This window comes from Enterobacter cloacae complex sp. FDA-CDC-AR_0164 (genome assembly GCF_003071645.1).
Lineage (GTDB): Bacteria > Pseudomonadota > Gammaproteobacteria > Enterobacterales > Enterobacteriaceae > Enterobacter > Enterobacter ludwigii.
This window is the reverse complement of the sequence record NZ_CP028950.1, coordinates 345,101-459,836: the sequence shown is the minus strand read 5'-3', so window position 1 is coordinate 459,836 and position 114,736 is coordinate 345,101. Positions and strand designations below refer to the sequence as shown.

Here is a 114,736-nt window from a genome sequence, read left to right as displayed (position 1 = left end):
AACATGGAAAAAGAAACTGGTTGTATCACAACTTGCATTAGCCTGCACCCTGGCTATCGCTTCTCAGGCCAATGCGAAGGATATTTCTGGTACGACATATAATACCTTCGGATATGATAACACGGCAGCTGCACCCTGGTATTATGGTTACGCTGACTGGGATTACTCTGATGCGACGCACGATGGTGATATTTATCCGGTGATTAATAAATCCACCGTGAATGGTGTTATATCAACCTATTATTTGGATGATGGTATCAATGGTCGGGCGAATGCGCTGAGCATTTCCAACAGCACCATTAATGGCATGATCACCTCAGAATGCATGACCGCGTCATGTGCTGATGGCGTGGATACGGACGGCACAACCCATTCTCAATACGACCGTTTTAGCCTGACCGTCGATAACTCCACGATCAATGATACTTACGAGCATTATGCGTATGACGTTGTGAACGGGGAAAATACGGAAACGCACTATCTGGACACCTATGCGCTGGGTAATGCAATTACCCTGGATGTGGAATCGGATATTGTTATTCAGAATAACTCTCACATCGCCGGCATTACCCTGACTCAGGGGTATCAGGAACGGGATAATACCCCGTATGACGGGGTGGAAGGTGTGGCGAACAGCAGCAATGTCTTTACCGACACGCTGCTGGTGAAAGACTCGGTGCTGACCTCTGGCGCATACAGTGACCTGGGCACCAGTGGGTTCTATGGTCAAACCGCGAAGCCGAGTGATTACGGTGAAACCAATGCCACTGCGGCTGACGACGCGGCGCTGATTGTTGCTGCCAGTGCGTCTGACAACGCGATGCAGACCACCGCCACGTTCGATCACTCCACGATCACCGGCGATATCCTGTTCTCCAGTACCTTCGATAACAACTTCTACCCGAACGGCGATCCGGCAACCGATACGACGGCTGACGGTATATACAACCCAACCACCAACGGCTGGGATGACACCGATAAGCTGGACGTCACGCTGACCAATGGCAGCAAATGGGTCGGCGCAGCGCAGTCCAGCGTTGAGGCCATCGGCACCGCGCAGATGTATGGCCTGGGCTACAGTGACGTTGACTGGCGCACCCTCTCTCCAGATAGCATCTGGCCGGATTCCACGTTCGACAATAATGGACATGTCGCGGGTGAAGCGGTCTATCAGAGCGGTCTGTTCAACGTCACGCTGGATAACGGCTCTGAGTGGGATACCCGTAAGCTCTCTAACATCGACACGCTGACGGTGAATAATCATTCGCAGGTCAATGTTGAAAACTCGGGCCTGCTGGCTGATTCCATCACCCTGTCCAATGCTTCATCTCTGAACATCGGTGACAAGGGTGCCGTGGCAACCGACAGCCTCTATCTGGACAGCGACAGCCGTGCGGCCCTGACAGAGGAAACCGCGGAGCTGTATGCCAATACTATTACCGTGGACAACGGTGCGGAGCTGTCTCTCGGCCTCGGCCAGGTGGATACGCACAATATGGTGTTAACGGATGGCGGCGTGCTGAACGTGGCCAGCCGTGATTACGTGTTGAACAGCGATCTGAACAACGCCCGCTATATCACCAATGATATGAGCAAAGCCGATTACGACTACGGCGTTGTGGCACTTAACGCTGACGGCCATCTGGCCGTGAATGGTGACGTGGCAGGGAATTACGCCGTGCGTATCGACAACGCCACCGGCGCCGGCGCTGTTGCTGACTATAAAGGCCAGGAGATTATCCGTGTTTATGACAACAACACGGAGACCCGCGCCAGCTTCACTGCGGCAAATAAAGCCGATTTAGGGGCATATACTTATCAGGCGCAGCAGAAAGGCGACACTGTTGTTCTGCAACAGCAAGCGCTGACCGATTATGCCAACATGGCGCTGAGCATCCCGTCTGCCAACACCAACATCTGGAATCTGCAGCAGGATGCAGTTAGTGCGCGTCTGACCAACAGCCGTCACGGCCTGGCGGATAACGGCGGGGCATGGGTAAGCTACGTTGGCGGCAACTTCGACGGCGATAACGGCGTTATCAGCTACGATCAGGACGTGAGCGGTATCATGGTTGGTCTGGATACCCTGATTGACGGTAATAATGCGAAGTGGATCGTCGGTGGTGCGGCAGGTTTCGCCAAAGGCGATATCAGCGATCGCACCGGTCAGGTGGATCAGGACAGCCAGACGGCAATGATGTACGCGTCCGCGAAGTTTGCGAACGATCTGTTCATCGACAGTTCCCTGAGCTACACCCGATTCAACAACGATCTCTCCGCGACCATGAGCAATGGTCAGTATGTTGACGGTAACACCACCACCGACGCCGTTGGTTTTGGCTTGAAACTGGGCTATGACTGGAAACCAAACCTCTCTGGTTATGTGACGCCATACGCGGCCGTGTCGGGTCTGTTCCAGTCCGGTGATGACTATCGCCTCAGCAACGACATGCGCATGGATAGTCAATCCTATGACAGCCTGCGTTACGAAGCGGGTGTGGATGCCGGTTACACCTTTAACTACGGCGGTGACCAGGCGCTTACGCCTTACTTCAAACTCGCTTATGTCTATGACGACGCTGGTAACGATGCCGATGTTAACGGTGACAGCATTGATAATGGCGTGAAAGGCTCCGCAGTGCGGGTTGGTCTGGGTACCCAGTTTAGCTTTACGAAGAACTTCAGTGCTTACACTGATGCCACTTATCTGGGCGGCGGTGACGTTGACCAGAACTGGGGCGCAAATCTGGGTGTGAAATATACCTGGTAATAAATAAAAGCGGGGGATAAGCCCCCGCTTTTTTATAGATGACAATAAAAAATAATAGTGAACCGACAAATACGGATGTCTTGAGGTCTGCATGAACGTTAATGCGAAACCACTTTCTGAATTAAGCCGGCTCGAAGCATGTTTGATAGCAGCCAGTACCCCGTTTAAATCTGCTCCACAGCAATTAATTACCTCGGGCAAGGGGAGTGAGCCTTGTACCTACGTATTCCAGACCGGCGTTATTGAAGTTTATCGTCATTCAGACGATCTGCTGGTTGGCATTGCGTCAGCCCCTTTTATTTTTGGCCTGTCTGCCGTAGTGATCAATCACAGTCAGGAATACAGAGTCACTGCCAAAACGGCCTGTACCGGTTTTTATTTGCCCGCGGCGACCACCCGTCAACTCATTCAACAGCATTCGCTCTGGAAAGACGCGTTTTGCTGGTTATCCTGGATAAATTACATTCTGGGCAAACGCGACAGGCAGCTGGTGGGAAATAACTCCTATCACCAGATCCGCGCAATGCTGCTGAATATGGCCGAGTGGGATGAAACGCTGCGTTCAAAAATTGGTGTGATGAATCATATACAACAAAGCACGCGTATTTCACGCTCTGTCGTTGCCGAAGTGCTCGCCGCTTTGCGACAAGGCAACTACATCAATATGAGCCGGGGCAAACTGGTCAGCATCAACCGTTTGCCCACGGAATATTAAGGCTGGATGGAGGCGGTGAGCACCTGGGCTTTATTGGCGCTCAGCTCAGCCACCAGGTTATTGATGCCATCGCTCATATTGACGAAACGCGTATTTGGAGAGCGGGTGACGACCACAAACGCGCCCACGTTGGACTGCGGGATCATCGCCATATAGGTGATGAATCCACCGCCGCCACCGGTTTTCTGAATAATGCCCGGTCGGCCATTTTTGGGTGCCATATAGACCCAGCCCATGCCCAGCGCGTCGGCTTTACCCGGTACGTCCATGCCGATCACGCGGTGCAACTGGCTACGCTGGTAAATCAGGGTCTGCATGCGATCGGCCTGGTGACTGCGCGCATAGAAATCTGATGAGAGGAACTGCTGCATCCAGCGCATCATGTCGCCTGGCGTTGAATAGACCCCGCCACTGCCGATGGCTGCCAGGGTGTTATTACACGGACTAGCGCCTTTCTCTGCCACCATCAGGCGTCGGCACTGATCCGGAGAAGGGGTAAAGGTGGTGTCCTTCATGCCGAGCGGGCGCGTTATCTGCTCTTCAAAGAGCTGCGGGTAAGGTTTGCCTGCGGCCGTCGAGAGCGCATCTGCCAGCAGGTCAAACGCCAGGTTTGAGTAAGATGCCTGTGAACCCGGGGCCGATTTCAGCGTGGCGGTGCTCAGGTAGTTCCAGCGCTGTTCGCGCGTTGGCCAGACAAAAACGTCACGGTGCGCCGCGCCGCCGGGTTGTTCGCGAGGCAGCGCGCTGGTATGGGTGGCAAGGTTTACCAGCGTGATGGGCGTGCCCTGATAGGTTGGAACGCGTGCGCCTGGCGGCGCATATTTGCTGAGCGGATCGTCGAGCTTGACCACACCCTGATCGAGTAATTTCACCAGCATTTCGCTGGTCATCAGCTTGGTTAAGGACGCAATGCGGATCACGGAATCCAGCTGCGGGTGAACGTTATTTCCCGGTCGCGTTTCGCCAAAGCTGCGAAATACGCGCTGGTTGCCGTCGATGACCACCATCGCCATCCCGGTCGCGCCACTGCCGTAATAGATAAGGTTCGCGTAGCGATCGGCAATATCTGAAGCCAAAACGGGAGCCGTCAGCGGCTGAGCTGCCTGGGCGGTGGAGAAGCTCACCGCACACAGCGCGGCAAAAGAGAGCAGACAACGTTTCAACGAAAAGCATCCATGAATTGAATGAGAAAAGTAATGGGTATTTATACTACTAAACCGCACGGTGCAATGCCCCGAATTGCATAACGATAGCGAGAAAAACGTAACCATGGGTAAATAAGCATAATTTCCTGGCGACCAGTCTCCCATTTTGTGACATCGGCCGTATGATAGAGGCCAGTGTCACTCAATCTTGCGGAGAACGATATGTCAGTGAAGCGTGTGGTTATGGTTGTCGATATGCAGCAAGGGGTGTTTGCAACGCCGCGTTACCAGCGCGAAAAATGTGTTTCGCTTATCAATCAGCTCACGCAGGCCGCCGAACGGGTGATTTTTATTCAGCATACCGGTGAAGGCGGTCTGGAAGAGGGGAGCGAAGGGTTTGCGCTGCTGCCTGAACTCCATCAGCCCGCTGACGCGCTTTACGTCACCAAGACTGCCTGCGATGCATTTTATAACACCGCACTTGAAGCGGTGTTGCGCGAGCAAGGTATTCGCGAGTTTGTCATCTGCGGCTGTGCCACCGATTACTGTGTCGATGCGACCATCAAGAACGGGGTCAGCCGTGGCTATCACATTACCGTGGCGGAAGATGCCCATACCACGGCTAATCGTCCGGCAGCCGACGCGCCCATTCTGATTAACCATTACAACGACGTCTGGCGTGACTTTATTGCGCCGGCCAATCCTCTCGCGGTGAAACGCACCGAAACAATTCTCGAAAACTGGAAAGCGAACTAATAATTAACCCTCGGGTCTGACCTTTTTGCCTGCGCCGTCTGGCTCAGGCGAGATTTTCGTGTGGTGATGTGTTGAGCACAGCAACAGCCATAACAACAAGAAGGATGCATTATGTTTAAGTCTTTTTTCCCAAAGCCGGGGCCTTTTTTCCTGTCGGCATTTATTTGGGCACTGATCGCTGTCATTTTCTGGCAGGCTGGCGGCGGGGCGTGGCTGGCCCGCATTACGGGTGCAACGGGTGAAGTCCCGATCAGCGCCGCCCGCTTCTGGTCGCTTAGCTATTTGCTGTTTTACGCCTACTACATGGTATGCGTTGGCCTGTTCGCCCTGTTCTGGTTTGTCTATGCGCCGCACCGCTGGCAATACTGGTCGATTCTGGGAACCTCGCTGATTATCTTTGTGACCTGGTTCCTGGTGGAAGTGGGGGTGGCAGTAAACGCCTGGTATGCCCCGTTCTACGACCTTATCCAGACTGCGCTGAGTTCGCCGCATAAGGTAACCATTAACCAGTTTTACCATGAGGTGGGCATTTTCCTCGGTATCGCGTTGATTGCGGTGGTGATCGGGGTGATGAACAACTTCTTCGTCAGCCACTACGTTTTCCGCTGGCGTACCGCGATGAACGAACACTATATGGCGCACTGGCAACACCTGCGTCATATCGAAGGTGCAGCACAGCGTGTGCAGGAAGACACCATGCGTTTTGCCTCCACCCTTGAAGACATGGGCGTCAGCTTTATCAACGCCATCATGACGCTGATTGCCTTCCTGCCGGTGCTGGTGACGCTCTCGGCTCACGTGCCGGATCTGCCTCTTGTCGGTCATCTGCCGTATGGGCTGGTGATTGCGGCGATTGTCTGGTCTCTGATGGGGACGGGGCTGCTGGCGGTGGTCGGGATTAAGCTGCCGGGGCTGGAGTTTAAAAATCAACGCGTGGAAGCGGCTTATCGTAAAGAGCTGGTCTACGGTGAAGATGATGCTAACCGCGCCTCGCCACCAACCGTACGTGAGCTGTTTGGTGCCGTGCGTCGCAACTACTTCCGTCTCTACTTCCACTATATGTATTTCAATATTGCGCGCATTTTGTATCTGCAGGTCGATAACGTTTTCGGTTTGTTCCTGCTGTTCCCGTCCATCGTTGCGGGTACGATTACGCTCGGTCTGATGACCCAGATAACTAACGTTTTTGGTCAGGTGCGTGGCTCATTCCAGTATCTGATCAGCTCCTGGACTACGCTGGTGGAACTGATGTCCATCTATAAACGTTTACGCAGCTTTGAGCGTGAGCTGGACGGCCAGGAACTGCAGGAAGTCACTAATACATTTAGCTAATACAGGGAGTTGCTATGACCTTTGCCGTACCGCGTGCGTTACCGTTGTCCTTACTGGCCGCTCTGGTGCTGGTAGGGTGTGCCGAAAAAGGGGCCGCTCCGCTTAAAGAAGGGGAGAAGCCTGTTGATGTGGCAAGCGTTGTGCGGCAAAAAATGCCCGCCAGCGTAAAAGATCGCAATGCATGGGCGGATGCGCTGGCAAAAACCTTTGAAAGCCAGAAGATTGCCCCTACCGAGGAGAATATCTGCTCGGTACTGGCGGTGGCGCAGCAGGAATCAATGTACCAGTCAGACCCGGTCGTGCCGGGTCTGAACAAAATAGCCTGGAAAGAGATCGACCGCCGTGCGGAATCGATGCATATCCCGGTATTTCTCGTGCATACCGCGTTTAAAATCACCTCGCCAAATGGAAAAAGCTACAGCGAACGGCTGGACACGGTAAAAACCGAGAAACAGCTCAGCGCCATCTTTGATGATTTCATCAGCATGGTGCCGATGGGGCAGACACTGTTTGGCTCACTTAACCCGGTACACACCGGCGGGCCGATGCAGGTCAGCATTGCCTTTGCGGAAAAGCATACCGACGGCTACCCGTGGAAAATCGACGGTACGGTGCGTCAGGAGGTCTTCTCCCTGCGTGGCGGCCTGTGGTTCGGCACTTATCATCTGCTGAACTATCCGGCGAATTACAGTGAGCCGCTGTACCGCTTTGCGGACTTTAACGCGGGCTGGTATGCCAGTCGTAACGCGGCATTTCAGAATGCGGTCAGCCGCGCGAGCGGCGTGAAGCTGGCACTGGATGGCGATCTTATTGCCTATGGCAGCAGCGAGGCTGGCACCACGGAGCGGGCGGTGCGGAAATTATCGAACAGGCTTGGCATGAGTGACAGCGACATTCGCCATCAGCTTGAGAAAGGCGATAGTCTGGCGTTTGAGAAAACCGATCTGTACAAGAAAGTCTTTACGCTTGCAGAACAGAAAAATGGGAAAACGTTACCGAGGGCAATCCTGCCGGGTATTCAGCTGGAAAGCCCGAAGATCACGCGTAACCTGACAACCGCCTGGTTCGCAAAACGCGTGGATGACCGCCGCGCTCGCTGTATGGGGCTTTAAAAGCGACGGCGAAAACGCAGTACTAATGCCACAACGCCTAAAATCATACACCCTGCGAGGAAAGGAATCAGGCCAAACAGGGTGCTTACGCCAAAGCCAATTTCCACTCGCGGGCGTCCGTTATCCTGCACCTGCATCAGGTGTTCATAGACTCCTGGTGCATGAACCAGCATATTGAGTAGCTGCGAACCCGCCCAGAAACAGAACAAGACAAACAGGGCATAAGCGATATTACCCGCCGTGGAGGTTTTTGGTTGTTTACCGCCAAAAATCGGTTTCGACAATGTAAAGTCAGCCATCACGACCTCCCGATAAATCACTCTGTTTTATATGCGTCTTACAAGGTGAGTTTGACAGGTCATAGCATTTGTCAATATCAGAATCGTGTTAATTTACCCTAAGGAATTCTCCTGGATTGTCGAATTCTGCAGCGCATCACAATTTCTTAACTTAATTGAAACAACAGCATGTTTTAGAATTTCCGCATCAGCCACAGACCTCGTCATAAATCTGTGAGAGGATATCTTTTTTTCCTGCCGGAGTTTGTCATGAAGCTCACTTCCAAACTACGCCGTGACTGGCATTACTACGCCTTTGCTATCGGGCTGATCTTTATTCTTAACGGTGTCGTGGGGCTGTTGGGATTTGAAGCAAAAGGGTGGCAAACGTATGCCGTGGGTCTGGTGACCTGGGTTATCAGCTTCTGGCTGGCGGGGATGATTATCCGCCGTCGTCCTGAAGAGACGACAGCGGATGAGACGGAAACGGCGAAAACTCCCGATTAACCGTTTACGGAGCTTTTCAGGGCGCTGTCCGCAGCATGACGCTCCAGCGCCAGTTCAATCAGGCGGGTGATGAGTGCTGAGTAGCTAAGCCCGCTGGCCTGCCACAGCTTGGGATACATGCTGATGTTGGTGAAGCCCGGCAGAGTGTTGATTTCATTAATCACCACCTCGTTTTCAGGCGTCAGGAACACATCCACGCGCGCCATGCCGCTGCAGCCGAGCGTCTGATAAGCGTTAATCGCGATCGCGCGGATCTTATCGTTGATTGCCGGATCGATATTCGCAGGCACAACAACCTGGGCGCCTTTATCATCAATGTATTTGGTGTCGTAAGAGTAGAAATCACTGTTTAACACCACTTCACCGCAGGTGCTTGCCTGTGGGAAATCGTTGCCCAGCACGGCGCACTCAATTTCGCGGCCTTTGATGCCCTGCTCAACCACCACTTTATGGTCAAACTCAAACGCCAGGCTGACCGCTTGCGTGAACTGCGCTTCGCTTGTCACCTTGCTGACCCCGACGGAAGAACCCTGGTTTGCGGGTTTCACAAACAGCGGCAGGCCCAGTTGACCGGAAATCTGAGCGAAGCTGTGTTGGTCACGGTTGGCGCGGGTGAGGGTGACAAACGGCGCAATATTCAGCCCCGCATCACGCAGCAGGCGCTTGGTGACGTCTTTATCCATGCAGGCAGCGGAACCCAGCACATCAGAACCGACAAACGGCAGGTTGGCCATGCGCAGCATCCCCTGCAGCGAACCATCTTCGCCAAGGGTGCCATGAACGATAGGGAAGACCACGTCAATCTGGGCAAGAGACTGCGCATTACCGGCGTCGATGAGTTGCCCTTGCACCACGCCGGGTACGGTCGCGACGCTGATTGCAGAAGGATTGAGGGCGATATGCGCCGGATCGTCAGCATTTAACAGATACTGGCTGGCATCGTTGACATGCCACTGCCCCTGTTTATCTATGCCCAGCAGCACCACGTCGAAACGGCTTTTATCGATTGCATCGACGATATTTTTGGCCGATTGCAATGAAACCTCGTGCTCCGCTGATTTTCCCCCAAAGACAATACCTACGCGCTGCTTTGCCATCTCACTCTCTTCCAGTCTGACGAAAAACCAATAACATACCACGATGCCCAGCGGGTTTCGCGGCCTTCTGCCATAATGTTTTGGGGAATGTTAAGGGGGGAGCGTGAAAGGAAAAACTCTGCTGACCGTTTTCATTATTGCGGCTGTCGCAACGGTGGGGTATCGCTGGTTGCCGTCTTACTACAACCCTTTCACGCCGCTACATCTCGACGACCCGCCAGGCCGCATTACCCAGTATAAGCTTCGGAACTTAACGCCCCAGGCGTGCACGAGCCTGTTATCACAGGCCAATCAACGCGCGCTTATCCGCACACAACCGGTCGCAGACAGCGGTGGGGAGTGTCCACTCCGTAACATCGTCCGGGTACGTAACTTCGGTCCGGTCAGCCTGAACAGCAGTTTCCTTGCGAGCTGTCCGCTGGCGCTCAGTTCTGCCTTGTTTATCAGCCAGCAAGCCCGGCCACTCACCAGACGCTATACGGGAAGTGAGCTGACGCGTATTGAGCATCTCGGCAGCTTTGCCTGCCGCAACATTTACCATCGCCCCGACGCGCGACGCAGTGAACATGCTACGGCAGAGGCGCTGGATATCACGGCGTTTGGGCTGGCAAACGGTGAGAGGGTCACGGTGCAAAACGGCTGGAAGGCGACAAAAACGCAGCCATGGCTGAAAGGCATGCTGGCGGCGAGCTGCAGCTATTACGGTAACAGCCTGGGGCCAGAGTATAACGCTGCCCATGCCAGCCACTTTCACCTGGGGATGCGCGGTTTCGGTCTCTGCCGCTGAAGCATAATATTCCGTCATAAAATGGATGATTTGTGACTTATTTCACAAATATGATGACTGGGAAGATAAAACACCAAAGTCGGCAAGGGCGCATCTCTGGTGCGACGTCATAACGCGTAACTTGCTAATCTGTAGGCGAATTCGCCTAAAAATGAAGACTATTTCTTTTATGGAATCCTGGAAAGTAAATCTCATCTCGGTCTGGTTCGGGTGCTTCTTTACCGGGCTGGCCATCAGCCAGATATTGCCCTTCCTGCCACTGTACGTGTCGCAGCTGGGCGTTACCTCCCATGAAGCGCTCTCCATGTGGTCAGGTCTGACGTTCAGCGTCACGTTTCTGGTCTCTGCCATCGTCTCGCCGATGTGGGGGAGTCTGGCCGACCGCAAAGGGCGCAAGCTGATGCTGCTGCGCGCATCGCTGGGGATGGCGATAGCCATTCTGCTGCAAGCCTTTGCCACTAACGTATGGCAGCTCTTTTTCCTGCGAGCGGTGATGGGGCTGACGTCCGGGTATATTCCGAATGCCATGGCGCTGGTGGCCTCGCAGGTGCCCCGTGAACGCAGCGGCTGGGCGCTGAGTACGCTCTCTACTGCTCAGATAAGCGGGGTCATTGGCGGCCCGCTGCTAGGGGGCTTCCTCGCCGATCATGTGGGGTTGCGCGCGGTGTTTATCATTACGGCCATCCTGCTGGTGGTCAGTTTTCTGGTCACGCTCTTCCTCATTAAAGAGGGAGGACGCCCCGTCATCAGCAAAGCTGAACGCCTGAGCGGCAAGGCCGTTTTCGCCTCGCTGCCCTATCCGGGCCTGATGATCAGCCTGTTTGTGACCACCATGGTGATCCAGCTTTGCAACGGTTCGGTCGGCCCGATTCTGGCGCTGTTTATTAAGTCGATGGAGCCAGACAGCAATAATATTGCTTTCCTCAGCGGGATGATTGCCGCCGTCCCGGGCGTATCAGCCCTCATTTCGGCGCCACGCCTTGGAAAACTGGGCGACAGGATCGGCACGGCGCGTATCCTGATGGCCACGCTGATTTTTGCGGTGGTGCTCTTTTTCGCAATGTCGTTTGTCACTTCTCCGTTTCAGCTTGGCGTGCTGCGGTTTCTGCTGGGCTTTGCCGATGGTGCGATGTTACCCGCGGTGCAAACATTGCTGGTGAAATATTCCAGTGACCAGGTAACGGGCCGTATTTTTGGCTATAACCAGTCGTTTATGTATTTAGGTAACGTTGCCGGTCCGCTTATGGGAGCCGCTGTTTCGGCAATGGCCGGTTTCCGTTGGGTATTTGCTGCTACCGCCATTGTGGTGCTGATAAATATTATTCAACTGGCTATTGCACTGCGTCGCCGCAGACAAATGGCGGAGGCGAAGTCGGCGCGATAGCTGTTTCGTGGATGTATTATATATTCTTATGGTCGCCGCATTTTTATATAACTAAATGCGGCTTTTTTTATAGAAAAACGTTTCGCTGTAAGCCGCGAGGAATCTATTTTTCCTGCCGCATCACTTTTGCATAACATAATAAATTTCTTCTCTTTGCATAATGGATTCAGAATGCTAAGTTCAGACAAAACGGATAAGGAAATAGCACCATGAAAAATCTCATTGCTGAGTTGTTGGTCAAGCTTGCACAAAAGGAAGAAGAGTCAAAAGAGTTGGTCGCCCAGGTTGAAGCGCTGGAAATTGTGGTCACCGCGCTGCTGCGACAAATGGCGAAAAATGAACAACAGACGTTGATTGAGAACGTTGAAGGCGCGCTGGAAAGCGTCAGACCCGATTCCCAGGTGCCGGTTGAGGATGCTGAAATGCTCCGCCAGTACGTAAAAAAGCTGTTAAGGCATCCTCGCAACTAAACCATCACGGAACCTGACGGCGTGTCATAGAATTGTCATGCAGGATGCCTATAGTCGCTCTGTTTTATTTTTTATGTATTTGTACATGGAGAAAATAAATTGAAACAGAGCGCACTTTTCATCGCATTACTTCCCCTGTTAATGTCACCCGCTATTTATGCCGACACTCACAATACCAGCGTGCTGGATAATCGTGCGGCCAAAGGGGATATCACCCAGCCAGGCGGCGCGCGTCGGTTGACTGAAGATCAAACCGCCGCCATTCGCGCTTCGCTGAATGAGAAACCCGCTAAAAACATTATTCTGCTGATTGGCGACGGGATGGGCGATTCCGAAATAACGGCAGCACGAAATTATGCCGAAGGCGCGGGCGGCTTTTTTAAAGGTATCGACGCACTGCCTCTCACCGGACAATATACCCATTACGCGCTGGATAAAAAAACCGGTAAACCCGATTACGTGACGGATTCTGCTGCCTCTGCCACGGCGTGGTCCACCGGTGTGAAAACCTATAATGGTGCGCTGGGTGTAGATATTCACGAAAAAGATCACCAGACCATTCTGGAGATGGCTAAAGCGGCGGGACTGGCTACCGGCAACGTCTCTACGGCTGAACTTCAGGATGCAACGCCAGCGGCGCTGGTGGCGCATGTCACCTCACGTAAATGCTACGGCCCGTCGGTGACCAGCGAAAAATGCCCGACTAACGCGCTGGAAAAGGGCGGCAAAGGCTCGATTACGGAACAACTGTTGAACGCACGTCCTGACGTGACGCTGGGCGGCGGGGCGAAAACCTTCGCGGAAACCGCCACGGCGGGCGAATGGCAGGGCAAAACGCTGCGTGAGCAGGCGCAGGCTCGCGGCTATCAGCTGGTGAGCGATGCATCTTCTCTGGCGGCGATTACCGAAGCAAGCCAGGATAAACCGCTGCTGGGTCTTTTCTCCGATGGCAATATGCCGGTGCGCTGGGAAGGGCCAAAAGCGTCCTACCACGGCAACATTGATAAGCCTGCCGTAACCTGTACGCCAAACCCAAAACGTACCGACAGCATCCCGACGCTGGCGGCGATGACCGATAAAGCGATCTCACTGCTGAGCAAGAGTGAAAAGGGCTTCTTCCTGCAGGTGGAAGGCGCGTCGATCGATAAACAGGATCATGCGGCTAACCCGTGCGGTCAGATTGGCGAGACGGTCGATCTGGACGAAGCAGTGCAGAAGGCACTTGAGTTTGCGAAGAAAGACGGCAACACCCTGGTGGTCGTTACCGCAGACCATGCGCACGCCAGCCAGATCATCCCTGCGGATACCAAAGCACCGGGCCTGACGCAGGCGCTGAACACCAAAGATGGCGCGGTGATGGTGTTGAGCTATGGCAACTCTGAAGAAGAGTCCATGGAGCATACCGGAACCCAGCTGCGCATCGCAGCATACGGTCCGCATGCGGCAAACGTGGTAGGGCTGACCGATCAAACGGATCTGTTCTACACCATGAAAGCGGCTTTAGGGCTGAAATAATAAAAGCCCGGCGGAAATCACATCTGCCGGGTGGTTTTTTTCCTGTCACGAACCAGACTTACAGTGAATGTTCACAAAAGGATGGTGCAATGAAAACAACATTACTGGTTACTCTGCTCTCGGGTCTGTTCCTGATCTCATCGGCGAACGCGGAAGAGAAAACATTAACGCCGCAGCAGCAACGCATGACCACCTGTAATCAACAGGCGACCGCACAGAGCCTGAAGGGCGATGCCCGTAAGACCTACATGAGCGGTTGCCTCAAAAACGGTGCCGCGAAACCGGGTGAGAAAAGCCTGACGCCGCAGCAGCAAAAAATGCGCGAGTGTAATGCGAAAGCGACCGAACAGTCCCTGAAAGGCGACGATCGCAGCAAGTTCATGAGTGCCTGTCTGAAGAAAAACGTGTAGTCCTATCGGGTGAGTGGCCCCGGCGGCTCACCCGAAATTTCATACTTTCCCCGTAAGCCCCCTCTCTATAATTTGGGAAATATTTCAGAATATTCCCAAAAATGATGAATGATGAATCTTATTACAATATAAAGCGCATTCGGGAAGAGTGGAATATGACCCTTTCTCAGGATGACCCCCACCGTACCGGGATCCCGTTTGCCCGGCGAGCCCGGCTGGCGCGTGTTGTCGGACTGGCAGCGATGTTCTTCCCCCTCTCTGGCGTGCTGGTCACCTTTTCTGTATCCGGCGTCTGGTGGTTGTTCCTGGTGGGGTGGGCATTTGTCTGGCCCCATTTCGCCTGGCAGTGGTCCTGCCGTGCTGCTTCTCCTCATCAGCAGGAACGCTTTAATCTGAAGATTGATGCCATTATTGCCGGGCTTTGGATCGGCATGATGGGGATCAATGCGCTACCTACGGCAGCGCTGCTGATGATGGTGGGAATGAACATGATGGGGGCCGGCGGCTGTCGGCTGTTTTTTACCGGCATCATGTTAACCCTTCTGTCTTCCCTGGTGACGCTCCCCGTCGTGGGCCGGGTGGCTGTCTTTAACCCGGAGCCTCTGGCATGGGGCTTAACGCTTCCCGTGCTGGTGTTATATCCGATGCTTTTTGCCTGGCTCAGCCATCGTACTGCCATCAGGCTTGCAGAGCATAAACGGCGGCTGGAGCTGATGAGTACTCGCGACGGCATGACCGGCGTCTTTAATCGCCGGCACTGGGAAGTGCTGCTGAGAAATGAATTTGAACACTGTCGCCGCAACCACTGCACCGCCACGATTTTGCTTATCGATATCGATCATTTTAAGAATATCAATGACACCTGGGGCCACGATGTGGGTGATGAAGCGATCATTGCCCTGACGCGGCAACTGCAGCTAACGGTGCGTTCCGGGGATGCGATAGGCCGTTTTGGCGGGGATGAGTTTGCGGTGATCATGTCCCGGACGGCGGCTGACAGTGCCATCGCCGTGATGTCACGCGTACATGAGAGGCTGGAAACGCTGTCGTTACCGTGTGCGCCCAAGGAATCTCTGCGTATTAGCGTCGGTGTCGCGCCCTGGGGACCGCAGTTCGGGCACTATCGGGAGTGGTTAAAAGCGGCCGATGTGGCGCTGTATAAGGCCAAAAATGCCGGACGCGGCCGCACCGAGGTGGCCGCCTGACGTCCGGAGCAGATAATCAGGATTTACTCAGTTTCTCTGATTTTTCCATGCATTTTGTCATCGCTTCAATAACGGCCGAACGGAAGCCGCGTTCTTCCAGCACCCGCACCGCCTCGATAGTGGTTCCGCCAGGCGAGCAGACCATATCTTTCAGTTCACCCGGATGCTTACCGGTCTCCAGCACCATTTTGGCAGAGCCCATCACGGCCTGTGCAGCGAATTTATACGCCTGCGCTCGTGGCATACCGCCAAGCACCGCGGCGTCGGCCATCGCTTCTAAAAACATAAAGACATACGCAGGCGCTGAACCGCTCACTCCCACTACCGGATGGATCATGGATTCGGCAATGACTTCCGCTTCACCGAAGCAGCGGAAGATGTTCAGGACATCCGCCACGTCTTCCGACGTCACCAGCGCGTTAGGCGTGACGGAGGTCATGCCGGCGTTGACCAGTGACGGGGTATTCGGCATAGCGCGTACGATTTTACGGTCATGACCCAGCGCGCGCGCCAGCTGATCGAGCGTGACGCCCGCGGCAATCGATACGACCAGTGTCTCTTTGTTCAGGCTGGTGGTGATGTCGCTCAGCACTTTGATCATGATGTTCGGCTTGACGGCGCCAAAGACAATATCGGCTACCTGAGCCACTTCCTGGGCGCTTTCGGCTGCGTTGATCCCGTACCGATCGCGTAACGCGGCGACGTTGTCCGGTGATGGGGTGTAGACCCAAATCTGACCCGGCAGCACCTGTCCGCTGGCGATCAGGCCACCCAGGATGGCTTTGCCCATGTTACCGCAGCCGATAAACCCGATTTTCTTATCCATCACGATTCTCCGTCATTATGCGTTGTTTTCTCTGATTGATAGCTTAACAACGAAATGCAGGCGACAATAGTCGGCAGAATCATTATGGGGAGACAATATGGCGATTTGGGTTGATGCGGACGCGTGTCCGAATGTGATTAAAGAGATTTTATTCCGCGCGGCCGAGCGCGTGCAGATGCCGCTTACGCTGGTGGCGAACCAGAATATTCGCGTACCGCCTTCCCGATTTATTCGCGCGTTGCAGGTTCCGGCTGGCTTTGACGTGGCGGATAACGAGATTGTGCGTCTGTGTAGCCCCGAGGATCTGGTGATCACGGCGGATATCCCGCTGGCCGCGGAAGTAATTGAAAAGGGAGCGGCGGCGCTGAACCCGAGAGGGGAGCGTTATTCGCCGGCGACCATTCGTGAAAGACTCACCATGCGTGATTTTATGGATACGCTTCGCGCCAGCGGCGTGCAAACCGGCGGGCCAGACAGCCTGTCCCAGCGCGATCGCCAGCAGTTCGCCGCAGAGCTTGATAAGTGGCTGCTCGAAGTCAAGCGTCGCACTGCGTAATGATAACCATTGTCACTTTGTGGTACAGTATGGCCTCCGCAGGGTTGTCATCCCGTACCGCTTTGCAGTAAAGTAAACGCAACATCTTCTGCAATTATTTCTTTACGCTCTTCGGCCATCCGGCATCAAGGGGAACACCTGGTTATGACCCAACCCATCTTTTTAGTTGGCCCCCGCGGCTGTGGGAAAACCACCGTTGGCCTGGAACTGGCACGCGTGTGCGATCGTCAGTTTGTTGATACCGACCACTGGCTGCAAACCGAAGCCGGGAAAAGCATCGCGGAAATCGTTGAGCAAGAGGGGTGGGAGAGCTTTCGCGCCCGTGAAACGGCCGCGCTGAAGGCGGTCACCACGCCGTCTGCTGTTATCGCAACCGGTGGCGGCATTGTTCTCGCCGAGTGTAACCGTCGCTTTATGCGCGAAAAAGGGATTGTCATCTACCTCAGCGCACCCGTTTCGGCCCTGGTAGGGCGGCTGGAAGCATTTCCGGAAGAGGGACAACGTCCTGCGCTGACCTCCCGGCCGCTCAGCGAAGAGGTGAGCGAAGTGCTGGCCGAACGCGATGCGTTATACCGCGAAGCGGCACACCACGTTGTGGATGCTTCCGCTTCACCCGAGGACGTGGTAATTCAGATTATTACCGCCCTGCGTTTGGCTTGCGCCAGCTAAGCGGCGTCTATACTTATAGCTCAGACATAAAAAAAGGATGAGCTATGCCAACCAGACCTCCCTATCCACGTGAAGCACGCATCGTTACCGTTGAAAAAGGCAATGGCGATCAAACCGTCACCTGGTATCAGCTGCGTGCCGATCACCCCAAACCAGACTCTCTGATCAGTGAACATGAAACTGAACAGGAAGCGCTGGATGCCAAACGGCGCTACGAAGATCCTGATAAGTCGTGAATGAATTCCTAAAGGGCTAAATACCGTGCCTGAATCACACTTTTTACTCATCGCAAATGTTAAGCAGGGGTTAATATTTAGTTATTACAGGTAACTCCGTAACGGGCAGGCGATCTTTACATTTCGCGATGGGGATCACCTGCTACGCTTGGTGCTGTTTTGTTGAAAAAACGAACTGTGCAGCGTAGTGAGCCTGTACCTGTGTGAAAGATTTAGCGGTAATGGAAGGCGATGAAGATGAAGGCGACGTTGGCGATCCTCACTATTGGTGTGGTCCCTGTAAGCGAAGTGTTACCGCTCTTAACCGAGCATGTATCTGAACAACAGATAACGCATCTAAGCCTGCTGGGGAAGATGAGTCGGGAAGAGGTCATGGAAGACTACGCTGTAGAGGCGGGGGAGGATCCCCTGGCGACGTTATTAAGTGACGGTAAACTGGCGCATGTTTCGCGTCAGAAAATCGAGCGCTCGCTGCAGAGCGTAATAGAAGTGCTCGACAATCAAGGCTATGACGTTATTTTACTGATGAGTACTGCACCTGTTAAGGGACTCATCGCGCGTAATGCGATTTTGCTGGAGCCGATGCGGATCATTCCGCCGCTGGTGGCCTCCATTGTTGACGGGCATCAGGTGGGGGTCATTGTTCCCATTGAAGAGCTCATGGACAACCAGACGGCAAAATGGCACGTACTCGAAAAAATGCCTTTGTATGCGCTGGCCAATCCCTTCTGGGATAGCGAGGCTGCGCTGATTGAGGCAGGACGGGAACTGCTGGAGAGAGGGGCCGATGTGTTGATTCTGGACTGCCTTGGATTCCACCAGCACCACCGTGATTTACTGCAAAAGGCGCTGGATGTCCCGGTGCTGTTGTCTAATGTTCTGATGGCCCGGCTGGCCGCAGAGCTGTTGATCTAATGATTTTGCGTGACAGGTGATGATCATGGCCCCTATAGTGAATTTTTATCTAAAAATATAAGGGCCAGTTCATGCTTCAAAGTAACGAATACTTTTCCGGTAAAGTGAAATCCATTGGTTTTACCAGCAGCAGCACTGGCCGCGCCAGTGTCGGCGTTATGGCTGAAGGGGAATACACCTTTGGTACAGCCGAAGCTGAAGAGATGACGGTGATCAGCGGTGCGCTCAACGTCTTACTGCCGGGGGAAACAGAATGGAAAGTTTACTCTGCCGGACAAGCGTTCAACGTCCCTGGCCACAGCGAATTCCATCTGCAGGTTGCTGAACCGACCTCTTATCTGTGCCGCTACCTGAAATAAAACGTTTTATACCCTCTCCCTGTCGGGAGAGGGTCACTGCAGGCATTACCGCTGCGCTTCGCCGCCGAGGCCTTCTACCAGATTCTGAATTAACGCTGCCAGCTCTCCGGTCATCAGGATAAAGTCCGCGTCAAAGCGCTGGGCGTAATCTTCACGATCGATATCTTCGTTCTGATCGCGCAGCTCATCGCAGAATTTCAGACGCTTCACCGAGCCGTCATCGCACATCACAAACTGAATACGCTGCTGCCAGTCGAGTGCCAGTTTGGTCACCACTTTGCCCGCTTCAATATGTACGGCGATCTCGTCGCTCACCAGATCCTGCTTTTTCGCGCGGATCACGCCGCCATCTTCGAGCAGGGCTTTGAGCTCGGCTTCATCAAGGATCTGGAAGCCCTGGGCCGCTGTACCGCTGCGCACCCATTCGGTCAGGGTCAGTTCAATCGGCGTTTCCAGCGCCAGCGGAACGACCGGTAACGAGCCGATGCTTTTGCGCAGCAGGGCCAGCGTATCTTCCGCTTTTTTGGCGCTGGCGCAGTCCACCATGATCAGCCCGTTAACGGTATCGATCCACATCATTGTCTGGCTGAAACGGCTAAAGGCGCGCGGCAGCAGAGAGTGAAGAACTTCGTCTTTCAGCGAATCTTTTTCGGTTTTTTTCAGCTTGCGACCCTGTTCGGCTTCAAGCTTGAAAATTTTCGCTTCGAGCGCCTGCTTGACCACCGGCGTGGGCAGAATTTTTTCTTCTTTGCGGGCGCAGACGATGATTTGACCCGTGCTGCTGGCGTGGGTCAATGCATCGCTTTGTGAACCCATTGGAGGAACCCAACCGGTTTTGGCCATATCCTGGCTACCGCAAGGGGAAAAGCTATAAGCGGCTAACTGTTTTTCCATCTCTTCTGCACGCAGCGAAACGTCGCGGCTGAGACGGTAAACCATCAAATTTTTGAACCACAGCATGATAATTTCCACGGCCTTGTCGTTAAATCAGCGGGCATGATAACGAATTGTCGCATCGCTTGCATTGCTAATCGGGAAGCGGGCTTCTACTCTGTTGATAATCAAAATAATGAGGAGTGTCTTGTGCGTATTGGGATTGATTTGGGCGGCACCAAAACAGAAGTCATCGCACTGAGCGAGCAGGGGGAGCAACTGTTCCGCCACCGTCTGCCTACGCCGCGCGATGATTATCACCAGACTATCGAGACGATTGCCCGGCTGGTCGACATGGCTGAGCAGGCGACAGGGCAGACCGGCACCGTTGGGATGGGGATCCCGGGCTCAATCTCGCCCTATACCGGGGTGGTTAAAAACGCCAACTCCACCTGGCTCAACGGTCAGCCTTTTGATAAAGATTTAAGTCAGCGCCTGAACCGGGAAGTGCGTCTGGCAAATGACGCCAACTGTCTGGCCGTCTCCGAAGCCATTGACGGTGCCGCCGCAGGGGCCCAGACCGTTTTTGCGGTCATTATCGGGACCGGCTGTGGCGCAGGCGTGGCCCTGGGCGGGCGTGCCCATATTGGCGGCAACGGTACGGCGGGCGAGTGGGGACATAATCCCCTGCCGTGGATGGATGACGATGAACTTAAATACCGCGCCGAGGTGCCGTGCTATTGCGGCAAGCAGGGCTGTATTGAGACGTTTATCTCCGGCACCGGTTTTGCCACCGATTACCTCCGCCTGAGTGGCCAGCCACTCAAGGGGAACGAGATTATGCGCCGGGTCGGGGAACACGATCCGGTGGCTGAGCTGGCTCTCAGCCGCTATGAAATGCGGCTGGCGAAATCCCTGGCGCACGTGGTGAATATCCTTGACCCTGACGTGATTGTGCTCGGCGGCGGGATGAGCAACGTCGACCGTTTATATGCCACGGTGCCGAATCTGGTGAAGCAGTGGGTCTTCGGCGGCGAGTGTGAAACCCCGATCCGCAAAGCGGTGCACGGGGACTCCAGCGGCGTGCGCGGCGCCGCGTGGCTCTGGCCGCTATAGCCATTCTCCCTCTCCCTACGTGAGAGGGGCGGGATGAGGGTGCCCTAACGCAGGGCACCCTCACTCCACCGCAAACACCTTATCCAGCTTGCTATACCCCAGCCCGTTAATCTTCTTCACTTTGATCTGCACCGGGATCCGCTCTTTCATCGCCTCGACGTGGCTAATCACGCCAATGGTTTTCCCGGTGGCGTTCAGCGCGTCGAGCGCATCGAGGGCGGTATCCAGCGTTTCGCTGTCGAGCGTGCCGAAGCCTTCATCCAGGAACAGCGAATCGATGCGTGTCTTGTGGCTCACCAGATCGGAAAGCGCCAGCGCCAGTGCCAGGCTAACAAGGAAGCTTTCGCCGCCGGAGAGGGTACGGGTATCGCGCACCGCGTCCGCCTGCCAGGTATCCACCACTTCGAGTTCCAGCGCATCGCTGACCTTGCGCTGCAGTAAATAGCGCCCGTGCAGGCGATTTAGCTGCTGGTTGGCAAGCCAGACCAGATTATCCAGCGTGAGCCCCTGGGCAAACTTACGGAACTTGTCGCCGGTGCTGGAACCTATCAGCGAATTCAGATAGCTCCAGTCATCGGCCAGCCGCGCGGCCTCTTCAATATGCTGCATGAGCGCCAGCTGGTGCTGACGGTTATCGCTGTCCTGTTTAAGCTGCTGGCGGATCTCACCCTGATGAGTGGTGTTCTCCCGAAGCTGTTGCCCGAGTTGCTGTAGCTGCAACTGCAGGGTTGGCGCGTCGAGTTCCAGCCCTTCCGGTCGCTGCGTCTGATGAGCCTGCAGCTGCTGGTTTGCCTGTGCGAACAGCGCGGTTGCCTGCTGAAGCTGGTTTTCCAGGGTCTGCTTACGGTGTTCAAGACGGCGGATAGTCTCTTCATCAAGCAGTGCAGCCAGAAAGGCCTCCCGATCGGCGAAGCAGCTTGCGGTCAGTGCGGCGGTGAAGTGCGTCGTGGCGTGCTGCAGCCGCTCGCTTTCGAGGCTTTCCTGCTGTTGCAATGTGGCAAGCTGGCTCTGAAGAGAAACGCATTCGTCGTGCGTTTCGCGCCAGTTATCAGGAATGGCCGGTTCGGTTTCTGTGTCGTTTGTGGCGGGCAGGGTGTCGAGCAGCGGCATCAGAGCCGTCATGCGCTCCTGCATGACACCATGCTGAGTCTGTTTTTCCTGCCACTGTGCGAACTCGGTTTCTCGTTCGTTCAGCCAGGCAGCCTCTGTGCCTTCTTCCGGGACGTTGAGTGACAGCGTCAGCAGGGTCGTTTCCAGCGCCTGGCGCGTGGCCGTCAGCTGCTGTTGATACTGACGCGCCTGCGCGTCCTGTTCATTCAGCTGTTGCTGGAGCGTCAGACGCTGGCTCAGCTGGTAAAGCTGACGCTCATACTGCTCTTGTTCGTTCATCCACGGGGCAATATCTTCCTGAATATTCAGAGTGATATTCAGGGACGCGCAAACCGATTGCCACTCTTTAGTGAGCGCTTGCTCCTCCTGAGAGAGCGTCTGAGCGTCGTCTGTCTCACGCTGGATCTGCCGGGTCAGGGCATTCACCTGACCGAGAACTAACAATCCTTCCTCTTTAAGCGCAGCGACCTCTTTGGCTAACTGGTCGCGACGCTGCTGGTTGGCACTCAGCTCCAGCGCCTGATAGGCAGTGACCGCCGGGTGCGAGGTTGAGCCGCACAGCGGGCAGGGCTGTCCCGCCTGCAGCTGCGCACGCTCTGCCTCCAGACTTTTAATCTTCTCTTCCTGTCTGCAGAGCGTTTCAAGATCCAGATAGTGCTGGTTTTTCTCTTTGTACTGCTGGCGACGCAGCGTCAGCGTTTCATTGAGTTTTACCTGCTCTGCCTGGGCTTTCTGCAGGCTTTCACCGCTCTGGCGCAGACGCTGTTGCAGCGGCAGATAACGGGCCTGAAGCGACATCAGCCGCTGGCGGAAAGTCCGTGACTGAGCCTGTTGCTCCATCGCCACGCTGACCTCGTCAGCCGTGAGCGTCAGGGCGTTTTCCGGCATCTCTGTCAGCTTCTGGCGTAATTCAGCAATGCGCGTGGAAAGCGTGGCGATCTGATGTTTATCGCGATTCAGCTGTGCAAAATGGGCGCGCCAGCCTGCTATCTCCTGGCCCCACTGACGATACCGCTCGTGCTCTGCCAGCCACTGTGCCAGCGCCGTAAGGTCGGTCTGCAGTTGTGCATGGCTACGCTGGGCCGTATTACGGATACGCGAGCGCAGCGCGGTTTTTGCTTGTAAGCGAGCATTTACTTCAACAATGCGCTGCTTCGTTTGCCCCAGCCGGGTGGTTTGCTCTTGCTGGCTGTCCCACAGTGGACGCAGCTGGGCGGCGGGGTGAGCAAGCTGGAGCGTTGCCAGCTCGGGCGCAGCCTCGGTCAGTGCCTGTTGCGCCTGTTGCTGCAAGGTGGCAACGCGCTGCTGCTCACGTATAAGCTCGTCATTGCGCGTAAGCCACTGAAAATCTTTCTGTTGATTCTGCTGTTGCGCCAGCAGCGTTTTTTCTTCGTCAGTAAGTGCCTGCAAACTTTGCTGTAACTGCTGCTGTTGCTCTTCACTCAACAACACGACGCCTGCAGCCTGTGCTTCATGCACCTCAAGGGCGTTACGTGCGGCTTTGTGTTTCTCAAACACCATGGCGGAAATCTGACCGTAGATCTCGGTTCCGGTCAGTTCTTCCAGCAGTTCGGCGCGGTCGGAAGGTCTGGCATTGAGGAAGGCGGCAAATTGCCCCTGAGAGAGCAGCATTGAGCGGGTAAAACGGCCATAATCCAGCCCGGTGAGGGCGGCCGTTTGTTCCAGTTTATCCGACACTTTGTCGGCCAGAATTTTACCGTCCTCACAGCGTGCCAGCTCGACGCGCGGGGCCTGAAGATTACCGTCGGGCTGATTTCGCGCGCGGTTCTGACTCCAGAAAGCGCGATAGGCAATACCTTTGACTTCAAACTCAACTTCGGCAAGGCATTCGGCCGTGTCGCGCGTCATCAAATCGTTTTGTGCCTGGGAGACTTTCTGCAGGCGCGGCGTTTCGTGATACAGCGCCAGACAAATGGCGTCGAGCAGGGTCGTTTTCCCTGCGCCGGTAGCCCCGGTAATCGCAAACAGTCCGTTGCTGGCAAACGGCTCCGCGGTAAAATCGATTTTCCACTCACCCTTCAGTGAGTTGAGATTTTTCAGACGCAGGCTGAGGATTTTCATGCGTTTTCTTCCTCATCGTTCAGGGCATGCAGGGTGTGCGTAAAAAGCTCGTTCAGCCGTGCGCGTTTCGCGTCGTCAATCTCCTCGTGGGAGAGCCGGCGTTCAAAAACCTCTTCCACCCTGAGCTCGCTGAGCGTTTCGCGCTGAGCGCCGAGCAGAATTTTCTCGCGCTGCTCGCGGCTGCGGCGCACCAGCAGCACCTCTACCGGCAGGTCTTCCGTGAGTACCTGAATTTTACGCTGCACATCATGCAGGTAGTCGCCGCTGGCGATCTCAATATCCAGCCAGACCGGCGGGTTTTGTTCCACGCCGCGCCACTGTTCAAGCTGGGCGGTGATGGCGTCCAGATCGCCTTTCAGCACCGCCAGCGGTTGGGTGACGGGCACTTCCAGCGTGTCGACGGCGCTGAGCTTGCCGTCGCTAAAGCTCACCAGATGGACACTTTTGGCTTTGCCGGTCTCATCAAAACTCAGCGAGATGGGCGAACCGCAGTAGCGAATGTGCTCGCAGCCGCCGATAACCTGCGCCCGGTGGATATGCCCGAGGGCAATATAATCCGCGGGCGGGAAGTTTTGTGCCGGGAAAGCATCCAGCGTGCCAATATAAATGTCACGCACCGCGTCGCTTTTGCTGGCCCCAACGGTGGTGAGGTGCCCGGTGGCAATCACCGGAATCGCCTGGTCGCCGCGAAGGGCACAGGCCTGGGCATGCTGCTGGTGGTAATAGTCGGTGATGGCCTGCAGCAAATGCTGCTGTTTTTCAGCGCCGGAAAGCCCCGCCTGGCTTTGGACAATATCGCGCGGGCGTAAAAATGGGATCGGACACAGTACCGCACCCGGCGTCCCGTCGCGCTTTTTCAGGATCTGCGGCGCATGTCCTGCGCTGGCCACCACGGTAGTATTGAGAAACGCCAGAATATCGCGGGATTCATTTAACGTTGCGACGGAATCATGGTTGCCGGCAACAATCACCAGATGACAGCCCGTTTGCTGCAGATTGACGACAAAACGGTTATATAACTCGCGCGCATAGCTGGGGGGCGAGCCGGTATCGAAGATGTCACCCGCCACAATAATGGCGTCCACCTCATGAGAGCGGGCCGTATCCAGCAGCCAGTTCAGGAACGCTTCGTGTTCAGCCGCCCGGCTTTTGCTGTAAAAATTTTGACCCAGATGCCAGTCAGAGGTGTGTAGTATGCGCATTGCTGATCCGTGGCGAAAAAGAGAAAGCAGGATTATAAACTGTCAGGGAACAGAAAATAACCGCTGTAATAAAACAACAGTTTGCCCTTTACAGTGGTACTGTTTTTCATAAATCTGTCATAAATCTGACGCATAATGACGCCGCATTACAAACTTGTAACTTAAATAAGATAAAACAGGGCAAAGTATGGCGAGACGTATTCTGGTCGTAGAAGATGAAGCTCCGATTCGTGAAATGGTGTGCTTCGTGCTCGAGCAAAATGGCTTCCAGCCGGTTGAGGCGGAAGATTATGACAGCGCGGTGAACCAGCTGAATGAACCCTGGCCCGATCTGATTCTGCTCGACTGGATGTTGCCTGGCGGCTCCGGGCTGCAGTTTATCAAACACCTGAAACGTGAAGCGCTAACCCGCGACATACCGGTTGTGATGCTCACGGCGCGCGGTGAAGAAGAGGATCGCGTACGCGGTCTGGAAACGGGGGCGGACGATTACATTACCAAACCGTTCTCACCGAAAGAGCTGGTTGCCCGCATTAAAGCCGTGATGCGCCGCATTTCACCGATGGCGGTGGAAGAGGTGATTGAGATGCAGGGACTGAGCCTTGACCCTACCTCACACCGCGTCATGACCGGTGAAAATCCCCTCGATATGGGGCCTACCGAATTTAAACTTCTGCATTTCTTTATGACTCACCCGGAGCGCGTATACAGCCGCGAACAGTTGCTGAATAACGTCTGGGGAACTAACGTGTATGTCGAAGACCGGACGGTTGACGTACATATCCGCCGCCTGCGAAAAGCGCTGGAACTGAGCGGCCACGATCGCATGGTGCAGACGGTCCGCGGCACGGGTTATCGTTTTTCAACCCGTTTCTGAACAATGACAGGAGTGTGACGCGTGCTGGAACGTCTGTCATGGAAAAGGCTCGTCTTTGAACTGATCTTATGCTGTATTCCGGCCTTCATTCTGGGGGCCTTTCTTGGATATTTGCCGTGGTTTCTGCTGGCGTCGGTTACCGGGCTTCTGATCTGGCATTTCTGGAACCTGCTGCGCCTCTCGTGGTGGCTGTGGGTTGACCGAAGTATGACGCCTCCGCCGGGAAGCGGAAGCTGGGAGCCGCTGCTGTACGGTCTGCACCAGATGCAGATGCGTAACAAAAAGCGGCGTCGGGAGCTGGGAAGCCTGATCAAACGCTTCCGTAGCGGCGCTGAGTCGCTGCCGGATGCTGTAATACTGACGACCGAAGAAGGGACGATCTTCTGGTGTAACGGCCTCGCGCAACAGCTGCTGGGCCTGCGCTGGCCGGACGATAATGGCCAGAACATCCTCAACCTTCTGCGTTATCCCGAGTTCACGCTGTACCTGAAAAAGCGTGATTTTACCCGCCCCCACAACCTGAAGCTCAATAATGGGCGCCACCTGGAAATTCGTGTGATGCCTTACAGCGATCAGCAGTGGCTGATGGTTGCCCGTGATGTCACCCAGATGCACCAGCTGGAAGGGGCGCGACGCAACTTCTTTGCCAACGTCAGCCACGAATTACGCACTCCGCTGACGGTGCTTCAGGGGTACCTGGAGATGATGCAGGAGCAAACGCTGGAAGGCGCGCCGCGCGAGAAAGCGTTGCATACGATGCGTGAACAAACGCACCGTATGGAAGGGCTGGTGAAACAGCTGCTGACGCTCTCGAAAATTGAGGCCGCCCCCTCGCTGGCGTTGAATGACACCATTGATGTTCCGATGATGCTGCGGGTGGTGGAGCGCGAAGCGCAGACGTTAAGCCATAAAATGCATCAGCTGACCTTCGAGGTCGACAACACGCTCAAGGTGCTTGGCAGCGAAGATGAGCTGCGCAGCGCCATTTCCAATCTGGTGTATAACGCGGTGAATCATACGCCAGCGGGGACGGATATCGTGGTGCGCTGGCAGCACACGCCAACGGGCGCTGAGTTCAGCGTAGAGGATAACGGGCCGGGGATCGCACCTGAACACATCCCGCGTCTGACCGAGCGCTTCTACCGGGTGGATAAAGCGCGCTCACGGCAGACCGGCGGCAGCGGTCTGGGGCTGGCTATTGTGAAACACGCGGTGAATCATCATGAAAGCCGTCTCGATATTCAAAGCACGCTGGGTAAGGGAACCCGCTTCAGTTTCGTTATCCCGGAACGATTAATTGCCAAAAAGATCGCCTGACGACAGGCGTGTCAGTTTACCTTTCCACGGGCCAGCGTTTGCTGGCCCGTTTGCTTTGCAGTCAAGCGAAACGCGGCTGAATATTATACGGCTGGCTGTTTTTTGTTCGCATGATTAGCCATGGGTTTTTCTTATAATTAGCGTATTGTGCTGGTCTGATTTTTGATGCTGGCATATTGTTCTGGTTTCACGATCCCATCTTGCCTTTAAACGTTATAAGCGTTTAAATTGCGCCCCAGATACTGTCATACCGACTGTATTTGCGTGGTAAATCGAAAAACTATTCTTCTCCACGCCAGGACGGGAGCATATCCCGCTGAAATTGAGCAAATTTTCCGCTGTATCGCCCCGTCAGGGATAGCGAAAATCTCAATGTTTTCAACACCACATCCACAGGCAGTAAGGTTTTATGACCCATCACTTAAAATCGCGTGACATCATCGCGCTGGGCTTTATGACATTTGCGCTGTTCGTTGGCGCAGGCAACATCATTTTCCCTCCAATGGTTGGCTTACAGGCGGGTGAACACGTCTGGACCGCTGCGTTTGGTTTCCTGATTACTGCTGTGGGTCTGCCGGTACTGACCGTCGTCGCGCTGGCGAAAGTCGGTGGTGGCGTTGATAGCCTCAGTACCCCGATTGGCAAAGTGGCCGGCATTCTGCTGGCGACCGTCTGCTATCTGGCCGTTGGCCCGCTGTTTGCGACCCCGCGTACCGCGACCGTATCCTTCGAAGTGGGGATTGCCCCGCTCACTGGCGATGGCGCGATGCCGCTGTTTATCTACAGCCTGATCTACTTCGCGATTGTGATTCTGGTTTCCCTCTATCCGGGCAAGCTGCTGGATACCGTGGGTAACTTCCTGGCTCCGCTGAAAATCGTGGCGCTGATTGTGCTGGCGGTTGCGGCCATTGTCTGGCCCGCAGGCCCGATTAGCGATGCGATGGACGCCTATAAAAACGCCGCGTTCTCCAACGGCTTTGTGAACGGCTACCTGACGATGGATACGCTGGGCGCAATGGTGTTTGGTATTGTTATCGTGAATGCCGCACGTTCCCGCGGCGTAACCGAAGCGCGTCTGCTGACTCGCTACACCATCTGGGCTGGCCTGATGGCCGGTGTGGGGCTGACGCTGCTGTACCTGGCGCTGTTCCGCCTGGGCTCAGATAGCGCCATACTGGTCGATCAAAATGCCAACGGCGCGGCGATCCTCCATGCTTACGTACAGCACACCTTTGGTGGTGCGGGTAGCCTGCTGCTGGCGGTACTGATTTTCCTGGCGTGCCTTGTCACCGCCGTGGGGCTGACCTGCGCCTGCGCTGAGTTCTTTGCTCAGTATCTGCCGCTCTCTTACCGCACGCTGGTCTTTATCCTGGGCATCTTCTCCATGGCGGTGTCAAACCTCGGTCTGAGCCACCTGATTCAGGTCTCTATCCCGGTGCTGACGGCCATCTATCCGCCGTGTATCGTGCTGGTGGTGCTGAGCTTCACCCGCCCGTGGTGGAACAACTCGTCGCGAATTATTGCGCCAGCCATGTTTATCAGCCTGATTTTTGGTATCCTTGACGGGATTAAAGCATCCGCCTTTGCGCAAATACTGCCAGCCTGGACACAGCGTCTGCCGCTGTCCGAGCAAGGCCTGGCCTGGTTGATGCCTACCGTTGTTGCACTGGTTCTGGCCATTATCTGGGATCGTGCTGCAGGGCGTCAGGTCGCATCGAACGCCCATTAATCAACGGCAACAAACTGTTTAACCACGGGGCTTAAGGCCCCGTGGTTTTTTGTTTTTTTCGAGTTGAATGGCAAGATTTAAATGGAAAGCACTAACAAACTCAAACGTGGACTCAGCACCCGCCACATTCGCTTTATGGCGCTGGGATCCGCTATCGGTACCGGTCTTTTTTATGGCTCGGCAGATGCCATTAAAATGGCCGGTCCCAGCGTTCTGCTGGCCTACATCATCGGTGGCGTGGCCGCGTATATCATCATGCGCGCCCTCGGGGAGATGTCGGTTCACAATCCGTCTGCCAGTTCGTTCTCGCGCTATGCGCAAGAAAACTTAGGCCCGCTGGCGGGCTTCATCACCGGATGGACCTACTGCTTCGAAATTCTGATTGTGGCTATTGCCGACGTTACCGCCTTTGGCATCTACATGGGCGTCTGGTTCCCCGCGGTTCCGCACTGGATCTGGGTGCTGAGCGTGGTCCTGATCATCTGTGCCGTCAACCTGATGAGCGTGAAGGTGTTTGGTGAACTGGAGTTCTGGTTCTCCTTCTTCAAAGTTGCCACCATTATCATCATGATTATCGCGGGCTTTGGGATCATCATCTGGGGTATCGGCAACGGCGGTCAGCCAACGGGGATCCATAACCTCTGGAGCAACGGCGGCTTCTTCAGCAACGGCTGGCTCGGCATGGTGATGTCGCTGCAGATGGTCATGTTTGCCTACGGCGGGATCGAGATTATCGGCATTACCGCCGGGGAAGCAAAAGACCCGGAGAAATCCATTCCGCGCGCCATCAACTCAGTGCCAATGCGTATTCTGGTGTTCTATGTGGGGACGCTGTTCGTCATTATGTCCATCTACCCGTGGAACCAGGTGGGCACTAACGGCAGCCCGTTTGTGCTGACCTTCCAGCATATGGGCATCGCGTTTGCCGCCAGCATCCTGAACTTTGTGGTGCTGACCGCCTCGCTTTCGGCAATCAACAGTGACGTCTTTGGCGTGGGCCGCATGCTGCACGGAATGGCGGAGCAGGGCAGTGCGCCTAAGGTGTTTGCCAAAACCTCTCGTCGCGGCACGCCGTGGGTGACGGTAATGGTGATGACCGTAGCCCTGCTGCTGTCGGTCTACCTGAACTACATCATGCCGGAGAATGTGTTCCTGGTGATTGCGTCGCTGGCGACCTTCGCGACCGTGTGGGTGTGGATCATGATCCTGTTGTCGCAGATTGCGTTCCGTCGCCGTCTGTCACCGGAAGAGGCGAAAGCGCTGAAGTTCAAAGTGCCGGGTGGGGTGGTGACAACCGCTGTCGGTCTGGTCTTCCTGGTCTTTATCATCGCCCTGATTGGCTATCATCCGGATACCCGTATCTCCCTTTACGTGGGCTGCGCGTGGATCGTCCTGCTGCTGCTGGGCTGGATGTTTAAATGCCGCCGCGACCGTCAGCTGGCGCAGGCACAGTAATCGTCCCTCTCCCCGCAGAGGGACTGGAAGGAGGCATCCGCTCACCCGGATGCCTCCTCCCCCGTCCTCCTCCCTCAATAAACCTCGTCATGATGAGCTAACCTTAACCACCCTGTGGCAAGGTGACGTCAATTTCATCAAAGGGGATTCGTGATGTTAAACGCCTGGCACCTTCCGGTTGCCCCATTTGTTAAGCAAAACAAAGACAACCTTGTGATTACGCTCTGGCTGGCGGGGGAAAATCAGCCTGAACGCGTGACGCTACGCGCCGAAATTGATAACGAAGAGACCGCGCTGAAAATGCATAAGCAGCGCAGCCAGCCGCAGCCCGGGATCACGGCGTGGCGGGCAAACATCGATTTAACCCGTGGACAGCCGCGTCGTCGCTACAGTTTTAAACTGCTGTGGAATAACCGCCAGCTGTGGTTTACCCCGCAGGGGTTTAGCCGTTTTCCGCCGGCCCGGCTGGAGCAATTTGCCGTCGATTACCCGGACAATGGCCCGCAATGGGTTAACGATCAGGTGTTTTACCAGATTTTCCCGGACCGCTTTGCCCGCAGCGAAAAGCGCACTGCAGACCAGGACAAGGTTTATTACCACCACGCAGCAGGTCACGACATTATCCTCAAAGCATGGGATGAACCGCTGACCGCGCAGGCGGGTGGCTCGACGTTTTACGGCGGCGATCTCGACGGGATCAGCGAAAAACTCCCGTACCTGAAAAAACTGGGCGTGACGGCGCTGTACCTTAACCCGGTGTTTAAAGCGCCGAGCGTGCATAAATACGACACCGAAGATTATCGTCATGTTGATGAGCAGTTTGGCGGCGATGCCGCGCTGCTGCGCCTGCGACAGAACACTAAAAACGAAGGGATACGCCTGATTCTGGACGGCGTGTTCAACCACAGCGGGGATTCGCACGCGTGGTTTGACCGTCATAACCAGTCGATGAGCGGGGCATGCCATAACCCGGATTCGCCGCAGCGTGACTGGTACAGCTTTAATGAAGAGGGCTACGCGCTGGACTGGCTGGGCTACCCAAGCCTGCCGAAGCTGGATTTCCAGTCGCCTTCTCTGGTCAACGAAATCTACGGCGGTGAAGACAGCGTTGTCCGCCACTGGCTTAAGGCACCATGGAATATGGACGGCTGGCGTCTTGACGTGGTGCATATGCTGGGTGAAGCGGGCGGAGCGCGGAATAACCTTCAGCACGTTGCAGGTATCACCCGCTCAGCGAAAGCCGCGCAGCCGGAGGCCTTTGTCTTTGGCGAGCATTTTGGCGATGCACGCCAGTGGTTGCAAGCCGATGCAGAAGATTCGGCCATGAACTACCGCGGTTTTACCTTCCCGCTATGGGGATTTCTGGCGAACACCGATATCTCCTACGATCCGCAGCATATCGACGCCGAAACCTGTATGGCATGGATGGATAACTACCGCGCCAGCCTGTCGCATCAGCAGCAGTTGCGGATGTTTAACCAGCTGGACAGCCACGATACCGCACGTTTTAAATCCCTGCTTGGCAAGGATGTGGCGCGCCTGCCGCTGGCCGTTACCTGGCTCTTCACCTGGCCAGGCGTGCCGTGCATTTACTACGGTGATGAGGTGGGGCTGGAGGGGAACAACGATCCCTTCTGCCGCAAAACCTTCCCCTGGGATCCGGCGAAGCAGGACAAGGCGCTGCTCAGCCTGTACCAGCGTCTGGCTAAGCTTCGTAAACAGAACCAGGCGCTGCGTTACGGTGGCTGTCAGGTGGTGTATGCCCACGATAACGTGGTGGTGTTTGCCCGCGTCTACAACCAGCAACGCGTGCTGGTCGCCATCAACCGCGGAGAAGCCTGTGAAGTGGTGCTGGATGACTCTCCGTTGCTGCACGTGAAGGCGTGGCAACGCAAAGAGGGTAAAGGCACGATTCAGGAAGGCATTCTCTCCTTACCGGCCATTTCCGCCTCCGTCTGGTTCGGAAATTAATCGTCATCAGCAACCGGTTTATTTCCCGGTTGCTGAAAATTCCCCTAAGTTGTTCGGTTAATTTCAACAGAGGGGACAAATATCTTTACTATCCGCTCAATCAATTCTCGCTATACTCAAATTGCTTTATCAGTCAGGGCCCTTTCTCATATAGCACACCAAAACGTTGGCTTTTAACACATTGATTAAAAGGTACTTTTATGTCTATTCGTGAACTGATTGACCCGTCCAATTCCGTACTGATTTTTATCGATCACCAACCGCAAATGTCTTTTGGCGTGGCAAATATTGACCGTCAGTTATTAAAGAATAATACGGTGGCTCTGGCAAAAGCAGGCAAAATTTTTGATGTTCCGGTTATCTACACCTCTGTCGAAACAAAAAGCTTTAGCGGATACATCTGGCCAGAACTGCTGGCGGTTCACCCGGCGGTTAAACCGATTGAACGTACCTCTATGAACTCCTGGGAAGACGATGCGTTTGTTGCGGCAGTGAAAGCAACGGGCCGCAAGAAACTTATCATCTCAGCCCTGTGGACCGAAGTTTGCCTGACCTTCCCGGCGCTGATGGCTCTGGATGAAGGGTTTGAAGTTTATGTAGTGACCGATACTTCCGGCGGTACCTCCGTAGATGCCCATGAACGTGCGATTGACCGTATGGTTCAAGCGGGCGCGGTTCCTGTGACCTGGCAGCAGGTGCTGCTTGAGTATCAGCGCGACTGGTCTCGCAAAGGCACTTACGACGCGGTCATGGACCTGGTCCGTGAGCACAGCGGTGCTTATGGCATGGGCGTTGACTATGCCTACACCCTCGTTCACGGTGCGCCAGAACGCAAAGCGTAAACCTTCCAGGGCGGGGTTCTCCCGCCCATTAATGACCAGGAAACTATTATGGCGCACACATCGCATGTCACGCTGGTGATCACCCACACCTTGCTGCCGGGTCAGGCTGAGCGATACGAACAGTGGCTGGGTAAGATCATGCCCATCGCGGCGGAATTTCCGGGGCATCTTGGCGCGAACGTCATCCGCCCGACCGACGGACAACATCTGTGGACGGTGATAATCCGTTTCGACACCCTCGAACACCTCTCTGCATGGACCCAGTCCGATACCCGTAATGCGCTGGTAAAAGAGATTGAACCGCTGCTGGCGGAAGGCGATAAAACCGAAGTGCGTACCGAGGCGGCGTTTTGGTTTACCCCACCGGAGCCTCACGTGCGTAAGCCTAAACAGTGGAAACAGTTTCTCATTACCCTGCTGGTTATCTTCCCCAGTACCAACCTGGTGCCGCTGGTGACCGGTGCGTTGCTTCCTGGCCTGAAAGGTACGTTGTTGCTGCATCTGATTAACGATGCCTGTGTGGTCGCGCTGGTGGTCTGGCTGTGGATGCCCATCGTGACCCGTCTGTTTGCTGGATGGCTCAAAAAAGCCTGATTCGGCTGAAAGGAGTACGTTATGTCTCAAACTGCCACACTGATCTTAACCAAAGGTAAGATCCATACCCTCGATCGCGAAAACCCGCTCACGGAAGCGGTGGCTATTGCTAACGGCAAGATCCTGGCGACGGGTAACCACGATCGCATAATGAGCTATGCGACTCAGGGAACGCAGATTGTCGATCTGAAGGGGAGTACGGTGATCCCCGGGCTTAACGATTCGCACCTGCACCTGATCCGCGGCGGGCTGAACTACAACCTCGAGCTGCGCTGGGAAGGCGTACCGTCGCTGGCGGATGCGCTGAGGATGTTGAAAGATCAGGCCGATCGTACACCTTCACCTCAGTGGGTTCGGGTGGTGGGCGGCTGGAGTGAGTTTCAGTTCGCCGAACGTCGGATGCCGACCATCGAAGAGCTTAACGAGGCGGCACCGGATACGCCGGTGTTTGTCCTGCACCTCTACGATCGCGCCCTGCTTAACCGCGCCGCGTTGAAAGCTGTCGGCTACACCAAAGAGACGCCAAACCCGCCGGGCGGGGAGATTGTGCGTGATAACCACGGCAACCCGACCGGGCTGCTGATCGCTAAACCTAACGCGATGATCCTCTACGCCACGCTGGCAAAAGGACCGAAACTCCCCATTGAGCAGCAGGTTAACTCCACGCGCCAGTTTATGCGTGAGCTTAACCGTCTGGGGCTGACCAGCGCCATTGATGCCGGCGGCGGCTTCCAGAACTACCCGGAAGATTACGAGGTGATTGCCGAACTGCACGCCAAAGAGCAGATGACGGTGCGTATTGCCTACAACCTCTTCACCCAGCGCCCTAAACAGGAGCTGGAGGATTTTGAGCGCTGGACCGATATGCTCAAACCGGGGCAGGGCACAGACTTTTATCGTGCGAACGGGGCAGGAGAGATGCTGGTCTTCTCGGCGGCGGATTTTGAAGATTTCCTCCAGCCGCGCCCGGATCTGCCGCAAGGGATGGAAGACGAGCTGGAACGCGTGGTGCGCCACCTGGTGGAAAACCGCTGGCCGTTCCGGCTGCATGCCACCTATGACGAATCCATCAGCCGGATGCTGGATGTCTTTGAGAAGGTGAACCGTGAGATTCCGTTTAACGGCCTGCACTGGTTCTTTGACCATGCGGAGACCATTACCGAACGTAATATCGAGCGCGTCAAAGCGTTGGGGGGCGGTATTGCGGTGCAGCACCGTATGGCGTTCCAGGGCGAATATTTCGTCGACCGCTACGGCAAAGAGGCGGTAAAACACACGCCGCCGGTGGCGAAAATGCTGGAACTGGACGTGCCGGTTGGGTTAGGAACCGACGCAACCCGTGTGGCGAGCTATAACCCGTGGACGGCGCTCTACTGGCTGGTCTCCGGGCGAACCGTCGGCGGCCTGGCGATGTATGACGACAATAACCGCCTGCCGCGTGAGGTAGCGCTGGAGCTGTGGACCGCAGGCAGCGCGTGGTTTTCCAGCGAGCAGGGTAAAAAAGGCCGTCTGGTTGAAGGGCAGCTTGCGGATCTGGTGGTGCTGTCGAAAGATTACTTCAGCGTGACGGAAGAGGAGATCAAGGGCATTGAATCGGTGCTGACCGTTGTGGATGGCAAGGTCGTGTATGCAGCCGGTCATTTCAGTCCGCTGTCACCGCCGCCGATCCCGGTTGTGCCGTCGTGGTCACCGGTCGTGAAAGTCCCGGGGCATTACCGCTCTGCGCCGCCTGCAGCCAGCAAAGTGGGGGCGGTGGTACAGATGCACCAGTGCATTGGTAGCTGCGGGGTGCATGGCCATGCGCACGGCATTGCGCGGCAATCGGATATCCCGGTATCTGATGACCAGGCATTCTGGGGCGTGCTGGGGTGTTCGTGCTTCGCGTTTTAACGTGTGAAGAGTGAGATCGTACAAAACAAAAAGGCCCGCAGATGCGGGCCTTTTCCGTAAACCGTGCCGATTACAGGCTGGATACGTTCTCAGACAGGTATTTAGCAACGCCGTCCGGAGACGCGTTCATACCTTCTTTACCTTTTTCCCACTGAGCCGGGCACACTTCACCGTGCTCTTCGTGGAACTGCAGCGCGTCAACCATGCGCAGCATTTCGTCGATGTTACGACCCAGTGGCAGATCGTTAACAACCTGGTGACGAACGATGCCGTTTGCGTCGATCAGGAAAGAACCGCGCAGTGCAACGCCAGCGTCCGGATGTTCGATACCGTAAGCCTGCTGGATTTCGCGTTTGATGTCCGCAACCATTGCGTATTTCACCGCACCGATGCCGCCTTTGTCGACAGGGGTGTTACGCCATGCGTTGTGTACAAATTCAGAGTCGAAGGAGACGCCTACAACTTCTACGCCACGCTTCTGGAATTCTTCGTAACGTTTGTCGAATGCGATCAGCTCAGACGGGCAAACGAAAGTGAAGTCCATTGGCCAGAAGAACAGAACGGTCGCTTTACCGTTGGTGTGCTGTTTGAAGTTGAAGTTTTCAACGATTTCACCGTTGCCCAGAACTGCTGCAGCTGTAAAATCCGGAGCCGGACGAGTTACCAGAACCATGTGATTCTCCTGTAGATACTAAGGTTATTTGGAACGCAACGCCGCCCAGTATAGAGAGTGTTCATTGATAAGACAAAGAGGCGCTAACAATCGTTCAGCAAGCTTTCACCTATCAATGGCATTTCTGTTATAGCTGTTTGTTTTTCGCCTGGGTCATCATACGCGGGTAGAACTGCCAGAACCGCGTCTCCAGCGCCTCGTAGTGGGCATCCAGGTCATGCCAGGAGTCGCGTAGCGCGTCGAGTCGCGGTCGGCGACTCGCCATCCCGTTTAACACATTCTGTATAAAGTCCATCTCGCGATAGCGCTCAAGCCAGCGTTCTGACCAGAGATAGTTATTCAGATTCACAAAGCGCGGCGGCGAATCCGGCAAAATAATGGACACCTGCTGGTGGGCATAGCGCACGAACGCGTTTAGGGGCATCTCAGGAGAGAGTGTTTCCCAGTGCCGCGAGAGGAAATGGTCCCACATTACATCGAGCGTGATCGGTGCGACGCGCCGCGTTTCAGGGCGGAACCACGCTTTGGCTTCCTGGACTTCCGGCAGGTTATCGGTCAGTACGTCGATACGGCGATGCATAAAAATCCCGTCGACAACCTCTGCGGAGTACGCGTCGGCGGGATTACCGCGCACGAAATCGGCCAGCAGATTGCCGGAAAGAGAGCTGTCAGCGAGATGAGCAAGATGCAGGTGAGCGAGAAAATTCATGCGTTTTATTTGTCCAGGGGCGGCTAGTTGTTGCAGCAAAAGGGTGTGAGCACTAGACTATGCCGCCTGTTTTTAAGTCACGAGTATACGTCATGCGCGTCGCCGATTTCTCCTTTGAACTACCTGAATCCCAGATTGCTCACTACCCAATGCCTGAGCGCAGTAGCTGTCGTTTGCTGTCACTGGATGGGCCGACGGGCGAGCTGACGCACGGTACTTTCACCGATTTGCTCGACAAGCTCAACCCTGGCGATCTGCTGGTCTTTAACAATACCCGCGTGATCCCGGCGCGTCTGTTTGGCCGTAAAGCCAGCGGCGGCAAGATTGAAGTGCTGGTCGAACGTATGCTTGATGATAAACGTATTCTGGCACATATTCGCGCCTCTAAAGCGCCGAAGCCGGGTGCAGAGCTGCTGCTTGGCGATGATGAGAGCATCCGTGCAACCATGACCGCGCGTCACGATGCGCTGTTTGAGGTGGCGTTCAATGACGAGCGCACGGTGCTCGACATTCTGAATGCGATCGGCCATATGCCGCTGCCCCCTTACATCGAGCGCCCGGACGAAGAGGCTGACCGCGAGCTGTACCAGACCGTCTATAGCCAGAAACCTGGCGCGGTCGCCGCGCCGACGGCGGGTCTGCATTTTGATGAACCGCTGCTGGAAAAATTGCGCGCGAAAGGTATCGAGATGGCCTTCGTGACCCTGCATGTCGGTGCGGGTACGTTCCAGCCGGTGCGCGTGGACAGCATCGAAGACCACATCATGCACTCCGAATATGCCGAAGTGCCGCAAGAGGTGGTAGATGCTGTTCTGGCCGCCAAAGCACGCGGTAACCGCGTTGTGGCAGTGGGCACCACGTCGGTACGCTCCCTTGAGAGCGCCGCGCAGGCCGCCAAAAATGACCTGATTGAGCCTTTCTTTGGCGATACGCAGATCTTTATCTACCCGGGCTATCAGTACAACGTGATTGATGCCCTGGTAACCAACTTCCATCTGCCTGAATCAACGCTGATTATGCTGGTGTCCGCTTTTGCGGGTTATCAGCACACCATGGCGGCGTACAAGTCTGCGGTAGAACAAAAATATCGCTTTTTTAGCTACGGGGACGCGATGTTTATCACGTACAATCCGCAGGCTTTGAATGAGCGTGTCGGGGAATAAGTCCGCGGCACCGTTTTACAACGTTGGACTGTTTTTCTGACGTCGGAGAAAAAATGAAATTTGAACTCGATACCACCGATGGTCGCGCACGTCGCGGCCGCCTGGTGTTTGATCGCGGCGTGGTGGAAACCCCCGCGTTTATGCCTGTGGGCACCTACGGCACCGTAAAAGGGATGACGCCGGAAGAAGTGGAAGCCACTGGCGCACAGATTATCCTCGGCAATACCTTCCACCTGTGGCTGCGTCCTGGTCAGGAGATCATGAAGCTGCACGGCGATTTGCATGACTTCATGCAGTGGAAAGGCCCGATCCTGACCGACTCCGGTGGTTTCCAGGTCTTCAGCCTGGGCGACATCCGTAAGATCACCGAGCAGGGCGTACACTTCCGTAACCCGATCAACGGCGATCCGATTTTCCTCGATCCTGAAAAGTCTATGGAGATTCAGTACGATCTCGGCTCTGATATCGTGATGATTTTCGACGAATGTACGCCATACCCGGCCGACTGGGATTACGCGAAACGCTCCATGGAGATGTCGTTGCGCTGGGCGAAGCGTAGCCGTGACCGCTTTGACTCCCTGCAGAACAAAAATGCGCTGTTCGGTATTATCCAGGGCAGCGTTTACGAAGATTTACGCGATATCTCTGTTAAAGGTCTGGTAGAGATAGGTTTTGATGGCTACGCTGTCGGCGGTTTGGCTGTGGGTGAACCGAAGGAAGACATGCATCGCATTCTGGAACATGTCTGCCCACAAATCCCGGCAGATAAACCCCGTTACCTGATGGGTGTGGGTAAACCTGAGGACCTGGTTGAAGGTGTGCGCCGCGGCATTGATATGTTCGACTGCGTTATGCCAACCCGCAACGCGCGTAACGGTCATCTGTTTGTGACCGATGGCGTGGTGAAAATCCGTAACGCGAAGCATAAGAGTGACACCAGCCCGCTCGATTCCGAGTGCGATTGCTACACCTGTCGCAATTATTCTCGCGCGTACCTGCATCATCTTGATCGTTGCAATGAGATTTTGGGCGCGCGTCTCAATACCATTCATAATCTTCGTTATTATCAGCGCTTAATGGCTGGTTTACGCAAGGCTATTGAAGAGGGTAAATTAGAGAGCTTCGTGACCGATTTTTACCAACGTCAGGGTCGAACCGTTCCACCTTTGAACGTTGATTAATTTTAATAATGAGGGAATTTGAATGAGCTTTTTTATTTCTGATGCGGTAGCGGCAACAGGTGCTCCGGCGCAGGGCAGCCCGATGTCTCTGATTCTGATGCTGGTTGTGTTCGGTCTGATCTTCTACTTCATGATCCTGCGCCCACAGCAGAAGCGTACCAAAGAGCACAAAAAGCTGATGGACTCCATTGCCAAAGGTGATGAAGTGCTGACCAACGGTGGTCTGGTCGGTCGCGTAACCAAAGTGGCTGAAAGTGGCTACATTGCTATTGCCCTGAACGACACCACTGAAGTGGTTATCAAACGTGACTTCGTAGCTGCCGTTCTGCCGAAAGGCACCATGAAGGCGCTGTAATCCCAACTTTTCCCAAAGGGAACTGCCGTGTTAAACCGTTATCCTTTGTGGAAGTACATCATGCTGGTCGCCGTGATTCTCGTCGGCCTGCTGTACGCGCTTCCCAACCTGTATGGTGAGGATCCGGCTGTTCAAATCACTGGCGCGCGCGGTGTCGCCGCCAGTGAGCAAACGCTGATCCAGGTCCAGAAATCGTTACAAGAAGAAAAAATTACCGCTAAGTCTGTGGCTCTGGAAGAGGGCGCAATTCTTGCTCGCTTCGACACCACCGACACGCAGCTCCGCGCTCGCGAAGTGCTGATGGGCGTGCTGGGTGATAAATACGTCGTGGCGCTTAACCTTGCTCCTGCAACCCCGCGTTGGCTGGCTGCGTTGAATGCAGAGCCAATGAAACTCGGTCTTGACCTGCGTGGCGGTGTTCACTTCCTGATGGAAGTGGATATGGATACCGCGCTCGGCAAACTGCAGGAACAAAACATCGACAGCCTGCGCAGCGATCTGCGCGAAAAAGGCATCGCTTACACTACCGTTCGTAAAGAAGATAACTACGGTATGAGCATCACGTTCCGCGACAGCGCGGCGCGCGATCAGGCTGTAGATTACCTGACTCAACGTCACCGTGACCTCGTGATCACCTCTCAGGGCAGCAACCAGCTGCGCGCGGTGATGACCGATGCTCGCCTGAAAGAAGCCCGTGAATACGCCGTTCAGCAGAACATCAATATTCTGCGTAACCGTGTAAACCAGCTGGGTGTTGCTGAGCCACTGGTACAGCGTCAGGGTGCTGACCGTATCGTGGTGGAACTCCCGGGGATTCAGGACACGGCACGTGCGAAAGAGATTCTGGGGGCAACTGCCACGCTGGAATTCCGTCTGGTTAACTCCAACGTCGATCAGTCCGCTGCTGCCGCAGGCCGTATTCCGGGCGATTCGGAAGTGAAACAGACCCGCGAAGGTCAGCCAGTTGTGCTGTACAAACGCGTGATCCTGACCGGTGACCACATCACCGACTCCACATCCAGCCAGGACGAATACAACCAGCCGCAGGTTAACATCTCGCTGGATAGCGCGGGTGGTAACATCATGTCTAACTTCACCAAGGACAACATCGGTAAACCGATGGCGACCCTGTTCGTGGAGTACAAAGACAGCGGTAAGAAAGATGCAAACGGCCGCGCGGTGCTGGTGAAAGAGGAAGAGGTGATTAACATCGCCAACATCCAGTCTCGTCTGGGTAACAGCTTCCGCATTACTGGTATCAACAACCCGAACGAAGCGCGTCAGCTTTCACTGCTGCTGCGTGCCGGTGCGCTGATTGCACCGATTCAGATTGTTGAAGAACGTACCATTGGTCCAACGCTGGGGATGCAAAACATCAAGCAGGGTCTGGAAGCGTGTCTGGCCGGTCTGGTGGTCTCCATCCTCTTCATGATCTTCTTCTATAAGAAGTTTGGTCTGATTGCGACAAGCGCACTGGTTGCGAACCTGGTGCTGATTATCGGCATCATGTCTCTGCTGCCGGGGGCGACGCTGACCATGCCGGGGATTGCCGGTATCGTCTTAACCCTTGCGGTGGCGGTCGACGCCAACGTACTGATAAACGAACGTATCAAAGAAGAGTTAAGCAACGGTCGCTCTGTTCAGCAGGCGATTGACGAAGGCTACAAAGGGGCATTCAGCTCCATCTTCGATGCGAACGTAACAACACTGATTAAGGTTCTTATCCTGTATGCAGTGGGGACTGGCGCTATCAAAGGCTTTGCGATCACCACCGGTATCGGTGTTGCAACGTCAATGTTTACCGCTATTGTCGGCACCCGTGCCATCGTGAACCTGCTGTATGGCGGCAAGCGCGTCAAAAAGCTGTCTATCTGAGGAGTGCGTTGTGGCACAGGAATATACTGTTGAACAATTGAACCACGGCCGTAAAGTCTGGGACTTTATGCGCTGGGACTACTGGGCTTTCGGCATTTCAGGTTTACTGCTGATCCTCTCCCTTATCGTGATGGGCGTGAAAGGCTTTAACTGGGGTCTTGATTTCACCGGTGGTACGGTAATTGAGATCTCCCTGGAAAAACCGGTCGATATGGACCAGATGCGCCAGTCTCTGCAGAAAGCGGGCTTTGAAGAGCCGTTGCTGCAGAACTTCGGCAGCAGCCGTGACATTATGGTACGTATGCCGCCGGTGCACGATGCGAATGGCAGCCAGGAGCTGGGCAGCAAGGTTGTTAACGTGGTTAACGAAACAACCAACCAGCATGCGACGGTTAAGCGTATCGAGTTCGTCGGGCCAAGCGTAGGTGCTGACCTGGCGCAAACCGGTGCGATGGCGCTGCTGGTGGCTCTGATCTCCATTCTGGTGTACGTCGGTTTCCGCTTTGAGTGGCGACTGGCGGCGGGTGTGGTTATCGCCCTGGCGCACGACGTGGTGATCACCATGGGCATACTGTCTCTGTTCCACATTGAGATTGACCTGACAATCGTGGCATCCCTGATGTCCGTTATCGGTTACTCACTGAACGACAGTATCGTGGTATCTGACCGTATTCGTGAAAACTTCCGTAAGATCCGTCGCGGTACGCCGTACGAAATCTTTAACGTGTCGTTGACCCAGACGCTGCACCGTACGTTGATCACATCCGGAACCACCTTGATGGTGATCCTGATGCTGTTCCTCTTCGGTGGCCCGGTACTGGAAGGCTTCTCGCTGACCATGCTGATCGGTGTCTCTATCGGTACGGCTTCGTCTATCTACGTTGCCTCCGCACTGGCACTGAAACTTGGCATGAAGCGCGAGCACCTGCTCCAGCAGAAAGTCGAGAAAGAAGGGGCGGACCAGCCGTCTATTCTGCCGTAAGACGACGTGTCGTTCGTTCCTGAAATCCCGGTCTGTTGACCGGGATTTTTTTTATCTGCTCCTGCCAAACACTCCTGACAGTATGCTGTCAGGAGCCCTGTCGTAGACTCTTTTCGAACCCAAACAACAGGCAGGAGGATGTATGAAAAGTGTGATTAACTGGTTTGAAATTCCGGTCGCCGATATGGATCGCGCTATCAAATTTTATGAGCCCGTGATGCAGGTACAGCTGAGACGAGAGAAAATGGATGTGGCTGAGCTAGCCGTTTTCCCGCATGACGATCCGGCCACCGGCGGCGCGCTGGCAAAATTTGAGGGCATTACACCGTCCGTACAGGGCGCTATTATTTACCTGCATACTGACAACCTGGCGGCAACGCTCGATCGCATCGCGTCTGCGGGTGGCGAGTGCGTGTTTGGCCCGCTGGAATTGCCGCGTGGCATTGGCACCATAGCCTTGTTTACCGACAGCGAAGGTAATCGCGTCGGCCTCCATCAACCTGCCTGAGAGCTGAATACGATATGACCCGACGCGCTGACCGTTTGTTTCAGATTGTGCAGATCCTGAGAGGCAGGCGTCTGACAACGGCAGCGCATCTGGCGGACAGGTTGAGCGTATCGGAACGGACCGTATACCGTGATATCCGCGACCTGTCGCTTTCCGGCGTGCCGGTGGAAGGGGAGGCGGGAAGCGGCTATCGGCTGATGTCGGGTTTTGACTTACCTCCGCTGATGCTGACGAATAAAGAATCTGAAGCGTTGATGGTCGCCATCCGTCTGCTGAAAACCTGGGGCGGCGACTCGCTCTCGCGTGAGCTTGAGTCGGCGCAGGAGAAGGTACTGGCGATCCTGCCCGAGGAGAGCCGACGTAAGGCGGAGCAGACGCGGATATATGCGCCGGATATTGCGCTTCAGCCGCATTCGCGTAGCGACTTTGATGTTATTCATCAGGCTATTTCTGCCCAGTGCGTACTGGCGCTGCATTATCGTGATGAAGCCGGGCATCTGACGTGGCGCGACATTCAGCCGCTGGGGCTGTTCTTTTGGGGAGAACACTGGCTGCTGGCCGCGTGGTGTGAACGGCGTGATGACTACCGTTGCTTCCGGCTCGACAGGTGTCTGAATATTACGCTCACGCAGAGGCGTTTTAGCGAAAGCGCGGAGCGATCGCTGGCGGATTTTCTGCGCAAGGTGAAGCAATAAAAAAGCCAGCATATCAGCTGGCTTTGTCCGTTTTTGCCTTCTTTCACATCAGAAGTTGTAACCGACAACCAGGTAACCACCCCAGCCGGTAGAACGTACGCTGAAGTCGCCATTGCCGAAGTTCAGGCTTGCGTCATCGTTCCACTGACCGCCGTTATGCCAGTAACGCGCAACAACGGAGTAGTGCCAGTGATCGTAGTTCAGCGCCAGGATGTGGCTGGAGGCGATGGAGTCGTTGGTACGCGCTTTCTTACCGTTCAGGTCACGGAAGTCGTTGTCGCCCAGGTCTGAACCCCAGTCAAAGTTGGTGAAACCGATATAGCTCAGGTTACCGCCCCACAGCTGGGTAATTGGCACAAAGTATTTCACTTTGAAGCGGTAGCCATCCCACTCGTTTTCGTTCGCGGCACCGTAGTTCTGCCACTGGTATTTCGCATAGACGTTCAGGGACAGGCTCATTGGCAGACCGGTGTCGATGTCGGTACCCAGACCCATATACCAGGTGCTCTGACGACCGGACGCGTTACGGCCCATGTCGTAGATGTAGTTGTTCGCGAAGTACCACTCTTTGAATGGACCAAACGCCAGGCTGGTGCCCGTCAGCTTATCAATGGAGAAGCGGGGTTCGATCTCCATGAACAGGGGGGAACCGTGGTTCCAGATCCCTTTCGCATCGGTGTTACCGCCGAAGAAGACCGGTGCATCCATATAGCCGTAGAAATCGAACCAGTCTTTCTTGGCGAAGGCTTCGTACTCCAGGTAGGTATCGTTGCGGATCTGTGGTCCGAAACGGGTGTGATAGCTGCCGACCACGTTAACGCTCTGGTGCCACCAGTCGGAGAGGTATTGTGGTTTATCGTTTTCCGCTGCGTTAACAGTGAAAGTGGAGGAGAGTGCCAGCACGGCGCCAGCCGCGAGTAATGTTTTTTTCATAATCATGCCACTGATTGAAATTCCCTTCCGGGAGTGAAAAATGCGCGAATTGCGTTTCTAAATATTTCGTGTTTCTGCGGAGCCTATTATAGGAATCCTTGCTCACAAAAATATGTGTTGTTTCACATATCTCTCACACGCGTAATCGATTGCGTTCACGTTTGCGTACTTTAAACGGCGGGGATTGTAGCGGCAATGATTTCTGTTGCCAATCTTTGCGGATTGTAAATGTTAGCGGAGTGACATTGCACTCCGCTGAAAGGGGATTACTGCGCGGCGGGCTGGATATCGTGAATGCGGATGAAACCTAACTGATCCGGCGTAAGTCCGTTCAGCTGGATCGGAATGTCAACATCGCTCGGGGCCAGCACGCTGGCGGGTGCGGTGAACAGCTGGCTCTTCACGTTCACTTCCTGATAGTTCTCTGTGGTGCCCTGAATCTGCCCCCACTCGACGGTGCCGCTAAAGGCTGGCAGAGGATCGTTGGATTCCCCCTGAATGCGTAATGTTGCGCGAGTACCATCCGCATTGGCCGCCACGTTTACCAGCGACATTTTCAGCGTGCCAATCTGGCTGTTAAGGCGCGCCGGGGTGTTAGACCCGGGCAGTAGATAAACCCCACTGCTGGATTTGGCATTCAGCGCGTTTTGCTGGGTGATCTTCACGGTTTCTTTGTTCAGTTTGTCCATCGTGGTATTGAGCGTATTCACGCTTTGTTTCATTTGACGGACTTCGGTTTGCTGTGCACAGGCGCTAAGGGTAAACAGACTCCCCACCAGCAATATTTTCAGGTAACGTCTTGTCATTGCGTTTATTTCCTTGAAATAACGGATCTCCGTAATGGTAGCCAGCATCGCATCAACAGGCATAGATCCTTTGTCTCAAAAAGCTCTTCCTTTGTTGTCAGGCCAGATCAGGGTAAAATGAAAATCAGTTAACCACATAACAGGGATACCGTATGCATTGCCCATTCTGCTCCGCTGTGGATACCAAAGTTATCGACTCTCGCCTTGTGGGCGAAGGGTCTTCCGTACGCCGCCGCCGGCAATGTCTGGTGTGCAACGAGCGTTTCACGACCTTTGAGGTTGCAGAGCTGGTAATGCCGCGCGTGGTAAAAAGTAACGACGTGCGTGAGCCGTTTAACGAAGAGAAACTGCGCAGCGGGATGCTCAAGGCGCTGGAAAAACGCCCTGTCAGTGCAGATGACGTCGAAATGGCGTTAAACCACATAAAATCTTACCTTCGTGGTTTGGGTGAGCGCGAGGTGCCAAGCAAGATGATTGGCAACCTGGTGATGGAGCAACTGAAAAAGCTCGATAAGGTCGCCTATATCCGCTTCGCCTCTGTGTACCGCAGTTTCGAAGATATCAAAGAGTTTGGCGAAGAGATCGCCCGCTTACAGGATTAAGCTCATGCAGGATGAGATTTACATGGCGCGAGCCATGAAGCTGGCGCAGCGCGGTCGTTTTACCACCCATCCCAACCCTAACGTCGGGTGCGTCATTGTCAACGATGGCGAGATCGTGGGCGAAGGGTTTCACTACCGTGCCGGTGAGCCCCATGCCGAAGTTCATGCCCTGCGTATGGCCGGCGAAAAGGCGCGCGGTGCAACGGCCTACGTGACGCTGGAACCCTGCAGCCACCACGGCCGTACCCCGCCGTGCTGCGAAGCACTGATTGCGGCGGGTGTCGCGCGCGTTGTCGCGGCGATGCAGGATCCCAATCCGCAGGTTGCCGGACGTGGCCTGTATCGACTGCAGCAGGAAGGAGTTGATGTCAGTCACGGTCTGATGATGCAGGATGCAGAAGCGATCAACAAAGGCTTCCTGAAGCGCATGCGCACCGGGTTCCCGTACATTCAGCTTAAGCTTGGGGCCTCACTGGATGGTCGTACGGCGATGGCGAACGGCGAGAGCCAGTGGATCACCTCTGCGCAGGCAAGGCGCGATGTGCAACGTCTGCGCGCGCAAAGCCATGCTATCCTCACCAGCAGTGAAACGGTTCTGGCTGATAATCCTGCCATGACCGTGCGCTGGGATGAACTGAATGCCGATACCCAGGCGTGCTACCCGCAGGAAAACCTGCGTCAGCCGCTGCGTATTGTCATCGATAGCCAGAATCGCATCACGCCTGCGCACCGCATCGTGCAACAGCCGGGCGAAACCTGGATTGCACGCACGCAGGACGATGCGCGTGAATGGCCGCAAGGCGTACGCAGCATCATGGTGCCAGAGCATAACGGGCACCTCGACTTAGTGGTGCTGATGATGCTGCTTGGTAAGCAACAGGTGAACAGTATCTGGGTAGAAGCGGGGCCGACGCTGGCCGGCGCGCTGCTGCAGGCCGGGCTGGTGGATGAGCTGATTGTCTACGTAGCACCTAAACTGTTGGGTAACGATGCGCGTGGTCTGTTTGTGCTGCCGGGTCTTGAAAAACTTGGCGATGCACCACAACTCAAATTTAGCGAGATTCGTCCGGTGGGCCCGGATGTCTGCCTCTATTTAACGCCAGCGTAATTGCTCCTGAAATAGGGAAGCAGTGCGCAAAGTATTATGATAAAATCCGCCCCCCTGCGGGGCCAAATGAACCCGTAAAGGAAGAGTATGAACATTATTGAAGCTGCTGTAGCTACCCCGGACGCTCGCGTCGCCATCACCATTGCGCGTTTCAACAACTTCATCAACGACAGCCTGCTGGAAGGTGCCATTGACGCCCTGAAACGTATCGGCCAGGTTAAAGATGACAACATTACCGTTGTTTGGGTTCCAGGTGCTTATGAACTGCCACTGGCAGCGGGCGCGCTGGCGAAAACCGGTAAATACGACGCGGTGATTGCGCTGGGTACCGTTATTCGTGGCGGCACTGCACACTTCGAATACGTTGCAGGCGGTGCAAGCAATGGTCTGGCACACGTTGCGCAGGATGCAGAAATTCCTGTCGCGTTTGGCGTGCTGACTACCGAAAGTATTGAACAAGCCATTGAGCGCGCTGGTACCAAAGCCGGTAACAAAGGTGCAGAAGCTGCACTGACCGCGCTTGAAATGATCAATGTGTTGAAAGCCATTAAGGCCTGATTTTTTTGTAAGGGGAATTCCGTGAAACCTGCTGCTCGTCGCCGCGCCCGTGAATGTGCCGTCCAGGCACTTTACTCCTGGCAGTTGTCCCAGAACGACATCGCTGATGTTGAATACCAGTTCCTGTCAGAACAGGACGTGAAAGACGTTGACGTTCTGTACTTCCGTGAACTGCTGTCGGGAGTGGCGACTAATAGCGCGTATCTCGATGGTCTGATGAAGCCATACCTGTCCCGTCTGCTCGAAGAGCTGGGTCAGGTTGAGAAAGCAGTGTTGCGTATCGCGCTGTTTGAGTTGTCTAAACGTGATGATGTGCCGTACAAAGTGGCCATCAACGAAGCGATCGAACTGGCGAAAACCTTCGGCGCTGAAGACAGCCATAAATTTGTAAACGGCGTGCTGGATAAAGCCGCACCTGCGATCCGTCCCCACAAAAAGTGATCCGCAAACCGGAGTTTTGCATTGCCTGCCGGGCAGTGCGGCTCCGGTTTTTTTATTTAATTTGCTGAGGCATAACGTATGGCATGCGGCGAATTCTCCCTGATTGCCCGTTATTTCGACCGTGTCAGAACCTCTCGTCTTGATGTTGAAACCGGCATTGGTGATGACTGCGCACTTCTCAATATTCCCGAAAAACAGACGCTGGCAATCAGCACCGACACCTTAGTGTGCGGACGTCATTTTTTACCTGATATCGATCCCGCCGATCTGGCGTATAAAGCGCTGGCGGTCAACGTAAGCGACTTAGCGGCCATGGGCGCCGATCCCGCGTGGCTGACGCTGGCGTTGACGCTGCCCGAGGTGGACGAAGACTGGCTTGAAGCCTTTAGCGATGCGCTGTTTGATCAGCTCAACTACTACGATATGCAGCTGATTGGCGGTGACACCACTGCCGGGCCGCTGTCGATGACGCTTGCGATCCACGGCTATGTCCCGCTGGGCCGGGCGCTGAAACGCTCGGGCGCAAAGCCGGGTGACTGGATCTACGTGACCGGCACGCCGGGCGACAGCGCCGCAGGGCTGGCAATCCTCCAGGATCGCTTACGCGTCAAGGATGCCGACGATGCGGCATATCTGGTGAAACGCCATCTGCGCCCAACGCCGCGTATTTTGCACGGCCAGGCGCTGCGCGAGCGGGCAAGCTCGGCTATCGATCTCTCTGACGGGCTTATCTCCGATCTCGGCCATATTCTGAAGGCCAGCGGTGTGGGCGCGCGCGTAGATCTGGATCTGTTCCCGCTGTCAGAGCCATTGCTTCGCCATGTGGAACCCGAGCAGGCTCTGCGCTGGGCGCTCTCCGGCGGCGAAGATTATGAGCTGTGCTTTACCGTACCGGAGCTGAACCGGGGAACGCTGGACGTGGCGCTAGCTCACCTTGGGGCGAAGTTTACCTGTATCGGACAGATTATGCCGGAAAGTGAAGGGCTGAAATTTGTGCGTGATGGCGCGCCGGTTACGCTTGACTGGAAGGGTTACGACCACTTTGCGTGATTCGTCGGCCGGGTAGCGCTGCGCTTACCCGGCCGAGGGATTTTGTTCCCTCTCCTTTTGGGAGAGGGGCAGGGCGTGGGCTTACTTAAACCCTACCACCGGATGCTGCTGGTACGGCGTTTCCAGCTCGGCGACTTGCTCAGGCGTCAGCGTTAAATCAACGGCACTCAACAACTCATCCAGCTGTTCTTCCCGCGATGTACCGATAATCGGTGCCGCGACTCCGCGTTTGCTCAGCAACCACGCCAGCGCTACCTGCGCACGCGTGGCACCGGTATCATCGGCAATCCCCGCTAAACGTTCGGCGATCAACGCATCGCTGGCTTCCGTACCTTCGTACAAGGTTTTACCGAACGCATCCGACACCGAGCGGGCAGTGGTCTCTCCCCAAGGTCGGGTGAGGCGTCCGCGCGCCAGGGGGCTCCATGGGATCACCGCTACACCTTCCTGATAGCAGAGCGGCAGCATCTCGCGCTCTTCTTCGCGATAGATAAGGTTGTAGTGATCCTGCATGGTGACAAACCGTGCCCAGCCGTGCTGCGCCTGAAGGTCAAGCGCTGAGGCAAACTGCGAAGCGTGCATAGACGATGCGCCGATGTAACGTGCCTTCCCGGCCTTAACCACATCGTTAAGGGCTTCCAGCGTCTCTTCAATCGGCGTGTTGTAATCCCAGCGGTGGATCTGCAGCAGGTCGACATAATCCATATTCAGGCGCCGGAGGCTGTCATCAATGGATCGCAGGATTTGCGCACGGGAAAGGCCTTCAGGCAAATCACCCACCTGGTGATATACCTTGGTGGCGACGACCACATCGTCACGGCGGGCAAAATCGCGCAGGGCGCGGCCGACAATCTCTTCGCTGCTGCCGTCGGAGTAACTGTTGGCAGTATCAAAAAAGTTAATCCCGCCGTCGAGTGCGCGTTTGATGATAAGGCGGCTGCTCTCTTCCGGCAGCGTCCAGGCGTGATTTCCCCGGTCTGGCTCGCCAAAGGTCATGCATCCCAGGCAAAGTCGGGAAACCTGAAGGTCTGTTTTTCCTAATGTCGTGTATTGCATGGTTCCGCTCCTGCTTTTTTAAACAATACGTTTAAGCATAGCAGGAGCGGAAAAGGGGAGGGATCAGGCCAGCCAGGAACGGATTTTCGACTCAATGCCGGCCGCATCCAGGCCAATCGCCGCACGGGCTTCGTCCTGGGTGCCTTGCGGAATGAAATGATCCGGCAGACCAAGGTTCAGTACCGGCACGGCTTTACGGTTAGCCATCAGCACTTCGTTTACGCCGCTGCCCGCGCCACCCATGATGGCGTTTTCTTCCAGCGTGACCAGCACGTCATGAGATTCCGCCATGCTCAGGATCAGGGCCTCGTCGAGCGGCTTCACAAAGCGCATATCCACGAGGGTCGCATTCAGCGTTTCAGCCACTTTCGCGGCCTCCGGCATCAGCGTACCAAAGTTCAGGATCGCCACTTTCTCACCGCGACGCTTCACCAGACCTTTACCTATCGGCAGTTTTTCCAGCGGCTGCAGTTCAACGCCGACGGCATTGCCGCGCGGGTAGCGCACCGCACTAGGGCCATCCTGATAGTGGTAGCCGGTAAACAGCATCTGACGACATTCGTTCTCATCGCTTGGCGTCATGATGACCATATCCGGGACGCAGCGCAGGAACGACAGGTCAAATGCCCCCTGGTGCGTCTGGCCGTCAGCACCCACAATGCCTGCGCGGTCGATAGCAAACAGGACCGGCAGCTTCTGGATGGCAACGTCATGGATCACCTGGTCGTAGGCGCGTTGCAGGAAGGTGGAATAAATGGCGACAACCGGGTTATAACCGCCAATCGCCAGGCCTGCCGCGAAGGTCACCGCGTGCTGCTCGGCAATGGCAACGTCAAAATACTGGTCCGGGTATTTTTTGGAGAACTCCACCATGCCAGAACCTTCACGCATGGCCGGGGTGATCGCCATGAGCTTATTGTCTTTAGCGGCGGTTTCACACAGCCAGTCGCCAAAGATTTTTGAATAGCTCGGCATGCCACCGCTGCTTTTGGGCAGGCAACCGCTGCTCGGGTCGAATTTCGGTACCGCGTGGAAGGTGATGGGATCTTTTTCCGCCGGTTCGTATCCACGGCCTTTTTTGGTCATGATATGCAGGAACTGTGGGCCTTTCAGGTCACGCATGTTTTTCAGCGTGGTGACAAGCCCCAGAACGTCATGCCCGTCCACCGGACCAATATAATTAAAGCCCAGCTCTTCAAACAGCGTACCCGGCACGACCATGCCTTTGATGTGTTCTTCGGTGCGTTTAAGCAGTTCTTTGATTGGCGGTACGCCGGAGAAGACTTTTTTTCCGCCTTCGCGCAGCGAGGAGTAAAGCTTGCCGGAGAGCAACTGCGCCAGATGGTTGTTCAGCGCGCCCACGTTTTCGGAAATCGACATTTCGTTATCATTAAGGATAACCAGCATGTCTGGCTTGATATCGCCCGCGTGGTTCATGGCCTCAAAGGCCATTCCGGCAGTGATCGCCCCGTCGCCAATGACGCAGACGGTACGACGCTGTTTATTCTCTTTTTCGGCTGCCACCGCAATACCGATACCCGCAGAGATTGAGGTGGAGGAGTGCCCAACGCTTAATACGTCGTACTCGCTCTCGCCACGCCATGGGAACGGATGCAGGCCGCCTTTCTGACGAATGGTGCCAATTTTATCGCGACGTCCGGTCAGAATTTTATGCGGATAGGCCTGGTGGCCGACATCCCAGATGAGCTGATCGAACGGCGTGTTATAGACATAATGCAGCGCCACGGTCAGCTCTACCGTGCCAAGCCCGGAGGCGAAATGGCCGCTGGAGCGGCTTACGCTGTCGAGCAGGTAGCGACGCAGCTCATCGCACAGCTTCGGCAGGCTCTCTTTCGGCAACAGGCGTAACTCCTGGGTGGAGTCAACTAACGCCAGTGTCGGGTATTTGGCAATATCAAAACTCATCAAAGGCTCATCGAGATAGTGTGTTTATTTATCACGCTGGATTATATAGTCCGCTAGCGCTTCCAGTGCCGAAGTATCCAGTGATTGCGCGGCCAGTTGATTCAGCGACTGGCGGGCATCCTCTATCAGATCCCGGGCTTTACGTTGGGCTTGCTCAAGACCCAGCAGGGCGGGGTAGGTACTTTTGCCAAGCTGCTGATCCGCACCCTGACGTTTACCCAATGTTGCAGTATCGCCCACCACATCCAGAATGTCATCCTGAACCTGGAATGCCAGACCGATACTTTCTGCGTATCTGTCCAGTATCGGCAGGGCTTTGCGCCCCTGTTCACCCGCGCTCAGGGCGCCCAGACGAACGGCTGCACGAATCAATGCGCCCGTTTTATGGCGATGAATACGCTCCAGCTGTTCCAGATTAACCTGACGTCCTTCCGCTTCCAGATCCAGTGCCTGACCGCCACACATACCGGCGACGCCGCTGGCCATTGCCAGTTCAGAGATCATCGACAGACGGTCACGGTCGGCCACTTCGGCCATCGGCGCATCGCTCAGAATCGAGAACGCCAGGGTTTGCAGGGCATCCCCCGCCAGAATGGCATTCGCTTCGCCAAACTTGATGTGGCAGGTAGGCTGGCCACGACGTAGATCGTCGTCGTCCATGGCCGGCAAATCATCATGGATCAGCGAGTAGGCATGGATGCACTCAACGGCGGCTGCCGGGGCATCCAGCGTGTTAGCGCTGATACCAAACATATTGCCCGTGGCGTAGACCAGAAACGGACGCAGGCGCTTTCCACCCAAGAGTGCGCCATAGTGCATGGCTTCAACCAGTGGAGTGTTCTGAAAAGGCTGTGGCTCAATAAAACGGCGCAGCGCATCGTTGGCACGCGCGACGCATGCCTGAAGCTCGTTGGCGAAATCCATTTACTCGGCGTCCGGTGTGAATGGCGTAGTTTTAGCGTCTTCGCTGTCGGACAGCAGGATCTGCACGCGCTGCTCGGCCTGCTGCAGTTTGACCTGCCCCTGGCGCGCCAGCTGCACGCCGCGCTCGAATTCATTGAGCGCCTCTTCCAGCGGTAAATCGCCGCTCTCAAGGCGGGTGACAATCTGCTCCAGCTCACTCAGCGCAGTTTCAAAACTGGCCGGTGCGTCGTTCTTCTTCGGCATAGTGAATTGACTCTTATATTCTCAGCCCCGACATGGTAACGGACTCGGGGCAATTATCAAATAACGCGCAATGTGCACAGGAGCGGCGTGAAGATGATATACTTGCGCGCCTGGATGCAGCCACGGGTGTGGGCTGCTATACACGTCATCCTTCAGGTTGTCTCTGTTTGGGCTACGTTGCGCCTTTCCGTTACTTACTCGCGTAAGCTTGCGGGGGGCTGTGACTCGCCGCGTTGATGCCACCTGAATGATTTTGTGTATATTTCATTTTCCATTACAAGCCTTAAGCTTGCCTAAGAAACATTGCCGCCATGAAGTTTATCATTAAATTGTTCCCTGAAATCACCATCAAAAGCCAATCTGTGCGTTTGCGCTTTATTAAAATTCTCACCGGGAACATTCGTAACGTATTAAAACACTACGACGAAACGCTCGCCGTGGTGCGTCACTGGGACCACGTTGAGGTTCGCGCGAAAGATGAAAACAAACGTCAGGATATTCGCGACGCGCTGACCCGTATTCCGGGCATTCACCATATTCTGGAAGTGGAAGACGTTCCTTACACCTCCCTGCATGACATTTTTGAAAAAGCGCTGGTGCAGTACCGCGATCAGATTGAAGGCAAAACCTTCTGCGTGCGCGTGAAGCGTCGTGGTAAGCATGAGTTTAGCTCCATTGAAGTGGAGCGCTATGTGGGTGGCGGCCTCAATCAGCACGTTGAGAGCGCCCGCGTGCGCCTGACTAACCCGGACGTGACCGTTAACCTGGAGATCGAAAACGATCGCCTGCTGCTGGTGAAAGGCCGTTATGAAGGTATCGGCGGTTTCCCAATCGGCACGCAGGAAGATGTCCTGTCGCTGATCTCCGGCGGTTTCGACTCCGGTGTTTCCAGCTATATGCTGATGCGCCGCGGCTGCCGCGTACACTACTGCTTCTTTAACCTGGGCGGTGCGGCGCATGAAATCGGCGTACGTCAGGTTGCGCACTATCTGTGGAACCGCTTCGGCAGCTCCCACCGCGTGCGTTTTGTGGCGATCAACTTTGAGCCAGTGGTCGGCGAAATCCTTGAAAAAGTGGACGACGGTCAGATGGGCGTGGTGCTGAAACGCATGATGGTGCGTGCAGCGTCCAAAGTGGCGGAGCGGTACGGCGTGCAGGCGCTGGTCACCGGTGAAGCGCTGGGCCAGGTCTCCAGCCAGACCCTGACCAACCTGCGTCTTATCGACAACGTATCGGATACCCTGATCCTGCGTCCGCTGATCTCCTACGATAAAGAGCACATCATCGATCTGGCGCGCAAAATCGGTACCGAAGATTTTGCCCGCACCATGCCGGAATACTGCGGTGTGATCTCAAAAAGCCCGACCGTCAAAGCGGTGAAGGCGAAAATCGAAGCCGAAGAAGAAAACTTCGATTTCGGCATTCTGGAGAAGGTGGTGGCGGAAGCGACCAACATCGATATCCGCGAGATTGCCCAGCAGACCGAGCAGGAAGTGGTTGAAGTTGAAACCGTCAGCGGTTTCGGTGCCAACGACGCGATTCTGGATATCCGTTCCATTGATGAGCAGGATGACAAACCGCTGCAGGTTGAAGGCGTGGACGTGGTTTCCCTGCCGTTCTACAAGCTGAGCACCAAATTCGGCGATCTCGACCAGAGCAAAACGTATCTGCTGTGGTGCGAGCGCGGGGTGATGAGCCGTCTGCAGGCGCTGTATCTGCGCGAGCAGGGCTTTGCGAATGTGAAGGTCTATCGCCCTTAACCGTTTGCCGGGTGGCGGCTTCGCTTACCCGGCTTTCTTTACACGCTACGCTTCGTAAAAATTATAAATCCCCGCTGCCATTACTAACGACGACGCCACCTCGTAGGCTTTCTCACGCCCGACCAGCAGGTCGATAATCTTCAGTCCAAAATCTATCGCGGTACCCGGCCCCTGGCTGGTGAGCAGATTGACGCGCGGATCCCAGACCACACGTTTATCCACCCATTGCTCTTCAGGAATGGTCTCTTTCAGTCCCGGGAAACCGGTCATATTCCCGATCGGGAAAATGTTATGCGGCACCAGAACCGTGCCGGCTGCGGCACAAATTGCCGCAACGATGCGCCCCGACAGATGGAATTGCCTGACGGTTTCGACCAGGAGCGGGCTGTCGCGAAAATACTCCGCGCCCTTCAGGCCGCCCGGCAGTACGATGATGTCGTAATCCCCGTCGGCCACCTGCACAAGCGGTGCATCGGCGAGGATTTTTACGCCGCGTGAACAGGTGATGGTCAGATTACCGTCGCTGGCGACGCTGGCGGTGGTCACGTTAATGCCGCCGCGCACCATCAAATCAATGGTGGTGACGGCTTCTGTCTCTTCGCTACCAGGGGCGAGGCAGATCAGTGCTGACGCGCTCATATTCACTCTCCTTACGTTTAACCAGGTCATACAGACGGGCATTTTCCGGCACGGCAATGCCGTGGGCGCGGGCGCGTTTAAGCAAATAGCCCGTGATGTAATCAATCTCTGTGTGGCGTAACGCCCGAATGTCCTGCAACATCGAGGAAATGTTTTCTGCAGTACTTTCAATTACCTGCTCAACATAATAGCGCAAATCCTCCGCCGAGGTATGCAGGCCTTCACGTTCGATAACCGAGGCGACCTCCGCGCACAGGGTGGCAATTTCCTGCGGATGATTTTTCAGTTCCCCGTTCGGGCAGTTCCACAGCGCCGTCAGCGGATTGATCACGCAGTTAACCGCCAGCTTGCGCCACAGCTGCGGGCGGATAGTGTCATGCCAGGCCACGTCCGGCAGCACCTTCTGCAGAACATCCGCCAGATAGCTGTAGTCACCATCCTGCGTACGGGCGGGGCCCATGTGCGTTACGCCGTTGGCGACATGCACGATAATGTTGCCATCGCGGCGTGCAGCGTGCGTGGTGGTCGCCATCAACAAGGGATGCGGGATGCTTTTCAGCTCATCAATGGTTCCCATGCCGTTATGCAGCAGCAGAATGGGGGAGTCTGGGGGAAGTTGCGCGGCCAGCGTCTTTACCGCATCTGAAACCTGCCATGCTTTGAGCGTGACCAGCAGCAGATCGCTTTGCGCCAGAAAATCCGGATCGTTCGCGGTGAGTGATTCGTTGAATATACTTCCGTCTTCGTCAATCAGGTTCACACTGCAATAGGGCTGGGGCACGCGCAGCCAGCCCTGTACCTCATGTCCGTGCTTGCAAAGCGCGGTCAGCCATAGCTGTCCAAGGGCTCCGCATCCGAGCACTGTAATTTTCATTGTTCCTCCTCACCTGCAACTGCGCCAGGTGTTACGGCCTAAGTATAGCGCCGTCAGCTAAGCTTCTGTTGAGTAAACCCTGTGACATCTGTGCGGTGTTTCCTCACGTGAGCGGCCAGGGATAGCTGCAACTCGAATTATTTGGGGTATCTGCCTTGTAGCGGGTATTATGCAACGCAACAAAAATGAAGGGAGAAGAAAAGATGCCATCTTTCGATATTGTTTCCGAAGTTGATATCCAGGAAGTCCGCAACGGCGTTGAAAACGCAAGCCGTGAAGTTGAGTCACGTTTCGACTTTCGTGGCGTTGAGGCAACTTTCGAGCTGAACGATGCGAATAAGACCATTAAGGTCCTGAGCGAATCTGATTTCCAGGTTAACCAGCTGCTGGATATTCTGCGCGCCAAGCTGCTTAAACGCGGCATTGAAGGCACCTCACTGGATGTACCAGACGAGTTTGTGCATAGCGGTAAAAACTGGTTTGTCGAAGCCAAACTGAAGCAGGGTATTGAGAGCGCGGTTCAGAAGAAGATCGTTAAGCTCATCAAGGACAGCAAGCTCAAGGTTCAGGCGCAAATCCAGGGTGAAGAAATTCGTGTGACCGGTAAATCCCGCGATGACCTGCAGGCCGTTATGGCGCTGGTACGTGGCGGCGATCTGGGGCAGCCGTTCCAGTTCAAGAACTTCCGCGATTAAGACAAAAATGCCCGGTTTTACCGGGCATTTTTTCAGGCTTTGAGAGCCTGCTCGATTTCGAAGCGGTTAGTCACTTTACTGTCTATTTTGACGTAAGCGCTGCGCTCTTGTGGGGCAATAAGCACTTCACTTACCCCCTCCGTTGCTTCAAGACGCTGTTTTAGCGCGTCGGTAATCTCAACATCCTCAGGAATTTCGACCCGCAGACTGCTGACGTAGCGCGGCTCTTTCATGCTGCTGGCGACCAGCAGCCAGACCATCGCCAGCAGTGCGCCTGCGAGGAACACGGTTTGCGAATCAAACAGGCCGTCCACCCAGCCGCCGAGCGAGCCCCCGATAGCCACGCCGATAAACTGGCTGGTGGAGTAGATCCCCATTGCTGTGCCTTTATAGCCGGCCGGGGACTCCTTGCTAATCAGCGATGGCAGCAGGGCTTCCATCAGGTTAAAGGCCAGGAAGAAGAGCTGCACGCCGGCCACCAGTTCCCAGAAGTGCGGGCCGGATCCCCAGAGCACAATCTCGGCAATCAGCAGCACCGCCACGCAGCCAATGAAGACGCGCTTCATCTTGCGTTTCACTTCGGCGTAGATGATGAACGGCACGACCGAGACGAACGAAATCAGCATGGTCACCAGATAGATTTTCCAGTGCTCCGCGGCAGGGAAGCCCGCGGCGGCAAGCTGACCGGGAAGGGCGACAAAGGTCGACATCAGCAGGATGTGCAGACACATGATGCCGAAGTTAAGTTTAAGCAGGCGCGGTTCCATCAGCACTTTGCTGAAGCAGCCTTTCACCATCCCGGATTCACGGTTAAGGACGTGGTTTTTGCTGTCCGGCACCACCCAAAGGGTCAGCGCAATACCGACGGTCGCCAGCACGGCAATCATCCAGAATAGGGCATGCAGGCCGAGTTTATGGGTGATGATAGGCCCGAGTACCATCGCAATCGCGAAAGTGACGCCAAAGCTCACGCCGATAAACGCCATCGCTTTGGTGCGATTCTGCTCACGGGTTAAGTCTGACAGCAGCGCCATCACGGCGGCGGCAATCGCACCAGAGCCCTGCAGGGCGCGACCAAGAATAATTCCCCAGATGGAGTGGGAGAGGGCGGCTATCACGCTGCCGAGCACAAAAATAAGCAGGCCGCCGACAATCAGCGGCTTGCGGCCAACCCGATCCGAGAGCAGGCCAAACGGGATCTGAAATACCGCCTGAGCCAGACCGTAGATGCCAATCGCCAGGCCAATCAGCGCTTCGCTGGCACCCTGTAGCGCCATGCCGTACGTGGTCAGAACAGGCAGGACCATAAACATGCCAAGCATCCGTAGCGAGAAAACAGTCCCTAAACCCCAGGTCGCGCGCAATTCGCCTGGCGTCATTTTATAATCGTTCATTACCACCTCAATTCAAAAGCAGGCCATAGTGTAGTGCGGGGAAGGGGCGGGGTAAATAAAGGGTTATTTAACAAATATTACATGCGTTATTAATGGATTCGATGAATAAAAAAGGGTGCCGAAGCACCCTTTTATTCACCTGGTGTGACTTACCAGACGTAAGTCAGCAGGTTGTGTGAATCAGGCACCATGAAATCCACGGACATCATCACCGACAGCGAAGTGATAGCGACAATGGAGAACACGAACAGCTTACGTGCCCAGACCTTGTCATCTTCCACTTTGTAGCCGCGCAGGGCCATGCCGAGCCACCAGACGCTCACCGCAGCCGCTACCGCCAGGTATTTGTACCCGGCGTAACCGCCCAGAGAGAGCATCAGCGTTGCCACGGCAAAGGCGATGATGTACAGCGTGATGTGGTTTTTAGCCACGGAAATGCCCTTCACGACCGGCAGAACCGGGATGTTCGCTGCCTGATAATCCTTAAAGCGGAAAATCGCGATGGCATAGGAGTGCGGCATCTGCCACAGGCTAAAGATAGCCAGCAGGATCAGCGCACCGCTGTCGAACTCGTTCGTGACGGCGCAGTAGCCAATCACCGGCGGCGCAGCGCCGGAGAGAGAACCAATCAGCGTTCCGTAGACGGAGTGGCGTTTCATATACAGGCTGTAAACGCCCACATAGACGACGAACCCCATCACCCCCAGCCAACAGGCCAGAGGGTTAGCGCCAAACCACAGCAGCATAAAGCCAGCAATACCCAGCAAGGTGGCGTACACCAGCGAGACGGAAGGGGCGATCAGGCCTTTAACCAGCACCCGATTTTTAGTCCTTTCCATCTTCTTGTCGATATCCATGTCGATGTAGTTGTTAAATACACAACCGGATGCAACAACCAGCGACACACCGACCAGCGTAGCGATAAAGAGGGTGTAATCGATGCTGCCTTTAGAGGCCAGCAGGAACCCCCCAATTACGGAGATCAGGTTGCCAAAGATGATGCCTGGTTTCGTGACTTGCAGGTATTGCTTAAACATACTCGCCGCTCTTAGTGAACCATCATGTTGTAGTTAAGGTTCCACATAATCCAGATGGAACCGACTACCAGGATAGCGATGATAATCACGGTAAAGATGAAAGCCGTCATGTTCCAGCCTTCATCGGACTTGGTGTTCATGTGCAGGAAGCAAACCAGATGCACCAGAATCTGAATCACCGCGGTTACCAGGATTGCACCCAGAATAACCGGCTTAGACGCAGAACCGCTCATCACCATCCAGAACGGGATCACCGTCAGAATGATCGACAGGATGAAACCTGTCATATAGGTTTTTACGCTACCGTGGGAAGCGCCATGATCGTTTGAATGACTCATTACATCGCCCCCATCAGATATACAACAGAGAACACACAGATCCACACAACGTCCAGGAAGTGCCAGAACAGGCTCAGGCACAGGATACGCGTGCGGTTAGTGCTGGTCAGGCCACGACGGGAGATCTGGAACATCAGTACTGCCATCCAGATCAGACCAGACGTTACGTGCAGACCGTGGGTCCCTACCAGTGCGAAGAACGCAGACAGGAAGCCACTACGATCCGGCCCGAAGCCTTCCATAATCAGGTGATGGAATTCATAGATTTCCATCCCGATAAAGCCAGCACCAAACAGCCAGGTCAACGCCAGCCAGGAGACAACCTGGCTCTTGTTGTTTTTGTACATGGCGATAGCCGCCATGCCGTAGGTGATGGAGCTGAACAGCAGCAGCGCGGTTTCTACCAGAACGAACGGCAGTTCAAAGATGTCCTTGCCGGCCGGGCCGCCCGCAGTGCCGTTCACCAGAACGGCATACGTTGCGAACAGACAGCAGAACAGAATGCAGTCGCTCATCAGGTAGATCCAGAAACCGAAGACTTTCGTCGGTCCTGTATCGTGGTGCGCATGTTCATGCGCGTGGGCAGTAGAGTGCGCCAAAGTATCAGTTGCCATTTTTCAGCCCCGCTTTAGAAATCTCATCGAAATGCTGGTTTTCCAGTTTTTCGACTTCACGGACTGGTACGTAGTAGTCTACGTCCTCGTCAAAGCTCTTCACAATCCAGCTGATTACGATGCCGGCGAAGCCAACAATCGCCATCCACCAGATGTGCCAGATCATTGCGAAGCCAAATACCGTTGCGAAGGCGGCAATAACAATGCCCGCACCGCTGTTTTTCGGCATGTGGATCTCTTCGTAATGAGCAGGTTGCTTGTACGCTTCACCTTTTTCTTTCATTTCCCAGAATGCGTCGCGTTCATGGACCTGCGGCACAATAGCGAAGTTATAGAACGGTGGTGGAGAAGAGGTTGCCCACTCCAGCGTACGGCCACCCCATGGGTCACCGGTCAGGTCACGGTTCTGATCGCGGTCGCGAATAGAAACGTAGAACTGAATCAGCTGAGACGCGATACCACAAGCAATCAGCACGGCACCGCCCGCTGCAACCATCAGCATTGGGTGGAACTGTGGATCAATCTGCTGGCTCAGACGACGGGTCATACCCATGAAGCCCAGCACGTACAGCGGCATAAATGCAACGAAGAAGCCGATGATCCAGAACCAGAATGCGCGTTTACCCCATTTTTCGTTCAGGGTGAAACCGAACGCTTTTGGCCACCAGTAGGTTACGCCAGCGAAGCAGCCGAAGACCACACCACCGATGATAACGTTATGGAAGTGCGCAATCAGGAACAGACTGTTGTGCAGAACGAAGTCAGCACCCGGTACCGCCAGCAGTACACCGGTCATCCCACCCACGGAGAAGGTGACGATGAAGCCGATAGTCCACAGCATTGCTGAGTGGAACACGATACGGCCCTGGTACATGGTGAACAGCCAGTTGAAGATCTTAACCCCGGTAGGGATTGCGATAATCATGGTTGTAATACCGAAGAAGGCGTTTACGTTCGCGCCAGCACCCATGGTGAAGAAGTGGTGCAGCCAAACGATGAACGACAGAACGGTAATACACACGGTTGCCCACACCAGAGAGGTGTAACCAAACAGACGTTTACGCGAGAAGGTTGCTGCGATTTCGGAGAACACACCGAAGACCGGCAGAACCAGGATGTACACTTCCGGGTGACCCCAGGCCCAAATCAGGTTGATGTACATCATCATGTTGCCACCCATATCGTTGGTAAAGAAATGGGTGCCCAGGTAGCGGTCCAGGGTCAGCAGCGCGATGGTGACGGTCAGAATTGGGAATGATGCAATAATCAGGATGTTGGCGCACAGAGATGCCCAGGTAAATACCGGCATCTTGAACATGGTCATGCCAGGGGCACGCATCTTGATAATGGTCACGAAGAAGTTGATACCGGTCAGGGTTGTACCGACACCGGAGAGCTGAAGTGCCCAAATCCAGTAATCGACGCCAACGCCCGGACTGTACTCAATTCCCGAAAGCGGCGGGTAAGCCAGCCAGCCGGTCTGCGCAAATTCGCCCACACCCAGTGACAGGTTAACCAGGATAACGCCGACAACCGTGAACCAGAAGCTCAGGTTGTTCAGGAACGGGAACGCTACGTCGCGCGCGCCGATTTGCAGCGGAACGACAACGTTCATCAGACCGATAACCAGCGGCATCGCCACGAAGAAGATCATGATAACGCCGTGGGCGGTAAAGATCTGGTCGTAGTGATGCGGCGGCAGGAAGCCGGCTTCACCCGCAGACGCGAGTGCCTGCTGGCTACGCATCATGATCGCATCCGCAAAGCCACGAATTAACATGACGATACCGACGATGCAGTACATGATACCCAGTTTTTTGTGGTCAACCGAAGTCAGCCACTCGTTCCACAGGTAGCTCCACTTACCGAAGTAAGTGATCAAGGCCAGTAAGGCTGCGCCACCGATGATAATTGCAGCAACCGTAACCACGATAATGGGTTCATGGTAGGGCACTGCATCCAGTGTCAATTTTCCGAACATTTTCTTCCTCGGCCCCTTAGTGAGCGGTTTCCGCGTGGCTCATGTCCATGCCTTCCATACCTTCGTGTGCGCTATGCTCACCTTCAGGCTGGGTCATGTCCATGCTCTTGCCGTGATCCATAAATTTGCCAATAACGTCTTTGAACAAATCTGGTTTCACGTTAGAGAAGTACTCCACCTTGTTATATTCGCTAGGTGCTGCCACTTTTTCGAACGCCGCCATGTCAGACATGGTGTTTGGAGACTGCTTCGCTTTTTCAACCCACTGGTCGAAAGCGGCACGGTCTGGCGTCGCGATAGCTTTGAACTTCATACCTGAGAAGCCCGGGCCGCTATAGCTGGCGGAGATACCATCGTAGGTGCCTGCTTCATTCGCGATCAGGTGCAGGTTAGTCTGCATACCGGCCATCGCGTAAATCTGGCTACCCAGACGTGGGATGAAGAAGGAGTTCATTACGGAGTTGGAGGTCACTTTGAACTGAACCGGAGTGTTCGCCGGGAAGGCGATTTCATTCACGGTGGCAATGCCCTGTTCCGGATAGATGAAGAACCATTTCCAGTCCATGGAGACCACTTCAATGGTAATCGGTTTTTCATCGTGAACCAGCGGCTTGCTTGGCTCAAGTGCGTGAGTGGTTTTCCATGTCAGTACGGCAAGGAACAGGATGATCAGGATAGGTACCGTCCAGACCACAGCTTCCACTTTATTGGAGTGTGACCAGTTAGGGCTATACTTCGCATCTTTATTGCTCGCACGATACTTCCAGGCGAAACCAACAGCCATCAAAATGGCTGGAATAACCACAATCAACATCAGGCCAAAAGCCGTCAATATCAGTGAACGTTGTTCCAGTCCAATCTGTCCTTTGGGGTCAAGTAGTGCAGAATCGCAGCCACTGAGTAATACAGTGCCTGCGAATAATGACAACCATCCCAAACTTTTATTGTATTTCCTGAGTCTCATTTAACGACCTCAATTCCACGGGAGTCTGGTGGCGTTTAAAGTGTGGGGGCATTTTACGGGAAGGTTACATTACTGTAAACATCATTAGACCTGTGTCAGGAAGGTGTTACCGGGTTCTGCCGCACATGTCACAAGTGTTGCAAATTATGTCGCTTTTTAAGACGTAAGCCGCATGGCATGGGCTTTATAACGAAAGGACCCCCAAGCATACCCTAAAAGGGGCAATTGGTATAACCATTGTGAAAAATAAACAAAAAATTAACAATTAATTATCAATAAAAAGACAACTAAAAAACGAAAAATCAAACTCTCTGATGCTGAATCGTTTAATGAAAAATAGCGTTCTGCAATTGACTCCAATAATTTCCGAATCCTATCCCGCACAAAACAACAAATATTTTTTTTAGCGGCTGGCGGCTATTTCACCGTTATAATTTCGGTTCGTGATTACAACGGGAAATAACCTTTCGGATTTTACTTCAGGTTAACTGCGTTTTACGCAGCGCCATGAAATCGAGCAGCCCGCCAGTCAGGATCCCGGCAACTGCCAGCAGCGCGCCGGCATCCAGCAGAAGCGCTTCGAGAGGCAGTACCAGAGAGGTGGTGGCATTAATAATGAGCACCACGAGCCACAGCACCAGGGCAAAGCAACCCGCCATTAACAGTCGTAACGCAAAACGGTAAGCGCGATGATATTCCGTGCGTGGCATAAAGTGTTCTGTTCGCTGGGTATATTCCAGCGTCTGGCGACAGACCAGTAACAATAAGAGTCCAGGCACTGCCGCTACCACGGAGAAGAGATAGAACGTTGGCCAGCCATGGGCTTCAACAAACCAGCCGGCAATCGGCCCGACATACACGCGACCAACGGCGGAAAGCGCCGAGAGCAGAGCGAACTGCGTCGCGGAAAACGATTTGTTGCACAGGGTCATCAGCAGGGCAACAAACGCCGCAGTCCCCATACCGCCGCACAGGTTTTCAAAAAACACCGCGGCGCCCATGCTGATCATATGCTTATCCGTCACCGACAGCAGCCAGTAACCGGCGTTCGATGCCCCCTGCAGGATGCCGAAGATCAGCAGTGCGCGAAAGAGCGTCAGACGCTGCATTAATACGCCGCCGTACAGGGCCCCGACAATAGTCGCAAACAACCCGAGCGTTTTGTTCACCACGCCGACTTCGCCGGCATCAAACCCGACCCCGCGAATTAGGAAGGTGGTGGTCAGGCTCATCGCGAAGGCATCGCCGAGCTTATAAAGGACGATTAACAGCAGGATAAGCCAGGCGTTGTTGCGGCCAAAGAAGTCGCGAAGAGGTTCGGCAACGGCCTGCTCCAGAGAACGTGGAACCGGGATCACATCGCTCGGTTCGGGGGCGAGCAGGGTGGCAATAATACAGGGGATCAACAGGGCGGCCATCAGCCAGTACATGCCCTGCCAACCGAGATAACGGTCGGCCACCCACAGCGCCAGACCACCGGATACCAGCATCCCCAGACGATAGCCCAGCACGCTAATGGCTGCGCCGGCTCCCCGCTCTTCTGCAGGCAACACGTCCGTCTTCCAGGCATCAAAAACGATATCCTGCGAGGCAGAACAGAAGGCGATTACCACCGCAAGGGCGGCCATCCAGCGAAGCTGCGTCGTGGGTTCAAGAAAGCCCATCGCCGCGATTGCGATCAGCAACAGGACCTGGGTCATCACTAACCAGCCGCGACGACGGCCCAGGAACGGCGGGGTATAACGGTCCATCACCGGCGACCACAGGAACTTAAAGACGTAAGCCTGGCCGACGAGGGAGAAGAAACCAATGGTTTTGAGATCGATATTCTCGACGGTCATCCAGGCCTGCAGCGTGCCGGAGGTGAGGGCGAGAGGTAAACCGGAGGCGAAACCAAGGATCAGCAGGATGGCTGATTTGGGTTGCTGGAAAATGCGTAAGTAATGACTCGACATGTTCATATAAAACTGACCCGGTGAAACACCGGGTCAGGAAGCGGGATTAACGCGCGTTTTGCTTGATGAAGTCGTGGATGCTGGTGTCCTGCGCCATATCGGAAATGGTGTCAGTCAGCACGCTGTTAACCGCGTTAGCAATATTTTTGTTGGACGCCTGGAACGCGCCTTCAACAGAGTAGCTCGCACGGTAGTTTTTGGTCATCTTGTTGCCGTTCTTCGCGGTCGCGATGATGGCGATATCCGCTTTGGTGGAGATGTTGTAGCGAACGTTACCCTGGGACACGTCAGCGTACAGGTTGTTCACGATGATCTGCAGATCAACCGCACCGCTTGGGCCAATCATATAGCCGCGGGAAGTCATCTGTTTCTCGAGCACTTCCTGCAGCAGGAAGCGCAGGTCGCGTGAGGCGGTCAACGTCACCTGCTGGTTGTCGCGGGTCACTTTAGCCAGGGCTTGATCCTGACGCTGATCGGCACCGTTAATGCTCACGGTTACGCCCATCAGGCTAGGATCCTGCTGAGGCAGGGTAATCTTAGGGGAGACATCAATGGTTGTAGGCGGGGTAGCGCAGCCTGCCAGCATAAAAAGTGCTACCAACGGAAAGAAGAGTTTTTTTAACATTTTCAGGTTCTCAACGAATCGTAAGCATTACAGAGAAAAATTGCCGCCATCATAACATCGCTAACGGCCAGGGGAAGTGGTCAACGCATGTAAATTCATCGCCTTGTCCGAAAACTGACCAGCCCCGCCTTTTTCTCCACGCGCGAAGGTCAAAAGGTATGAGTCTCACAGTGAACTTCATTCGTCTGAATGAGAAAATAAGACGAAAGCTAAATATTTGTTGTCTTGTTGTAATGGAAACGGTAAAAGCGGCTAATATTTAAAGGGATGGGTGACATCCTGGCGTTGTCGGAGGAGTGATTTCATGATGATACGTGAACAGATAGAAGATAAATTAAGGGCAGCGTTCAACCCTGTGTTCCTCGAAGTCGTCGACGAAAGCTATCGTCATAACGTGCCGGCAGGTTCTGAAAGCCACTTTAAAGTGGTTCTGGTCAGCGATCGCTTCACGGGAGAACGTTTCCTGAACCGACATCGCTTGATCTACAGCACCTTGACGGAAGAACTCTCCACAACCGTACATGCGCTGGCATTGCACACCTATACCATTAAGGAATGGGAAGGCTTGCAGGATACGGTATTTGCATCGCCGCCGTGTCGCGGCGCAGGCACCATCGCCTGATAAATCGGATTTGCAACGGCTGGAGCTTTTCCAGTATGTTGCATACAGATTTCCTCAAAACGGCCTCCGGGCCGTTTTGTTTTGTCTGAGTTTTGAGCGGATGGTGCGTTTTTAAGGCTAAAAATAGCCTTAAAGTGTGAAAAAAGCCGCAGCAACATGCCCCAACCGTTCTCGACTCACCTAAGTGATGCCGCTATAATGCCGCGTCTTAATGAATGTCTTCGGGATGATTCTGGCGACAGGGAATGTGAATCTGCACTAAGAGAGCATCCCGGTATAACAGACAGATTCAGAGTTGACCGAGCACTGTGATTTTTTTGAGGTAACAAGATGCAAGTTTCAGTTGAAACCACTCAAGGCCTTGGCCGCCGTGTAACGATTACTATCGCTGCTGACAGCATCGAAACTGCTGTGAAAAGCGAGCTGGTCAACGTAGCAAAAAAAGTACGTATTGACGGCTTCCGTAAGGGCAAAGTACCGATGAATGTTGTTGCTCAGCGTTATGGCGCTTCCGTGCGTCAGGATGTGCTGGGTGAACTGATGAGCCGCAACTTTATTGATGCGATCATCAAAGAAAAAATTAATCCGGCCGGTGCGCCGAATTACGTTCCAGGCGAATACAAACAGGGCGAAGACTTCACCTACTCCGTAGAGTTCGAAGTGTACCCGGAAGTTGAGCTGAAAGGTCTGGAATCTATCGAAGTTGAAAAACCTGTTGTTTCCGTGACTGACGAAGACGTTGACGGCATGCTGGACACTCTGCGTAAGCAGCAGGCGAACTGGAAAGAGAAAGAAGGTGCTGTTGACGCGGAAGACCGTGTGACCATCGACTTCACCGGTTCTGTAGACGGCGAAGAGTTCGAAGGCGGTAAAGCGTCTGACTTCGTACTGGCAATGGGCCAGGGTCGTATGATCCCAGGCTTCGAAGACGGTATCAAAGGTCACAAAGCGGGCGAAGAGTTCACCATCGACGTGACCTTCCCGGAAGAGTACCACGCTGAAAACCTGAAAGGTAAAGCAGCGAAGTTCGTTATCAACCTGAAGAAAGTTGAAGAGCGCGAACTGCCTGAACTGACTGAAGAATTCATCAAGCGTTTCGGCGTGGAAGATGGTTCTGTAGCCGGTCTGCGTACCGAAGTGCGTAAAAACATGGAACGTGAGCTGAACGGCGCTGTACGTAACCGTGTGAAATCTCAGGCGATTGACGGTCTGGTAAAAGCGAACGAAATCGACGTTCCGGCTGCCCTGATTGACAGCGAAATCGACGTTCTGCGCCGTCAGGCTGCACAGCGTTTCGGTGGCAACCAGCAGCAAGCGATGGAACTGCCACGCGAGCTGTTCGAAGAGCAAGCTAAACGCCGCGTTGTTGTTGGCCTGCTGCTGGGCGAAGTGATTCGTACCCACGAGCTGAAAGCTGACGAAGAGCGTGTGAAAGGCCTGATCGAAGAGATGGCTTCTGCATACGAAGATCCATCAGAAGTGATCGAGTTCTACGGTAAGAACAAAGAGCTGATGGACAACATGCGCAATGTTGCACTGGAAGAGCAGGCTGTTGAAGCGGTACTGGCGAAAGCGAAAGTGACCGAAAAAGCGACCTCTTTCAACGAACTGATGAACCAGCAGGCGTAATTTCGCCCCCAGGGTTTAAAGTTTGAACAAAAAACCCGTTGCCTTCCGGCGACGGGTTTTTTTTATCACGGCTTTACCCCAGGAAGAGTGCTAAAACGCCCTTTCAGTGTTAGCGTAACAACAAAAGGTTGTTATGCTTGAAATAGGGCAGTATGAACCCCATAAGTGTGTAATCACGATGATTGAGACTGGCTGATAATCCGTCCGTAAGGTTACAATCAGTACAGCAGGTGTTTTCAATTTTGATCCAGGAGACGGAAATGTCATACAGTGGCGAACGAGATAACTTTGCACCCCATATGGCTCTGGTGCCAATGGTTATTGAACAGACCTCACGTGGTGAGCGTTCTTTTGATATCTATTCCCGTCTGCTCAAGGAGCGCGTTATCTTTTTGACCGGCCAGGTGGAAGACCACATGGCTAACCTGATCGTGGCGCAGATGCTGTTTCTGGAAGCGGAAAACCCGGAAAAAGACATTTACCTGTACATTAACTCCCCGGGCGGCGTGATCACGGCAGGTATGTCCATTTATGACACCATGCAATTCATCAAGCCAGATGTCAGCACTATCTGTATGGGGCAGGCTGCATCTATGGGTGCGTTCCTGTTAACCGCAGGGGCTAAAGGTAAGCGTTTCTGCCTGCCAAATTCCCGCGTGATGATTCACCAGCCGCTGGGGGGTTATCAGGGGCAGGCGACGGATATTGAAATCCACGCCCGCGAAATTCTGAAAGTAAAAGCGCGCATGAATGAACTTATGGCGCAGCATACGGGTCAATCTCTTGAGCAGATCGAGCGCGATACCGAGCGCGATCGTTTCCTCTCTGCCTCTGAGGCTGTTGAGTACGGCTTAGTCGACTCCGTTTTGACCCATCGTAATTGATGCCCGTGACGCGAGTGTGCCGCTATACTCAGGTAGGGCGGCATGTTGCTAAAAGCAGCTTGCGTCTGAAAATGGCATTTGCGTCGTCATGTGCGGCACAAAGAACTTAAAAAGAGGTTTGGACTCATGACAGATAAACGCAAAGATGGTTCGGGCAAACTGCTGTACTGCTCTTTTTGCGGCAAAAGCCAGCATGAAGTGCGTAAACTGATTGCCGGGCCGTCCGTGTATATCTGCGACGAATGTGTTGACTTATGTAACGACATTATTCGCGAAGAGATTAAAGAAGTAGCACCTCACCGCGAGCGCAGCGCGCTGCCAACGCCGCATGAAATTCGTCATCATCTTGACGACTATGTCATCGGTCAGGAGCAGGCGAAAAAAGTGCTCGCCGTGGCGGTATACAACCACTACAAACGCCTGCGTAACGGTGATACCAGCAATGGCGTAGAACTGGGTAAAAGTAATATTCTGCTGATCGGCCCAACCGGTTCCGGTAAAACGCTGCTGGCTGAAACGCTGGCGCGTCTGCTGGATGTTCCGTTCACAATGGCCGATGCCACCACCCTGACCGAAGCCGGTTATGTGGGTGAGGACGTAGAAAACATCATCCAGAAACTGCTGCAGAAATGCGATTACGATGTACAGAAAGCGCAGCGCGGGATTGTTTACATCGATGAGATCGACAAGATCTCCCGTAAATCTGACAACCCGTCCATCACCCGTGACGTATCGGGTGAGGGCGTGCAGCAGGCGCTGCTGAAGCTGATCGAAGGTACGGTTGCAGCCGTTCCACCGCAGGGTGGCCGTAAACATCCTCAGCAGGAGTTCCTGCAGGTTGATACGTCCAAGATCCTGTTCATCTGTGGTGGTGCGTTTGCCGGTCTGGATAAAGTGATCTCTCACCGTGTTGAAACCGGCTCCGGCATTGGTTTTGGCGCGACGGTGAAAGCCTCGTCCGAAAAGCCGAACGAAGGCGAGTTGCTGTCACAGGTTGAGCCAGAAGACTTGATCAAGTTTGGTCTGATTCCTGAGTTCATTGGCCGTCTGCCTGTTGTGGCAACGCTGAACGAACTGAGTGAAGATGCGCTGATCCAGATCCTGAAAGAGCCGAAAAATGCGCTGACCAAGCAGTATCAGGCGCTGTTCAATCTGGAAGGCGTTGAGCTGGAATTCCGTGACGAAGCGCTGGACGCGATTGCCAAGAAAGCGATGATCCGTAAAACCGGTGCGCGTGGCCTGCGTTCTATCGTGGAAGCGGCGCTGCTTGACACCATGTACGATCTGCCGTCGATGGAAGATGTTGAGAAAGTGGTGATTGATGAGTCGGTCATTAGCGGCCAGACCAAGCCATTGCTGATTTATGGCAAGCCGGAAGCGCAACAGGCATCTGGCGAATAATTCACCAAATCATACAAGCAGTTAATCAAAAAGGGGGGATTTTATCTCCCCTTTTATTTTTCCGTATACGCGGCGTTGAATGTGTGGGAAACATCCCCATATACTGGATACATGTTAATGGTTATGTGAAGCACAGTGACATGACCAGTTTACCTGGCGGACACTAAACTAAGAGAGAGCTCTATGAATCCTGAGCGTTCTGAACGCATTGAAATCCCCGTATTGCCGTTGCGCGATGTGGTGGTTTATCCGCACATGGTCATACCCTTATTTGTAGGGCGGGAAAAATCTATCCGTTGCCTCGAAGCCGCCATGGATCATGATAAAAAAATCATGCTGGTGGCGCAGAAAGAAGCATCAACGGATGAGCCGGGTGTAAACGATCTTTTCACCGTCGGGACCGTGGCCTCTATTTTGCAGATGCTGAAGCTGCCTGACGGCACCGTTAAGGTGCTGGTAGAAGGCTTGCAGCGTGCGCGTATTACCACCCTGTCTGACGATGGCGAGCATTTCTCTGCCAAGGCAGAGTACCTCGAATCACCTCAGCTGGATGAGCGCGAGCAGGAAGTGCTGGTGCGCACCGCGATTAGCCAGTTCGAAGGCTATATCAAGCTGAACAAGAAAATCCCACCAGAAGTGCTGACGTCGCTGAACAGCATCGACGATCCTGCGCGTCTGGCGGACACCATCGCTGCACACATGCCGCTGAAGCTGGCTGACAAACAGTCCGTGCTGGAGATGTCCGACGTTAACGAACGTCTGGAATATCTGATGGCGATGATGGAGTCTGAGATCGATCTGCTGCAGGTTGAGAAGCGTATTCGTAACCGCGTTAAAAAGCAGATGGAGAAATCTCAGCGTGAGTACTATCTGAATGAGCAAATGAAAGCCATTCAGAAAGAGCTCGGCGAGATGGATGACGCGCCGGACGAAAACGAAGCGCTGAAGCGTAAGATCGACGCGGCGAAAATGCCGAAAGAGGCCAAAGAGAAAGCCGAAGCAGAACTGCAGAAGCTGAAAATGATGTCTCCAATGTCGGCTGAAGCGACCGTCGTGCGTGGCTATATCGAATGGATGGTTCAGGTTCCCTGGAATGCCCGCAGCAAGGTCAAAAAAGACCTGCGTCAGGCGCAGGAGATCCTGGATACCGACCACTACGGCCTTGAGCGCGTGAAAGACCGCATTCTTGAGTACCTCGCAGTCCAGAGCCGTGTGAACAAAATCAAAGGCCCGATTCTGTGCCTGGTGGGACCACCGGGGGTAGGGAAAACCTCTCTGGGTCAGTCCATAGCCAAAGCGACCGGCCGTAAGTATATCCGTATGGCGCTGGGTGGCGTACGCGATGAAGCGGAGATCCGCGGTCACCGTCGTACCTACATCGGTTCTATGCCGGGTAAACTGATCCAGAAGATGGCGAAAGTGGGCGTTAAAAACCCGCTGTTCCTGCTCGATGAGATCGACAAAATGTCTTCGGACATGCGTGGCGATCCGGCGTCTGCTTTGCTGGAAGTTCTTGATCCAGAACAGAACGTGGCGTTCAGCGATCACTACCTCGAAGTGGATTACGACCTGAGCGATGTCATGTTTGTCGCGACCTCGAACTCCATGAACATTCCGGCGCCGCTGCTGGACCGTATGGAAGTGATTCGTCTCTCCGGTTATACCGAAGACGAAAAACTGAACATTGCGAAACGGCACCTGCTGCCGAAGCAGATTGAGCGTAACGCGCTGAAAGCCAACGAGCTGACCGTTGAGGACAGCGCGATTATTGGCATCATCCGCTACTACACCCGTGAAGCGGGCGTGCGTAGCCTTGAGCGCGAAATCTCTAAACTGTGCCGTAAGGCGGTTAAACAGCTGCTGCTGGATAAGAGCCTGAAACACATTGTGATCAATGGCGACAACCTGCATGCCTATCTGGGCGTTCAGCGCTTTGACTATGGTCGCGCGGACAATGAAAACCGCGTGGGCCAGGTTACCGGTCTGGCATGGACGGAAGTGGGTGGCGATCTGCTGACCATTGAAACCGCCTGCGTCCCGGGTAAAGGCAAGCTGACCTACACCGGCTCTCTGGGTGAAGTGATGCAGGAGTCGATTCAGGCCGCGCTGACCGTGGTACGCGCGCGTGCAGAGAAATTGGGCATCAACCCTGATTTCTACGAGAAACGCGATATCCACGTGCACGTGCCTGAAGGGGCAACGCCGAAAGATGGCCCAAGCGCAGGTATCGCCATGTGTACCGCACTGGTTTCCTGCCTTACCGGCAACCCGGTGCGTGCCGATGTGGCAATGACCGGTGAGATCACATTGCGTGGCCAGGTGTTGCCAATCGGTGGGTTAAAAGAAAAACTGCTGGCGGCACACCGTGGTGGGATCAAAACCGTATTGATCCCTTACGAAAATAAACGCGATCTGGAAGAGATTCCGGACAACGTGATTGCCGATCTGCAGATTCATCCTGTGAAGCGAATTGAGGAAGTTCTGACTCTCGCCCTGCAGAATGAACCTTCCGGAATGCAGGTTGTAACCGCAAAATAGTGACCTCGCGCAAAGAGCGTCAATAAAAGTAAGGCTGGTAAGTCATTTCGCACTTGCCAGCCTTTTTTTGTATAGCTAATTTAGATTGCTGATTAGGCCAGCCATCAACAACGGGTGTTGTAAGGTCATGGCAGGCCTGATATAACTGCTGCGCGGTCGCGTTGTGAAGGATTCAGGCGCGATATAAATTATAAAGAGAGGAAGAGAACAGTGAATAAATCTCAACTGATTGACAAAATTGCTGCTGGTGCTGATATTTCTAAAGCTGCAGCTGGACGTGCGTTAGATGCATTAATTGCTTCTGTTACTGAATCTCTGCAGGCTGGGGACGACGTTGCACTGGTAGGCTTCGGTACTTTTGCTGTTAAAGAGCGTGCTGCCCGTACTGGCCGCAACCCTCAGACCGGTAAAGAGATCACCATTGCTGCCGCTAAAGTGCCGGGTTTCCGTGCAGGTAAAGCGCTGAAAGACGCAGTAAACTGATTGCTTTCCCATCTCAGGGAAGCCGAATAGTACAAGGGCGCATCATTTGATGTGCCTTTTTTGTTTGTCCAGGCCTGATTTGTGCGAGTTTATGCGAGTTGTGGGCTGACAATCGCACCGTTTTCTTGTCACAATACGCCTTTACGCGCGACGGGCAGGATTTTCCGTTAGCGTCAGGTAACCAGTCACCTACAGCGGAGTGTTGTTACACCATGATGGACAGCTTACGCACGGCTGCTAACAGTCTCGTGCTCAAGATTATTTTCGGTATCATTATCGTGTCGTTCATATTGACCGGCGTGAGCAGTTACCTTATCGGCGGTGGCGCGAACTATGCCGCAAAAGTGAATGGCCAGGAGATCAGCCGCGGTCAGTTCGAGAATGCTTTTGCCGGTGAACGTAACCGTATGCAGCAACAGCTGGGCGACCAATTCTCTGAACTCGCGGCAAACGAAGGGTATATGAAATCCCTGCGCCAACAGACCCTGAACCGTCTGATCGACGAAGCGCTGCTGGATCAATACGCGAAAAAACTGGGGCTGGGCATCAGCGATGAGCAGGTTAAAAAAGCCATCTTATCGACTCAGGCATTCCAGTCTAACGGCAAATTCGACAATGCGCGTTACAACGGCATCATTAATCAGATGGGCATGACTGCCGATCAATACGCTCAGGCTCTGCGTAATCAACTGACAACCCAACAGCTCATCAATGCCGTTGTTGGCACTGATTTCATGCTCAAAGGTGAGACGGAAGAGCTGGCAGCCCTGGTTGCACAGCAGCGCGTGGTACGTGAAGCGACCATCGATGTGAATGCTCTGGCGGCGAAGCAGCAGGTTAGCGACGCGGACATTAACGCCTACTACGAGCAGAACAAGAGTAACTTCGTTGCTCCAGAACAGTTCCGTGTGAGCTACATCAAGCTGGATGCTGCCGCGCTGCAGGAAACAGCCTCTGATGCGGAAATTCAGTCTTATTACGATCAGCATCAGGATCAGTTCACTCAGCCGCAGCGTAACCGCTACAGCGTGATCCAGACCAAAACTGAGGCAGATGCCAAAGCCGTGCTGGATGAGCTGAATAAGGGCGCTGATTTCGCCTCCCTCGCGAAAGCAAAATCCACCGATATTATCTCTGCTAAAAACGGTGGTGATATGGGCTGGCTGGAAGAGAGCACCACGCCTGACGAACTGAAAAATGCCGGTCTGAAAGACAAAGGCCAGCTTTCGGGTGTCATTAAATCTTCCGTTGGTTTCCTGGTGGCGCGTCTGGATGATATCGAGGCCGCGAAAACCAAGCCGCTGGCTGACGTTCGCGATGATATCGCAGCGAAAGTGAAGCAGGAAAAAGCGCTGGATGCATACTACGCGCTGCAACAGAAAGTCAGTGATGCTGCCAGCAACGACAACGAATCTCTGGCGGGTGCTGAGCAGGCTGCAGGGGTGAAAGCGGTTGAGACCGGCTGGTTCGGTCGTAACAACCTGCCGGAAGAGCTGAATTTCAAACCGGTTGCTGATGCCATCTTCAACGGTGGTCTGGTTGGCGAGAACGGCACGCCGGGCAGCAACTCTGACATCATTACCGTCGACGGCGATCGTGCGTTTGTTCTTCGCGTCAGCGAGCACAAACCAGAAGCGATTAAACCGCTGGCAGAAGTGAAAGATCAGGTGGTTGCTCAGGTTAAGCACAACAAAGCGGAACAGCAGGCAAAACTGGATGCTGAGAAGATTCTGGTTGACCTGAAAGCGGGTAAACAGGATGCACTGAAAGCGGCAGGTCTGAGCTTCGGTGAGCCAAAAACGCTGAGCCGTACCGGTCAGGATCCTGTCAGTCAGGCAGCGTTCGGTCTGAGCCTGCCTGCGAAGGACAAACCAAGCTTCGGTACCACTACCGATATGCAGGGTAACGTCGTTCTGCTCGCGCTGGACGATGTGAAAGCAGGCACGATGCCTGAAGAGCAGAAGAAAGCGATGGTGCAGGGTATTACCCAGAACAATGCCCAGATTGCTTTCGAAGCGATGATGAGCAACCTGCGCACAGAAGCCAAAATCAAGCTCGGTGACGTGATGACTCAGCAGCAATAATTACGTATTTGCTCGCATATTTTCGTAACGCTCTGCAATAACTAAAGGCCGCTTTCGCGGCCTTTTCCATTTCTGCAATCTGCCGTTTGTGCCGGGTTATAACGCTGGATATTGTGGCCTGGCTGTCAACAAACAAGGAGATAACAGCATGAAATGTGGAATCAAGGCTCTGTTCATTACTCTGGCGATTGCCACCACCGGGATGAGCGCAGGTGCGCTGGCGACGACACCTGCGGCGAAAACACCGGCGGTGCAAACCAGGCCTGACGCAGCGGCACCCGCAGCTGGCCAGACGAAAGCCACGGATGCCGGAAAAAGCGCGGATGATGACGGTACGCGAGTCAGTATCAATTCGGCATCGGCAGAGGATCTCGCCCGGGTGATGAATGGCGTAGGGCTAAAAAAAGCGCAGGCGATAGTCAGCTATCGCGAAGAGTACGGTCCTTTCAAAACGGTTGACGATCTTAAGCAAGTGCCCGGTATGGGCGGAGCGCTGGTTGAGCGCAACCTCTCACACCTGACGTTGTAATCACATAATTACTTGCACGGCGGCAAAATTTTGCCAGGATAAAGAGGTCATACCAGTCATGACCTCTTATCCTATAACAACAGTAAAGGCTATTGCGCTATGCAGACAAAAATCAAAGTACGCGGGTACCACATCGATGTTTACCAGCACGTCAACAACGCCCGTTATCTTGAGTTTCTTGAAGAAGCGCGCTGGGACGGTCTGGAAAGCAGCGAAAGCTTTCAGTGGATGACCGCGCACAACATCGCGTTCGTGGTCGTCAACATCAATATCAACTACCGTCGCCCGGCCGTGCTGGGAGATGTGCTGACCATCACCAGCCAGCTTCAACAGTTAAACGGCAAGAGCGGCGTGTTAACCCAGGCGGTGACGCTGGATCCTGAAGGCCAGGCCGTTGCCGACGCGCTGATCACCTTTGTCTGTATCGATCTGAAAACCCAGAAAGCGTTGCCGCTGAAAGGGGAGTTGCGGGAAAAACTGCAGTTGATGATCGTCTAAGCGCGTTGTGTTCATGACCCGTGCTGTCGATATTCTGTTCGCCAGCACGGTCAAAGAGGCTTATTTGAGCCCGGTTTTTTTCTTCATCGCCGACATCACGCCCGCTTTATCGGCCAGATAGTGATTCAGTCCGTTTGCGCGCAGATTACAGGCCGCACACTGACCACAACCATCACCTTTAATGCCGTTGTAGCAGGTAAGGGTTTCGCTGCGAACCATGTCCAGTTTGCCCCAGTAGTCTGCCAGTGCCCAGGTTTCCGCTTTATCAAGCCACATCAGTGGCGTTTCAAAGCGCGTCTCTTTTGCCATCCCCAGATTCACGGCGTGGTTGAGAGCCTTCACGAACTCGTCACGGCAGTCAGGGTACCCGGAGAAGTCGGTTTCACACACGCCCGTGATCACCGCTTCGGCTTTCACCTGGTAGGCGTAGATCGCCGTCAGCGTCAGGAAGAGAATGTTGCGGCCTGGCACAAAGGTGTTCGGAATGCCGCTGGCATCAGGTTCATAGTCAGGAACGGGAATACTGTCGCGGGTGAGGCTACTGACGGCCAGTTCATTTAACAGCGTAACGTCCAGCACCTTATGCGCGCGCGCGCCCAGTTTCAGCGCCAGTTCACGGGCGACGTCGATTTCAGCGCGATGTCGCTGACCATAATCGAAAGTGACACAGTGAACTTCATCGTACTGATGAAGCGCCTGAACCAGGCAGGTAGTGGAATCTTGTCCTCCGCTGAACACGACGACGGCACGTTTCATAAATCATCTCGACAGTTACGGTAAAAACATCATGTTACCGTCTGACTACGGCGACGACCAGCTTCTTCACGATTTGGGGGCCGGGAGCCAGGCTTCGGTGAAATCGAACCAGCCGCGGGTATTAAGCCGTATGCCATTGACTCCCGGGGGCGCGCTGATTTGGTACTGATAGTTAAACAACGGCGTCAGCACTGCGCTCTCCATGATTTGGGTGAAAATAGCTTTCAGCCCGCGATGCCGGGCATGCTCGTCAGCCTGAGTCTGAACGGCATCCAGCGTCGCCTGCAGATGGGCATATTGCGGCGCGCTCAGCAGGTGCGGCCATAGCGCATCGCAGCGAAGCCACTGCTCAAGGGTGTATTCCGGTGCTTCGCCAATCAGCCTGTCTCCCATCATGAGGTCCGCGTCGGCAAGATGCTGACATCCGTCCCACGTTTTGGCATCGTGAAAGATGACCGTTAACGCGCAGCCCTGGCGGGAAAGATACGCTTTTAGCTGACTCGCCATGGTATGTAACTCGACGGGCAGATGGTAAATCAGGGTCAGCGTCTCAGGCAAAGGGACATCCGTGAGATCCGGCCACTCAGGAATACGCCAGCCCGGCAGCAACTCCTGCGTTGGGGTGATAAGCCCCTCATCCAGAGGAAGAGTATGCAGAAGCGTTGAGAGGTGAATGATGTTGATAAGGCGTCTTGCCTGCATTTCGCTAAGACGAGGGCTGCGCTTCAGTGTGAGGTAGCAAAACCCCAGGCTGATGCTGTTACTCACCAGCCGCAAACGGGTCAGTTCGTCAGGCTCTCCGATGGCGATTTGTACCGGATGCCGGCAGCTGGTTCCAAGCCCCTGATCAAATAGCTGAGGGGTGATCCAGAACTCGATGGCCTTCAGTAGCGGGTGGCTAAGGTGATACTGCTCATGGCTTTCCAGACGAACCAGGTCCGGCTTATACGCGGTGAGCCTGAAAGGTCCGCTGCCTGTCATCGGTTGTGCCGGGTGCGCCACACGGCTGCAATAGGTTGCCAGTCGATGCGCCAGCCAGTAGTCGGGCTTGTGTAAAATAAACGTCAGACACTGCGGATGGGTAACTTCAATGCGCAGCACGCTCTGAAAAAGCCTGTGCATGGCCGGGAGCGTCAACATCGCATTCAGACTCTCCTGTAACTGGACCGTTTCGACTTTATCACCGTTATGCCAGTGAAGCGTGGAGCGAATATAAAAATGCCAGCGCAGCCCGTCCTCCGACACGTCCCAGTGATGGGCAAGATCGCCCGTCGGTTCGCTGCTGTTACCGTGAAAACGCGTCAGCCCGGAAAAAACCTGTCCTGCCAGATGCTGTTCCGCCCGACCGGGTAAAAAGCCGGGATGCAGTGGATCCAGAGAGCGGTAATAGGGAATGCGCAGCGTCGGCGTATCGTTTTGCCACTGGCCGCCTAAAAACGGATGAAGCAGTGACCGCAGCTCCTCCGGTGCCAGCTGGGCCAGCTCAAGCGCGTTATGCTGCTGCCCACGCTTCAGCGCCTCTTCCATCATCGCATTGCGCAGTGACTCCGGGGTGACGTGGAAAGTCAGCTCCCCACGCTTACCGCGGCCAGACTGCGCTCGCCAGCTAAGCCAGCCCGCCTCCTGCGCCTGACGCAGTAATGTACGGACATGCCGTTCGCTGCAAAAACAGCGGGCGGCCAGCTCGCTGATGGTGGCCTGCTGCGTCGCGCCAGCGGAAGGCTGCCACAAACGGTGGTACTGGTTGAGTCGGTTAAGCTGGCGCATGAGAAACCCTGAACAATAATTATCATCTATTCACTATTACTTCCGTATATCTCACGCAATACTGATGCACAAGTTAACCGCATCACATTTCAGGAGTAATAATGGCTCGTCTCGCTGCGTTTGATATGGACGGTACGTTGTTAATGCCGGATCACCGTCTGGGTGAGAAAACCCTGAGTACCCTGAAGCGCCTGCACGAACGTGATGTCACCCTGACGTTTGCCACCGGCCGTCATGTGCTGGAGATGCGCCATTTAATGGGGGCATTTTCCCTGGATGCTTTTCTTATTACCGGCAACGGGACACGCATTCACTCTGTCGAAGGCGATGTTCTCCACCGTCAGGATCTCAACCCGGAAGTGGCAGATATCGTATTGCACAGCACCTGGGACACCCGGGCCAGCGTTCATGTCTTTAACGATAACGGCTGGTTTACCGGGCATGACATTCCGGCATTGCTGCACGCCCATGTCTACAGTGGTTTCCGCTATCAGCTTATCGATCTGCGCCGTATTCCGGCTCACGCGGTGACGAAGATCTGTTTCTGCGGCGATCATGACGATCTTTGTCGCTTACGCATTCAACTGAATGACGCGTTAGGCGACCGGGCGCACCTGACCTTTTCAGCGGTGGACTGTCTCGAGGTTTTGCCGGTTGGGTGTAATAAAGGATCGGCGCTGGCGGTACTGAGCGATCACTTAGGCTTAACGATGCAGGAATGTATGGCGTTTGGCGACGCCATGAACGACCGCGAAATGCTGGGCAGCGTTGGTCGCGGTCTGATTATGGGAAATGCGATGCCGCAGTTGAAGGCAGAGCTTCCCCATCTACCGGTTATCGGGCACTGCGGTAACGAAGCAGTGTCTCATTTTTTGACGCATTGGCTGGACAACAACAACCTCCCATATTCCCCCGAATAGTGAGACCCTTCCAGCAAGCCAGACCCCGGTCTGGCTTTTTTTTATTTCACCAGCTGCGTAATCTGCGCTTTCCACGGCTCAATATCGCCGATGTTTGCCTGAACCCACTGCGCATTGTAATAGGTCTCAAGATAGCGCTCGCCGCTGTCGCAGAGCAGGGTGACGATAGAGCCGGTGCGCCCCTCTTCACGCATGCGAGCCGCAAGCTGCAGGGCTCCCCACATGTTGGTGCCGGTAGATGCACCGACTTTACGGCCAATCTGTGTCTCCAGCCAGTGCGCGGTTGCCACGCTGGCGGCATCCGGCACGCGGAGCATTTCATCCACCACGTCCGGAATGAATGAAGGCTCCACGCGCGGGCGGCCAATACCTTCAATCTTACTGCCCACCGGGCTGCGCAGATCCGCATTGCGGCTTTGCCAGTAGTCCAGGAACACCGAGTTCTGCGGATCCACCACCATCAGCTGCGTATCATAGCCCTGACAGCGGATGTAACGCCCCAGGGTGGCTGAGGTGCCGCCAGTACCGGCGCTCATCACGATGTACGACGGAACAGGGTGAGGTTCGTGGGTCATCTGGCGGAAAATACTGTCGGCGATGTTGTTATTGCCGCGCCAGTCTGTGGCTCGCTCGGCAAAGGTGAACTGATCCATATAGTGGCCATTCAGCTCACGGGCCAGCATTTCAGACGCGGCGTAAATTTCGCAGGCGCTTTCCACAAAGTGGCAGCGTCCACCGTAAAATTCGATCTGCTCAATTTTTCGTTTCGCGGTGCAGGAGGGCATCACGGCGATAAACGGCAGGCCCAGCAGGCGGGCAAAGTAGGCTTCGGATACGGCGGTTGAACCGGAGGAGGATTCAATAATCGTGGTTCCCTCCTTAATCCAGCCGTTACACAAACCGTATAAAAAGAGCGAACGCGCCAGGCGATGCTTCAGGCTACCGGTGGGATGGGTGCTTTCATCTTTCAGGTACAGCTGGATGCCAGCAAAACCCGGCAGAGCCAGGCGAATGAGATGGGTGTCCGCCGAGCGCTGATAGTCGGCATTGATTTCGCTGATGGCATGTTTAACCCAGGCGCTATTCATCGTATTTATCCGTTTGTCATTTTGTGCCCAGCATAGCGAAAAGCACAGAAAAAATTGTTGCTATATGACCTTTAAAATAGAATGAAGGGAGAAAATTTTTCTCTGTGAGGTGGGTATGCTAGATAAAATAGACCGTAAGCTGCTTTCTTTACTGCAAAGTGACTGTACCCTCTCTTTGCAGGCACTGGCAGATGCCGTTAATCTGACCACCACGCCGTGCTGGAAGCGCCTCAAGAAGCTTGAAGATGACGGCATCCTTCTGGGGCGAGTCGCGCTTTTAGATCCCGAAAAACTGGGGCTTGGGTTGACGGCATTTGTCCTGATAAAAACCCAACATCACAGCAGCGAGTGGTACAGCCGCTTCGTAACACAGGTCTCCGAGATGCCGGAGGTGCTCGGTTTCTGGCGCATGGCGGGAGAGTATGACTATCTGATGCGCGTCCAGGTGGCAGACATGAAGCGTTATGATGATTTTTACAAGCGGCTGGTGAACAGCGTACCGGGCTTGTCGGACGTCACCTCGAGCTTCGCCATGGAACAGATTAAATACACCACAGCACTACCCATTGATTAATTGAATAACTTCCCGGCGTAGCCGGATCCATACCTTCAGGAACAAACCGCGTGCGATTATTTGCCCAATTAAGCTGGTACTTTCGTCGGGAGTGGCAACGCTACCTCGGCGCTGTGGCCCTGCTTATTATCATTGCCATCCTGCAGTTAATTCCGCCGAAAGTGGTGGGATACGTGGTGGATGGCGTTACAGAACAGCATTACACCACCGCACGGGTGTTGATGTGGGTCGGCACGCTGGTGCTGACGGCCATCATTGTCTATCTGCTGCGCTACGTCTGGCGGGTACTGCTGTTTGGCGCGTCCTATCAGCTGGCCGTCGAACTGCGTGAAGATTTTTATCGTCAGCTGAGCCGCCAGCATCCCGAGTTCTACCTGCGTCATCGCACCGGGGATCTTATCGCTCGCGCCACCAATGACGTTGACCGCGTCGTGTTTGCCGCCGGGGAAGGGGTGTTAACGCTGGTGGACTCTCTGGTGATGGGCTGTGCGGTTCTGATTGTGATGTCCACCCAGATAAGCTGGCAGCTCACGCTGCTGGCGTTGCTGCCTATGCCGCTGATGGCGCTGGCGATCAACCGCTATGGCGAACAGCTTCATGAGCGCTTCAAGCTGGCGCAGGCGGCGTTTTCCTCGCTGAATGACCGTACGCAGGAGAGCATGACCAGCATCCGCATGATCAAAGCTTTTGGCCTGGAAGATCGACAATCCGCGCTGTTTGCAGCCGATGCCGCCGACACGGGGGCGAAGAACATGCGCGTTGCGCGTATCGATGCGCGGTTTGACCCGACAATCTATGTCGCGATTGGCATGGCAAACCTGCTGGCCATTGGTGGCGGGAGCTGGATGGTGGTGCAGGGCTCGCTAACCCTCGGGCAATTGACCAGCTTTGCCATGTACCTGGGGCTGATGATATGGCCGATGCTGGCACTGGCCTGGATGTTTAACATCGTAGAGCGCGGCAGCGCCGCCTACAGCCGCATTCGCGCGATGCTTGCCGAAGCGCCAGTGGTGAATGACGGTAGCGAATCGGTACCGGAAGGGCGCGGCGTGATGAATGTCGACGTCCGTAAGTTTGTGTATCCGCAAACGGAACAGACGGTACTGGAGAACGTCAGCTTTACGCTCAAACCGGGTCAGATGCTCGGTATCTGCGGTCCGACAGGCGCCGGGAAAAGTACCGTACTCTCCCTGGTTCAACGTCACTTTGACGTCACGCAGGGCGATATTCGCTTCCATGATATTCCGTTGACGAACCTGCTGCTCGATGACTGGCGCGGTCGTCTGGCGGTGGTCAGCCAGACGCCGTTTCTCTTTTCTGACACCGTGGCGAATAACATTGCCCTCGGACGCCCGGCGGCAACTCAGGAAGAGATTGAGCACGTCGCGCGCCTGGCCAGCGTCCATGACGATATTCTGCGTCTGCCACAGGGCTATGAAACGGAAGTGGGTGAGCGTGGCGTTATGCTTTCCGGCGGGCAAAAACAGCGTCTCTCGATTGCCCGCGCGCTGCTGCTGAATGCCGAAATCCTGATCCTTGATGATGCGCTCTCCGCCGTCGATGGCCGCACCGAGCACCAGATCCTGCATAACCTGCGACAGTGGGGGGATGGAAGGACGGTGATCATCAGTGCACACCGGTTGTCAGCGCTGACGGAAGCCAATGAAATTCTGGTATTACAGCACGGGCACATTGCCCAGCGCGGACAGCATGAACAGCTTGCGGAGCAACCGGGCTGGTATCGCGATATGTATCGTTATCAGCAGCTTGAAGCGGCGCTGGACGACGCCCCGGAACAGGATGAGGAGAACGCTAATGCGTAAGACCGTGACGCAGTGGCCGACGCTAAAACGCCTGCTGGCCTATGGTTCTCCGTGGCGAAAACCGCTTTCGCTTGCCGTACTGTTGCTGTGGATTGCCGCGATTGCAGAAGTGAGCGGTCCGCTGCTCATCAGCTACTTTATCGACAATATGGTGGCGAAAAGCTATTTGCCGCTGGGGCTTGTCGCGGGGTTAGGTGTGGCCTACGTTGGGCTACAGCTGACTGCGGCGTCACTGCATTACGCCCAGTCTCTGCTCTTTAACCGGGCGGCCGTGGGCGTGGTGCAGAAGCTACGTACGGATGTGATGGATGCGGCACTGCGCCAGCCGTTGAGCGAGTTTGATACCCAGCCGGTTGGGCAGGTGATATCCCGGGTGACCAACGATACCGAGGTGATCCGCGATCTGTATGTCACCGTCGTGGCAACCGTGCTGCGCAGCGCGGCGCTGATTGGCGCCATGCTGGTGGCGATGTTCAGCCTCAACTGGCGTATGGCTCTGGTGGCGATCACCATCTTCCCGGCCGTATTGATTGTAATGGTCATCTATCAACGCTACAGCACGCCGATTGTGCGTCGGGTGCGCGCCTATCTGGCCGATATCAACGATGGCTTCAACGAAGTGATCAACGGCATGAGCGTCATTCAGCAGTTCCGCCAGCAGGCTCGCTTTGGTGAACGCATGGGGGAAGCGAGCCGGTCGCACTATATGGCGCGTATGCAGACGCTGCGACTGGACGGTTTCCTGCTACGTCCGCTGCTGAGCCTCTTCTCGGCGCTGGTTCTCTGTGGCCTGCTGATGCTTTTCGGGATGAGCGCGAATGGAACAATTGAAGTTGGGGTTCTGTACGCTTTTATCAGCTATCTGGGACGACTTAATGAACCGTTGATAGAACTCACCACCCAGCAGTCTATGTTGCAACAGGCCGTGGTGGCGGGGGAGCGCGTGTTCGAACTGATGGACCGGCCACGTCAGACCTACGGTGATGATGAGCGTCCTTTGCAAAGCGGAGAGATTACGTTTGATAAGGTCTCGTTTGCTTATCGTGAAGACCGTCTGGTGTTGCAGGACATCTCTCTTGATGTGCCGTCGCGCGGCTTTGTGGCGCTGGTGGGGCATACCGGCAGCGGCAAAAGTACCCTCGCCAGCCTGTTGATGGGCTATTACCCGGTCAGTCAGGGTGAAATCCGTATTGATGGTCGTCCGCTCGCATCACTGAGCCACAATGTGTTGCGCAAAGGCGTTGCAATGGTGCAGCAAGACCCGGTAGTCATGGCCGATACCTTTTACGCCAACGTCACCCTGGGGCGGGATTATACCCAGCAACAGGTGTGGGATGTGCTGGAAACCGTGCAGCTGGCAGAGCTGGCGCGCGGCTTTAGCGATGGGATCAATACCCGGCTTGGTGAGCAGGGGAATAACCTCTCGGTAGGACAAAAGCAGCTTCTGGCCCTGGCGCGGGTGCTGATTGAAACGCCGCAGGTGCTGATACTCGACGAAGCGACCGCCAGCATCGACTCTGGTACTGAGCAGGCTATCCAGCTGGCGCTGGCCGCGGTGCGTGACCACACGACGCTGGTGGTTATCGCACACCGTCTTTCAACGATTGTCGACGCAGACACCATCCTGGTGCTGCATCGCGGTCAGGCCGTCGAACGTGGTACGCACCGGGAGCTGCTCGAAGCAAAAGGGCGCTACTGGCAGATGTATCAGCTGCAGCTGGCCGGTGAAGAGCTGGCCGCCAGCGTGCGTGAGGACGAATCCCTCAGCGCCTGATGCACCAAAACAAGGCAGCGCGCTAACAGTCATTACTGTTGGTGCAAAACTGAAACGCACCGTGCACTGTCATGGTGCGTTTTTTTTCACCGGTTCGTTAAACATGCTCGTGTAATGCTCATTGCAGCGCGTTTCCCTCAGGTTTTCATTTCTGGCACACCCCTTGCAATGTCTTCTGCGTATTAGCGGCGGCCATTACCGAATTCTGACTGGAGGGGATCTATGAAGCTGGTTACGGTTGTAATCAAACCATTCAAACTCGAAGACGTGCGTGAAGCATTGTCTTCCATGGGTATTCAGGGACTGACTGTCACCGAAGTGAAAGGCTTTGGTCGTCAGAAGGGTCATGCCGAGCTTTACCGCGGGGCAGAATACAGCGTTAACTTCCTGCCAAAAGTAAAAATTGATGTCGCGATTGCTGATGACCAGCTTGATGAAGTTATTGATGTCATTAGCAAAGCGGCCTACACCGGCAAAATTGGCGACGGCAAAATTTTCGTTGCCGAATTGCAGCGCGTCATTCGCATCCGTACCGGCGAATCTGACGAAGCGGCACTGTAAGTAACTCCTGGCACACAGTGATAGGGATCGAGAAAATGAAGATAGCAACAATCAAAACGGGTCTGGGTTCGCTGGCACTGCTGCCGGGCCTGGCACTGGCTGCCCCTGCGGTGGCAGACAAAGCCGATAACGCCTTTATGATGATCAGCACCGCGCTGGTGCTGTTCATGTCCATTCCGGGCATTGCGCTGTTCTACGGCGGCCTGATCCGTGGCAAAAACGTTCTCTCCATGCTGACGCAGGTTGCCGTCACGTTCGCGCTGGTTTGCGTGTTGTGGGTGGTCTACGGTTACTCTCTGGCCTTCGGCACGGGCAATGCGTTCTTCGGAAACTTTGACTGGGTCATGCTGAAAAACATCGAACTGACCGCGCTGATGGGCAGTTTCTATCAATATATTCACGTTGCCTTCCAGGGCTCGTTCGCCTGTATCACCGTCGGGCTGATCGTCGGTGCGCTGGCTGAGCGTATTCGCTTCTCCGCCGTACTGATCTTCGTCGTGGTCTGGCTGACGCTCTCCTATGTGCCGATTGCACACATGGTCTGGGGTGGCGGTCTGCTGGCGAGCCATGGCGCGCTGGACTTCGCAGGCGGTACCGTTGTACACATCAACGCCGCGGTGGCGGGCCTGGTAGGGGCATACCTGATTGGCAAACGCGTGGGCTTCGGTAAAGAAGCGTTCAAACCGCACAACCTGCCGATGGTCTTTACCGGTACAGCGATCCTTTACTTTGGCTGGTTCGGCTTCAACGCCGGTTCAGCAAGCGCAGCAAACGAAATCGCCGCGCTGGCCTTCGTGAACACGGTTGTGGCCACGGCGGGTGCGATCCTCTCATGGGTGTTTGGTGAGTGGGCGGTACGCGGTAAGCCTTCACTGCTGGGTGCCTGTTCAGGTGCAATTGCCGGTCTGGTTGGTATCACGCCAGCTTGTGGCTACGTCGGTGTTGGCGGCGCGCTGCTTGTCGGGCTGGTCGCCGGTCTGGCGGGTCTGTGGGGTGTGACGGCGCTGAAACGTGTTCTGCGCGTCGATGACCCGTGCGATGTCTTCGGTGTACACGGCGTCTGCGGCATCGTCGGTTGTATCATGACCGGTATCTTCGCGGCGAAATCGCTGGGTGGCGTGGGTTACGCAGAAGGCGTCACCATGGTTCACCAGGTGCTGGTGCAGCTGGAAAGTATCGCCATCACCGTCGTGTGGTCTGCCGTTGTGGCCTTCATCGGCTATAAGCTGGCGGATATGACTGTCGGTCTGCGTGTTCCGGAAGAGCAGGAACGCGAAGGTCTGGACGTCAACAGCCACGGCGAGAATGCGTACAACGCCTGATAAGCAAAACGGCAACCCAGGGTTGCCGTTTTCGTTTTGTTCCCTCTCCCGTCGGGAGAGGGCCGCAGTACAACATCACCCGCGGTTACGCATTACCCCTTCCTGCACCGTCGACGCGACCAGCACGCCATCCTGAGTGTAAAACTCACCGCGCACAAAGCCGCGCGCGCTTGACGCCGAGGTACTCTCCACGCTGTAGAGCAGCCACTCGTTCATGTCGAACGGACGATGGAACCACATGGAGTGATCGATGGTGGCCACCTGCATCCCTTTTTCAAGGAAGCCCACGCCGTGCGGCTGCAGCGCCACCGGCAGGAAGTTGAAATCTGAAGCATAACCCAGCAGATACTGATGAACGCGGAAATCCGCGGGCACGGTACCGTTAGCGCGGATCCAGACCTGGCGCTTCGGCTCGGCCGTGTGGCCTTTCATCGGGTTATGGAATTCGACAGGGCGGATCTCAAGCGGTTTATCGCAGAGAAACTTCTCCTTTACCTGCGGTGGAAGCAGATGCGCCAGCGCACGGGCGATATCGGTCTCTGATTTGAGATCGTCTGGCGACGGCGCGGGTGGCATCGTTTTTTGATGCTCATAGCCCGGTTCCGGCGCCTGGAACGAGGCGGTCATGTAAAAGATAGGCTTGCCATTCTGAACCGCTGCGACACGACGCGCGCTAAAGCTGTTGCCATCCCGCAATACCTCAACGTCATACACGATGGGTTTCGCGCTATCACCAGGGCGTAAGAAGTAGCTGTGAAATGAGTGCACCAGACGGTCTGCAGGGACGGTCTCCTTTGCTGCGTAGAGCGCTTGTCCTACGACTTGCCCGCCGAAGACCTGGCGTAAGCCGAGATCTTCGCTCTGTCCGCGAAAGAGTCCTTCCTCAATTTTTTCCAGATTCAGTAATGTCAGCAGATTGTTCAGTGCCTGACTCATAGTTGTCCTCAATAAACGCCGTAGCGAAAGATAGGCAGAGTATAACGCAGAAATGAAAGTGGTCCGATGGGTAGAATAATCTGAATATCTGGACGATTTTAGGCATAAATCAGTGATCTGTGCCAAACTTACCTGTGTTATGTGATTGAAACGACATCGGATGGGATCGATCCCGCTGGTGCATTGATGATAAGGAGACTTCAATGAAACTCGTGCCCATGCTAAGTGGTGTAGCAATTGCGGTGGCGTTGTCCGCCTGTGCAGGAAAGAGCGCCCAGGTGCCGGTGCCAGCAGCAGATCCAAACGGGATTAATACACTCTCACAGCAGTCCATTCAGCAGCCTAACGTTTCCGGGACTATCTGGATTAAACAGAAAGTCGCGTTACCGCCAGATGCGGTATTAACGGTAACCCTGTCTGATGCTTCCCTGGCAGACGCGCCGTCTAAAGTATTGGCCCAGCGTGCCGTGCGTACGGAAGGTAAGCAGGCACCGTTTAGCTTCGTGTTGCCGTATAACCCATCAGACGTGCAGCCTAATGCCCGTATCCTCCTGAGTGCAGCAGTAACGATCAACGATAAACTGGTGTTTATCACCGATACGGTGCAGGAAGCGATTAACCACGGCGGGACAAAAGTTGACCTGAACCTGGTTCCGGTACAGCAAACCGAAGTGCCGGTTGCGCCACAGACTAACCAACCGTCTCTGCCAACCCCTCCGACCCAGATGTAACGCTTTAAACCCTCTCCTTCGGGAGAGGGTTTAATACACCCAGCGGTACTTTTGCAAATCAATCTGTCCTGACCCCGACACCTGCACCCCTTCTGACAGTAACGCCTGACGCTGGCGCTGCAGATCCGGCCCGGTCAACGAGATCGCCCCATGACGATTTACCACCCGATGCCAGGGCAGGGTACTTCCTTCCGGCAACCTTTTCAGTACGCCACCGACCTGCCGCGCCGCACGCGGAGAACCGGCCAGACGCGCTACGTCGCCATAGGTGGTGACATAACCTTCCGGCACAGAGGCCACAATTTGCCATACGCGTTGTGGAAAGGAGTCATGTTCGTCCATACGTCAACCTCTGGGGAATGTCTGGACAGTCATGTTAAACGAAGATAAACCCAATTGCTGCGCCAGTTTGCGCAAGAAACCAGCATCCAGTTGCGGGTCGCTTGCAATTGGCGGTAAGCACAGGGATAATGCGCCAGCGCGTTGGTTATCAACGCTCTCAATGGGGGCTCTGTTGGTTCTCCCGCAACGCTACTCTGTTCACCAGGTCAGGTCCGGAAGGAAGCAGCCAGGGCAGACGACGTGTGTGCCGGGATGTAGCTGGCAGGGCCCCCACCCATTTCTGCTCTCATCAACACTCTTCCTGTTTCTCTTCGCTTCGAATAGCCTTTAATCCACAACGTTATTAGGACTTTACTGACTGCATGTAATATATATTTCATTGCATTGAAATATTACTGTCATAAACCTGTAATAATAGACTGTCATTTTAATATCGGATGTCTTTTTTCTGTCATAACTTAAAAATATATATCTGGATAACATTGGTAAGTTCGTGTATTAAATAAAGTACTTATTCCGAAGGGAAGTGACAAACATGGCTACTGCGGTGTTAAACGTTAAGATTGATCAAGCGCTAAAAGAAAGACTTCGCCACTATGCAGAAGTTAATAACGAGAATTTAAGCGTGACGACAGAGAAACTGCTGCTGCTGGCATTCGAAGCGGTAGAAGAGGCGGGAGTATCGGAAGAGGATATTGATAACCAGCATACGGAAGAAGAGAGTGTTTCTCCATTTACTCCTAAAGAAATCAAGGCTCTACGTAAAATTCTTAAGAAGAGAAAATGAAACAACAACTGTCAACTGCCAGTGACTACAACGAGGCCTGCGATCTGTTGCGTTCAGGCTACGTGAAGCATGTACGTCTTGGCTGGAATGTAGGAAGTGATGAGTTCTTTCGTATTGCGTCTGACTGGTGTGATACCGGCGCAAAAATAAAGAAAGACGGTGAAAATTTCGTTATTTCACTGAAAGGTTTTCCTATTCCTCCTCAGCACTAAATCCTGAATGGTGAAAACTGCTGACTGTATCTGTGACAGTCAGCAGTTTTTATTTTATGATCCACTTCAAATTTTTTATATCAAACCAGACTTCTTTTTATTGATGGCACGTTTTTATTCAGGGCGAGCCACAAGGGTTTAATTCTCAGTAATGCCTGTTCAAGCTCAGCCGGATCGAGTGAAAAGGGCATACGTAAATACCGATCAAACGCACCCGATAAACCAAACCGCGTGCCGGTCCCCAGGTTGATTCCCAGTATCTCTGCGCGTGCAGCAAGCTGTGTTGCCAGCATCCCCGGCAGTTCAATCCAGTAGGAAAGCCCGCCTTCCGCTTCATGGAATGTCCATTCAGGGAAGTGCTCGCGCAACAGCGCGCCGCATTGGTCTCGCCGTTCTGCCAGCATCTTCCGGCGAGCAGGCAAAAACGTTTCGCTGTTATTGATAAGCCACAGCGTCGCCAGCTGTTCGAGCATGGGCGATCCTAAATCCAGGGTATCCCGCGTCTGGGCAAGCGTAGCGATGGTGCGCGAGGAGGCACGGATCCAGCCAAGACGAAGGCCGCCCCAGAAACTTTTTCCGGCAGAGCCTAACGTTATCACGGTGGCCTGCGGGTTAAATGACGCCAGCGGCGGCGGCGGGGGCGAGTCAAACCACAGATCCACCATCGTTTCATCTACTACCAGCGTCGTGCGGGTTTGCGCGGCAATCTCGGTGATTGCCTGACGGGTGGGAATATCCATGCATCGCCCGGTCGGGTTATGAAAATCGGGCATCAGGTACGCCAGGCGCGGCGCTGTCTGGGCAAGCGTTGCGGCAAACCCATGGGTATCCCAGCCCGTTTCCGGCAGCGACACACCCACTGGACGGCACTGCGCTCCCTGAATGGCGGCGATCGCCAGCGGGTAAGTGGGATGATCGACCACGACGCGATCCCCCGGGCCGGTCATCATCCGCAGGACCAGCGCAAAACCGCTGACCGCACCATTGACCACCATCACCTCGTCTGTCCGGGTCGGAAGCCCCCGCGCGGTATAGCGTGCGGCGATGGCTTCCCGCAGCGCCGGCAACCCAAGCTGATCGTAACCCGTAAGCGAGAGATGTTGCGTAATGGCCGTGAGCGCATGGGTATAGGCCTGGTGGATCTCAGGCCCGGCATTGAGCGCCGCGGTGGAGAGATCCAGCGCGGCACTGGCTGCTGAAAGGGTTGGCACGGCGCGTGTGTCGGGCAGGATCACGCGTGAACCGCTGCCGTGACGGCTTTCAAGATAACCTTCCTCACGCAGATGGGCGAGTGCGCTGCTGATGGTGGTCCGGCTCACATCCAGCGCAGTGGCCAGCTCCCGCTCGCCGGGTAGACGGGTGTTAAGCGCCAGTCGGCCATCAAGAATTAACAGGCGTAACGCATCCGCCAGCTGACGCCAGAGCGGGGTCCGGGACGAGGTTTGTTGCCAGTGGCCTAACAGGCGTACCAATGACTGGCTTCCGAAGCGGCGAGATGACATGTGCAGTCCACTATTTGAAAACTGGACATTAATCATAATGCCATTTTCGCTCAAGATGAAAGCCTGGTTCACTGGAGAAGATAAAAAATGGTACGTCGTCTGCTACAACTGTATGTCGGTTTAGGGCTGTATGGGCTTTCAACCACGATGTTTATTCGTTCGGATCTGGGGCTCGATCCGTGGGACGTCTTCCACCTGGGCGTGGCGATCCAACTGGGGTTGAGCATTGGGATGGTGATTATTTTAACCGGTGCGGCGGTACTCCTGCTGTGGATCCCGCTGCGTCAGATGCCTGGTCTGGGGACCCTCAGTAACGTAATTATTATTGGCCTGGCGGCAGATGCCTCCATGGCCCTGATCCCCGAGGTGACCTCGCTGCCCCTGCGTATCGCGCTGCTGGTGGCCGGAATTGTCGTGAACGCGATAGCCACCGGTATGTATATCGGTGCCGGTTTCGGGGCGGGCCCGCGCGACGGTCTCATGACCGGGATCCATGCCCGTATGGGATGGTCCATCCGCAGCGTGCGTACCTCGATTGAAGTGTCCGTGCTGCTGATTGGGTGCATGTTGGGCGGAACGTTCGGGATAGGCACCGTCGCGTATGCGCTGACCATTGGCCCGCTTATCCAGATCTGCTTGCCTCTGTTCCGTTATAAGCCACGCGTTGAGAAGACTCCCCAGCCGGAGCGGGTTGTTTAATTCTGCGAAGCGCTCACATGTTTTCATGGCGTCGCTGTGTCAGAATGGTGGCCTTCGAATGACGCGATGCCAGAATGCATGAAAGCAATCACTCTTTATGATGTTGCCCTCCTTGCGGGGGTTTCTTATCAGACCGTTTCCCGTGTGATTAACGACGCGGAGCATGTCTCTGCCCGCACGCGGGAAAAGGTGCAGCAGGCGATGGCGGAACTGCACTACGTCCCCAATCTCAGGGCACAACAGCTGGCGGGTAAACGTACCCGTACGCTTGGCCTTATTACGATCGATCTGGCGCTGCACGCCCCTTCGCAAATTGTTTCGGCGGTAAAATCCCGGGCGGTTGAGCAGGGGGCGAGCGTGCTTATCTCAATGGTGGAACATCCACAGCAGTGCCAGTCTGCCCTTCAGGCGTTGCTGGCGCAGCGTGTGGAAGCTCTGCTGGTGAATGTGCCGCTGGAGGATCCTCATGCTGAAGCGCTAAAAGCCCTCGCATCGCCCATTCCTGTGCTGTTTCTGGATGTCTCGCCCTCGGCTCAGGTAAACAGTCTTGTGTTTAATGCAGAGCAGGGTGCTCGTCTCGGGATTGAGCATCTGCTTTCGCTGGGGCATGAGCGTATAGCGCTGCTGAGCGGACCGGAGAGCTCTGTCTCCGCCCGGGCACGTCTCGCAGGCTGGAACACCACGCTGGCACAGGCCGGGCTTGAGGCTGTCGCGGTGGCGCACGGCGACTGGAGTGCGGCAAGCGGCTATGAGAAAGGACATTTGCTGTTATCTGCCGCGCAACTCCCGGATGCGATAGTGGTCGCGAACGACCAAATGGCGCTGGGGGTGATGCGCGCCTGTGCGGAAAAAGGGACCGCGATCCCGGGCCAGATGTCGGTTGTCGGGTTCGACGATACGGCAGACAGCGCCTGGTTTTCTCCCCCACTGACCACTATTCGCCAGGCTTTTCGCGAGGCCGGTGAGCGAAGCGTGGAGTGGCTGCTGGCGCCAGTTGAGGGTGACGGATGCTGGCAGGTTCAGCTTCCGGTGACGCTGGTGACCCGCCATTCTACCGCTCGCCACGATCCGCAGCAGATCGAACGCGAGGATCTTGCACAGCAGCTCAGGAGCCTGGCGTTAGCGGCTGAGCAACTTGCCCGCCGGTAAGACTTTTGTGATCTGACTCGCTACCCCGCGATCCGATGCTTTACCGCACCCGGTAGCCAGGGCATGTTAGCTAAAATTGTGAGCGCTTCGCAAAGAGGTTAATATGTCCAATACTCCATCGCTGACTCTCAGCGCACTTCTGGCTCGTCGGGACTGGGAAAATCCCGGAGTCACCCAGTGGAATCGCCTGGCAGCACATGCTCCCTTGCACAGCTGGCGTGACGAACACTCCGCCAGAGAAGACGGGGGCACCGTCAGCCGACGCCTCCTTAACGGGGAGTGGCGTTTTAGCTTCTTTCCTGCACCAGAGCAGGTTCCTTCGGTATGGGTCAGTGAAGATTGCGCCGATGCTGTGCTGATGCCCGTGCCCTCTAACTGGCAGATGCAGGGGTTCGACACGCCCATCTACACCAACGTGACCTATCCGATCCCCGTAAACCCACCGTTTGTGCCGCAAGAAAACCCAACCGGTTGTTACTCGCTCACATTTGAGATGGATGATGCCTGGCTGCAGAGCGGCCAAACCCGCATTATCTTCGATGGCGTGAACTCGGCGTTTCATCTGTGGTGTAACGGTCAGTGGATCGGTTATTCACAGGACAGCCGACTGCCCGCCGAATTCGATCTTTCAGCGGTGCTGCGTCCTGGCCAGAACCGCATTGCGGTCATGGTGTTGCGCTGGTGCGACGGGAGCTATCTGGAAGATCAGGACATGTGGCGTATGAGCGGGATTTTCCGCGATGTGTCGCTGCTGCATAAGCCAGAGACGCACATAGCCGATTATCAGGTTGTGACTGACCTGAATGCGGAGCGGGATCGCGCGGTGCTGAAGGTGGATCTCGCGCTCGCAGGCGCACAGTATGTGGAGTGTGAGGTGGCGTTTACCCTGTGGCGCAACGGCGAAAAATGCGCCAGTGCCACCGGGCGGGCGGGTACTGCCGTTGTCGATGAGCGCGGCGGCTGGGCCGAGCGGCTAACGGTGACGCTCCCCGTTGAGGCGCCCGCCTTGTGGAGTGCGGAAACGCCGGAACTTTATCGCCTGACGATGACCCTTCTGAACGCGCAGGGTGAGGTGCTGGAAACGGAGGCCTGCGATGTGGGGTTCCGCCGCATAGAGATCAGCAATGGCCTGCTGAAGCTCAACGGTAAACCCCTGCTTATCCGTGGCGTTAACCGGCATGAGCATCACCCGGAAAACGGCCAGGTGATGGATGAAGCGACGATGCGCCGCGATATCGAACTCATGAAGCAGCATAACTTCAACGCCGTGCGCTGCTCGCACTATCCGAACCATCCGCTGTGGTACACGCTTTGCGACCGCTATGGTTTGTATGTCGTCGACGAAGCCAATATTGAAACCCACGGCATGGTGCCGATGAGTCGCCTTGCTGACGATCCGCGCTGGCTCCCTGCCATGAGCGAACGCGTCACCCGCATGGTGCAGCGCGACCGCAATCATCCTTCGATTATCATCTGGTCGCTGGGGAATGAGTCCGGCCATGGCGCGAACCATGACGCACTGTATCGCTGGCTGAAAACCACCGATCCGACGCGTCCGGTGCAGTACGAAGGCGGTGGGGCGAATACGGCAGCGACTGATATCGTGTGCCCGATGTATGCCCGGGTCGATCAGGATCAGCCCTTCCCGGCGGTACCGAAATGGTCTGTTAAAAAATGGATCGGCATGCCGGATGAAACGCGTCCGCTTATTCTCTGTGAATACGCCCACGCGATGGGGAACAGCTTCGGTGGTTTTGCCAAATACTGGCAGGCGTTTCGCCGCCATCCTCGCCTGCAGGGGGGATTTGTCTGGGACTGGGTTGACCAGGCGCTGACCAGAAAAGACGACAATGGCACACCGTTCTGGGCCTACGGGGGAGATTTTGGCGACACGCCCAATGACCGCCAGTTCTGCCTTAACGGGCTGGTTTTTCCCGATCGCACACCGCATCCGGCGCTGTATGAAGCCCAGCGCGCTCAGCAGTTTTTCACCTTTACGCGGGTAAGTACGTCTCCGCTGGTGCTTGAAGTCCACAGCGATTACCTGTTCCGTCATACCGATAACGAGGTGCTGCGCTGGACCCTTGTCCGTGACGGCAGCGTGCTGGCCAGGGGGGACGTGACGCTCTCCATTGCTCCCCAGGGCACACAGCGTCTGGACATCAACCTGCCAGCGCTGGCGCCTGAAGCGGGTGACGTCTGGCTGAACGTTGAAGTGCACCAGCCGCGGGCGACGCCGTGGTCACCGGCAAACCATCGCTGCGCGTGGGAGCAGTGGCCGGTTCCGACGCCCCTGTATATCGCCCCGCCAGCACCGGAAGGTGTTCCGCCGGTGTTAACGCAAACTGGCGACGTGCTTGAGCTGGTGCATCAGCAGCAACGCTGGCAGTTCAACCGCGCGTCAGGACACCTGACGCAATGGTGGCGCAACGGCGTTGAAACGCTGCTCTCACCGCTGACGGATAACGTTAGCCGCGCACCGCTGGACAATGATATTGGCGTGAGCGAGGCCACGCGAATCGATCCGAATGCGTGGGTTGAGCGCTGGAAAGCGGCAGGCATGTACGAGCTCACCCCGCGATTACTGCACTGTGAAGGAGAGCAGCATGCAGCCGAGGCGGTGGTGAAAACCCTGCATGTCTGGGAGTATCGCGGTAAAGCGCTCTTCCTGAGCCGTAAAGTCTGGCGGGTGGACGATCGGGGCGTTTTGCATGGCGATATTCAGGTCGATATTGCGTCTGATATCCCGGAACCGGCACGCGTAGGCCTGAGTGTTCACCTTGCCGCAACGCCGGAAACGGTTCAGTGGCTGGGGCTTGGGCCACATGAAAACTACCCGGACAGAACGCTGGCGGCTCAGCAGGGGCGCTGGACATTACCGCTGGAAGCCATGCACACGCCTTACATCTTCCCGACAGAAAATGGTCTGCGCTGTGATACCCGTGAACTGCTGCTGGGCGCGCATCGGCTGAATGGCCTGTTCCATTTCTCCGTCAGCCGCTACAGCCAGCAGCAGTTGCACGAGACAACCCACCATCATCTGTTGCGCGAGGAGCCGGGGTGTTGGCTTAACCTGGACGCATTTCATATGGGCGTGGGCGGTGATGACTCGTGGAGCCCCAGCGTCTCGCCGGAATTTATTCTGCAGAAACGCCAGCTTCGCTATACCTTCAGCTGGCAGCAGAACCCTGACTGAGCAAAGAGGCGGCCACAGCAGTGGCCGCCTCGCTTACGCCAGGATACCGCTCAGGCCGTGCAGGCTCATGTAAATCCCGACCACAGTAATCAGGGCGGCGGAGATCCACGGTGCTTTTCGTGAAAACTCGCTGAAACCCGGCCAGCGTTTTGTCGCATGCTTAAGGCTCAGGGCGGCAATTGCACCGGAAGCGACCAGCGTTAACGCCAGGCCAATACTGAAGCTGAATACCAGCGTTGCGCCGAGGGCAAATTGCTTCAGCTGCAGGCAGATGAGCAGGACCGTGATTGAGGCCGGGCAGGGGATAAGCCCTCCGGTCAGGCCAAACAGTGCAATTTGTCCGGTGGTAACGTTCTGGCCGTTGAAGCGGCGGTTAATATCCTGCGCGTGCGCGCGCTGGTGGGCGTCCTGCCACTCTTCTTCAACCAGTGGATGCCCATGGTCGTGATGATCATGATGGTGGTTATGGTCATGGTCATGGTCGTGGTCATGGTCATGGTCGTGATGATCATGATGGTGGTCATGGTCATGGTCATGATGATGGTCATGGTGATCGTGATGATGATGGTGATCGTGTGGCCGACTCTCCTTCCAGGTTCGCCAGGCCATCCACAGGGCGATCAGCACGATCAGTATCCCCGAGACCAGCTGGAACCAGGGCTCAGACGTATGCGCATCCCAGCCCCGGCCAAACCATAATCCTGCCATGGCAATGATCCAGACCACCGCCGTATGGGAAAGCGTTGCCGCCAGACCAAGCAACACCGCCTGTTTCAGCGTACCGCGAATAGCCACAATAAACGCGGCCATCATCGTTTTGGAGTGGCCCGGCTCCAGGCCATGCAGCGCGCCGAGGAGGATAGCGCTGGGTACAAACAGCCAGGCATTGCCCTGCTGCAGGAGTGAAGCAAAATCGTTCATGGAAAATTCCGGAGTGGAAAGCGTGTTCAGATACTACTCCCCCCCAGTAGTCTAATACTACCCCCCAGTAGAAAAATACTCAGGGGGAGTAGAGCATGATATGCTTTAAAAGCCATACGATAAGGGAGACAGAGATGTCACATACGGTTCGCGACAAGAAGATGTTATTGACTCGCCTGAAGAAAATTCAGGGGCAAAGCGCTGCCCTGGAAAAAATGCTCAATAGCGACCACGAATGCGCCGACGTGTTACAACAGCTGGCGGCGATCCGCGGCGCGGTAAACGGCATGATGATGCAGGTGATCGAAGGTCATCTCACCGATCATGTGGTGAAAGAGCCTGAAGAAGCTCAGCGCGAAGCCGATCTTGGCGTCGTGTTACAGGTGATCAAATCCTATCTTAAGTAGGATGTGTTTTGAGGTTATCTTCCGCCCAAAGAATAAAGTCCGCTTTCGGCAACGCCTTGCTGTAGTACCAACCCTGCCCATACTGCACGCCGTGACGACGTAGCCAGGCGAGTTGCCCTTCGGTCTCCACGCCTTCCGCCACCATCGCCAGCTTCAGCGATTTTGCCATTTCAATAATGTGTGGCGTCACGTTTTTATATTCCAGTGCATCCACAAACGCTTTATCAATTTTTAGCGTGTCGACATCCAAATCCTGCAGGTAGCTCAGGCTGGAATAGCCCGTACCGAAATCATCAATATAGACTGCGTGGCCTGAATGACGAAAGGCGGCGATGGCCGGTGCGCTGATTTTAGGATCGGCAAAGCCGCGCTCGGTTAACTCAAGGGCGATCTGTTGCGGATGGACTTTCCACTTATTCATTAAGTGACTCAACAGTGGCGGGAGTTTTCCCGAGGTCAAATCGGCCGGCGCGAGGTTAATGGAAATATGCTGCCCGGCATGAAGGTGCAGCCAGTAGCCCATATCCTCAAACACCTTTTCAATGACCAAATGCGTCAGCTGCGAGATGAGCCCCGTTTGCTCAGCAAGCGGCACAAAAATATCCGGTGAAAGGCTGCTCCCGTCAGGCTGGGGCCAGCGGGTTAGCGCCTCTGCGCCCACAATCTTCCCGCTAGAGAGTTCAATAATGGGCTGGTAATGCACCACAAATTCCCGGTTGTTAATGGCGTCAAGCAGGCGGTTGCGTGGCGACTGGATGCGACGCAGCAATCGTAAAACAAAGAGTGCGGCAAGCAGGCTTATCAGTATGCCGAACGGCAGCCAGATGAGAAGTTGCTGGTGCCAGGTTTCAGCCAGCGGTTTTAACGCCGCCCAGGCGACCACCGTAAACCCCAGTTCAGGAACAGGCTTCATAATGTATATCGAGCCGTTGTACTGAATACGGGTGACGCCCTGATCCTTAACCAGATTGCGGATATGCGGATCGAGCTTGCTGCTGCTGGCAAAAATGAGATGTGATTTGCTGCCCACCAGGGCGGCATCTGTGGCGATCTCACCGAAAGGGATCACATCGACAAGCGAGGCAGGATCCACCAGCACCAGATAGTGGCCCCGACCCAGGACCGCCATGTAGCGGCTAAAACCGAGATCGTTTTGCGTGGTGAGCCATGCGCCATAACCATCTTCCGTGATTCGCATGGGCGGGGGGAAAGGGGCCGACTGACTGGTTTGTTCCAGGGACGAGCAAAGGGGTTCAAGATTGTTGATATAAATAACTTCCTGAACATAACGCCATGAAAAAGCGACCCGCCGCATCTCCCTTAAATGCATAACGCTACAGGGGATCCCTTTAAAGGTCTGCAGGCTATTGAGCGCTTCCTTTGCATCATCCACTACCCTGGCGGTACGTATCAGCACGCGTGAGGCATAGCTATCCAGCGCATCGACAAACTTATCTTCCGCCTGGCGATGTGCCAGCCAGATGCTCAGGCTAATCGGAACCAGCACCGCAATGATAAGTACGCCGGTCACCAGACTGACCAGATGTCGGGTTTTCATGGTGCTGTTTCCTTCCTCTTATGCCCGCTCCTGGGCGCTGAAAAACCTGCCAGAGGAGAAAGATTTTACCGCTAAATGATAAAGTTATAGCACGCGCAGGTCATGATTTACGGCACAACAGAAAATATCGTCGGGGCAGAGGGGTTGTTTTTTCAGCAGGGGTTAGATATTATTTTGTTATGTTATAACAAAACATAAAGAGTTTACGATGAAACCAGATATCCACCCAGCCTATCGCACCGTGGTGTTCCACGACACCAGTGCTAATGAATACTTTAAAGTCGGCTCAACCATTAAGACCGACCGCGAAATTGAACTCGACGGTGAAACGTATCCGTATATCACCATCGAGGTCTCTTCAAAATCGCACCCGTTCTACACCGGCAAGCAGAAAACGTTCTCGACGGATGGCAGTGCGGCGCGCTTCCGTAAGCGTTTCGGCGGCTTTCTTAATGCGAAGCGGGGATAACCATGCAGGTACTTAACTCATTGCGCAGTGCAAAACAGCGTCACCCGGATTGCCAGATAGTCAAACGCAAGGGACGCTTATACGTGATTTGCAAATCCAATCCGCGCTTTAAGGCGGTTCAGGGACGTAAGAAAAGACGCTAGACGCGTGCTTCGCGCCAGCTTTCCAGGGATCTTTTTTGGTTGCCATCGGCAGTAAAATTGCCGGTGGCAAGCCAGCCTTCAAAGGCACTCGCCAGCGCCGGCCACTCTTTGTCGAGAATTGAAAACCAGTCGGTATCCCGGTTATGACCTTTCGTGACCAGCGCCTGACGAAAACGCCCCTCAAACTGAAAGCCAAGACGCAGTGCCGCCTTGCGCGAAGGCGCGTTCAGGCTGTTGCACTTCCACTCGTATCGACGATACCCAAGGGTGTCGAACACGTATCGCATCAGCAGATATTGCGCTTCCGTCGACATCGGCGTGCGGCTGAGCAGCGGGGAGAAATGAACATGTCCCACCTCCACAACGCCGTTGGTTGGATCGATCCGCATCAGAGCCAGCGTGCCGACCGGAGACTGGGTCTGGTTGTCGATAACGCTAAAGTGAATCGGATCGGATAAGTCACGCACGCTCTCTACCCATCCTGCAAACGCCTCTGCGCTGGCATCCGGCTCACGCAACAGCCACGTCCAGCTGCGGGTATCTTCGGCCAGAGAATACGCGCTGAACAACGCCTCAGCGTGCTCCACCCGCAGCGGCTCAAGGCGACAATAGTGGCCCTGAAGCACCACACGTGAAGGGTGCTGGCGGGGTTGCCAGTCGATAAGTGCTTCGCCTACTGGCTGTCCAAACTCATTGAATGTTTTCATTTTACTGTCCGTGACGTTGATAAGAACGCCAGACTAGTGAATTACTGGTTCCTTAAAAAGTGCCACTCAGCTATGTTTTGGTGGTACCACGGGAGGCGAGATGAACATACCGGGCGATGAATTTTATACTTTGCTGAATGCCGCGTTGAAAGCGCAGGGGGAAGAGACGCTACAGCGCGCGCTGTATCATGCATTGCGTGAGGCGATACTGTGCGGCCGGCTACACGCCGGGAGCCGGCTTCCCGGTTCGCGAATGCTGGCTCAGCAGCTCTCGCTTTCACGGAACACCGTCAATGCGGCGCTGGAACAGCTGACGCTCGAAGGGTATCTGCTGCGTAACCGCCAGGGGACGCGGGTGGCGCAGCTGGCGCAGCGTACGCTCGTTCAGGCATTGCCGGACTCTGCCGTCGTGCTCGGCAGCCGGGTCGCCTCGCTGCCTGCGCCGGTGCCGCGTGATACCCCGGTTCCGGCATTTACGCCGGGAACACCGGCCATCAACTACTTTCCCCTGCCGCTGTGGCGGCGCTTGTACGACCGTGTTCTGCGCGAAGAGGGCAGCGCGCTGTTAGGGTATGGCGATCCTGCCGGGGAGCCGTCGCTGCGGGCGGCCATTGCCCGCCACCTTGCCCTTTCGCGCGGCATTGACTGCGATGCCAGTCAGATAGTAATGACCGAAGGCGCGCTTGAAGGGGTAAACCTTTGCACGATGCTGCTGAGCGAACCCGGCAGCGTCGCGTGGGTGGAAGATCCTGGCTATGGCGGGGCTAAAAGCGCCTTTGCCAAAGCGGGCTTAGTCATGACGGGGATGCCGGTTGATGACGAAGGCATGTTCTGGGAAGGGCTGGATACGCCGTCCCCTGCGCTTATTTTCACCTCACCTTCGCACCAGTTTCCGTACGGAAGCGTGCTCAGTGCGCGGCGACGCCTGGCGCTGCTGGATCTGGCCCGGCAGCATAACGCCTGGATTATTGAAGATGATTACGACAGCGAGTTTCGTTATTCCGGTGAGCCCGTGCCCGCAATGCTGGGAATGGTCAACAATGCGCCGGTTGTCTATCTCGGTACCTTCAGCAAAACCCTCTTTCCGTCGCTGAGAATGGGGTTCATGGTGTTACCCCCGGCGCTGGCAAACGCGGCCCGTCCGGCCATTGGCGCGCTGCTGCGTGGCGGGCATCGCGCCGAACAGCGAACCCTGGCGCTGTTTATTGAGGAAGGACATTATGCCCGCCACCTTGCCGCCATGCGCCGGCTCTACCGTAAGCGCTACCGACAGCTGCGTGAGGCGCTGAGTGCTGAGCTTCATACTCCGCATCGCATTCTGGCGGGTGAAGGGGGGATGCATCTGACGCTGGCAATAGACGGCATCGACGACCAAAAAGTGGTCGAGCAGGCGAGGGCGTTTCAGCTGGCACCCGCTGCACTGAGCGGGTATTACCTGGAGCCGAAGCAGGGGCAAACCGGTCTGGTGTTAGGTTACGGCAATACCTCTGCTTCTCAGTTTGTGTCGGGTATCCGACGCATACAGGCTGTAATCACGCAGCAGCAGGACGGGAAAGGGTAAAGACATCATAAAAAGAGAGCTGACCTTTGGTGGATACCATCTTCTGCAGCTTCTCTTTTTGCACCGTTTCAACCGCGGGGGAGTGCATGATGCTTTCGATCAGCTCCGGCGGCACGTAACGCGTGTTATACCATTCACCGTTATAGCAAACCCGGAAATCAAGGACGTCGATATCTTCGTAGCGGTAGCGGGGATTAACGTCAAAAAAGAAAAAGGCGTTAAATACCACAAACAGAATGACAAGCAGCCAGACGGAGTCCACCAGAGTTTCGGACTTCAGCATCACAATCAGTGTCGCCAGCCAGGCGGCATACATTGCGACAAACAGTCCAGGGTGTTTGCGAATAAAGCTGATGCTAAAGCGCGGGCGATTGTCGCGCTTTTCGCGGTGATTAAGATCGTCGATGGTGGCAGTAAGCAGGCGCTGTATCTCGGTCATTTTTTGCCTTTATGAGAATTGACAATACAGGATGTCTGCCAATTTTAGGGGAGCCATTTGGCTGAAAAAAGTAACAGTCAGGCGCTAAAAGACCATAACAGTTGACTCCCCGTCACTTTACAGCCGTTTAATGATTGTTGCCGGATTGCCGCCGACGACGACATTCGCCGGGACGTCTTTCGTTACGATAGCGCCAGAGGCCACCACCACATTATCACCCAACGTAACGCCCGGGTTAATAACCGCACGTCCGCCAATCCAGACGTTGTTGCCGATGGTCACCGGCTTGCCAAACTCCACGCCGCTATTACGCGCGTCGGCGTCCAGCGGATGGGTTGCCGTGTAAATATGCACCCCTGGCGCGAGCATGCAGTTGTCGCCAATATGTATCGGGCAGACATCCAGCATCACGCAATCGAAATTGGCGTAAAATTCTTTGCCCAGATAAATGTTATATCCATAGTCACAGCGGAAGCTCGGCTCAATATAGGCCCCTTCGCTTTGCCCGAGGAGTTCCGCCAGAATGTTCTGGCGTTCGAGTTTCTCATCAGGTGCAGTGTGGTTATAACGGTGAACCAGGTGTCGGGCGCGTAATCGGTCGGCCCGTAATGTTTCATCACCAGGGCGGTAATGTTCACCTGCAATCATCTTCTGCTTTTCTATGCTCACTGGGAACCTCACTGGTCGTCTTTACCGTAGGGTAATCGGAACAGGATGACAGGGGAACGTTCCCGGAAAATCACTGTGACTATAATCACAATAATATTGCGGATGAGCACGTTTTACACGGAGACCTGCACTGGGGCAGGAGGGTATAGCCAGAAAGTTGAATACAGCTGAGAAAGTGGCGTAGAACCTCTACAGACACACTTCAAAGATTAACGGACAAATCTCCACACGGACGTTGGGATTTTGTCATACAGCTTATTCATGGTCAGTTCAGCAAGACGGTGGTCAGCCGCTGAATAAAATACCGCCAGTTCATTATCAGAAAGCTCGTATTTATTCTTTTCAATTACACGTTCAAGCGTGTCTATTGACTGGCAGCGTCGCAAACGCATCAAATAATCGATTTTTGTGAGTGGTTTTTCAGACATAAATTTACCTTACTAATTGTAATAATTTTAACAGGAAAGACTAACGGGGTTAGCTCTGCTCACGTTGATGAAGCAACGAAATAGTCGGTTGCCCGATTTACGCCATTTCTGCAAATCTTGCGCATTAATGCCGTAGCTGCTGAACAACATAAAGGTGTCATCCAGGTATTCATCAATTTGCTCAATCAGCTTATTATCTTCATTGTACTTAATTTTATAATTAAGTGCGAAGGTTGCAATATGCTCGATCAACTCGTTTAACTGTAAATTGATGGCAGACGTTGGGTCGTTTACCCAGCCATGGTTACTTTCATCAAGATTGGCAAGGCAGTCATGGTACAAGGATTCGCAGAGAAATTTCAACTGCGCGATATCATGCCTTTTTGGCGAGTACTCGTCCATAGCGCATCCCCTTCTGAGTGATTTCTTACTCACCGAACATCATGTCGGGATGGATACAACATACTTAGCCGCACGGGTGCTGTGTTCCTGATAACTCTAACTATAATCCACTCTGATCAAGATTTCACCGCGCTATTACGAAAAATTACAAATAAAAGCACTGACTGCGAGCCTTTACGCAAATGTGCCTTCAGCGCTAAACATTTTTATACAGATTAACGCGGAACTTTTTTCGCTCCCTTACGTTTCATTGGCTTAGCGTAAACAATCCTAAGATGTCCAAATCCGGAGTTCTCTTTGCCTGAAGATATGGTTAGGAATATTCCTAATCACTTAAGCAGGGAAATGAAATTAAAAAAATCCTGAATTCAGCGATTACGTTATCACTTAATTATGATATGTCATTGTAGGCGGCAGGAAATAAATAGAAGCACAATAAGCCTATTTTATGATTTTTTTCTGAAAAAGAAAAAGGCCGCTAATGCGGCCTTTTTATCATGTGAAACCGGTATCAGTGCGGTTCTACCGAATGACTGTGCTCAATATCTTCATTCTTGCGGCTAAAGCGGCGGCGAACCACCACGAAGAATACCGGAACGAAGAAGATAGCAAGTACGGTTGCGGTAACCATACCCCCCATAACGCCTGTACCGACGGCGTTCTGTGCACCGGAACCCGCACCGGTACTGATAACCAGCGGCATTACCCCGAGGATAAATGCCAGTGATGTCATCAGGATTGGGCGCAGACGCATACGCACCGCGTCAAGGGTCGCCTCAATCAGGCCTTTACCTTCTTTCTCCATCAGATCTTTGGCGAATTCAACGATAAGTATCGCGTTCTTCGCCGACAAGCCAATGGTTGTCAGCAGGCCCACCTGGAAGTACACGTCGTTGGTTAATCCACGGAATGTTGCCGCAAGCAGCGCACCGATAACCCCCAGTGGCACCACCAGCATAACGGAGAACGGAATCGACCAGCTCTCATACAGTGCCGCCAGACACAGGAAGACCACAATCAGTGAAATGGCGTACAGGGCAGGGGCCTGGTTACCGGACAGACGTTCCTGGTAGGACATACCGGTCCAGTCATAGCCGATACCCGCAGGCAATTTACCTGCCAGCTCTTCCATCAGGTTCATGGCTTCACCGGTGCTTCGGCCTGGTGCGGCCTGACCCAGGATCTCCATGGATGGCAGCCCGTTATAACGTTCCAGACGCGGCGAACCGTATTCCCAATGCGACGTAGAGAAGGATGAGAACGGCACCATCTGGCCGTTGTTGCCGCGAACGTACCAGTTGTTGATATCGTTCGGTAACATACGGTATTGCGCTTCTGACATCACGTACACTTTCTTCACACGACCACGGTCGATGAAGTCGTTGACGTAGCTACCGCCCCAGGCCGCGCCCAGCGTGGTATTGATGTCACTGATGGAAACGCCCAGTGCCTGCGCTTTCTCCTGATCGATGTCGATTTTGTATTGAGGCGTATCTTCCAGACCGTTAGGACGCACGCCGACCAGAAGGTCAGGGTGTTTCGCCACTTCACCGAACAGCTGGTTACGTGCCTGCGTCAGTTTTTCATGACCCAGACCGCCCTGGTCAATCAGCTGGAAGTCGAAACCTGTCGCTGTCCCCAGTTCAACAATCGCTGGCAGGTTAAAGGCGAAGACCATCGCATCTTTAATCTGTGAGAACGTGCCCATTGCACGGCCAGTAATCGCCTCAACTTTGTTCTCTTCGCCCGGACGTTCTGACCAGTCTTTCAGAGAAACGAAGGCAATACCGGTGTTCTGACCACGACCCGCAAAGCCAAAGCCGTTAACCGCAAACACGGATTCAACGTTAGCTTTCTCTTTGGTGAGGTAGTAATCCGTTACTTCATCCAGCACCTTCTGGGTACGTTCTTGCGAGGCACCCGCCGGCAGCTGTGCCATCGTCAGGAACACGCCCTGGTCTTCATCTGGCAGGAACGAGCTTGGCAGACGAACGAACAGATAGGCCATCCCCACCACGATGATGATATAGAGCAGCAGGTAACGACCGGTGCTGCGCAGGATGTTACCCACGCTGTCGGTGTAGTGATGCGTGCTCTTATCAAACATGCGGTTAAACCAGCCGAAGAACCCTTTATGCTCGCCGTGACCGCCTTTCTGAACAGGTTTCAGCATGGTGGCACACAGTGCAGGCGTCAGGATCAATGCAACCAGTACCGACAGCGCCATCGCCGAGACAATGGTGATGGAGAACTGACGATAAATTGCACCGGTAGAGCCGCCAAAGAAGGCCATTGGGATAAATACCGCAGACAGTACCATCGCGATACCGACCAGCGCGCCCTGGATCTGGCCCATGGATTTACGGGTTGCTTCCTTCGGCGGTAGACCTTCTTCCGCCATGACACGCTCGACGTTTTCTACCACCACGATGGCGTCATCCACAAGCAAGCCGATGGCGAGCACCATCCCGAACATTGTCAGGGTGTTTATCGAGTAGCCAAAGATGGCCAGTATGGCGAAGGTCCCGAGCAATACGACCGGTACGGCGATGGTTGGGATCAGCGTCGCGCGGAAGTTTTGCAGGAACAGATACATGACCAGGAATACCAGGATGATCGCTTCTGCCAGGGTTTTAACCACTTCGTGAATCGAGATTTTGACGAACGGCGTGGTGTCATACGGATAAACGATCTTCAGGCCGGACGGGAAGAACGGTTCCATCTTCTTCAGTTCCGCACGGATAGCCGTCGCGGTGTCCAGGGCGTTAGCACCTGTCGCCAGTTTGATCCCGAGACCGGAAGCTGGCTTGCCGTTAAACTTCGCAATGATGTCGTAGTTTTCGCCACCCAGTTCCACTTTCGCCACGTCGCGCAGACGAACCTGCGAACCGTCCTGATTCACCTTCAGCAGAATTTTGCTGAACTCATCGGCGGAGGTCAGACGGGTTTGTGCGATGATCGAGGCGTTAAGCTGCTGGCCTTTCACCGGCGGAGTACCGCCTAACTGACCGGCGGCAACCTGGGCGTTCTGCGCTTTGATGGCGTTGATCACGTCCACCGGCGTCAGCTGGAAGTTGTTCAGTTTGTTCGGATCCATCCAGATACGCATCGCGTACTGAGAACCGAACAGCTGAACGTCACCCACACCAGACGTACGGCTGATGGCGTCCTTCATGTTGGCGCCCACGTAGTCGGAAATATCCTCCTGCGTCATGGTGCCGTTGGTGTTGATAACGCCAACAACCATCAGGAAGCTACTGGACGATTTCTCGACGCTCACACCCTGCTGTTGTACTTCTTGTGGCAGCAACGGCATGGCGAGCTGCAGTTTGTTCTGGACCTGAACCTGCGCGATGTCAGCATCAGTACCTGACTGGAAGGTCAGGGTGATCTGTACCGTACCGGTTGAGTCACTGTTTGAGGACATGTACATCAGGTTATCGATACCGTTCATGTTCTGTTCGATAACCTGTGTCACGGTGTCCTGCACCGTTTTTGCATCAGCCCCGGGGTAGGTTGCGGAAATTGTTACCGCCGGTGGCGCAATCGTTGGATATTGCGCGACAGGCAGCTTCAGGATCGCAAGTCCCCCAGCCAGCATGATGATTATGGCGATCACCCATGCAAATATGGGGCGATCGATAAAGAAATTAGGCATGTCTTAACGGCTCCTGTTTAAGTTAAGACTTGGTTTGTTCTGACTGGCCAGCGGCCGAAGCTTGTTGTTTATCGTCAGATTTCACTTCCTGTGCTTTGACCTGCGCGCCAGGACGAACTTTTTGCAAACCAGTAATAATCACGCGATCGCCATCTTTCAGACCTTCCGTCACCAGCCATTTATCGCCAATCGCCTGAGTGGCAGTGATGTTGCGCGTTTCGACTTTGTCATCAGCCCCGACAACCAGTGCACTCGCGTCGCCACGTGGCGTACGGGTGACACCCTGCTGAGGCACCAGAAGTGCGGTTGGGTTGGTGCCTTCTTCCAGACGCGCGCGAACGAACATACCAGGTAAGAGTGTCTTATCCGGGTTCGGGAAAATCGCACGTAAGGTGATGGAACCGGTAGTTTGGTCGACCGTCACATCGGAGAATTCCAGTGTGCCTGCCTGCGGGAACTTGATACCGTCATTGGTCACGAGCTCCACTTTGGCTTTACCGTTTTCCTGCTTCAGCGTGCCGTTTGCCAGCTCTTGTTTCAGGCGCAGGAAATCGTTGCTGGACTGGGTCACGTCAACGTAAATCGGATCAAGCTGCTGCACGGTAGCCAACGCGTTGGTCTGACCGTTCTGCACCAGCGCCCCTTCCGTGACGGAAGATTTACCAATGCGACCGCTGATTGGGGAGGTCACTTTGGTATAGGCGAGGTTGATACGCGCTGTTTCCACTGCAGCTTTCGCGGCAATCACGGCGGCGTTGGTCTGCTGTGCATCAGACAGGGCAGTGTCATAATCCTGTTGACTGATGTACTTGGTACCGAGCAGTTTTTTGTAACGGTTCAGCGTCAGTTGGGAGATTTTGGCTGCAGCTTCTGCTTTCGCCAGATCGCCTTTCGCGCTCTCATAGGAGGCCTGGTAGGTTGCCGGATCAATCTGATACAGAGACTCGCCAGCTTTCACTTCACCACCCTCGGTGAAGTTACGTTTCAGGATGATACCACTCACCTGAGGACGCACTTCTGCGATGCGGTATGCGCTGGTACGGCCCGGTAATTCTGTCGTTATCTGGAGAGGTTCGGACTTGAGCGTCACCACGCCAACTTCTGGCACCTGCTGAGCTCCTTGTTGAGCCTGTTTGTCGTCACATCCTGTTAGCGCTAAGCTGCCTGAGAGCATCAGAACGACCGCCAGAGGCGTTAACCCTCTGTTTTTGTTCATATGTAAACCTCGAGTGTCCGATTTCAAATTGATCAATGGTCCTGAGTCCAAAAACCCATTGCTGCGTTTATATTATCGTCATGCTATGGTACATACATTCACAAATGTATGTAAATCTGACTCCTGTAAATTCACTAACGTATGGCACGAAAAACCAAACAACAAGCGCTTGAAACCCGACAACACATTCTGGATGTGGCTATGCGTTTGTTTTCTCAGCAGGGTGTTTCGTCAACCTCGCTGGCGCAGATTGCTCAGGCCGCGGGCGTCACGCGGGGAGCGATTTACTGGCATTTTAAAGACAAGACAGATCTGTTCAGTGAAATCTGGCAACTCTCAGAGTCCAGCATTAGCGATCTTGAGACTGAGTATCGGGCAAAATTCCCCGAGGATCCACTCTCAGTATTAAGAGAAATATTAGTATATATCCTTGAAGCAACGGTAGTTGAAGAACGTCGCAGGTTAATGATGGAAATCATCTACCATAAATGCGAGTTGGTCGGAGAGATGGCGGTCGTCCAGCAGGCGCAGCGCAGCCTGTGTCTGGAAAGCTACGATCGCATTGAACAGGTCCTCACCCAGTGTATGCAGGCGAACCAGCTGCCGGCGACGTTAATGACCCGACGGGCGGCAGTCCTGATGCGCAGTTATATTTCCGGCCTGATGGAAAACTGGCTTTTCGCCCCGGACTCCTTTGACCTGAAGAACGAAGCCCGCAGCTATGTCGCTATTTTCCTGGAGATGTGCCAGCTCTCCCCGACGCTGCATGGCAAGTCAGGCTCGCTAACAGCCTGACGCGATTCCAGGATTTCTCTTAGAGGCTCACGTTCGCGCTATTCTGCTTCAGGCGAGCGTGATATCCTGCACGCCGGACTATTTTCGGTCATCTTCTGACATCATTCACAACTATGCTGCACACCAATCGCTCGCAACATCCTGTTCTTGTATTTTTATTGGCGACGCTGTTTTTCTTCGCAACGGCACCGCTTTCCTGGGCCCGCGCCGATAACAACAATGACATCCCTTCACGCAGTGATGTTCAGTCGCAACTCGACACCCTGAATAAACAAAAAGATCTCTCTGCTCTGGATAAGCTCGTTCAGCAGGATCTGACGGAGACGCTGGAAACGCTTGATAAAATTGAGCGTGTTAAAGCGGAAACCACACAGCTTCGGCAGAAAGTGGCGCAGGCGCCTGAAAACATGCGTAAGGCCACGGAATCGCTGAATGCCCTGAGCGATGTGGATAATGACGACGAAACCCGTAAAACGCTCGCGACCCTGTCATTGCGTCAGCTGGAATCGCGCGTCGCACAGCTGCTCGACGATCTGCAAACGGCGCAGTCCGATCTCGGCACGTACAACAGCCAGCTTGTCTCCCTGCAAACCCAGCCCGAGCGCGTACAAAATGCGATGTATGCCGCCTCTCAGCAGCTGCAGCAGATCCGCAACCGTCTGAACGGTACGTCGGTTGGCGAAGGCACCCTGCGCCCAACGCAGCAAACGCTGCTGCTGGTGCAGCAGGCCTTACTGAATGCGCAAATCGAACAGCAGCGTAAAAGCCTGGAAGGGAATACGGTGCTGCAGGATACGCTCCAGAAGCAGCGCGACTACGTAACGGCGAACATTAATCGTCTGGAACATCAGCTTCAGCTGTTGCAGGAGGCGGTTAACAGTAAGCGCCTTACGCTGACGGAGAAAACGGCTCAGGAAGCCGTCTCACCGGACGAAACTGCCCGCATTCAGGCGAACCCGCTGGTGAAACAGGAGCTCGAGGCTAACCATCAGCTGAGCCAGCGCCTGATACTGGCAACAGAAAGCGGTAACTCGCTGGTTCAGCAAAATATCAGAGTGAAAAACTGGCTGGACCGCGCGCTGCAGGCTGAACGCAACATTAAAGAGCAGATTGCGGTTCTGAAAGGTAGCCTGCTGCTGTCCCGTATTCTCTACCAGCAACAGCAGACGCTGCCGTCCGCCGATGAGCTCGAGGACATGACCAACCGCATTGCGGATTTGCGTCTGGAACAATTCGATGTGAACCAGCAGCGCGACGCCCTTTTCCAGAGCGATACGTTTGTCGCCAAATTGGAAGAGGGCCATTCCAGTGAAGTGAACCCGGAAGTTCACGACGCCCTGCTGCAGGTTGTGGATATGCGCCGCGAGCTGCTCGACCAGCTCAACAAACAGCTCGGCAACCAGCTGATGATGGCGATTAACCTGCAGATCAACCAGCAACAGCTGGTGAGCGTGTCGAAAAGTCTGCAGGAGATCCTGACCCAGCAGATTTTCTGGGTTAACAGCAACAAGCCGATGGACTGGGACTGGATTAAATCCTTCCCTGAAACGCTGAAGGCGCAGATTAAGAGCATGAAAATCACCGTAAACTGGGAGAAAGCCTGGCCTGCGGTGATGATTGCCTTCCTGGCGGGGCTCCCGCTGCTGCTGATTGCCGGCCTGATCCGCTGGCGTCTGGGCTGGCTGAAGAAATACCAGGATAAGCTGGCGTCTGAAGTGGGGCAACTGCGTAACGACAGTCAGCTGCACACGCCAAAAGCGATTCTGATCGATCTGATCCGCGCGCTGCCGGTCTGCCTGATTATTCTGGCGGTGGGGCTTATCCTGCTGACGATGCAGCTCAACATCAGCGACCTGCTGTGGGCGTTCAGTAAAAAACTGGCCCTGTTCTGGCTGGTGTTTGGCGTGTGCTGGAAAGTGCTGGAAAAAGACGGCGTTGCGGTGCGTCATTTCAACATGCCTGCGCAACTGACCAGCCACTGGCGTCGTCAGATTGTACGCGTCAGCCTGGCGCTGTTGCCGCTGCACTTCTGGTCCGTTGTCGCTGAGCTGTCTCCGCTGCACCTGATGGACGATGTCATGGGCCAGCTGGTTATTTTGCTGAACCTGCTGCTCATTGCCATCCTGATGTGGCCGATGTGCCGCGACAGCTGGCGGGATAAAGAGTCTCACAACATTCGTCTGGCCACCGTGACGGTACTGGCGATTATTCCGCTGGCACTGATGGTGCTCACGGCGACGGGGTACTTCTATACCACGTTGCGCCTGTCCGGACGCTGGATTGAAACCGTCTATCTGGTGATCGTCTGGAACCTGCTCTATCAGACCGTACTGCGCGGCCTAAGCGTGGCGGCTCGCCGCATCGCTTATCGTCGTGCCATCGCGCGTCGCCAGCATCAGGTAAAAGAGGGGGCCGAAGGCGCTGAGCCACAGGAAGAGCCAACCATCGCGCTGGAGCAGGTTAACCAGCAGACACTGCGTATCACCATGCTGGTAATGATCGCGCTGTTTGCGGTGATGTTCTGGGCGATCTGGTCTGATTTAATCACCGTCTTTGCCTACCTCGACAGTATCACCCTCTGGCAATACAACGGCACCGAAGCGGGCGCCGCGGTAATGAAAAGCGTGACCATGGGCAGCCTGCTCTTTGCCCTGGTGTCGTCAGTGGTGGCCTGGGCGTTGATTCGAAACCTGCCAGGCCTGCTTGAAGTGCTGGTGCTGTCGCGTCTGAACCTGCGTCAGGGGGCGTCGTATGCCATCACCACCATCCTCAACTACGTCATTATTATTGTCGGGGCGATGACGGTCTTTGGCTCGCTTGGCGTCTCGTGGGATAAGCTGCAGTGGCTGGCGGCCGCGCTCTCTGTCGGTCTCGGTTTTGGCTTGCAGGAGATCTTCGGTAACTTTGTTTCCGGCCTGATCATTCTGTTCGAACGTCCGGTACGTATCGGTGATACCGTCACCATCGGCACCTTCTCGGGAACGGTCAGCAAGATCCGTATTCGTGCCACCACCATCACCGACTTCGATCGCAAAGAGGTGATCATCCCTAACAAAGCGTTCGTCACCGAGCGACTGATCAACTGGTCGCTCTCTGACACCACAACGCGCGTCGTCATTCGACTGGGTGTGGCCTACGGCTCCGATCTGGATAAAGTGAAAGAGGTGTTGTTAAAAGCCGCGAAATCGCATCCTAAGGTGATGCACGAGCCCGCCCCAGATGTGTTCTTCACCACCTTCGGGCCGAGCACGCTGGATCACGAGCTGCGGTTATACGTGCGTGAGCTGCGCGATCGCAGCTACACCGTGGATGAGCTGAACCGCACTATCGATCGTCTGTGCCGTGAAAACAACATCAACATCGCCTTCAACCAGCTTGAAGTTCACCTGCGTAACGAGAAAGGTGATGAGCATACGGAAGTGAAGCGCGAGATTCAGGGTGACGATCCTACCCCGGCGTAATTCAGGTTCCCTCTCCCGGTGGGAGAGGGTCAGGGTGAAGGCGACTGGCCTTCACCTTGCCTTCAAAATCCGTCTTCACTATCTCAAGTGCTTTCAGCACCGTCTGGGCAGGGATGTCATGATTCTCCAGCAGCATAATCAAATCGACGGCCAGCTTGACCTCATCGGGTGCATTTTCCAGTGACATTTACGGCTCCTGTTAACGGGTCAGACGTTCAATGACGCGTTCGATTTCATCCAGCGCCTGACGGCAACGAACGATGCGGCCCTCGAGGGCGCTAATCTCTCGCATTAATAACTGCTGCTCTTCCAGCGTCTCGCTTGCGTTC

Annotated in this window: 109 protein-coding genes and 1 other RNA gene (2 of these 110 cut by a window edge); 68 read left to right on the top strand and 42 right to left on the bottom strand. The window is 54.8% G+C overall.

Features of this window, described 5'->3' with window-relative positions; all coding sequences use genetic code 11:
- Positions 1-2,770, top strand: the 3' portion of a protein-coding gene (locus AM410_RS02285) for an autotransporter outer membrane beta-barrel domain-containing protein (protein ID WP_073395595.1). 5 nt of this gene lie to the left of the window's left edge; 2,770 of the gene's 2,775 nt are visible here — the last part of the coding sequence; the start codon falls outside the window, past its left edge; the stop codon is at positions 2,768-2,770.
- A 91-nt stretch (positions 2,771-2,861) separates the two neighbouring features.
- Positions 2,862-3,485, top strand: a complete 624-nt coding sequence (locus tag AM410_RS02280) for a helix-turn-helix domain-containing protein (RefSeq protein ID WP_014168808.1) — start codon at positions 2,862-2,864, stop codon at positions 3,483-3,485.
- On the opposite strand, the gene ampH is transcribed toward AM410_RS02280, so the two are convergent.
- Positions 3,482-4,648 carry a D-alanyl-D-alanine-carboxypeptidase/endopeptidase AmpH gene (gene ampH, locus AM410_RS02275; protein ID WP_020885249.1) on the bottom strand — a complete coding sequence of 389 codons (1,167 nt, stop codon included), beginning with the start codon at positions 4,646-4,648 and terminating at the stop codon, positions 3,482-3,484. The genes AM410_RS02280 and ampH overlap by 4 nt on opposite strands.
- 204 nt (positions 4,649-4,852) lie before the next feature.
- Between ampH and AM410_RS02270 the strand changes: the two genes are divergently transcribed.
- The 3 genes from AM410_RS02270 to AM410_RS02260 all read left to right on the top strand — a co-directional run bounded on the left by AM410_RS02270 (position 4,853) and on the right by AM410_RS02260 (position 7,830).
- Complete coding sequence (locus tag AM410_RS02270; protein WP_025205011.1) at positions 4,853-5,386, top strand: isochorismatase family protein; 534 nt, start codon at positions 4,853-4,855, stop codon at positions 5,384-5,386.
- Positions 5,387-5,497: 111 nt separating this feature from the next.
- Entirely contained in the window at positions 5,498-6,718 is a 1,221-nt protein-coding gene (sbmA, locus tag AM410_RS02265; protein ID WP_044857021.1) for a peptide antibiotic transporter SbmA, read from the top strand.
- Between the two features lie 14 nt (positions 6,719-6,732).
- Complete coding sequence (locus AM410_RS02260) at positions 6,733-7,830, top strand: DUF1615 domain-containing protein (RefSeq protein ID WP_073395596.1); 1,098 nt, start codon at positions 6,733-6,735, stop codon at positions 7,828-7,830.
- Here AM410_RS02260 and AM410_RS02255 read toward each other — a convergent pair.
- Positions 7,827-8,129, bottom strand: a complete 303-nt coding sequence (locus tag AM410_RS02255) for a DUF2755 family protein (protein WP_020885246.1) — start codon at positions 8,127-8,129, stop codon at positions 7,827-7,829. The two genes, AM410_RS02260 and AM410_RS02255, sit on opposite strands and share 4 nt — an antisense overlap.
- A gap of 249 nt (positions 8,130-8,378) precedes the next feature.
- On the opposite strand from AM410_RS02255, the gene AM410_RS02250 reads away from it, so the two are divergent.
- Entirely contained in the window at positions 8,379-8,615 is a 237-nt protein-coding gene (locus tag AM410_RS02250; RefSeq protein ID WP_025205000.1) for a DUF2754 family protein, read from the top strand.
- On the opposite strand, the gene ddlA is transcribed toward AM410_RS02250, so the two are convergent.
- On the bottom strand, positions 8,612-9,712 hold the full coding sequence (ddlA, locus tag AM410_RS02245; protein ID WP_020885244.1) for a D-alanine--D-alanine ligase: 1,101 nt from the start codon (positions 9,710-9,712) through the stop codon (positions 8,612-8,614). The genes AM410_RS02250 and ddlA overlap by 4 nt on opposite strands.
- Positions 9,713-9,815: 103 nt before the next feature.
- Here ddlA and AM410_RS02240 point away from each other — a divergent pair, with 103 nt between their 5' ends.
- The 6 genes from AM410_RS02240 to adrA all read left to right on the top strand — a co-directional run bounded on the left by AM410_RS02240 (position 9,816) and on the right by adrA (position 15,483).
- Positions 9,816-10,499, top strand: a complete 684-nt coding sequence (locus AM410_RS02240) for an extensin-like domain-containing protein (protein ID WP_073395598.1) — start codon at positions 9,816-9,818, stop codon at positions 10,497-10,499.
- A gap of 169 nt (positions 10,500-10,668) precedes the next feature.
- Positions 10,669-11,883 carry a multidrug efflux MFS transporter gene (locus AM410_RS02235; RefSeq protein ID WP_020885242.1) on the top strand — a complete coding sequence of 405 codons (1,215 nt, stop codon included), beginning with the start codon at positions 10,669-10,671 and terminating at the stop codon, positions 11,881-11,883.
- A 209-nt stretch (positions 11,884-12,092) separates the two neighbouring features.
- Complete coding sequence (gene iraP / locus AM410_RS02230; RefSeq protein WP_014168818.1) at positions 12,093-12,353, top strand: anti-adapter protein IraP; 261 nt, start codon at positions 12,093-12,095, stop codon at positions 12,351-12,353.
- Between the two features lie 99 nt (positions 12,354-12,452).
- Positions 12,453-13,868: an alkaline phosphatase gene (gene phoA, locus AM410_RS02225; RefSeq protein WP_025204997.1), complete on the top strand. Its 1,416-nt coding sequence runs from the start codon at positions 12,453-12,455 to the stop codon at positions 13,866-13,868.
- Between the two features lie 89 nt (positions 13,869-13,957).
- Positions 13,958-14,278, top strand: coding sequence for a phosphate starvation-inducible protein PsiF (psiF, locus tag AM410_RS02220; RefSeq protein ID WP_014168820.1), 321 nt, complete (start codon positions 13,958-13,960; stop codon positions 14,276-14,278).
- A 101-nt stretch (positions 14,279-14,379) separates the two neighbouring features.
- The gene (adrA, locus tag AM410_RS02215) at positions 14,380-15,483 is read left to right on the top strand and encodes a diguanylate cyclase AdrA (protein ID WP_063215184.1); all 1,104 of its coding nucleotides are present in this window, start codon (positions 14,380-14,382) and stop codon (positions 15,481-15,483) included.
- Positions 15,484-15,499: 16 nt separating this feature from the next.
- Here adrA and proC read toward each other — a convergent pair whose 3' ends face one another.
- Positions 15,500-16,309, bottom strand: a complete 810-nt coding sequence (proC, locus tag AM410_RS02210) for a pyrroline-5-carboxylate reductase (RefSeq protein WP_020885239.1) — start codon at positions 16,307-16,309, stop codon at positions 15,500-15,502.
- 97 nt (positions 16,310-16,406) lie between these two features.
- Here proC and AM410_RS02205 point away from each other — a divergent pair, with 97 nt between their 5' ends.
- The 5 genes from AM410_RS02205 (at position 16,407) to ppnP (ending at position 19,044) form a co-directional block, all read left to right on the top strand.
- Positions 16,407-16,865: a YaiI/YqxD family protein gene (locus AM410_RS02205; RefSeq protein WP_073395599.1), complete on the top strand. Its 459-nt coding sequence runs from the start codon at positions 16,407-16,409 to the stop codon at positions 16,863-16,865.
- 144 nt (positions 16,866-17,009) lie between these two features.
- Positions 17,010-17,534, top strand: coding sequence for a shikimate kinase AroL (gene aroL, locus AM410_RS02200; protein ID WP_073395601.1), 525 nt, complete (start codon positions 17,010-17,012; stop codon positions 17,532-17,534).
- 44 nt (positions 17,535-17,578) lie between these two features.
- A complete protein-coding gene (gene yaiA, locus AM410_RS02195; protein ID WP_013095817.1) occupies positions 17,579-17,770 on the top strand; it encodes a protein YaiA in 192 nt (63 codons plus the stop codon).
- A gap of 237 nt (positions 17,771-18,007) precedes the next feature.
- Positions 18,008-18,685 carry an AroM family protein gene (locus AM410_RS02190; RefSeq protein ID WP_025204994.1) on the top strand — a complete coding sequence of 226 codons (678 nt, stop codon included), beginning with the start codon at positions 18,008-18,010 and terminating at the stop codon, positions 18,683-18,685.
- Positions 18,686-18,756: 71 nt separating this feature from the next.
- Positions 18,757-19,044 (top strand): pyrimidine/purine nucleoside phosphorylase, encoded by a 288-nt coding sequence (ppnP, locus tag AM410_RS02185; protein WP_014168827.1) that lies wholly within the window; start codon positions 18,757-18,759, stop codon positions 19,042-19,044.
- Between the two features lie 45 nt (positions 19,045-19,089).
- Here ppnP and rdgC read toward each other — a convergent pair whose 3' ends face one another.
- Positions 19,090-20,004 carry a recombination-associated protein RdgC gene (rdgC, locus tag AM410_RS02180; RefSeq protein WP_014882739.1) on the bottom strand — a complete coding sequence of 305 codons (915 nt, stop codon included), beginning with the start codon at positions 20,002-20,004 and terminating at the stop codon, positions 19,090-19,092.
- 123 nt (positions 20,005-20,127) lie between these two features.
- On the opposite strand from rdgC, the gene mak reads away from it, so the two are divergent.
- Positions 20,128-21,033 carry a fructokinase gene (gene mak, locus AM410_RS02175; RefSeq protein ID WP_108647473.1) on the top strand — a complete coding sequence of 302 codons (906 nt, stop codon included), beginning with the start codon at positions 20,128-20,130 and terminating at the stop codon, positions 21,031-21,033.
- A 60-nt stretch (positions 21,034-21,093) separates the two neighbouring features.
- Here mak and sbcC read toward each other — a convergent pair whose 3' ends face one another.
- Both sbcC and sbcD read right to left on the bottom strand, forming a co-directional pair.
- A complete protein-coding gene (gene sbcC, locus AM410_RS02170; protein ID WP_108647471.1) occupies positions 21,094-24,225 on the bottom strand; it encodes an exonuclease subunit SbcC in 3,132 nt (1,043 codons plus the stop codon).
- Positions 24,222-25,427, bottom strand: coding sequence for an exonuclease subunit SbcD (gene sbcD, locus AM410_RS02165; RefSeq protein WP_032681573.1), 1,206 nt, complete (start codon positions 25,425-25,427; stop codon positions 24,222-24,224). The genes sbcC and sbcD overlap by 4 nt, the downstream gene beginning before the upstream one ends.
- A 187-nt stretch (positions 25,428-25,614) precedes the next feature.
- On the opposite strand from sbcD, the gene phoB reads away from it, so the two are divergent.
- From phoB to AM410_RS02125, 8 genes are all read left to right on the top strand, one after another.
- On the top strand, positions 25,615-26,304 hold the full coding sequence (gene phoB, locus AM410_RS02160) for a phosphate response regulator transcription factor PhoB (protein ID WP_008503265.1): 690 nt from the start codon (positions 25,615-25,617) through the stop codon (positions 26,302-26,304).
- A 21-nt stretch (positions 26,305-26,325) separates the two neighbouring features.
- The gene (gene phoR, locus AM410_RS02155; RefSeq protein WP_014168833.1) at positions 26,326-27,621 is read left to right on the top strand and encodes a phosphate regulon sensor histidine kinase PhoR; all 1,296 of its coding nucleotides are present in this window, start codon (positions 26,326-26,328) and stop codon (positions 27,619-27,621) included.
- A gap of 409 nt (positions 27,622-28,030) precedes the next feature.
- The gene (gene brnQ, locus AM410_RS02150) at positions 28,031-29,350 is read left to right on the top strand and encodes a branched-chain amino acid transporter carrier protein BrnQ (protein ID WP_014168834.1); all 1,320 of its coding nucleotides are present in this window, start codon (positions 28,031-28,033) and stop codon (positions 29,348-29,350) included.
- A gap of 81 nt (positions 29,351-29,431) precedes the next feature.
- Positions 29,432-30,805, top strand: a complete 1,374-nt coding sequence (proY, locus tag AM410_RS02145; RefSeq protein ID WP_014168835.1) for a proline-specific permease ProY — start codon at positions 29,432-29,434, stop codon at positions 30,803-30,805.
- A 153-nt stretch (positions 30,806-30,958) separates the two neighbouring features.
- Entirely contained in the window at positions 30,959-32,776 is a 1,818-nt protein-coding gene (gene malZ / locus AM410_RS02140; protein ID WP_073395605.1) for a maltodextrin glucosidase, read from the top strand.
- Positions 32,777-32,976: 200 nt separating this feature from the next.
- Positions 32,977-33,618, top strand: coding sequence for a hydrolase (locus tag AM410_RS02135; RefSeq protein WP_014168837.1), 642 nt, complete (start codon positions 32,977-32,979; stop codon positions 33,616-33,618).
- A gap of 48 nt (positions 33,619-33,666) precedes the next feature.
- Positions 33,667-34,212, top strand: a complete 546-nt coding sequence (locus tag AM410_RS02130; protein WP_014168838.1) for an antibiotic biosynthesis monooxygenase — start codon at positions 33,667-33,669, stop codon at positions 34,210-34,212.
- Between the two features lie 21 nt (positions 34,213-34,233).
- Entirely contained in the window at positions 34,234-36,102 is a 1,869-nt protein-coding gene (locus AM410_RS02125; protein ID WP_014168839.1) for an amidohydrolase, read from the top strand.
- Between the two features lie 70 nt (positions 36,103-36,172).
- Here AM410_RS02125 and AM410_RS02120 read toward each other — a convergent pair whose 3' ends face one another.
- Entirely contained in the window at positions 36,173-36,775 is a 603-nt protein-coding gene (locus tag AM410_RS02120; RefSeq protein ID WP_014168840.1) for a peroxiredoxin, read from the bottom strand.
- Positions 36,776-36,902: 127 nt separating this feature from the next.
- On the bottom strand, positions 36,903-37,484 hold the full coding sequence (acpH, locus tag AM410_RS02115) for an ACP phosphodiesterase (protein WP_025204983.1): 582 nt from the start codon (positions 37,482-37,484) through the stop codon (positions 36,903-36,905).
- Positions 37,485-37,576: 92 nt separating this feature from the next.
- Here acpH and queA point away from each other — a divergent pair, with 92 nt between their 5' ends.
- The 7 genes from queA (at position 37,577) to AM410_RS02080 (ending at position 44,243) form a co-directional block, all read left to right on the top strand.
- Positions 37,577-38,647, top strand: coding sequence for a tRNA preQ1(34) S-adenosylmethionine ribosyltransferase-isomerase QueA (gene queA, locus AM410_RS02110; protein WP_108647469.1), 1,071 nt, complete (start codon positions 37,577-37,579; stop codon positions 38,645-38,647).
- A 53-nt stretch (positions 38,648-38,700) separates the two neighbouring features.
- Positions 38,701-39,828, top strand: a complete 1,128-nt coding sequence (gene tgt / locus AM410_RS02105) for a tRNA guanosine(34) transglycosylase Tgt (RefSeq protein WP_020885227.1) — start codon at positions 38,701-38,703, stop codon at positions 39,826-39,828.
- Positions 39,829-39,850: 22 nt separating this feature from the next.
- Entirely contained in the window at positions 39,851-40,183 is a 333-nt protein-coding gene (gene yajC / locus AM410_RS02100) for a preprotein translocase subunit YajC (RefSeq protein WP_000007630.1), read from the top strand.
- Positions 40,184-40,210: 27 nt separating this feature from the next.
- Positions 40,211-42,058 (top strand): protein translocase subunit SecD, encoded by a 1,848-nt coding sequence (secD, locus tag AM410_RS02095; protein ID WP_014168844.1) that lies wholly within the window; start codon positions 40,211-40,213, stop codon positions 42,056-42,058.
- A gap of 10 nt (positions 42,059-42,068) precedes the next feature.
- Positions 42,069-43,040, top strand: coding sequence for a protein translocase subunit SecF (gene secF / locus AM410_RS02090; RefSeq protein ID WP_020885225.1), 972 nt, complete (start codon positions 42,069-42,071; stop codon positions 43,038-43,040).
- A gap of 142 nt (positions 43,041-43,182) precedes the next feature.
- Positions 43,183-43,548, top strand: coding sequence for a VOC family protein (locus AM410_RS02085; protein ID WP_020885224.1), 366 nt, complete (start codon positions 43,183-43,185; stop codon positions 43,546-43,548).
- 14 nt (positions 43,549-43,562) lie between these two features.
- Positions 43,563-44,243, top strand: a complete 681-nt coding sequence (locus AM410_RS02080; RefSeq protein WP_014168847.1) for a helix-turn-helix transcriptional regulator — start codon at positions 43,563-43,565, stop codon at positions 44,241-44,243.
- 48 nt (positions 44,244-44,291) lie between these two features.
- Here AM410_RS02080 and AM410_RS02075 read toward each other — a convergent pair whose 3' ends face one another.
- On the bottom strand, positions 44,292-45,176 hold the full coding sequence (locus tag AM410_RS02075) for a nucleoside-specific channel-forming protein Tsx (protein WP_025204975.1): 885 nt from the start codon (positions 45,174-45,176) through the stop codon (positions 44,292-44,294).
- Between the two features lie 266 nt (positions 45,177-45,442).
- Positions 45,443-45,982, bottom strand: coding sequence for a DUF3251 domain-containing protein (locus tag AM410_RS02070; RefSeq protein WP_083599649.1), 540 nt, complete (start codon positions 45,980-45,982; stop codon positions 45,443-45,445).
- A 152-nt stretch (positions 45,983-46,134) separates the two neighbouring features.
- Here AM410_RS02070 and nrdR point away from each other — a divergent pair, with 152 nt between their 5' ends.
- The 5 genes from nrdR (at position 46,135) to thiL (ending at position 49,741) form a co-directional block, all read left to right on the top strand.
- Positions 46,135-46,584 (top strand): transcriptional regulator NrdR, encoded by a 450-nt coding sequence (gene nrdR / locus AM410_RS02065; RefSeq protein WP_008503337.1) that lies wholly within the window; start codon positions 46,135-46,137, stop codon positions 46,582-46,584.
- Positions 46,585-46,588: 4 nt separating this feature from the next.
- A complete protein-coding gene (gene ribD, locus AM410_RS02060; protein WP_108647468.1) occupies positions 46,589-47,692 on the top strand; it encodes a bifunctional diaminohydroxyphosphoribosylaminopyrimidine deaminase/5-amino-6-(5-phosphoribosylamino)uracil reductase RibD in 1,104 nt (367 codons plus the stop codon).
- 87 nt (positions 47,693-47,779) lie between these two features.
- On the top strand, positions 47,780-48,250 hold the full coding sequence (gene ribH, locus AM410_RS02055) for a 6,7-dimethyl-8-ribityllumazine synthase (RefSeq protein WP_006176874.1): 471 nt from the start codon (positions 47,780-47,782) through the stop codon (positions 48,248-48,250).
- Between the two features lie 21 nt (positions 48,251-48,271).
- Positions 48,272-48,691 (top strand): transcription antitermination factor NusB, encoded by a 420-nt coding sequence (nusB, locus tag AM410_RS02050; RefSeq protein ID WP_006809908.1) that lies wholly within the window; start codon positions 48,272-48,274, stop codon positions 48,689-48,691.
- A 78-nt stretch (positions 48,692-48,769) separates the two neighbouring features.
- Positions 48,770-49,741, top strand: a complete 972-nt coding sequence (gene thiL / locus AM410_RS02045) for a thiamine-phosphate kinase (RefSeq protein WP_020885221.1) — start codon at positions 48,770-48,772, stop codon at positions 49,739-49,741.
- 81 nt (positions 49,742-49,822) lie between these two features.
- Here the strand turns inward: thiL and AM410_RS02040 are convergent, their stop codons facing one another.
- From AM410_RS02040 to xseB, 4 genes are all read right to left on the bottom strand, one after another.
- The gene (locus AM410_RS02040; protein WP_014168853.1) at positions 49,823-50,797 is read right to left on the bottom strand and encodes an aldo/keto reductase; all 975 of its coding nucleotides are present in this window, start codon (positions 50,795-50,797) and stop codon (positions 49,823-49,825) included.
- Between the two features lie 63 nt (positions 50,798-50,860).
- The gene (gene dxs / locus AM410_RS02035) at positions 50,861-52,723 is read right to left on the bottom strand and encodes a 1-deoxy-D-xylulose-5-phosphate synthase (RefSeq protein WP_020885219.1); all 1,863 of its coding nucleotides are present in this window, start codon (positions 52,721-52,723) and stop codon (positions 50,861-50,863) included.
- A 24-nt stretch (positions 52,724-52,747) separates the two neighbouring features.
- Positions 52,748-53,647 carry a (2E,6E)-farnesyl diphosphate synthase gene (gene ispA, locus AM410_RS02030; RefSeq protein WP_014168855.1) on the bottom strand — a complete coding sequence of 300 codons (900 nt, stop codon included), beginning with the start codon at positions 53,645-53,647 and terminating at the stop codon, positions 52,748-52,750.
- Positions 53,648-53,890, bottom strand: coding sequence for an exodeoxyribonuclease VII small subunit (xseB, locus tag AM410_RS02025; RefSeq protein ID WP_008503331.1), 243 nt, complete (start codon positions 53,888-53,890; stop codon positions 53,648-53,650).
- Between the two features lie 311 nt (positions 53,891-54,201).
- On the opposite strand from xseB, the gene thiI reads away from it, so the two are divergent.
- Positions 54,202-55,650, top strand: coding sequence for a tRNA uracil 4-sulfurtransferase ThiI (gene thiI / locus AM410_RS02020; RefSeq protein ID WP_014168857.1), 1,449 nt, complete (start codon positions 54,202-54,204; stop codon positions 55,648-55,650).
- 45 nt (positions 55,651-55,695) lie between these two features.
- On the opposite strand, the gene yajL is transcribed toward thiI, so the two are convergent.
- Positions 55,696-56,289 (bottom strand): protein deglycase YajL, encoded by a 594-nt coding sequence (yajL, locus tag AM410_RS02015; RefSeq protein WP_020885217.1) that lies wholly within the window; start codon positions 56,287-56,289, stop codon positions 55,696-55,698.
- Positions 56,252-57,163, bottom strand: a complete 912-nt coding sequence (panE, locus tag AM410_RS02010; RefSeq protein WP_073395609.1) for a 2-dehydropantoate 2-reductase — start codon at positions 57,161-57,163, stop codon at positions 56,252-56,254. The genes yajL and panE overlap by 38 nt, the downstream gene beginning before the upstream one ends.
- 203 nt (positions 57,164-57,366) lie before the next feature.
- Here panE and AM410_RS02005 point away from each other — a divergent pair, with 203 nt between their 5' ends.
- On the top strand, positions 57,367-57,858 hold the full coding sequence (locus tag AM410_RS02005) for a YajQ family cyclic di-GMP-binding protein (protein WP_020885215.1): 492 nt from the start codon (positions 57,367-57,369) through the stop codon (positions 57,856-57,858).
- Between the two features lie 32 nt (positions 57,859-57,890).
- On the opposite strand, the gene AM410_RS02000 is transcribed toward AM410_RS02005, so the two are convergent.
- The 8 genes from AM410_RS02000 to AM410_RS01965 form a co-directional block, all read right to left on the bottom strand.
- Positions 57,891-59,252: an MFS transporter gene (locus AM410_RS02000; RefSeq protein WP_020885214.1), complete on the bottom strand. Its 1,362-nt coding sequence runs from the start codon at positions 59,250-59,252 to the stop codon at positions 57,891-57,893.
- A gap of 149 nt (positions 59,253-59,401) precedes the next feature.
- Entirely contained in the window at positions 59,402-60,289 is an 888-nt protein-coding gene (gene cyoE, locus AM410_RS01995) for a heme o synthase (protein WP_014168862.1), read from the bottom strand.
- An 11-nt stretch (positions 60,290-60,300) separates the two neighbouring features.
- Positions 60,301-60,627: a cytochrome o ubiquinol oxidase subunit IV gene (locus tag AM410_RS01990; RefSeq protein WP_006176899.1), complete on the bottom strand. Its 327-nt coding sequence runs from the start codon at positions 60,625-60,627 to the stop codon at positions 60,301-60,303.
- Entirely contained in the window at positions 60,627-61,241 is a 615-nt protein-coding gene (locus tag AM410_RS01985; RefSeq protein WP_014168863.1) for a cytochrome o ubiquinol oxidase subunit III, read from the bottom strand. Before AM410_RS01985 ends, AM410_RS01990 begins: the two co-directional genes overlap by 1 nt.
- The gene (gene cyoB, locus AM410_RS01980) at positions 61,231-63,222 is read right to left on the bottom strand and encodes a cytochrome o ubiquinol oxidase subunit I (protein ID WP_014168864.1); all 1,992 of its coding nucleotides are present in this window, start codon (positions 63,220-63,222) and stop codon (positions 61,231-61,233) included. Before cyoB ends, AM410_RS01985 begins: the two co-directional genes overlap by 11 nt.
- 16 nt (positions 63,223-63,238) lie before the next feature.
- Positions 63,239-64,186 (bottom strand): cytochrome o ubiquinol oxidase subunit II, encoded by a 948-nt coding sequence (gene cyoA, locus AM410_RS01975; protein ID WP_008503322.1) that lies wholly within the window; start codon positions 64,184-64,186, stop codon positions 63,239-63,241.
- 479 nt (positions 64,187-64,665) lie between these two features.
- A complete protein-coding gene (gene ampG, locus AM410_RS01970; RefSeq protein WP_025204965.1) occupies positions 64,666-66,141 on the bottom strand; it encodes a muropeptide MFS transporter AmpG in 1,476 nt (491 codons plus the stop codon).
- A 46-nt stretch (positions 66,142-66,187) separates the two neighbouring features.
- A complete protein-coding gene (locus tag AM410_RS01965; RefSeq protein ID WP_014168866.1) occupies positions 66,188-66,766 on the bottom strand; it encodes a lipoprotein in 579 nt (192 codons plus the stop codon).
- Positions 66,767-67,070: 304 nt separating this feature from the next.
- Between AM410_RS01965 and bolA the strand changes: the two genes are divergently transcribed.
- The 9 genes from bolA to AM410_RS01920 all read left to right on the top strand — a co-directional run bounded on the left by bolA (position 67,071) and on the right by AM410_RS01920 (position 77,434).
- Positions 67,071-67,388, top strand: a complete 318-nt coding sequence (gene bolA, locus AM410_RS01960; protein WP_013095855.1) for a transcriptional regulator BolA — start codon at positions 67,071-67,073, stop codon at positions 67,386-67,388.
- Positions 67,389-67,718: 330 nt separating this feature from the next.
- A complete protein-coding gene (tig, locus tag AM410_RS01955) occupies positions 67,719-69,017 on the top strand; it encodes a trigger factor (RefSeq protein ID WP_014168868.1) in 1,299 nt (432 codons plus the stop codon).
- Between the two features lie 260 nt (positions 69,018-69,277).
- Positions 69,278-69,901 carry an ATP-dependent Clp endopeptidase proteolytic subunit ClpP gene (gene clpP / locus AM410_RS01950; protein ID WP_020885210.1) on the top strand — a complete coding sequence of 208 codons (624 nt, stop codon included), beginning with the start codon at positions 69,278-69,280 and terminating at the stop codon, positions 69,899-69,901.
- A gap of 126 nt (positions 69,902-70,027) precedes the next feature.
- Positions 70,028-71,302, top strand: a complete 1,275-nt coding sequence (clpX, locus tag AM410_RS01945; RefSeq protein ID WP_020885209.1) for an ATP-dependent protease ATP-binding subunit ClpX — start codon at positions 70,028-70,030, stop codon at positions 71,300-71,302.
- A 183-nt stretch (positions 71,303-71,485) separates the two neighbouring features.
- A complete protein-coding gene (gene lon, locus AM410_RS01940) occupies positions 71,486-73,840 on the top strand; it encodes an endopeptidase La (RefSeq protein ID WP_014168872.1) in 2,355 nt (784 codons plus the stop codon).
- Positions 73,841-74,050: 210 nt separating this feature from the next.
- Positions 74,051-74,323, top strand: a complete 273-nt coding sequence (gene hupB, locus AM410_RS01935; RefSeq protein WP_002444653.1) for a nucleoid-associated protein HU-beta — start codon at positions 74,051-74,053, stop codon at positions 74,321-74,323.
- A gap of 212 nt (positions 74,324-74,535) precedes the next feature.
- The gene (gene ppiD, locus AM410_RS01930; protein WP_020885208.1) at positions 74,536-76,407 is read left to right on the top strand and encodes a peptidylprolyl isomerase; all 1,872 of its coding nucleotides are present in this window, start codon (positions 74,536-74,538) and stop codon (positions 76,405-76,407) included.
- 148 nt (positions 76,408-76,555) lie between these two features.
- The gene (locus tag AM410_RS01925) at positions 76,556-76,936 is read left to right on the top strand and encodes a helix-hairpin-helix domain-containing protein (RefSeq protein ID WP_032681557.1); all 381 of its coding nucleotides are present in this window, start codon (positions 76,556-76,558) and stop codon (positions 76,934-76,936) included.
- A 99-nt stretch (positions 76,937-77,035) separates the two neighbouring features.
- Complete coding sequence (locus AM410_RS01920) at positions 77,036-77,434, top strand: YbgC/FadM family acyl-CoA thioesterase (RefSeq protein WP_108647466.1); 399 nt, start codon at positions 77,036-77,038, stop codon at positions 77,432-77,434.
- 60 nt (positions 77,435-77,494) lie between these two features.
- Here AM410_RS01920 and queC read toward each other — a convergent pair whose 3' ends face one another.
- A complete protein-coding gene (queC, locus tag AM410_RS01915; RefSeq protein ID WP_014168876.1) occupies positions 77,495-78,190 on the bottom strand; it encodes a 7-cyano-7-deazaguanine synthase QueC in 696 nt (231 codons plus the stop codon).
- A 66-nt stretch (positions 78,191-78,256) separates the two neighbouring features.
- Positions 78,257-79,957, bottom strand: a complete 1,701-nt coding sequence (locus tag AM410_RS01910) for an SgrR family transcriptional regulator (protein WP_063925415.1) — start codon at positions 79,955-79,957, stop codon at positions 78,257-78,259.
- Between the two features lie 101 nt (positions 79,958-80,058).
- On the opposite strand from AM410_RS01910, the gene cof reads away from it, so the two are divergent.
- Positions 80,059-80,877, top strand: a complete 819-nt coding sequence (gene cof, locus AM410_RS01905) for an HMP-PP phosphatase (RefSeq protein WP_047355643.1) — start codon at positions 80,059-80,061, stop codon at positions 80,875-80,877.
- A gap of 41 nt (positions 80,878-80,918) precedes the next feature.
- Here the strand turns inward: cof and AM410_RS01900 are convergent, their stop codons facing one another.
- Positions 80,919-81,965, bottom strand: coding sequence for a PLP-dependent cysteine synthase family protein (locus AM410_RS01900; RefSeq protein WP_040016790.1), 1,047 nt, complete (start codon positions 81,963-81,965; stop codon positions 80,919-80,921).
- Between the two features lie 115 nt (positions 81,966-82,080).
- Here AM410_RS01900 and AM410_RS01895 point away from each other — a divergent pair, with 115 nt between their 5' ends.
- From AM410_RS01895 to amtB, 5 genes are all read left to right on the top strand, one after another.
- The gene (locus AM410_RS01895; protein ID WP_020885204.1) at positions 82,081-82,539 is read left to right on the top strand and encodes an Lrp/AsnC family transcriptional regulator; all 459 of its coding nucleotides are present in this window, start codon (positions 82,081-82,083) and stop codon (positions 82,537-82,539) included.
- 50 nt (positions 82,540-82,589) lie between these two features.
- The gene (locus tag AM410_RS01890) at positions 82,590-84,362 is read left to right on the top strand and encodes a SmdA family multidrug ABC transporter permease/ATP-binding protein (RefSeq protein WP_073395611.1); all 1,773 of its coding nucleotides are present in this window, start codon (positions 82,590-82,592) and stop codon (positions 84,360-84,362) included.
- Positions 84,355-86,136 carry a SmdB family multidrug efflux ABC transporter permease/ATP-binding protein gene (locus AM410_RS01885; protein ID WP_020885202.1) on the top strand — a complete coding sequence of 594 codons (1,782 nt, stop codon included), beginning with the start codon at positions 84,355-84,357 and terminating at the stop codon, positions 86,134-86,136. The genes AM410_RS01890 and AM410_RS01885 overlap by 8 nt, the downstream gene beginning before the upstream one ends.
- Positions 86,137-86,358: 222 nt before the next feature.
- On the top strand, positions 86,359-86,697 hold the full coding sequence (gene glnK, locus AM410_RS01880; protein WP_008503304.1) for a P-II family nitrogen regulator: 339 nt from the start codon (positions 86,359-86,361) through the stop codon (positions 86,695-86,697).
- Positions 86,698-86,732: 35 nt separating this feature from the next.
- Positions 86,733-88,019 (top strand): ammonium transporter AmtB, encoded by a 1,287-nt coding sequence (gene amtB, locus AM410_RS01875; RefSeq protein WP_020885201.1) that lies wholly within the window; start codon positions 86,733-86,735, stop codon positions 88,017-88,019.
- Positions 88,020-88,094: 75 nt separating this feature from the next.
- On the opposite strand, the gene tesB is transcribed toward amtB, so the two are convergent.
- The gene (gene tesB / locus AM410_RS01870; protein ID WP_020885200.1) at positions 88,095-88,955 is read right to left on the bottom strand and encodes an acyl-CoA thioesterase II; all 861 of its coding nucleotides are present in this window, start codon (positions 88,953-88,955) and stop codon (positions 88,095-88,097) included.
- Positions 88,956-89,158: 203 nt separating this feature from the next.
- On the opposite strand from tesB, the gene AM410_RS01865 reads away from it, so the two are divergent.
- Positions 89,159-89,686, top strand: coding sequence for a YbaY family lipoprotein (locus AM410_RS01865; protein ID WP_014168885.1), 528 nt, complete (start codon positions 89,159-89,161; stop codon positions 89,684-89,686).
- Positions 89,687-89,716: 30 nt separating this feature from the next.
- Here AM410_RS01865 and AM410_RS01860 read toward each other — a convergent pair whose 3' ends face one another.
- Complete coding sequence (locus tag AM410_RS01860; protein ID WP_025204849.1) at positions 89,717-90,028, bottom strand: MGMT family protein; 312 nt, start codon at positions 90,026-90,028, stop codon at positions 89,717-89,719.
- Between the two features lie 170 nt (positions 90,029-90,198).
- Between AM410_RS01860 and ffs the strand changes: the two genes are divergently transcribed.
- From ffs to AM410_RS01845, 3 genes are all read left to right on the top strand, one after another.
- Positions 90,199-90,295, top strand: an RNA gene (gene ffs, locus AM410_RS01855) — signal recognition particle sRNA small type.
- 268 nt (positions 90,296-90,563) lie between these two features.
- Entirely contained in the window at positions 90,564-90,815 is a 252-nt protein-coding gene (locus tag AM410_RS01850) for a hypothetical protein (RefSeq protein ID WP_020885198.1), read from the top strand.
- Positions 90,812-91,027 (top strand): hypothetical protein, encoded by a 216-nt coding sequence (locus AM410_RS01845; protein ID WP_014168888.1) that lies wholly within the window; start codon positions 90,812-90,814, stop codon positions 91,025-91,027. The genes AM410_RS01850 and AM410_RS01845 overlap by 4 nt, the downstream gene beginning before the upstream one ends.
- Before the next feature lie 80 nt (positions 91,028-91,107).
- On the opposite strand, the gene yczR is transcribed toward AM410_RS01845, so the two are convergent.
- Positions 91,108-92,529, bottom strand: coding sequence for a MocR-like transcription factor YczR (yczR, locus tag AM410_RS01840; RefSeq protein WP_025204848.1), 1,422 nt, complete (start codon positions 92,527-92,529; stop codon positions 91,108-91,110).
- A gap of 87 nt (positions 92,530-92,616) precedes the next feature.
- Here yczR and yczE point away from each other — a divergent pair, with 87 nt between their 5' ends.
- The 3 genes from yczE to AM410_RS01825 all read left to right on the top strand — a co-directional run bounded on the left by yczE (position 92,617) and on the right by AM410_RS01825 (position 97,573).
- Entirely contained in the window at positions 92,617-93,228 is a 612-nt protein-coding gene (gene yczE / locus AM410_RS01835; RefSeq protein WP_032677524.1) for a membrane protein YczE, read from the top strand.
- A 78-nt stretch (positions 93,229-93,306) separates the two neighbouring features.
- Positions 93,307-94,377: a LacI family DNA-binding transcriptional regulator gene (locus AM410_RS01830; RefSeq protein WP_073395627.1), complete on the top strand. Its 1,071-nt coding sequence runs from the start codon at positions 93,307-93,309 to the stop codon at positions 94,375-94,377.
- Positions 94,378-94,480: 103 nt separating this feature from the next.
- Positions 94,481-97,573: a beta-galactosidase gene (locus AM410_RS01825; RefSeq protein WP_073395629.1), complete on the top strand. Its 3,093-nt coding sequence runs from the start codon at positions 94,481-94,483 to the stop codon at positions 97,571-97,573.
- Between the two features lie 33 nt (positions 97,574-97,606).
- On the opposite strand, the gene AM410_RS01820 is transcribed toward AM410_RS01825, so the two are convergent.
- Entirely contained in the window at positions 97,607-98,494 is an 888-nt protein-coding gene (locus AM410_RS01820) for a nickel/cobalt efflux protein RcnA (RefSeq protein ID WP_108647465.1), read from the bottom strand.
- Positions 98,495-98,628: 134 nt separating this feature from the next.
- On the opposite strand from AM410_RS01820, the gene AM410_RS01815 reads away from it, so the two are divergent.
- Positions 98,629-98,901: a metal/formaldehyde-sensitive transcriptional repressor gene (locus AM410_RS01815; RefSeq protein ID WP_020885193.1), complete on the top strand. Its 273-nt coding sequence runs from the start codon at positions 98,629-98,631 to the stop codon at positions 98,899-98,901.
- On the opposite strand, the gene AM410_RS01810 is transcribed toward AM410_RS01815, so the two are convergent.
- A complete protein-coding gene (locus AM410_RS01810; protein WP_073395632.1) occupies positions 98,894-100,459 on the bottom strand; it encodes an EAL domain-containing protein in 1,566 nt (521 codons plus the stop codon). The two genes, AM410_RS01815 and AM410_RS01810, sit on opposite strands and share 8 nt — an antisense overlap.
- A 208-nt stretch (positions 100,460-100,667) precedes the next feature.
- Here AM410_RS01810 and AM410_RS01805 point away from each other — a divergent pair, with 208 nt between their 5' ends.
- Together AM410_RS01805 and ykgO are read left to right on the top strand one after the other, a co-directional pair.
- Entirely contained in the window at positions 100,668-100,928 is a 261-nt protein-coding gene (locus AM410_RS01805; RefSeq protein WP_010428154.1) for a type B 50S ribosomal protein L31, read from the top strand.
- Between the two features lie 2 nt (positions 100,929-100,930).
- Positions 100,931-101,071: a type B 50S ribosomal protein L36 gene (gene ykgO / locus AM410_RS01800; RefSeq protein ID WP_003859006.1), complete on the top strand. Its 141-nt coding sequence runs from the start codon at positions 100,931-100,933 to the stop codon at positions 101,069-101,071.
- On the opposite strand, the gene AM410_RS01795 is transcribed toward ykgO, so the two are convergent.
- Positions 101,068-101,778 carry a GNAT family N-acetyltransferase gene (locus AM410_RS01795; protein WP_073395633.1) on the bottom strand — a complete coding sequence of 237 codons (711 nt, stop codon included), beginning with the start codon at positions 101,776-101,778 and terminating at the stop codon, positions 101,068-101,070. The two genes, ykgO and AM410_RS01795, sit on opposite strands and share 4 nt — an antisense overlap.
- A gap of 100 nt (positions 101,779-101,878) precedes the next feature.
- Between AM410_RS01795 and pdxR the strand changes: the two genes are divergently transcribed.
- Positions 101,879-103,339 carry a MocR-like pyridoxine biosynthesis transcription factor PdxR gene (pdxR, locus tag AM410_RS01790; protein ID WP_108647463.1) on the top strand — a complete coding sequence of 487 codons (1,461 nt, stop codon included), beginning with the start codon at positions 101,879-101,881 and terminating at the stop codon, positions 103,337-103,339.
- Here pdxR and AM410_RS01785 read toward each other — a convergent pair.
- The 6 genes from AM410_RS01785 to acrA all read right to left on the bottom strand — a co-directional run bounded on the left by AM410_RS01785 (position 103,311) and on the right by acrA (position 110,151).
- A complete protein-coding gene (locus AM410_RS01785) occupies positions 103,311-103,778 on the bottom strand; it encodes a YlaC family protein (RefSeq protein ID WP_032677533.1) in 468 nt (155 codons plus the stop codon). The two genes, pdxR and AM410_RS01785, sit on opposite strands and share 29 nt — an antisense overlap.
- A gap of 117 nt (positions 103,779-103,895) precedes the next feature.
- A complete protein-coding gene (gene maa / locus AM410_RS01780) occupies positions 103,896-104,447 on the bottom strand; it encodes a maltose O-acetyltransferase (protein ID WP_020885188.1) in 552 nt (183 codons plus the stop codon).
- Between the two features lie 209 nt (positions 104,448-104,656).
- Positions 104,657-104,875, bottom strand: coding sequence for an HHA domain-containing protein (locus AM410_RS01775; RefSeq protein WP_014168902.1), 219 nt, complete (start codon positions 104,873-104,875; stop codon positions 104,657-104,659).
- A 27-nt stretch (positions 104,876-104,902) separates the two neighbouring features.
- On the bottom strand, positions 104,903-105,277 hold the full coding sequence (gene tomB, locus AM410_RS01770; protein ID WP_020885187.1) for an Hha toxicity modulator TomB: 375 nt from the start codon (positions 105,275-105,277) through the stop codon (positions 104,903-104,905).
- Positions 105,278-105,788: 511 nt separating this feature from the next.
- Entirely contained in the window at positions 105,789-108,935 is a 3,147-nt protein-coding gene (gene acrB, locus AM410_RS01765) for a multidrug efflux RND transporter permease subunit AcrB (protein WP_014168904.1), read from the bottom strand.
- Positions 108,936-108,957: 22 nt separating this feature from the next.
- Positions 108,958-110,151 carry a multidrug efflux RND transporter periplasmic adaptor subunit AcrA gene (gene acrA / locus AM410_RS01760; protein WP_020885186.1) on the bottom strand — a complete coding sequence of 398 codons (1,194 nt, stop codon included), beginning with the start codon at positions 110,149-110,151 and terminating at the stop codon, positions 108,958-108,960.
- A gap of 141 nt (positions 110,152-110,292) precedes the next feature.
- Here acrA and acrR point away from each other — a divergent pair, with 141 nt between their 5' ends.
- Both acrR and mscK read left to right on the top strand, forming a co-directional pair.
- Positions 110,293-110,946, top strand: a complete 654-nt coding sequence (acrR, locus tag AM410_RS01755) for a multidrug efflux transporter transcriptional repressor AcrR (protein ID WP_014168906.1) — start codon at positions 110,293-110,295, stop codon at positions 110,944-110,946.
- Positions 110,947-111,059: 113 nt separating this feature from the next.
- Positions 111,060-114,407: a mechanosensitive channel MscK gene (mscK, locus tag AM410_RS01750; protein WP_014168907.1), complete on the top strand. Its 3,348-nt coding sequence runs from the start codon at positions 111,060-111,062 to the stop codon at positions 114,405-114,407.
- A 1-nt stretch (position 114,408) separates the two neighbouring features.
- Here mscK and rsmS read toward each other — a convergent pair whose 3' ends face one another.
- Both rsmS and priC read right to left on the bottom strand, forming a co-directional pair.
- Positions 114,409-114,594, bottom strand: a complete 186-nt coding sequence (rsmS, locus tag AM410_RS01745; RefSeq protein ID WP_014168908.1) for a pleiotropic regulatory protein RsmS — start codon at positions 114,592-114,594, stop codon at positions 114,409-114,411.
- Between the two features lie 12 nt (positions 114,595-114,606).
- A protein-coding gene (priC, locus tag AM410_RS01740; protein WP_025204841.1) for a primosomal replication protein N'' crosses the window boundary here: on the bottom strand, positions 114,607-114,736 show its 3' portion. The gene runs 398 nt beyond the window's last position; only the last 130 of its 528 coding nucleotides appear in the window; its start codon lies beyond the right edge, outside the window — the gene reads right to left on this strand; it ends in the stop codon at positions 114,607-114,609.

Excerpts from the sequence above, each read along its gene's own strand:
- AM410_RS02280 (WP_014168808.1), top strand. The coding sequence starts at position 2,862 with ATGAACGTTAATGCGAAACCACTTTCTGAATTAAGCCGGCTCGAAGCA.
- AM410_RS02270 (WP_025205011.1), top strand. The coding sequence starts at position 4,853 with ATGTCAGTGAAGCGTGTGGTTATGGTTGTCGATATGCAGCAAGGGGTG.
- sbmA (WP_044857021.1), top strand. The coding sequence starts at position 5,498 with ATGTTTAAGTCTTTTTTCCCAAAGCCGGGGCCTTTTTTCCTGTCGGCA.
- AM410_RS02260 (WP_073395596.1), top strand. The coding sequence starts at position 6,733 with ATGACCTTTGCCGTACCGCGTGCGTTACCGTTGTCCTTACTGGCCGCT.
- AM410_RS02255 (WP_020885246.1), bottom strand. The coding sequence starts at position 8,129 with ATGGCTGACTTTACATTGTCGAAACCGATTTTTGGCGGTAAACAACCA.
- AM410_RS02250 (WP_025205000.1), top strand. The coding sequence starts at position 8,379 with ATGAAGCTCACTTCCAAACTACGCCGTGACTGGCATTACTACGCCTTT.
- ddlA (WP_020885244.1), bottom strand. The coding sequence starts at position 9,712 with ATGGCAAAGCAGCGCGTAGGTATTGTCTTTGGGGGAAAATCAGCGGAG.
- AM410_RS02235 (WP_020885242.1), top strand. The coding sequence starts at position 10,669 with ATGGAATCCTGGAAAGTAAATCTCATCTCGGTCTGGTTCGGGTGCTTC.
- iraP (WP_014168818.1), top strand. The coding sequence starts at position 12,093 with ATGAAAAATCTCATTGCTGAGTTGTTGGTCAAGCTTGCACAAAAGGAA.
- psiF (WP_014168820.1), top strand. The coding sequence starts at position 13,958 with ATGAAAACAACATTACTGGTTACTCTGCTCTCGGGTCTGTTCCTGATC.
- adrA (WP_063215184.1), top strand. The coding sequence starts at position 14,380 with ATGATGAATGATGAATCTTATTACAATATAAAGCGCATTCGGGAAGAG.
- proC (WP_020885239.1), bottom strand. The coding sequence starts at position 16,309 with ATGGATAAGAAAATCGGGTTTATCGGCTGCGGTAACATGGGCAAAGCC.
- AM410_RS02205 (WP_073395599.1), top strand. The coding sequence starts at position 16,407 with ATGGCGATTTGGGTTGATGCGGACGCGTGTCCGAATGTGATTAAAGAG.
- aroL (WP_073395601.1), top strand. The coding sequence starts at position 17,010 with ATGACCCAACCCATCTTTTTAGTTGGCCCCCGCGGCTGTGGGAAAACC.
- yaiA (WP_013095817.1), top strand. The coding sequence starts at position 17,579 with ATGCCAACCAGACCTCCCTATCCACGTGAAGCACGCATCGTTACCGTT.
- AM410_RS02190 (WP_025204994.1), top strand. The coding sequence starts at position 18,008 with ATGAAGGCGACGTTGGCGATCCTCACTATTGGTGTGGTCCCTGTAAGC.
- ppnP (WP_014168827.1), top strand. The coding sequence starts at position 18,757 with ATGCTTCAAAGTAACGAATACTTTTCCGGTAAAGTGAAATCCATTGGT.
- rdgC (WP_014882739.1), bottom strand. The coding sequence starts at position 20,004 with ATGCTGTGGTTCAAAAATTTGATGGTTTACCGTCTCAGCCGCGACGTT.
- sbcC (WP_108647471.1), bottom strand. The coding sequence starts at position 24,225 with ATGAAAATCCTCAGCCTGCGTCTGAAAAATCTCAACTCACTGAAGGGT.
- sbcD (WP_032681573.1), bottom strand. The coding sequence starts at position 25,427 with ATGCGCATACTACACACCTCTGACTGGCATCTGGGTCAAAATTTTTAC.
- phoB (WP_008503265.1), top strand. The coding sequence starts at position 25,615 with ATGGCGAGACGTATTCTGGTCGTAGAAGATGAAGCTCCGATTCGTGAA.
- brnQ (WP_014168834.1), top strand. The coding sequence starts at position 28,031 with ATGACCCATCACTTAAAATCGCGTGACATCATCGCGCTGGGCTTTATG.
- proY (WP_014168835.1), top strand. The coding sequence starts at position 29,432 with ATGGAAAGCACTAACAAACTCAAACGTGGACTCAGCACCCGCCACATT.
- malZ (WP_073395605.1), top strand. The coding sequence starts at position 30,959 with ATGTTAAACGCCTGGCACCTTCCGGTTGCCCCATTTGTTAAGCAAAAC.
- AM410_RS02135 (WP_014168837.1), top strand. The coding sequence starts at position 32,977 with ATGTCTATTCGTGAACTGATTGACCCGTCCAATTCCGTACTGATTTTT.
- AM410_RS02130 (WP_014168838.1), top strand. The coding sequence starts at position 33,667 with ATGGCGCACACATCGCATGTCACGCTGGTGATCACCCACACCTTGCTG.
- AM410_RS02125 (WP_014168839.1), top strand. The coding sequence starts at position 34,234 with ATGTCTCAAACTGCCACACTGATCTTAACCAAAGGTAAGATCCATACC.
- AM410_RS02120 (WP_014168840.1), bottom strand. The coding sequence starts at position 36,775 with ATGGTTCTGGTAACTCGTCCGGCTCCGGATTTTACAGCTGCAGCAGTT.
- acpH (WP_025204983.1), bottom strand. The coding sequence starts at position 37,484 with ATGAATTTTCTCGCTCACCTGCATCTTGCTCATCTCGCTGACAGCTCT.
- queA (WP_108647469.1), top strand. The coding sequence starts at position 37,577 with ATGCGCGTCGCCGATTTCTCCTTTGAACTACCTGAATCCCAGATTGCT.
- tgt (WP_020885227.1), top strand. The coding sequence starts at position 38,701 with ATGAAATTTGAACTCGATACCACCGATGGTCGCGCACGTCGCGGCCGC.
- yajC (WP_000007630.1), top strand. The coding sequence starts at position 39,851 with ATGAGCTTTTTTATTTCTGATGCGGTAGCGGCAACAGGTGCTCCGGCG.
- AM410_RS02085 (WP_020885224.1), top strand. The coding sequence starts at position 43,183 with ATGAAAAGTGTGATTAACTGGTTTGAAATTCCGGTCGCCGATATGGAT.
- AM410_RS02080 (WP_014168847.1), top strand. The coding sequence starts at position 43,563 with ATGACCCGACGCGCTGACCGTTTGTTTCAGATTGTGCAGATCCTGAGA.
- AM410_RS02075 (WP_025204975.1), bottom strand. The coding sequence starts at position 45,176 with ATGAAAAAAACATTACTCGCGGCTGGCGCCGTGCTGGCACTCTCCTCC.
- AM410_RS02070 (WP_083599649.1), bottom strand. The coding sequence starts at position 45,982 with ATGACAAGACGTTACCTGAAAATATTGCTGGTGGGGAGTCTGTTTACC.
- nrdR (WP_008503337.1), top strand. The coding sequence starts at position 46,135 with ATGCATTGCCCATTCTGCTCCGCTGTGGATACCAAAGTTATCGACTCT.
- ribD (WP_108647468.1), top strand. The coding sequence starts at position 46,589 with ATGCAGGATGAGATTTACATGGCGCGAGCCATGAAGCTGGCGCAGCGC.
- ribH (WP_006176874.1), top strand. The coding sequence starts at position 47,780 with ATGAACATTATTGAAGCTGCTGTAGCTACCCCGGACGCTCGCGTCGCC.
- thiL (WP_020885221.1), top strand. The coding sequence starts at position 48,770 with ATGGCATGCGGCGAATTCTCCCTGATTGCCCGTTATTTCGACCGTGTC.
- AM410_RS02040 (WP_014168853.1), bottom strand. The coding sequence starts at position 50,797 with ATGCAATACACGACATTAGGAAAAACAGACCTTCAGGTTTCCCGACTT.
- dxs (WP_020885219.1), bottom strand. The coding sequence starts at position 52,723 with ATGAGTTTTGATATTGCCAAATACCCGACACTGGCGTTAGTTGACTCC.
- ispA (WP_014168855.1), bottom strand. The coding sequence starts at position 53,647 with ATGGATTTCGCCAACGAGCTTCAGGCATGCGTCGCGCGTGCCAACGAT.
- xseB (WP_008503331.1), bottom strand. The coding sequence starts at position 53,890 with ATGCCGAAGAAGAACGACGCACCGGCCAGTTTTGAAACTGCGCTGAGT.
- thiI (WP_014168857.1), top strand. The coding sequence starts at position 54,202 with ATGAAGTTTATCATTAAATTGTTCCCTGAAATCACCATCAAAAGCCAA.
- yajL (WP_020885217.1), bottom strand. The coding sequence starts at position 56,289 with ATGAGCGCGTCAGCACTGATCTGCCTCGCCCCTGGTAGCGAAGAGACA.
- panE (WP_073395609.1), bottom strand. The coding sequence starts at position 57,163 with ATGAAAATTACAGTGCTCGGATGCGGAGCCCTTGGACAGCTATGGCTG.
- AM410_RS02005 (WP_020885215.1), top strand. The coding sequence starts at position 57,367 with ATGCCATCTTTCGATATTGTTTCCGAAGTTGATATCCAGGAAGTCCGC.
- AM410_RS02000 (WP_020885214.1), bottom strand. The coding sequence starts at position 59,252 with ATGAACGATTATAAAATGACGCCAGGCGAATTGCGCGCGACCTGGGGT.
- cyoE (WP_014168862.1), bottom strand. The coding sequence starts at position 60,289 with ATGTTTAAGCAATACCTGCAAGTCACGAAACCAGGCATCATCTTTGGC.
- AM410_RS01990 (WP_006176899.1), bottom strand. The coding sequence starts at position 60,627 with ATGAGTCATTCAAACGATCATGGCGCTTCCCACGGTAGCGTAAAAACC.
- AM410_RS01985 (WP_014168863.1), bottom strand. The coding sequence starts at position 61,241 with ATGGCAACTGATACTTTGGCGCACTCTACTGCCCACGCGCATGAACAT.
- cyoB (WP_014168864.1), bottom strand. The coding sequence starts at position 63,222 with ATGTTCGGAAAATTGACACTGGATGCAGTGCCCTACCATGAACCCATT.
- cyoA (WP_008503322.1), bottom strand. The coding sequence starts at position 64,186 with ATGAGACTCAGGAAATACAATAAAAGTTTGGGATGGTTGTCATTATTC.
- ampG (WP_025204965.1), bottom strand. The coding sequence starts at position 66,141 with ATGTCGAGTCATTACTTACGCATTTTCCAGCAACCCAAATCAGCCATC.
- AM410_RS01965 (WP_014168866.1), bottom strand. The coding sequence starts at position 66,766 with ATGTTAAAAAAACTCTTCTTTCCGTTGGTAGCACTTTTTATGCTGGCA.
- bolA (WP_013095855.1), top strand. The coding sequence starts at position 67,071 with ATGATGATACGTGAACAGATAGAAGATAAATTAAGGGCAGCGTTCAAC.
- tig (WP_014168868.1), top strand. The coding sequence starts at position 67,719 with ATGCAAGTTTCAGTTGAAACCACTCAAGGCCTTGGCCGCCGTGTAACG.
- clpP (WP_020885210.1), top strand. The coding sequence starts at position 69,278 with ATGTCATACAGTGGCGAACGAGATAACTTTGCACCCCATATGGCTCTG.
- clpX (WP_020885209.1), top strand. The coding sequence starts at position 70,028 with ATGACAGATAAACGCAAAGATGGTTCGGGCAAACTGCTGTACTGCTCT.
- lon (WP_014168872.1), top strand. The coding sequence starts at position 71,486 with ATGAATCCTGAGCGTTCTGAACGCATTGAAATCCCCGTATTGCCGTTG.
- ppiD (WP_020885208.1), top strand. The coding sequence starts at position 74,536 with ATGATGGACAGCTTACGCACGGCTGCTAACAGTCTCGTGCTCAAGATT.
- AM410_RS01925 (WP_032681557.1), top strand. The coding sequence starts at position 76,556 with ATGAAATGTGGAATCAAGGCTCTGTTCATTACTCTGGCGATTGCCACC.
- AM410_RS01920 (WP_108647466.1), top strand. The coding sequence starts at position 77,036 with ATGCAGACAAAAATCAAAGTACGCGGGTACCACATCGATGTTTACCAG.
- queC (WP_014168876.1), bottom strand. The coding sequence starts at position 78,190 with ATGAAACGTGCCGTCGTCGTGTTCAGCGGAGGACAAGATTCCACTACC.
- AM410_RS01910 (WP_063925415.1), bottom strand. The coding sequence starts at position 79,957 with ATGCGCCAGCTTAACCGACTCAACCAGTACCACCGTTTGTGGCAGCCT.
- cof (WP_047355643.1), top strand. The coding sequence starts at position 80,059 with ATGGCTCGTCTCGCTGCGTTTGATATGGACGGTACGTTGTTAATGCCG.
- AM410_RS01900 (WP_040016790.1), bottom strand. The coding sequence starts at position 81,965 with ATGAATAGCGCCTGGGTTAAACATGCCATCAGCGAAATCAATGCCGAC.
- AM410_RS01895 (WP_020885204.1), top strand. The coding sequence starts at position 82,081 with ATGCTAGATAAAATAGACCGTAAGCTGCTTTCTTTACTGCAAAGTGAC.
- AM410_RS01885 (WP_020885202.1), top strand. The coding sequence starts at position 84,355 with ATGCGTAAGACCGTGACGCAGTGGCCGACGCTAAAACGCCTGCTGGCC.
- glnK (WP_008503304.1), top strand. The coding sequence starts at position 86,359 with ATGAAGCTGGTTACGGTTGTAATCAAACCATTCAAACTCGAAGACGTG.
- amtB (WP_020885201.1), top strand. The coding sequence starts at position 86,733 with ATGAAGATAGCAACAATCAAAACGGGTCTGGGTTCGCTGGCACTGCTG.
- tesB (WP_020885200.1), bottom strand. The coding sequence starts at position 88,955 with ATGAGTCAGGCACTGAACAATCTGCTGACATTACTGAATCTGGAAAAA.
- AM410_RS01865 (WP_014168885.1), top strand. The coding sequence starts at position 89,159 with ATGAAACTCGTGCCCATGCTAAGTGGTGTAGCAATTGCGGTGGCGTTG.
- AM410_RS01860 (WP_025204849.1), bottom strand. The coding sequence starts at position 90,028 with ATGGACGAACATGACTCCTTTCCACAACGCGTATGGCAAATTGTGGCC.
- AM410_RS01850 (WP_020885198.1), top strand. The coding sequence starts at position 90,564 with ATGGCTACTGCGGTGTTAAACGTTAAGATTGATCAAGCGCTAAAAGAA.
- AM410_RS01845 (WP_014168888.1), top strand. The coding sequence starts at position 90,812 with ATGAAACAACAACTGTCAACTGCCAGTGACTACAACGAGGCCTGCGAT.
- yczR (WP_025204848.1), bottom strand. The coding sequence starts at position 92,529 with ATGTCATCTCGCCGCTTCGGAAGCCAGTCATTGGTACGCCTGTTAGGC.
- yczE (WP_032677524.1), top strand. The coding sequence starts at position 92,617 with ATGGTACGTCGTCTGCTACAACTGTATGTCGGTTTAGGGCTGTATGGG.
- AM410_RS01830 (WP_073395627.1), top strand. The coding sequence starts at position 93,307 with ATGAAAGCAATCACTCTTTATGATGTTGCCCTCCTTGCGGGGGTTTCT.
- AM410_RS01825 (WP_073395629.1), top strand. The coding sequence starts at position 94,481 with ATGTCCAATACTCCATCGCTGACTCTCAGCGCACTTCTGGCTCGTCGG.
- AM410_RS01820 (WP_108647465.1), bottom strand. The coding sequence starts at position 98,494 with ATGAACGATTTTGCTTCACTCCTGCAGCAGGGCAATGCCTGGCTGTTT.
- AM410_RS01815 (WP_020885193.1), top strand. The coding sequence starts at position 98,629 with ATGTCACATACGGTTCGCGACAAGAAGATGTTATTGACTCGCCTGAAG.
- AM410_RS01810 (WP_073395632.1), bottom strand. The coding sequence starts at position 100,459 with ATGAAAACCCGACATCTGGTCAGTCTGGTGACCGGCGTACTTATCATT.
- AM410_RS01805 (WP_010428154.1), top strand. The coding sequence starts at position 100,668 with ATGAAACCAGATATCCACCCAGCCTATCGCACCGTGGTGTTCCACGAC.
- ykgO (WP_003859006.1), top strand. The coding sequence starts at position 100,931 with ATGCAGGTACTTAACTCATTGCGCAGTGCAAAACAGCGTCACCCGGAT.
- AM410_RS01795 (WP_073395633.1), bottom strand. The coding sequence starts at position 101,778 with ATGAAAACATTCAATGAGTTTGGACAGCCAGTAGGCGAAGCACTTATC.
- pdxR (WP_108647463.1), top strand. The coding sequence starts at position 101,879 with ATGAACATACCGGGCGATGAATTTTATACTTTGCTGAATGCCGCGTTG.
- AM410_RS01785 (WP_032677533.1), bottom strand. The coding sequence starts at position 103,778 with ATGACCGAGATACAGCGCCTGCTTACTGCCACCATCGACGATCTTAAT.
- AM410_RS01775 (WP_014168902.1), bottom strand. The coding sequence starts at position 104,875 with ATGTCTGAAAAACCACTCACAAAAATCGATTATTTGATGCGTTTGCGA.
- tomB (WP_020885187.1), bottom strand. The coding sequence starts at position 105,277 with ATGGACGAGTACTCGCCAAAAAGGCATGATATCGCGCAGTTGAAATTT.
- acrB (WP_014168904.1), bottom strand. The coding sequence starts at position 108,935 with ATGCCTAATTTCTTTATCGATCGCCCCATATTTGCATGGGTGATCGCC.
- acrA (WP_020885186.1), bottom strand. The coding sequence starts at position 110,151 with ATGAACAAAAACAGAGGGTTAACGCCTCTGGCGGTCGTTCTGATGCTC.
- acrR (WP_014168906.1), top strand. The coding sequence starts at position 110,293 with ATGGCACGAAAAACCAAACAACAAGCGCTTGAAACCCGACAACACATT.
- mscK (WP_014168907.1), top strand. The coding sequence starts at position 111,060 with ATGCTGCACACCAATCGCTCGCAACATCCTGTTCTTGTATTTTTATTG.
- rsmS (WP_014168908.1), bottom strand. The coding sequence starts at position 114,594 with ATGTCACTGGAAAATGCACCCGATGAGGTCAAGCTGGCCGTCGATTTG.